Here is a 114,339-nt window from a genome sequence, read left to right as displayed (position 1 = left end):
GCCCACGACCTTGGCGGCCAGCTGTGCGATGTAGGCCACCTCGGGGTGCACATCGTCCGTGCAATCCACGGCCACGTTGCCGTTGCGCTGCACCACCACCTGGCGGCCCGCAGCGGGGATGGAGTCGGCGGCCAGGTCCTGGCGCTTGAGTTCGAGCTGCACCTTGGTGTCGGTGGCCAGGTCGATGATCTCCAGCGGGTACTCCTCTTCATAGCCCCGGCGGGGGTCGGAGTTGAGCTGGCTGTCGATGAGTTCCTTGACAGTGTTGCGGCCGTTGCCGGTGATGCTGACCACCTCGCCGCGCGCGGCGGCCACCACCTTGCCGCCCACCACCAGGATGCGGTGCTCGTCGCCGGGGATGAAGCGCTCGACCATCACGTCGCTGCCCTCGGGGTAGGCCACGTGGTAGGCGGCTTCGATGTCTTCCTGCTTGCGCAAATCCAGCGTCACGCCCCGGCCGTGGTTGCCGTCCGAAGGCTTGACCACCACGGGCAGGCCGATGTCCTGCGCGGCTTCCCAGGCTTCTTCGGGGCTGTTTACCACCTGGCCTTCGGGGATGGGCACGCCGCAGGATTGGAGCAGACTCTTGGTCAGGTCCTTGTCGCTGGCGATGCCTTCGGCGATGGCGCTGGTGAATTCGGTCTCGGCCGTCCAGATGCGGCGCTGGCTGGCGCCGTAGCCCAGCTGCACTAGGTTGCCGTCGTTCAGGCGGATGTGGGGGATGCCCCGGTCGGTGGCGGCGGTGACGATGCAGGCGGTGCTGGGGCCGAGGTACTGGTCGTCCACCTCAGTGCGCACGCGGGCCACGGCGGCGGCCACATCAAAAGGCTGGTCGTTGATGGCCGCCATGATGAGCGCATGGCCCTGGGCCAGTGCCACGCGGGCCACGCTTTCGTCGCGGGCGCGGAACACCATGCGGTACACGCCGCGCTGGCTGGTGCTGCGCGTCTGGCCAAAGCCGGTGGGCATGCCCGCCAGGTTGAGCAACTCGATCACGATGTGCTCCAGCACATGGCCGCACCAGGTGCCTTCCTGCAGGCGCTGCAGGAAGCCGCCGCGCTCGCCCACACCACAGTGGTGTTCGATCAGCGCGGGCAGCCAGGTGGTGAGGCGGTCATTGAAGCCGGGGAGGGTGTTGGAGGGGTAGTCCTCCAGCTCGCCCAGGTCCAGCCAGACTTCCAGGACCGGCCGGTAGGTCCAGATATTCGGGCCCCGCAGGTAGTTGATGCGAAGCAGTTGGATGTCGTTGAGTTTCGCCATGGATTGCAGCGGGTGTGTTTCCGGCCTTGTAAGGGCTTGTGTGGAAAAAGGGGACGAAGGGGGACTTTGTTGGACGATGATTGTGCGCCAGCCCGGGGCCTGTTCGCAGTGTCAGCCAAATGGCTGCCGCAGACGTTATAGGAGGATGCCGTCGCACCGTGGCGTGCAGTATCGGTGAGAATTCCCGCTTTCGCGAGTTCGGTCACCGCAGGCTGCCGGTGGCGGAAAACCCAACCAAAAATGCAACATCACCATTCTGTGGACGCCTCGGGTGTCTTTTCTGGCCCCGTGGGGGGCGAATTGCGGGCCATGCTCGCTTCCAAAGAGAACGTGCTGGCTGCGTTACAGGTTGACCTGAGCACCGCGCTGCGGTTTGCGACCGGCTGGGTGGTGGTGACGTCCGAGCGTCTGCTGGCCTGCGACCCCGGCACCACGGTCTGGCGCAGCTGGCCCCTGGGCGACGGCCTGGCCCTGCGCCTGCACGACCATGGCGGGGTGGGTTCGCTCGAACTGCATGCCCCCCAGCAGCGCCTGGCGCTGTGGCGTTTCACGCTGGCGCACCATGCCCAGGCCCTGCGTCTGGTGCAGCGGTTCGATCAGCAAGTGGCCCGGGGCGGAAATGCGGCCCAAGACGAGGACGACGAGCCCGCCTGCCCCACCTGCCACACCCCCTTGCCGCCCGACACCGAGGAATGCCCCGCCTGCGCCCGCGCCCAGCCGCCGCAGACCTCCACCTGGGTGCTGCTGCGCCTGTGGCGCTTTGCCCGGCCTTACCGCAAGCAGCTGGCCACCGGGTTTGCGCTCACCCTGGCTTCCACGGCGGCCACGCTGGTGCCGCCCTACCTGACCATCCCGCTGATGGACGACATCCTGATCCCGTTCCAGAACGGGCAGAAGATCGAGCCCGGCCTGGTCATGCTGTACCTGAGCGGCCTGCTGCTGTCGGCCCTGGCAGCCTGGGGCCTGTCCTGGGCGCGCACCTACATCCTGGCGCTGGTGTCCGAGCGCATCGGTGCCGACCTGCGCACCACCACGTACGAACACCTGCTGCGCCTGTCGCTGGACTACTTTGGCGGCAAGCGCACCGGCGACCTGATGGCGCGCATCGGATCTGAAACCGATCGCATCAACGTTTTCCTGTCGTTGCACGCGCTCGACTTCGTCACCGATGTGCTGATGATCGTGATGACGGCGGCCATCCTGTTCTCCATCAACCCCTGGCTGGCGCTCGTCACGCTGGTGCCGCTGCCCTTCATTGGCTGGATGATCCACACCGTGCGCGACCGCCTGCGCACCGGGTTTGAAAAGATCGACCGCGTGTGGTCCGAGGTGACCAACGTGCTGGCCGACACCATCCCCGGCATCCGTGTGGTCAAGGCCTTTGCGCAAGAGAAGCGCGAAGCCCAGCGTTTCCGTGACGCCAACCAGCACAACCTGGAAGTCAACGACAAGCTCAACAAGACCTGGAGCCTGTTCACGCCCACGGTGTCGCTGCTGACCGAAATCGGGCTGCTCGTGGTTTGGGCGTTTGGTATCTGGCTGGTGTCGCGCAACCAGATCACGGTGGGTGTACTCACCGCCTTCATCGCCTACATCGGGCGCTTCTATGGCCGCCTGGATTCGATGAGCCGCATCGTCTCGGTCACGCAAAAGGCGGCCGCAGGCGCCAAGCGCATCTTCGACATCCTGGACCACGTAAGCAACGTGCCCGACCCCGCCCAGCCGGTGAAGGTGGACAAGGTGCAGGGCGCCATCAGCATGCAGGGCGTGGGCTTCCGCTACGGCAGCCGCGCGGTCATCAAGGGGCTGGATCTCGACATCCGCCCCGGCGAGATGATTGGCCTGGTGGGGCACAGCGGCTCGGGCAAGAGCACGCTGGTCAACCTGATCAGCCGCTTTTATGACGTGAGCGACGGGTCCATTCAGGTCGATGGCATCGACATCCGCCGCTTTGCCGTGGCCGACTACCGCCGCCACATCGGCCTGGTGCTGCAGGAGCCCTTCCTGTTCTTTGGCACCATTGCCGAGAACATCGCCTACGGCAAGCCCGAAGCGACGCGCGAGGAAATTGTGGCCGCCGCCCGTGCCGCCCATGCGCACGAATTCATCCTGCGCCTGCTGCACGGCTACGACTCGCTGGTGGGTGAGCGTGGCCAGGGGCTGTCGGGCGGCGAGCGCCAGCGCATCAGCATTGCGCGCGCGCTGCTGATCGACCCGCGCATCCTGATCCTGGACGAGGCCACCTCGGCCGTGGACACGGAAACTGAGAAGGAAATCCAGAAGGCGCTCGACAATCTGGTGCAAGGCCGCACCACGATTGCCATCGCCCACCGCCTGTCCACCCTGCGCAAGGCCGACCGCCTGGTGGTGATGGACCGGGGTGAAGTGGTGGAGGTCGGGCCGCACGACGAACTCATGGAAAAGCAGGGCGCCTACTGGCGGCTCTACGAAGCCCAGGCGCGCCGCGCCGAAGAAGACGCCCAGGCGGCCGGGGTCATCATCGACAGCAGCCTGCTGCACCCTGCCCACCCTGCGGGCAATCCCTGAAAAGTTGTGAGCGAGCTTGCCATGAACGCACCCCTGACCCCGTCGTCTACGCCTGCCTTCCAGTTGGCGCGCAACCCCCATGGCCGCCTGGTTCTGACGCTGCCCGACGGCTCGGAGCATGAAGGCGTCACCCCCGTGCGGGCTTTTCCCATCGCCGCGCCTGGCGAGGGGCTGTCGCTGGTGGGCGCGGATGGCCATGAGTTGTTGTGGATTCCGCATGTGGACCAGGTGGCGGGCCTCGCTCGGCAGCTCATCGACGAGGAGCTGGCGGTGCGCGAGTTTGTACCCACTATCGAAAAAATCGTTGCGGTGTCGAGTTTCTCAACGCCCAGCACCTGGCAGGTGGAGACCGACCGGGGTCCGGCCAGCTTGGTCCTCAAGGCCGAAGAAGACATTCGCCGTCTGGGTGGGCGCACCCGGCTGCTGATCGCAGGGGGCGACGGCATGCAGTTCCGCGTCAAGGACACCACCGCGCTGGACCGGCACTCGCGCAAGCTGCTGGAACGTTTTCTCTGACCGGCTCGGGGCCTTACAACCCGAGCTGAGGCCCCTCTTTTCTCTTTTTGGGTGCGCTGAGCGCCTCTGGGCGCCCCCCGGCGCATTGCCAACACGCACAAAAGCCACAGGCTGATCCCGTGGTTGTGATCGCCTGTGCGCTCAATCCTTGTTTTCAGCCTGCATCAGGCTGGTTCATGGCCTGAACCCCCTTTGAAATCTAGGTGAAAACCCTTTATTTGGGCCAATCGGTGAAAAAGACCTAAATTTCCCCTTCTTTTTGCCGTTATGAATTACGAAGACGTCGGAAAACCCTCTGCACGCCAAGACACATTCATTCACCATCGGGGCCACTGCCATGCAAATGCCACCTGTCGATCGATCGCCGAGTTGGCGTCCTCAGGGCGCTGATTTGTATTCCACTGGCGCCTCCGGCGCGCCGCCGGTGCGGCCCATCAATGCGCCCAACCCGGTGGAATCCATGGACCGCCTGGGCGAGGGCGCCGTCGTGCGCGAGCCCGACAAGCCGTCTGCCCCCGACACGGCCAACCGGGACTGGACCGAGGTCAAGAAAAAGGAAACGGTAGAAGAACCCCCCGAGCCGCCCAAGGAGCCCATCTATAAGCAGCTGCTGGAACTGATCCAGTCGATGTGGCGGGCCAGTGGCACGGCGGTGGAGGTGGCGCAGGACATCAACAAGATGACCCTGCAGGAGCGCATGGCACAGCAGGTCAAGAACGAGCCGCTCACCTACTCAGACCCCAAGGTCAAGCGCACCGGTGGGTTGTAGTTTGCTATACCAAATATAGCTATCAAGGCTTGATGGACGCGCGGTAGCGGCCAAATTTGCTTGTAATTTCACGCCATGGCATCACGGCCGAGGCGATGAGGCGGCAGCTGCCGCCTGGGCGGCGGCCCGCTGCTGGTCCCGCTGCTCCCGGTATTTGGCGGCAAAGACCCGAACTTCCTCGTACGACACATAACCATCCTTGTCGGTGTCCGCGTCATCGAACGCGGCCGCCAGCCGGGGAAACAATTGCACCTCGGTGCGGCTGAGTTTGCCGTCGCCGTTGAAGTCCAGCATCTTGAAATCACGCTGGGCCTTGGCTTCCCCTTTGGTGGGCGCGGGCGGTTGTGTGTCGGCGTCAGGTGTCTGCGCCCAGGCTGCGCTGCAGGCTGCGATCCAGAGGGAGAGGGCGGCCACGCAGGCCCGGGTGATGGGGGTGTACAAAAAAGGGCTCCTTGGACGCGGGCGGTGGCCCGACCCTGACAGACCGCGAACCGGGCGGTCAGTTCCCGGCGGGGCGCGCCGGCACCGTGTTGGAGATGCCGCTGTTCACATGCCCGGCCGGCACATGGCGCGCGGCCGAGGTCACGTGGCCCGTCTGGTCGTCAAAAAAGAAGTCGGGCTCGAACTCGCGCAGGAACTCGCCTTTGGGCAGGCCGCCCAGGAACATGGCCTCGTCCACATTGATGTCCCAGTCCATCAGCGTGCGGATCGCACGCTCGTGCGCCGGCGCGCTGCGCGCCGTGACCAGGGCCGTGCGGATGCGCATGCCCGTGGTGCTGCCCGCCTCCCCGGCGGACTGCAGCCGGTGCAGGGCGGCGAGCAGGGGCTTGAAGGGGCCATCGGGCAGCGGCAGGGCGGCCTTGTCGGTTTCGTGCTGCTGAAAAGCCGCCAGACCCTGGGCCTGGTACACGCGCTCGGCCTCGTCGGAGAACAGCACGGCGTCGCCGTCGAACGCGATGCGCACTTCGGCGGGGTTGGCGTCACCCGCCTGCACGGATTCGGTCACCACCCGCGCCGCCGGGTAGCCCAGGTGCAGGGCCTCGCGCACATCGGCTTCATTGGCCGACAGGAACAGGTGGGCGCCCAGCGGCCGCAGGTAACGGAACGGATCGCGCCCCTGTGTGAACACGCCACGCTGGATGGTGGGCAGCCCGTGCGCGTGGCACGAGCGGAACACGCGCATGCCACTGACCGGGTCGTTGCGCGAGAGCAGCACCACTTCCACGCGCTGGTGCTCGGGCGTGTTGAAGGCGAGCAGCTTGCGCACCAGCGAGAACGCCACTCCCGGTGCGGCGGGCACATCCAGCCGCTGGCGCTGCAGGTCCACATAGGCGCGGTCGTTGTCCTTCTCGAAAACGCGGTTCTCTTCCTCAAAATTGAACAGCGCGCGCGAGGAGATCGCCACCACCAGTTTGTCGTCCAGGGTCACCGCCATACGTTAGAGCGTGTTATGCACTTTTACGTGCCCGCGAAAGCCGGAGAAAGGCCCGGCAACCAGGCGCAGGCCGCGCGGCGGTATGGAATACCGCAAGTGGCCTGCAACAACGTGGCCGGGCCTTCCCCCGGCTTTCCCATAGGGTCGGGCCCACAGGCAGGCGCTCGCGGCGTTGCAGCACTTGCCAAGGCGCTTGCCTTGGGCGGCGCGCTGCGCCTTGCGATCACCAGCCTGTGGGCCCAACGCGGGTGCGTAAAAGTGCATAACACGCTCTACTTCACAAACTGGTTGAGCTGGATGATGGGCAGCAGCACTGCCAGCACGATCAGCATCACGATGCCGCCCATGCCCACGATGAGCAGTGGCTCCAGGATGGTGGCGAGCGCCATGGCGCGGCGCTGCACTTCGGTGGAGAGCTGGCGCGCGGCGCGCTGCAGCATCAGGGGCAACTGGCCGGTTTGCTCGCCCAGGCGCGCGAACATCGACAGCAGGCCGGGGAAGCGCTTTTTTTGCGCCAGCGCCGAGGCCAGTGGGGCGCCCTCGCGCACCAGCACCAGGGCATCGAGCGCATCGGCACGCAGGGCGCGGTTGCTCAGGGTTTCGGCTGCGGCCTGCAGTGCCTTGAGGATGGGCACGCCCGCGCCCGAGAGTATGGCCAGCGTGCCCGCAAAACGCGCTGCGTTGTAGCCGCGCGCCAGCTTGCCCACCAGCGGCAGCTTCAGCCAGGCGGCATCGAACTTTTCGCGCACAGGGTCGATGGCCAATGCCCACCGGCCCCCGATGGCGGCCAGCACTGCGGCCACCAGCATCACCCAGCCATAGTTGCGCACAAAGGCGCTCAGGCCCAGCATGGCCACTGTCAGGAAGGGCAGGGCCCGCTTGGTGCCCGCAAACACGCTGGCCACCTGCGGCACCACATAGCCCACCAGGAACAGCACGATGGCAATCGCCACCAGCGTGACGATGGCCGGGTAGAGCGCTGCACCCACCAGCTTGGCCTTGAGTGCCTGGCGTTCTTCCAGGTCGTCGGCCAGGCGCTCCAGCACCAGGCCCAGGTTGCCGCTGTGTTCGCCCGCACCGATCACGGCGCAGTAGATGTCGGAAAACTCGCGCGGGTGCTGCGACAGGGCGCGGGCGAACGTGGCGCCCGCATTGACCTCGGCGCGCAGCGCGGCCACCAGGTGGCGCTGGCGTTCGTCGTCGGCTTCTTCCGACAGGGCCGTGAGCGCACGCTCCAGCGGCAAGCCCGACGAGACCAGCCCGGCGATCTGCCGCGTCCAGATGGCCAGGGCGGTGGCGCTGAACACGGGCCGCGTGAACAGGCGCTGGCCCAGGCTGGCAGCGCGACCGTCCTGCGACTGACCGGTTTGCACCGGCTCCACCGCCAGCGGCACCAGGGCCTGCGCCCGCAGCAGGCTGCGCGCAGCCTTGGCGGTATCGGCCTCCATGAGGCCCTTGCGGGTCTGGCCCTGGGCGTCCAGGGCTTCAAAGGAAAAAGCGGGCATGCGGGCGTGGGCTGTAAGGCAACAACCCGCCATAGTAGCGGCTGGCGGTGCCTTGGCGAGCGGTCTCCTTGGTTTGGCGCATAGGGAGTGTTTCTGGCATGTTTCTGGGCGAAGGGCTTGCTTGGCTCCCTCAATGTAGCGTGGGTGAGACGACAAACATCTGGTGTGCAATCCATTGTTGTGCCGTGTGTGGCACGTGCGCTTAAGATGTGACGGTAAATTAGGAGGGGGTTTGCGCCATAGCGCCAACCCCCGGCATTCATTCACGAAGGAGAAGAAATGAACAAAATGACCACCCTGGGAGGGTTGTTTGCCGCTGTGGCCCTGTCTGCTTGCGGTGGTGGCGGTAGTGATGCAGCCCCTCCACCCGCAAAACCACCAGCAACCGTCGTCTCAGGTGCAGAAGGTCTTTGGACTGGGCAGACCCCTGATGCCATCGCCTTGAGTGTGCAAGGTGTCGTGCTGGAGAACGGCGAGACCTGGAATATTGTGAGTGCCGTAGACAGTACGGTTGTTGGCTTTTCACAAGGCAACATTCAGGCGTCGGCCCCAGATGCCATTACGGGCACAGGCCGCTATCTCAACGTAGTGGATCAAGCCCATCTGACCGATCGCAAAATCGAGTCTGTGAGCTACTTTGGCCGGTATGCAGTGCGGGACTCGATCCAGGTCACCGCTTCCAATGGCTGGAAATACTCTGGCAACTACGGTGTTCGGTATGAGCAACCTGCTGCCGTGAGTGAGTTGCTGGGTACATACGTGGGCACTGGCATCGGTAACCAGGTGAGCGCGCCCTTGATCTCGTTGTCTGTTACCACGGGTGGACTGGTTTCGACGACCTCCTACCCGGGCTGCTCTGTTCGTGGGACCCTTGTTCCACGTGCCAGTGGCCGGAATGTGTTTGACTTGCCGATGACCTTTGATGGGAGCACTTGCCCGGTGGCCAATGGTGCTGTTGTCAACCACGTCGTTCTGTACAACAATACAAGCCGATCTATCCTCATCATGGGGCAGAGTGCGAGCAAGGAACAGACCTACATCTACACAGGGCTGAAGAGCTAGTTCTTTGAGGCCTTTAGCTGCGCTCCCACGCCTTGGCGTGGGCCTGCGCAGCAATGTCCAATGACCGCAGGCGCAACGCCGGGTCGTACACATCACTCACCAGCATCAGCTCGTCAGCCCCGGAGGCTTCGCTGAGCTGCGCCAGACCCGCACGCACCGTATCCGGCCCACCAATCACGGCAGCTGCCAGAAAGTCGCTGATGGCTGCACGCTCCTGCGGCTGCAGGCGCGCCCCGTAGTTCTCGATGGGCGGCAGCAGGCGGCGCCGGTCGCCCGTCAGAATGCCCAGCACCCGCTGGTAGGTGCTGCTGGCCAGAAACTCCGCTTCCTCATCGGTGGGCGCTGCGATCAGCGGCACGCCGATCGCCACGTAGGGCTGGGGCCAGGCGGCGGATGGCCGGTACAGGTTGCGGTACAGGTCGATCGCCTGGTGCAGCAGGCGCGGCGCGAAGTGCGAGGCAAAGGCATAGGGCAGACCGCGCTCGGCCGCCAGCTGCGCCGAGAACAGGCTGGAGCCCAGCAGCCAGATGGGCACATTGGTGCCTGCGCCGGGCATGGCAATCAGGCGCTGGCCGGGCTCGGCGGGGGCCAGCAGGCGCTGCAGTTCGGCCACGTCCTGCGGAAAGTCGTCGGCTGTCTCCACCCGGCTGCGGCGCAGCGCGCGCATGGTGGTGGGGTCGGTGCCGGGCGCGCGGCCCAGGCCCAGGTCGATGCGGCCCGGGTACAGCTCGGCCAGGGTGCCAAAGGCCTCGGCCACCACCAGCGGCGCGTGGTTGGGCAACATCACGCCGCCCGAACCCACGCGGATGCTTGAGGTGCCACCGGCAATGTGCCCCACCAGCACGGCCGTGGCCGAACTGGCAATGCCTGCCATGTTGTGGTGTTCGGCCAGCCAGTAGCGGGCAAAACCCAGTTTCTCGGCGTGCTGTGCAGTGCGCAATGCAATCTGAAGGGCATTGGCCACGGTGCCGCCTTCGCGGACGGCCACCAGGTCCAGCATCGACAGGGCGGGGCGGCGGGGTGTAGAAGTCATGGCCGCATTGTCCGGCTGCTGGTGCCTTTGTGCTGGCGCCGGGGCAGAGCTGGCAGGGCCTGAAGGGTTGCCTGGCTCGATTTTCACGACTGGGCCATTTTTTGGTAGCCAAAATGGCGACGGCGCCACAGAATGTTTCAAGACTTTTCCGCGCGGGCATGTTCCGGTGTGCGCGGACTGTGGCCGCAAAAGGGATGACGATGGGTTTTTTCAGCCGTTTGTTCAAAATCAAGGAGCAGGATCCGACCAGCCCCGACACCACCTGGGCCATGGAGGACAACGGCAGTGAGCTGGTGCTGGACGCGGAATACGCGGCCACCCTCATGACCGAAATCGACATCGATGCCGCCATTGCCAGCCACGAGCGCTGGCGCCTGCAGCTGCAGGACATGGTCAACGGCCGCTCCGACGAGGTCATGCGGCCCGAACGCATCTGCCACGACGACCGCTGCGACCTGGGCCGCTGGCTGTACGGCACCGGGCGCGTGCGGCTCGGCCACTACCCAGCGTTCGAGATGCTGGTGGCCCGCCACAAATATTTCCACCAGCAGGCCGCCGATGTGGTCACGCTGTTCCAGTCCGGCGAGCAGCAAAAGGCGGTACAACTGCTCAACAGCAGCTGCCGCCATGCCTCCAACCAGGTGCTGCTGCTGCTCAAGGAGCTCAAGCGCGGACTGGGGCGCTGACCTTTGTGGCGGGGCATGGAAAGCCGCTCTGGCGGTCAGTAGCTCCGCCCCCCCTTGTACATCGCATGCTGCCGCCGGTTCAGCGTGGCCGCCTCGCCCAGCCGCCCCATGGCCGCACCGGCGTGCGCATGGGTGATGGCCATGCCCAGGCCGTCGGCTGCATCCGTGCCCGGCAGCCCGGGCAGCTGCAGCAGCCGCCGCACCATTTCCTGCACCTGGCTCTTGGCGGCGCGGCCGTGGCCGACGACGGCTTTTTTCATCTGCAGGGCTGTGTATTCGGCCACGGGCAGGTTGCTGGCCACCAGGGCAGTGATGGCGGCGCCGCGTGCCTGGCCGAGCAGCAGGGTGGACTGGGGGTTGACGTTGACGAACACGATTTCGACCGAGGCCACATCGGGCTCGTAGCGCGCTGCGACCTCGGTGATGCCGTCGAACAGGATCTTCAGGCGCCCGGGCAGGTCGCCCAGGGCCAGCGTGGTGGTGCGGATGGTGCCGCTGGCCACATAGCTGAGCTTGTGGCCGTCCATGTCCACCACGCCAAAGCCGGTGGTCTGCAGGCCGGGGTCAATGCCAAGGATACGCATTTGCTATAAATTTAATAGCTATTGGGACAGTGTGGTCGCGCGCAGGTGGCCATTTTTTCTCAAAGTCCAAAGTACCAGCGTACCGAGTGGAAGAACACGGGGGCCGCAAAACACAATGCATCCACCCGGTCGAGCAGGCCGCCTGCGCCGGTGACGGACATGCCCTGCATGCCCCAGCTGGTGATGCCCCGGTCGCGCTTCAGGGCCTTCATCACCAGGTGCCCCAGGCTGCCCGCGACGCAGGCCAGCAGGGCCATGCCCAGCGCCTGGCCGGGCTTGAACGGGGTGATGAAGGTGAGCAGCCCGCCCGCCACGCCACCGGCCGCCACGCCAGCCAGCCAGCTGGCCCACTGGAAGCTTTGGCTCACCTGCGGCGCCACGGGGGTGTGCGGAAAGCGCCGCCCCAGCAGGTGTTGCACCACCATGCAGGTCTGCACCACAAAGACGAGGAAGAACACCAGGAACGCGCCCTTGTCGCGGTAGCCCGGGAAGTCGAGCAGCAGCAGCGCGGGCACATGGCTCATGCCATACACGCAGACCATGATGCCCCACTGCAGCTTGGCATTGCGCTCCAGAAACCGCTGTGGGTCGTTGGCCAGCGCACTCACCACCGGCAGCGCCAGGAACACATAGACCGGGATGAAGACCGTGAACAGGTCGAACATCTTGCTGCCCACGATCCAGAACTGCAGCGGCAGTACCACGAAGAACGCCAGCACCAGACTGCGGTGGTCGCCGCGGCGCGTGGGCGAGAGGGTGATGAACTCGCGCAGCGCAAAAAATCCCACGATGGCAAACAGCACAGTGGCCACGGTGTCGCCCAGCACCCAGCCCACCCAGAACACGGTGGCCATCATCCATGAGGTCTTGAGCAGGCCCCAGAAGCGCCTGGCCTCCAGCATGCGTGCTTCGGACTCTGGGTCGTCACTCGCATGCTCGCGCAGATTGCGCACAAAGGCCCACACGGTGACGATGGACAGGATGCCGAACACGGCGATGAAGAGGGCGCCGATCTGTTGGGTGGCGGTCAAGCCGCGGAGGAAGTTGTTCATGTCGTTGCCGCCCGGCCGCCCGAAGGCAATGACGCGCCCCCTTGGGGGGCAGCGATACGCGAAGCGATGAGCGTGGGGGCTTGTAGTGCGGTTGCCGCCCGGCCGCCCGAAGGCAATGACGCGCCCCCTTGGGGGGCAGCGATACGCGAAGCGATGAGCGTGGGGGTCATATTCAGACTTCCCGCAAGGCGATCACGGCGCGGCGTGCGCGATCGAGGAAGGGGCGGCGTTCTTCACCCGCTTCGAGCTGGATTGGCGCGCCAAAGGTCACCGAGCACAGGATGGGCACCGGCACCACTTCGCCTTTGGGCATCACGCGCTGCACGTTGTTGATCCAGGCGGGCACCAGCACCACCTGCGGGAACATCTGCGCCAGCTTGAACAGGCCGGATTTGAAGGACTGCGGTTCGTCGCCATGTCCGCGCGTGCCCTCGGGGAAGATCACGATGGAGTCGCCGCTGGCCAGCGCCCGCACGAGCGGTGCCAGTGGGTCGGATTCTGGGAGGGCGGCGCGCAGTTCTTCGGGCGTGGGTGTGCGCGGCGGCTTGTCGGGTGACGGGTCGGGGCCGCCCGCCATTGCGGTGTCGGCGTCCGCTGATGCGGTGGCCATGGCGCCGATCACGCCCACGGGCTCTATCGCCGCAGGGGCGGGCGGGCGCGCGGGCGTGGCTTGGCGGTCCACATACACGGCGTTGAACACGGCGGTGGTGATCCACTGCCGGAACGGTGTCTTGGTCCAGTAGTCCTTGGCCGCGATGGGCCGCGTGATGCTGCGCAGCTCTTCGGGCAGCGCGGCCCAGATCAGCACCATGTCGGCATGGCTCTGGTGGTTGGCGAAATAGATGCGCTGCTCGGCCTTGGGCGGGCAGCCATACCAGCGGGCCTGGGAGCCGGTCAGAAACCGCACGATCCCCAGCAGGATAAAACTCATCAACTTGGCAAGCATGGGGCGGATCATACGGGGCGGTATGGCCTGCGCCGCCCACTGTCGTGGCGGGCAACTGCAGCGTCGCGACGCCCACCTACACCCAGATGCGGTACGCCCAGAACGCCTCGTCGCCGTAAATGCCGTCGTAGAGCGCCTGCGGCGCATAGCCCGTGATGCGCCGCGTGACGCGGCACAGGTGCGACTGGTCCGAGAACCCGGCGCCCGCCGCCACATCGGCCCATTTGACCGAACCCTGCGCCGCATCGGCCGCGATGGTGTCGAAGAATGCCTGCTCCGCCTTGCCAAAGCCGCGCAGCTCGCGCAGCGGCAGGCCGGCCCAGCGCTTGATGCGCCGCTCCAGCTGGCGCAGGCTGCGGCCGGGGGCGGACAGGGCGGCGCGCTGCGCCAGGTGTGCAGCCCAGTCGCCATAGCGCTGTGTGGGCAATGCCTGGGCGGGGCGGCAGGCTTGCCAGCGGGGCTCCAGAAAATCTTCCAGGCACTGCATGCGGGTCGCGTTGTCGGGCAGGTTCTGCACGGTCTCGCACAGCGCCAGCCAGTCGGACGGCAACAGCGACTGCGCGTCCACCATGCGGTCGGTCAGGGCACCGGGATCCACGCCGGTGAGCTGGTGTAGCGCGTCGGGCATGAACATCACCATCATGGCGTGTGTGGGGCCCTCACAGTAGCTGGAGGTGGGGCGGGTCTGCGGGCCCGCCAGCACCCAGCGGCCGGGGTAGGCCTCGCGCGGGCTGTGCTGCGTGGGCATGGTGTCGGGGCGCTCGGCCACCAGGGCCTCGCTGCGGCCTTCAAACCACCAGCTCAAGCTGCACAAAGGGGATGCCGGAAAGCGGTTGATGCGCTGTGCGTCGCTGAGCGTGTAGCCCACCGTGCTGCGAGCCACGGCGGCGCGTAGGCAGGCCGTGAGGCTGGCGCGCGGCAGCCACAGCTCGCCCGAAGGGATCAGCCCGGCGGGGTGCCGGAGGGAGGGTGGGGCCAAGCTTGCCATGGGGCGCGAGTGTAGGCGACGGGTGCTGTCGCAATCGTTCAATACCGCAGTGCTACTGCGCTGCAGCATGTGGGGCATGAACCAGTCCACAGCCACCACTGCCTCTGCCTCCTCCGCCACACTTCACCCCGCGCCAGCAACACCCGGCGGCCCGCGCAGCCGCTGGTGGGGCCTGCCGCTGCTGCGCGCCATGCGCGCCGACTACCTGGGCTTTGTCACCCGGCTGCAGCGCGAGCACGGCGACCTCACCCGCATGCGCCTGGGCTACGAGGACGCCTGGGACCTGATGCACCCCGATCTGGTGCGCGAGGCGCTCATCACCCATGCCGACCAGCTCATCCGCTGGGAGCGGGGCATCGCGGTGTTCGAGGAGGTGTTTGGCCAGAGCGTGCTGGTGACCGAAGGCGACACCTGGCAGCGCCAGCGCCGCATGCTCATGCCTGCCTTCAGCCCCAAGCGGGTGGCGGGCTACGCGCAGCTGATGACCGATGCCGCCCGCAGTGCGCTTGACGCGGCCGTGCCCCCGGGCCAGCCTGGTGCGCGGGTGGCCGTGGATGCGCTCTGGACCGATGTGGCCATGGATGTGATCCTGCGCACGCTGTTCAGCGAATCCGCCCAGGCCGATGCGCGCGATGCCGCCTGGGCCACGCAGACGCTGTCGGAAGCCGCCTTCCGCGAAATGTTCATGCCCTTCACGCTGCCCGACTGGCTGCCCCTGCCCGGCAAGGCGGCCAAGCGGCGCGCTATCCGGTCGTTGAAGGGGTTGGTCTGGCGCCACATCCATGCCCGCCAGGCCGAGGTGGCCGCACCCGGTGCCCCTGCGCGCTCAGACCTGCTGCACATGCTGCTGACCCTGCGCGACGACCAAACGGGCGAGGCTCTGTCTCCGCAGGAAGTGTTTGACCAGTGCATCGTCAGCTTCCAGGCCGGGCACGAAACCAGCGCCACCACGCTGCTGTGGTGGACCCTGCTCATGGCCCAGCACCCCGAGGCCGCGCAGCGCGCCCAGGCCGAGGTCGATGCCGTGCTGCAGGGCGGCACCCCCGGCCCCGAGCACCTGGCCCAACTGCCCTGGCTGGGTGCCACGCTGAAGGAAGCGCTGCGCCTGTACCCCCCGATCGCCGCGCTGATGAGCCGCCGCACCACCGCGCCCATCACGCTGGGCGGCGTGTCGGTGCCCCGGGGGGCCATGCTGCGCATCACCCCCTGGGTGCTGCACCGCGACGCGCGCTGGTTTGCCGAGCCGGATTGCTTCCGGCCCGAGCGGTTTCTGGACGGCGCGCCGCCCATGCCCCGGGGCGCGTGGATCCCGTTCGGCCTGGGCCCGCGCGTGTGCATTGGCCAGCACTTTGCGATGCTGGAGATGACGCTGCTGGCGGCCATGCTGCTGCAGCGCTACACGGTGCGGTTGCCGGAGGGGGCTGCCGTGGGGGCGCCCCGGTTGCAGGTGACGCTGCGGCCTGACGGGGCGTCTGCGCTGTGGCTGCAGCGGCGTGAGGCGTCCCGAGGGCGATGAGGCGCGTTGCTCGGATGTTGGGTGATGTTCAGGGCAGCTCCGCGCCGCCCATGCGCGCCAGGATCGTGCGCGTGCGCCCCGCCAGGTAGGCCGATCCGGGCGTTTTCTCAAACCGCTTGGGCGCAGGCAGCATCACCGCCAGTCGCGCGGCTTCGGCGGTGCCCAGGCGGCTGGCGCTTTTGCGGAAGTAGTGCTGCGCGGCGGCTTCGGCGCCAAACACGCCTTCGCCCCATTCCACGTTGTTCAGGTAAATCTCCAGGATGCGCTGTTTGCTCAGCAACTGCTCCAGCGCCAACGTCAGCACAAATTCCTGCCCCTTGCGCAGCAGCGTGCGTTCGCCCGACAGCAGCAGGTTCTTGGCCAGCTGCTGGGTGATGGTGGAGCCACCCCGGATCTTGGGCGCGCGCACCGGGCGGTCGGGCGCGCGGGCCTGGGCCTTGCTGGCCTGGGCTTCGGCCTTGGCGTTGCGCTCCCAGGCTTTTTCGATGGCGTTCCAGTCCACACCGTCGTGGTTCACAAAACCATCGTCTTCCGAGGCGATGACGGCGCGTTTGAGGTGGTCGGAGATGTCCGCGTAGGGCACCCATTGCTGGCGCCAGGGTACATGGCCTTTGGTGGATAGCAGTGTCCAGGCTTCGGAGCGCTGGAAGGTGGTGGATTCAGGGTTGATGACCACCATGGCAGCAATGCGCAGCACAAAAAACAGCTGCAGCGCAACCAGCGCGATCACCAGCAGGCCCAGCCAGCGCAACACGGCTTTCATGGCGTCGTCCTCAGGGGCTCAGGCGGTGGCTTGCTGCATCTCGCGCAGCACCTGGGCCGAGGGCGGGCGCACGCCGCGCCACAGCAAAAAGGCCTCGGCGGCCTGCTCCACCAGCATGCCCAGGCCGTCGCGGGGCACTGCGCCGTGGCTGCGGGCCCAGTCCAGAAACTCCTGGGCGGCGGGGCCGTACATCATGTCGTAGGCCAGGCACCCAGGGCGCAGCACGGTGGCGGGCACGGGCACCCCGGCACCGGCCAGGCTGCTGGCGGTGGCGTTGATGACTACGTCGAAATTGGCTGTTACCGCGCGTGGTTCTAGCGCTTCTAGCTCTGCTTTTTGTAGCGAGGCGAGTGGGTGATGAGATTGCACCAGCGCCTGGGCTTTGGCCAGCGTGCGGTTGGCCACGGTGATGTGGCGCGCACCGGCCAGCAGCAGCGGGCCCAGCACACCCGCCGCAGCACCGCCTGCCCCCACCAGCAGCACATCGCGCCCGGCCAGCGGCACGCCCGCGTTGTGGGTGATGTCGGCCACCAGGCCCAGGCCGTCGGTGTTGTCGGCATACAGGCTGCCGTCGGCCTGGAAGGTGAGGGTGTTGGCGGCGCCCGCCAATTGCACGCGTGCGCTGCATTCGGTGGCCAGGCCGGGCACCTCGGTCTTGAAGGGCACGGTGACGTTGCAGCCGCGCCCGCCTTCGGCAGCGAACGCGCGCACGCCCTGGGCAAAGCCGTCCAGGGGCACGAGGCGGCGTTCGTAGGCGATGGGCTCGCCCGTCAGTTCGGCAAAGCGGGCGTGGATGGCGGGCGAGCGGCTGTGCGCCACGGGGTTGCCCATCACGCAATACAGGTCGGGGGTTTGGCTCATGACAAAAGCTTGTGCGGGTGGCCCCGAGGGGGGGGGGCCGCGCCGGGAACTACCGGACGGTGGTTTCGAGGGTCTGGTCGCGGGTGAACTTGAAGCGCGCCACCATGGCGATCTGGTCGGCCTTTTTGCGCATGTCGGCGCCGAAGGCACCAAAGGGCCCGGCGGCACGCGCAATGGCCTCGGCGCGGCGGTCCAGGGTGCTGTTGCCCGAGCCTTGCACCACCTCGGTGCCCAGCACGCGGCCGTCGTGGTTGACGGTGACGATCATGGTCAGCTCACCATACAGCTTGCGCCCGGCCTGCTCGGGGAAGTTCTCGGTGCCCTTGTCTTCGACCTTGCGGCGCAGCGCGTCGTAGTAGATGGCGTAGGCCTCTTCACGCGTGGCGGGGCTGATGTAGCGCTTCTTGGGGCGCGAGTTTTCTTCGTTGATGCGCTTTTCGATCTCGGCCAGCAGCTTGACGAGCTGGCGGCGCTTTTCCTGCTCATTCGCCTGGTCGGCGCTCTGGCTGGGCTTGCGCGGGTCGGGCTCGGGCATGGTGGCGAGCTGCTTGCGCAGCTGGGCCAGCAATTGCGCCTGCTGCTCCTGCATCGCATCCATCTTGCGCTGCGCTTCTTCGTAGTCGTCGCCCACGGCTGTGAGCGCGGTGTAGGGCAGGGGGCTGGTGGCGCGGCCCTTCTCGGCATCGCCGCCGCCCGCCAGGCTGGCCTGGGCAATCGCCTGGGCCTTGTCGGGGCGCTCGTTGGACTTGGCGTTGACCAGAATGACTTCGAGCGGCGTGTCCTGGAACACGCGGTTGAAGCCCTCGGGGTCGATGAAGCGCACCGAGATGAGTGCGGCGTGCACGGCCACCGAGAAACCCAGCGCAAGCTGTAGCGTGCTGACGGTGCGGAGGAAGGCGGGGAGTTTCATCGCCGGCAATTATCAGGGGGCGTGGTCAGGCGGCGGGGGCGGCCGCAGCGGTTTCGGCGGGAGCTTCGTTCACATCCACCGCAATCGCAATCGGGCCGGCCACGGTGTCGTCGTCCTCGTCCGCATCTTCCACCGGGCCGTCGTCGCTGGCGTCGGCCGGGTCGTCCTGGCGCTCGATCACGGTGCCGTGAATGTCGAGGGTGATCTCGTCCACTTCGCCCAGCTTCACCTTCAGGCGCGCGCCGCGCGGCAGGTTCTGTGCGCCCAGCACGGGGAAGACCAGCGGAATGTCGTCCGCCCGCACCAAAAAGCTGCCGCCCGGGCCTTCCTTGAAGACGGTGGCGTTGAGCTCGGTGATGCCGTTCTGTTCCACGTACTTGAGCGTCCAGAAGCGTTCCATGCCCGCCTGGTAGCCGTTGTAGGCGCTGTAGGCGGCGTCAAAGCTGCTGATGATGGAGAACAGGTCGGCGTCCTTGGGCTTGAAGGGCGCGGCCAGCGCGGCGGTCTTGCCGTGGCGCGCGCAGGCAATGATCTGCCACTGGTTGACCAGGTCGGTGTAGCGGCGCAGGGGCGAGGTGGCCCACGAATAGGCCTTGACGCCGATGCCCGCGTGCGGCAGCGCCTTGGTGCCCATGCGCACCTTCACGCCGGGCGCCATGCTGGCCTGGCTGCGGTAGATGCCGGGCACGCCCAGCTCGGCCATCCAGCTGCCCCAGGTGCTGTTGGCCACGATCATGGCCTCGGCCACGATCAGGTCGAGCGGCGCACCACGCTGGCGCACGCTGATCTGCACTTGTTCATCACCCGTGGGCTCGGCACCGTTGTTGCCGACCAGGCGGAAGTTGTAGTCCGGCCGGTTGAAGTTCTCGGGCTTGCCGCGCGCCACCTCGCGGCGGGCCTTGAGGTCCTTGGCCAGGCGGTGCAAAAATGATAGCTGGGGGCGCAGGTCAGACAGGCGCTGGGGGTCGTTTTGATGCTCAAATGCCGGGTTGGAGAGCCATTCTTCCGTCACCACCGCGTCAAGCTGGTCGTGGCGCAGGTTGGCGGCCACGTGCACGCGCTCCAGCTTGGTCTCGGAGCTTTTGAACTCCAGCGTGTCCTCGTCGATGGTGACGTACAGCGACACGGCTGGGTTGGCGCGGCCTTCGTCCAGCGTGTAGGTCTGCACCACGTCGTCGGGCAGCATGGTGATCTTGTAGCCCGGCATGTACACCGTGGACAGGCGCGCGCGGCCGAGCTGGTCAATGGTGCTGCCCGGCTGGATGGCCAGGCCCGGTGCGGCGATGTGGATGCCCAGCACCACAGTGCCGGTGCCCAGGCCCTGGACGGACAGCGCATCGTCGATTTCGGTGGTCTGCGAGTCGTCGATGGAGTACGCCTGCGCGGTGGACAGCGGCAGCTCGTCGGCAATGGCGGGCGCCGTGACGGCGGGAAAGCCTGTGCCCTTGGGGAAGTTCTCGAACAAAAAGCGCTTCCAGTGGAACTGGTAGGCCGAGTCGATGGCGCCGGCCTTTTGCAGCAGGTCCAGTGGCGCGGTGTGTGTGGCGCGGCTGGCGTCCACCACGGCCTTGTACTCGGGCGCGTTCTTGTCGGGCTTGAACAGGATCTTGTAGAGCTGGTCGCGGATGGGCTGGGGGCATTCGCCGCGTCCCAACTGGGCGGCCCACTCGTCGATTTGCGCAAGCAGGGCCTTTTTCTTCTCGATGGCGGCCAGCGCCTGCTGCAGGATCTCGGCCGATGCCTTCTTGAAGCGGCCCTTGCCCGCTCGGCGGAAGTAGTGCGGCGCGTCGTACAGGCGGAACAGCGCACCGGCCTGCTGGGCCAGCGTGGCGTTCTCGGAGAAATAGTCCCGCGCCAGGTCGGCAAAGCCGAACTCGTCTTCGGGCGCGAATTCCCAGGCCAGGTCCAGTTCGATGGTCTCGGCCACGGCCTGGGCCTGGGCGATGAGTTCGGCTGGGGCGGGTTTTTCGAACTTCAGGAGGATGTGGGCGGCCTTGACCTTGACCCGTTTGCCCGAATCCAGCTCGACCTGGGCGGATGTGTCGGCTTCCGACAGGATACGGCCGGCGAGAAATTTGCCAGCTTCTTCAAACAGTGCATGCATGGCAGGGATTGTCCCATGGGCGGCGCCGGGCGCCCGGATGCGGGGCGCGCAAGCCACCCCCTATGATGCGCACCACCTCGCCGGCATCGCCCCAGCGCTGAACCCTTTCTGAGTGAGCCCCATGCTTTTTGACGCTGTTGCCGCACCGCTGTTTCTGGTGGCTTTGACGCTGCCTTTTGTGTTTGGCTATACAGAAGCCCCGATTTTCAATTTCTGGCCCGTGGTGGCCTCGTGGTCGTGTGGTTTGGTGATTTGCGTGTTGCTGGGGGCCCGCTCTTGGCACATGCGTGCCTCCGTGGGGGGATATGCAGCCCGCGCAGATGCGCGGACTTTCATGGCGTCGCATCTGGCGCTCGGGCTGGTGCTGGCGGGTGTGCTGGGCGGTGGTATCGGGCTGGCGCAGTTTTTTGGTGGAGATCTGGGGTTCTCGCCCTGGGTGCATGCTTCTGCGCCGGGCCAGGCGATCGGCAACCTGCGCCAGCGCAACCAGCAGGCTTCTTTGTTGAGCCTGGGGGTGTGGGCCTTGTTGTGGCTGGTGGTCCAGCTCCAGACGCGGATCGAAGGTGGCAACCAGGCCGGCGCGGCACCAAGCGCCCTGCTCGGCGGGGGGCGCGCCTGGCCCTCCTGGCTGGTGGGGTTGCTGCTGGCCTGGGGCCTGGCCCTGCTGGCCATAGCCAGTGCAGCCACGGCATCGCGCACAGGCGCCCTGCAGTGGCTGCTGGTGGTATGTCTGTTGGTGGTATGGAGCCGCCGTGGGGGGCGTGTGGCTCTGGTGCTGTCGCTGATTGGGGTGCTGATGTACACAGCGGCGGCCTGGCTGCTGCCACGCCTGTTGCTGGAGTGGACCGGCTTCAGCACCGATGGTCTCTTCACACGCTTCCTCGGTGACGAGCAGGGCTGCAACAGCCGCCGCGTGCTGTGGGCGAATGTGCTGCACCTGATCGCGCAAAAGCCGTGGCTGGGCTGGGGCTGGGGTGAGCTGGACTACGCGCACTACATCACCCTGTTCCCCGGTGAGCGGTTCTGTGTGCTGCTGGACAACGCCCACAACCTGCCCTTGCAGCTGGCCGTAGAGCTGGGGGTGCCGGTGGCCGTGCTGGTGTGTGCGGTGGTGCTGGCCTGGGTGGTGCGTGCACGCCCCTGGGCTGAAACCGATCCTGTGCGCCAGCTGGCCTGGGGTGTGCTGGCCATTGTGGGCGTGCACAGCATGCTGGAGTTTCCGCTCTGGTACGGGCCTTTCCAGGTGGTCTCGGCGCTGGCCGTAGCCTTGTTGCTGTGGCCGCAGGCGGTGCCCCCCTGGGTCTCCTCCCGCACCACCAAGTTGGCAGCCATGCTGGTGCTGGCGGGTGCCGCCGGTGCAGGAATGCTGGTGCTGTGGGAGCACTACCGTGTCGGCATGCTGTACCGCCCCATGCCGCTGCGGCCTGCCGCCTACCAGGAGGACACCATGGCCAAGGTGTCCGACACCCTGTTTTTCTCGGACCAGGTGGATTTCGCGTTGTTGTCCACCATCGGGCTCACACGCGAGACTGCGCCACAGATCAATCTGCTGGCGGGTGAGCTGCTGCATTTCTCGCCCGAACCCCGCGTCATCCAGGCGCTGATCGAGAGCGCCGTGCTGCTGGGCAAAGACGATGAGGCTGCGTTCCACATGAAGCGCTATCGCATCGCCTACCCGGCGGAGTACGAGCGCTGGAAGGGGCCGGGGGCAGCCAGGGCGTCGGGGGTGTTGACAGCGCCCTGACGCGGTTCCGTTGTGCCCCGGAATAGGCTCAGGTTGAGGCTCAGGCCAGGTCCAGAAACTCCACCACCTGCGGCAGGTAGTCGGCAAATTTGCCCAGCGCATGGTCCCCGCCCTCTTGCACGATCTGCCGGGCCTGGGGATAGCGCCCCGCCATCTCGCGCCAGTCGAGCACTTCGTCACCCTTCGCAATGATGGCCAGCTCCGGGCCCGCCGGTGGGCGGCCGCGCATGTCCAGGGCCTGCAATTCGGCGATGTACTCGGGCAGAAAGTAGAAACGCTCTTCGGGGTTTTGCCACGTGGTCTGTTCGCCGATGTAGCGGGCCAGATCGCGGGCCGGGTCCACGGCGGGGTTCAGCATCACTGTGGGGCAGCCCGCGTGTTGGGCCACCCAGCTGGCATAGAACCCGCCCAGCGACGACCCCACCACCGCCATCGCCGCGCGCGGCCAGGTGGCAATGCCCTCTGCCACCAGCGCCATGGCCGCCTGTGGAGAGGGTGGCAACTGCGGGCACCAGAAGGTGACCGCCGGGTGGTGCTGGGCCACATGCGCCGCCATCTGGCGGGCCTTGGCCGAAAGGGGCGAGGAGCGGAAACCGTGCAGGTACAAAAGGTGCGTGGTGGCCATCAGGAGACAAAAAAAAGCGAGAAAAACGCGGGGCAGGGGAATCACTGCTCCAGACCGGGCGGCGCAGGCATAAGATGCGAGGTATCAAATCGTAACCACGGGGCGCCATGCAGCGCGGCGCCTTGATTCGCCCCCTGCACCATGCCCGATTTTGCCCCGCTCTCCACCACCCGACGTTGGGCGCTCGGATCAGGCGACAAGCCTCCCGCCACGCTGGGCCGCTTTGAGCTGAAAAAGCAGTTGGGCCGGGGTGCGCAGGCCACGGTGTGGCTGGCGGTGGACCCGCGCCTGCAGCGCGAGGTGGCCATCAAGCTCATGCGCCCCTTGCAGGATCAGGACTCTTCGGTACTTGAGCAGTGGCTGCGCGAAGCACGCCACGTGGGGCGCCTGGCCCATCCGTACATCGTGCCCGTGTTCGAGGCCGATGTGCAGGGCCTGCAGCCCTACATCGTGTTCGAATATGTGCCCGGCCGCACGCTGGCCGAACACCTGGCCCAGCAGGGGCGGTGCACGCCGCACGATGCCGTGGCGCTGATGGTGGATGTGCTCGACGGCCTGCAGGCCGCGCACCAGGCGGGCATCGTGCACCGCGACCTCAAGCCCTCCAACATCATGGTCGATGCCCAGCGCCACGCGCGGGTGATGGACTTTGGCCTGGCTGCCCCCGTGCAAGCCGCGCCGGATGCGCAACTGGCCAGCGGCACACCGGCTTACATGGCCCCCGAGGCCGCTGCAGGCGCAGCGCCCACCCCGGCGATGGACGTGTACTCTGCCGCGCTGGTGCTGGTCGAGCTGCTCTCGGGCAAGCCGCTGATCCACCAGAAGGACACCTGGCAGGCGCTGTACCGCCTGGCGAACGAAGACCTTGCCCTGCCCGAAGACCTGGGGCCGGGCGTGGACGACGGCCTGCGCGCCATCCTGCAGCGTGGCATGGCGCGCGACCCCGGCCAGCGCTACGCCTCGGCGGCGGATTTCCGCGACGCGCTGCGCGCCTGGGCCGCCCCGGCGAGTGCCCCCACTGCGGCGAGCAATGCCACGCTGGACTTCTTGCTGCGGCGCATGCGCCACAAAAGCGATTTCCCGGCGCTGTCGGATTCGGTGGCGCGCATCCAGCGCGTGGCCAATTCGGAAGACGACAGCATCAGCGACCTCACGCACGAGATACTCAAGGACGTGGCGCTGACCAACAAGCTGCTGCGCCTTGTCAACAGCGTGCACTATGCCCATGCCAGCCGGGGCACCATCAGCACCGTGTCGCGCGCGGTGAGCCTGGTGGGTTTCAACGCGGTGCGCAACATGGCGCTGAGCCTGGTGCTGCTGGACCACATGCAGGACAAGCCGCACGCCAGCCAGATGCGCGAGGAGTTCCTGCGCGCCATGATGGCGGGCTCGGTGGCCGCCGAGCTGTGCGGGGCCAGCCAGGCGGCCGAAGAAGCCTTCATCGGCGCCATGTTCCAGAACCTGGGGCGCATGCTGTGCGAGTTCTACTTTCCTGAAGAAGCGCGCCAGGTGCGCAGCCTGGTGGCCTCGGGGCGCATGGAAGGGGGGGAGGAATCAGCCTCCCTGCAGGTGCTGGGGCTGGGGTTCGAAGACCTGGGCGTGGGGGTGGCGCGCGTCTGGGGCCTGCCCGAGAGCCTGCAGCGCTGCATGCGCAAACCGATGGGGTCGCCCACGCAGCGTGCGCCCGAGCAGGGCGTGGAGCGCATGCGCTGGGCGGCCATGGCCGCCAACGAGGTGGCCAGCACGCTGCTGTTTGGCGATCCTGCCCAGATGGAGGCCCAGCTGGGCCAGGTCGGGACCCGGTACGCCCGCACCCTGGCCCTGTCGGCTGAGTCCATTGCCGAGGCCACCTTGCGCGCGCGCCACAAGCTGGTGGCGCTGGCCGAGGCGCTGGACCTGCGGGTGGCGCCCGACACCCCCGCCGCCCGGCTGCTGCGGCTGCCGCAGCCCGCAGGCGCCTCATCGGTGGCCGAGGATGCCCTGGGCTCCCACGAGTTGCGCCCCAGCGAAACCGCGCCCCTGCCGGCCGTGCTCGAATCGCAGGCGGGCGGCGCGGTGTCGGTGGCGCAGGTCAATGAAGTGCTGGCGGCGGGCATCCAGGACATCACCAATGCCATGGTCGAGAGCTTTCAGCTCAACGACGTGCTGCGCATGATCCTGGAGACCATGTTCCGGGCGCTGGGCTTTCGGCGCATGGTGTTTTGCCTGCGCGACCCCAAGACGGAGGTGCTGACCGGCCGTTTTGGCCTGGGCGAGGGCAGCGAGGCCGCCGTGCGCGCCATGAAGGTGCCGCTGAAGGCCCAGGGCGACCTGTTTGCCGCCGTGTGCCTGCGCGGCGCCGACACCCTGATCAACGACGCCACCGAGCCGCGCATGCAGGCGCGCTTGCCACAGTGGTACCGCACGGGGCTCAATGCCCCCTCATTCCTGCTGCTGCCGCTGCAGATCAAGGGCCAGACCTTTGCCCTGATCTATGCCGACCAGACGGTGGCGGGCGGTATTGTGGTGGACGACAAGGCCCTGGGCCTGCTGCGCACCCTGCGCAACCAGGCGGTGATGGCCTTCCGGCAGGCGGGGTGACGGCGCAGGGAACTGGTGCCACGTTGTCCTGGCCATCCGATAATCGGGGGATGGCCGTCGTATTTGAAAAGCCCACGCTGTCCCAGCGCCTTGTTCCCCTTTTCCGTGGGTTCGACCTTCCCCTCATTCTGGTGGTGGCCCTGCTGACCTGCGCGGGCCTCACTGCCATGTACTCCTCGGGCTTCGACCACGGCACCCGTTTTGCTGACCACGGGCGCAACATGCTGATTGCGGGTGCTATTCTTTTTGTAGTCTCCCAGGTGCCGCCGCAAAAGATCATGGCCTGCGCCGTGCCGCTGTATGCAGTGGGCGTGGCGCTGCTGGTGGCCGTGGCGCTGTTCGGCATCACCAAGAAGGGGGCCACACGTTGGATCAACGTGGGTATCGTCATCCAGCCCAGCGAAATCCTCAAAATCGCCATGCCGCTGATGCTGGCCTGGTGGTTCCAGAAGCGCGAGGGCACCTTGCGCCCGCTGGATTTTGTGGCGGCGGGGCTGCTGCTGGTGGTGCCGGTGGGCCTGATCATGAAGCAGCCCGACCTGGGGACTTCGCTGCTGGTGCTGGCGGCGGGCCTGTCGGTGATCTTCTTCGCCGGCCTGTCCTGGAGGCTGGTGCTGCCGCCAGTGCTCATTGGCGGCCTGGGCATTGCCATCCTGGTGATCATGGGCGATGCGTGGTGCGCGGACGGGGTGCGCTGGCCCGTGTTGCACGACTACCAGCAGCAGCGCATCTGCACGCTGCTGGACCCCACCCGCGACCCGCTGGGCAAGGGCTTCCACATCATCCAGGGCATGATCGCCATCGGCTCGGGGGGCGTGTGGGGCAAGGGCTTCATGGCCGGCACGCAGACCCACCTGGAGTTCATCCCCGAGCGCACCACCGACTTCATCTTTGCTGCCTATTCCGAGGAGTTCGGCCTCGCAGGCAACCTGTTCCTGATCGTCTGCTTCCTGCTGCTCGTCTGGCGCGGCCTGGCGATTGCCGTGGGCGCCACCAGCCTGTTCGGGCGCCTGATGGCAGGGGCCGTGTCGATGATCTTCTTCACGTATGCCTTTGTGAACATGGGCATGGTCAGCGGCATCCTGCCCGTGGTGGGGGTGCCGCTGCCCTTCATCAGCTATGGCGGCACGGCCATGGTCACGCTGGGGCTGGCGCTGGGCATCCTGATGTCGGTGGCGCGGGCGCAGAAGCAGGACACCAAGGACCCTCGGGCTGCGCTTTAGGGTCTGATTGCTATCCCCTGCGAGACCGCAGGCTCGCTCATGGCCGGGTCTGGCGCAGGGGTTTGTGCGGCGTTGCGTGCGCCGGGCCTTCCGGTTACAAAGCGGCTGCCAACTGTGTTTTGGCAACCTCTGGAGGTACTCCCATGGCGTCGAAGTTCGAGCTGAAGAAGTCCAAGAACGACAAGTTTGTGTTCAACCTCCTGGCGGGCAACGGGCAGGTCATCCTGACCAGCGAGATGTACGACTCCAAGGCCAGCGCGCTCAACGGCATCGAGTCCGTCAAGAAGAATGCACCCAACGACGGCCGCTATGGACGGCTCTGTGCCAAGGACGGCTCCCCCTACTTCACACTCAAGGCGGCCAATGGCCAGGTGATCGGCCAAAGTCAGATGTACTCCGGCGAAAAGGCGCGCGACGCGGGCATCGAGTCCGTCCAGCAAAACGCACCTGGCGCGCCAACCAGCGACCTGACCGCGGCAGGCTGAGGGGCTGGAGCCCAGTGGCAGGCGCTGCCGCCCGTGCCCTTGCGCCCGTGCGGGCATGGCCAGGCGCCTAAAATGCCCCGATGACTTTCCGCACCCCCACTGCCGCCCCCCAGCGCGCGGCAACCAGCCAGCGCATCGATGTTGCCCGTGAACTGCTGCTGACCCCCTTCGGTCTCGACGAAAGCCACCTGGCCCGTGCACTGGCCGAGATCCGTGCCCACCAGGTGGACGATGCCGACCTGTACTTTCAGTACACGCGCAGCGAAGGCTGGAGCCTGGAGGAGGGCATCGTCAAGACGGGCTCCTTCAGCATTGACCAGGGTGTGGGTGTGCGTGCCGTCAGCGGCGAGAAGACGGCCTTTGCGTATTCGGACGACATCTCCGAGGCATCGCTGCTGGATGCGGCCCGCACTGTGCGGTCAATTTCGGCCTCTGTGCGCGCTGGTAAAGCAAAGATTGCTCCTAAAAAAGTAGCATTGAGCCGCAGCCTGTACCCGGGTGTAGACCCGATCGCCTCGCTGGACAGTACGGCCAAGGTCGCGCTGCTGGAGCGGCTGGAACAACGCGCCCGTGCCAAGGATCCGCGCGTGGCCCAGGTCATGGCGGGCCTGGCCAGCGAATACGACGTGGTTCTTGTGGCCCGTGCCGACGGCACCCTGGCGGCCGACGTGCGTCCGCTGGTGCGCCTGTCGGTCACGGTGATCGCCGAGCAGAACGGCCGCCGCGAGATGGGCTCCGCCGGTGGCGGCGGGCGTTTTGGCCTGGCCTATTTTGACGACGAGCAGATGGGCAAGTACGTGGACGAGGCCGTGAATGCCGCCCTGGTCAACCTCGAATCGCGCCCCGCGCCGGCGGGCGAGATGACGGTGGTGCTGGGTTCGGGCTGGCCCGGCATCCTGCTGCACGAGGCTGTGGGCCACGGGCTGGAGGGTGACTTCAACCGCAAGGGCTCGTCCGCCTTCAGTGGCCGCATCGGCCAGCGCGTGGCCGCCAAGGGCGTCACGGTGCTCGACGACGGCACCATCGCCGACCGCCGGGGCTCGCTCAACGTGGACGACGAAGGCCATGCCAGCCAGCGCAACGTGCTGATCGAGGACGGCATCCTGAAGGGCTACATCCAGGACAGCCTCAACGCACGCCTGATGGGCGTGGCGCCCACCGGCAATGGACGCCGCGAGAGCTATGCCCACATCCCCATGCCCCGCATGACCAACACCTACATGCTGGGTGGCGACAAGGACCCGCAGGAAATCATCGCCAGCATCAAGAAGGGCCTGTACGCCAGCAACTTTGGTGGCGGCCAGGTGGACATCACCTCGGGCAAGTTCGTGTTCTCGGCCAGCGAGGCCTACTGGGTCGAGAACGGCAAGATCCAGTACCCCGTGAAAGGCGCCACCATCGTGGGCAGCGGCCCCGAGTCGCTCAAGAAGGTGACCATGATCGGCAACGACATGCGCCTGGACAGCGGCGTGGGCACCTGCGGCAAGGAAGGCCAGAGCGTGCCCGTGGGCGTAGGCCAGCCCACACTGCGCATTGAGGGGCTGACGGTGGGTGGGACGGCCTGAGATCTGGCGCGGGTGCGCCCATGTGTTGCGCGCTCCCACCACCTGCGTTTCGCGGAAGGTGCAAAGCGCTGCGCAGCTCTGCAGGCAGCGCAAAATGGGGATCACCATGCCCGCTACGCGTCCCAGCCAACTGCTGACACTCCAGTCGTTTGGGGACATCAGCCGTTTTCTGCGGGAAGGTGTGGCCGACGAAGACTCGCGCCAGCTGCGCGACAGCCTGGGTGCGCTGTCCATGCAGATCGATGAAGCGGTCCGCGCCCGCCGCACCAGTACGGACACGGCCGAGATCACGCGGCGCGTTGTGGCGCTGTCGCACTGTGCGCGAGAGCACCAGCTGTTCTTGACGGGTCTGGGTTCCGCTTGGCATGCGCTGTATGAGTTTGGTGCCTACCAGCGCGCGTTGCGGGACTTGCGCAATGCCATTGCCGACTGGCAGCAAATGCTGGAGCGCCGCAGCACCCGCGAAAGCGCGAGTTTTGACCACTTCGAACTGCTGGCATGGCGCACGCTGGGCGAGGCGCTGTTGCTGGTGGATATGTACGAGCACCAGAGCGATCCACCCAGCGATCTTCAGGAGGCGCCGCCGCGCAAGGTGTCTGCGCTGCAGCGCTTGCATGCCTGGTTGCGCCGCCTGCGGGGCTGAGACAAGCCCGGACATTGGGCCTGACATCGAGCAGTTTGTCGTGCAATCGCAACAGTCTGGGGTTGCTGCACTGCCGCACTCCTGTGCTACATTGGTTGCCATGCAAGTTCGCAGCGCGTTTTATTTTTGGTTTTTTATCTCGGTCCCCGGCGGATGAGAGGAAAACGCGCAAGCAAACACAACCTCCCCATACCAACCGCCGACGCTGCAAAGCCCGGCGGTTTTTGTTTTTCAGCCCTCCCGTTTTTCCATCCACTCCAACCGACTCCACGAGGAAGCAACCATGACGGTCTCCAACACCCCCACCAGCGATGCCTGGTACCGCAGCGTCGAGAAAACCAGCCAGACCGACGACGAACGTATCAAGGACATCACCGTGTTGCCTCCTCCAGAGCATCTGATCCGCTTCTTCCCTATCGGCGGCACGCCGGTGGAGACGCTAATCACCCAGACCCGCAAGAACATCCACAACATCATGGCCGGCAAGGATGACCGCCTGCTGGTCATCATCGGCCCCTGTTCCATTCATGACCCCGCTGCTGCGGTGGACTACGCACGCCGCCTGATGGCCGTGCGCACTCAGTACGCCGACACCCTGGAAATCGTGATGCGCGTGTACTTCGAGAAGCCACGCACCACCGTGGGCTGGAAGGGCCTCATCAACGACCCCTACCTGGACGAGAGCTACCGCATCGATGAAGGCCTGCGCATTGCGCGCCAGCTGCTCATCGAGATCAACCGCCTGGGCATGCCTGCGGGCAGCGAGTTCCTGGACGTGATCTCGCCCCAGTACATCGGCGACCTCATCAGCTGGGGCGCGATTGGTGCGCGCACCACCGAAAGCCAGGTCCACCGCGAGCTGGCATCGGGCATTTCGGCGCCGATCGGTTTCAAGAACGGCACGGACGGCAACATCCGCATCGCCACCGACGCCATCCAGTCGGCCAGCCGGGGCCACCACTTCCTGTCGGTGCACAAAAACGGCCAGGTGGCCATCGTCAACACCAAGGGCAATAAAGACTGCCACGTGATCCTGCGCGGCGGCAAGACGCCCAACTACGACGCCGCCAGTGTGGCCGCTGCCTGCAAGGACCTCGAAGCCGCCAAGCTGCCCGCCACGCTGATGGTGGACTGCAGCCATGCCAACAGCAGCAAGCAGCACGAAAAGCAGCTTGAAGTGGCGCGTGATGTTGCGGCGCAATTGGCGGGGGGCTCGCGCAGCGTGTTTGGTCTCATGATCGAAAGCCACCTCACGGCCGGTGCCCAGAAATTCACGCCAGGCAAGGACGATGCGGGCAAGCTGGAGTACGGCAAAAGCATCACCGATGCCTGCCTGGGCTGGGACGATTCGCTGCAGGCGCTGGCAGAACTGTCTAACGCTGTGAAGGCGCGCCGCGCGCGCTGAGTGCCCGTGCAGCGACTGGCTCTAAACTGAGACCCGTGAAGACTGCACATCCCGTGCAGTTCCGGGCTTCCATGGGCCTCTTGGATAGGCCTTTGGAGCAAGTCCGCAGTTCAGAAGAAAGGCGAGTCACCATGCATAGCGAAGTGTCGGTCAAGCTGACCGGAGATCAAGAGTTCCGTTTTGACCTGGCGGGCGCAGAGCCCATGGGCCACGAGGCGGGTCGGCGCTGGCTGGATGAGCAATTCATCTCGCTGGACTGCGAGCCATTGCGGGCCAGCGGTAAGGTGCTGCTGGCCGACAAGGTGCTCACCGTGGCCCGCGCTGCTGGAGCCTCGCTGATGCAAGACGCTGCCTGGTCGCGCGACTTTGCACGCGCCGCCAGCGCTGCGCTGGCCAAGCCCATCGTGCGGGTGGATGTGCCAGGCATGGCGGTCACGTTCTGATCTGCTTTTTATCAAGTAAAAAGACGATGGGCGCCCGTTGGATAAGCGCAAGCAGCTATTAATTTTGTAGTGCCTGCAGCAACTTGGCGTGGATACCCCCAAACCCGCCATTGCTCATGCACACCACGTGATCCCCCGGCCGGGCTGACTGCACGACCTGGGCCACCAGTGTGTCGATGTCGGCTGCGGTTTGCGCGCGCTGGCCTGGGCCTACGCCCAGGGGGGCGAGGGCCTCGGCGGCATCCCAGTCCAGTCCTGCCGTATGGCAGAACGCGAGATCGGCGGGCTCCAGGGCCCAGGGCAGTTGGCTCTTCATGGCGCCCAGTTTCATGGTGTTGCTGCGGGGCTCGAACACGGCCAGGATCCGTGCGCTGGAGCCCAGGCTGCGGCGCAGGCCGTCCAGGGTGGTGCGCAGCGCCGTCGGGTGGTGTGCAAAGTCGTCGTACACGGCCACGCCGCCCACGGTGCCACGCAGTTCCATGCGCCGCTTGACGTTCTGGAAGGTGGCGAGGGCGCTGGCGGCTTGTTCGGGGGAGACTCCGACATGGTGGGCGGCTGCGATGGCGGCCAGTGCATTGAGCTGGTTGTGCACGCCGGTGAGGGACCATTCCACGCGGGCCACGCGGCGGCCTTTGTGCATGACATCAAACGCTTGGGGGTCGCCTGCGGCGTAAAAGTCGTTCACTGCCGCGCCAAAGCTGGTCACTTCGCTCCAGCATCCGGCGTGTAGCACCCGGACCAGGCTCTCTTCCAGCCCGTTGGCGACTACGCGTCCCGATGGTGGCACGGTGCGAACGAGGTGGTGGAACTGGCGCTCAATGGCGGCCAGATCGTCAAAGATGTCGGCGTGGTCGAATTCGAGATTGTTCAGTACGGCGGTACGGGGCCGGTAGTGCACGAACTTGCTGCGCTTGTCGAAGAAGGCGGTGTCGTATTCGTCCGCCTCAATCACAAACAGTGGCGCTGTGCCCAGCGGCGTGGGGGCGGGCGCAGGGCGTTGGGCAGCACCCAGCCGGGCGGACAGGCCGAAGTTCAGCGGCACACCGCCAATCAGAAAGCCAGGCTGCTGGCCCGCGCTTTCCAGGATCCAGGCCAGCATTGAGGTCGTGGTGGTCTTGCCGTGGGTGCCTGCCACGGCCAGCACATGGCGCCCCTGCAGCACATGTTCGGCCAGCCACTGGGGGCCGCTGGTGTAGGGCAGGCCAGCGTCCAGGATGGCTTCCATCAGAGGGAACTTGGGGGTGCCATCGGGCAGCCGGGCGCGGCTGACCACGTTGCCGATCACAAACATATCGGGTTGCAGCGCCATCTGGTCGGCGCCAAATCCCTCGATCAGGTCGATGCCCAGTGCCCGGAGCTGGTCGCTCATGGGGGGGTAGACGCCGGCGTCGCAACCGGTCACCTGGTGGCCTGCCTCGCGGGCCAGCGCTGCAAGGCCTCCCATGAATGTGCCGCAGATCCCTAGTATGTGTATGTGCATGGTCGCTGATTCTAAGGCCGCCGCGATGCTGGAAAATATTGGTAAAAAAGGCCTTCTTCGCGCACTGTGTATGCTCTAAATGCTATAAAAAATATAGTGTTTGTGGTGGTTTCGTTTCTGGGGTGTTCGTGGGCCTTGCGCGGGGGCAGGGCGGCCCGTCATGGATCGCGCGCACAATGCGGGCTCCTCCGCTGTCTTCCACTTTCATGCACACACCTTTGAGCGAAGAAATCGCCCACACCACGGCGCGCCTGGTGGTCGAGGAAGGGCTTGAATGGGGGCCCGCCAAGCGCCGGGCCCTGCGCCAGATGGGGCTGCCTGCCCGCACTCCGTTGCCGGACAACGATCTGGTGGAAGCGGCGGTGCGGGAGTACATCGAGATCTTCTGTGCCGACACGCAGCCGCGCGAGTTGCGGGCGCTGCGCCAGCTGGCGCTGGTCTGGATGGAGCGCATGGCGGCGTTTCGTCCTCACCTGGCGGGGGCGGTCTGGCACGGCACTGCCACGCGCCTGTCGGATATTTACTTGCAGTTGTTTTGCGATGACCCCAAATCTGCGGAGATCGCGCTGATCGACCACCATGTGGACTATGAGCCCCGCACGGTGACGGGCTTCCATGGCGAATCGGTCGAGGCCCTGAGCCTGGGCAGCAAGTCGCCGGAGCTCAATGAGATGATCGGAGTGCATTTGCTGATTTACGACCTTGATGATCTGCGGGGCGCCTTGAAGCCCGATGCCAAAGGCCGCACCCCGCGCGGTGACATGACGGCCGTGCGCCGCCTGCTCCAGGAAACCAGTGCCCCATGACGAAGACGACCCCCTCCGATTTGCCTGAATCCGCACCTGTATCACCGACCGTGCTACCGCAGGCTTCCTCTCCCACTCGCCGCCGTCTGCTGTATGCCGGTGTGGCCGGGGCTGCGGCCGTGGGAGGGGCAGGCCTGGCATGGTGGAAGTTTCAGCCCCATGCCATGGAGGCGGGGGCGGAGCAGGCGCTGTGGAGCATGGAGTTTGAGAAACCAGAGGGCGGCGTCGTCGCATTGAAGTCTTTCTCTGGCAAACCGCTGCTGCTCAACTTCTGGGCGACCTGGTGTCCGCCCTGTGTGGAAGAGTTGCCCATGCTGAACGCTTTTTATCGCGAACATGCTGCCAAAGGCTGGCAAGTGCTGGGTTTGGCGATTGACCAGCCCTCGGCGGTGCGCAAATTTCTGGCGCGCCTGCCACTGGAGTTTCCTGTGGGGCTGGCGGGTTTGGGCGGGACGGACCTGGGGCGTTCGCTGGGCAACCTGACGGGCGGGCTGCCCTTTACCGTGGTGCTGGGCGGGGCGGGGCGGGTGCTGCACCGTAAAATGGGGCAAGTGACCGCGCAGGATCTGCAGCTGTGGGCCCCCTTGCGGTAAGGCTTGTGGAGGCTGTTTTTGGGTTGCTGTTGTGATTTCGGGGGGCTCGGGCGGCCTATTTCCATGATGGAGTTCATGGAAAATACATGTGGAAGACTGCGATAGGGTGAAATTGGAGTAAATTCGCGCCCTGTTCAGTTTTATAGCCGTTGGAGCTTCCATGGATCTGCGAAAACTCAAAACCCTCATCGATCTCGTGTCCGAGTCGAATGTGTCCGAACTCGAAATCACGGAGGCCGAGGGCAAAGTCCGCATCGTCAAGAGCGGTGGCGCTGTGGTTCAGCAGTATGTCCCGGCCCCCATGCAAGCCCCGGTGGCACCTGCACCCGCAGCCGCTGCCCCCGTGGCAGAGCTGCCTGCTCCGCCTGCGGTGCCCGCAGGCCACATCGTCAAGTCGCCCATGGTCGGCACCTTCTACCGCTCGTCCAGCCCCGGCGCCAAGGCTTTTGTAGAAGTCGGCAGCCAAGTCAAGGAAGGCGAGACCATCTGCATCATCGAGGCCATGAAGATCTTGAACGAGATCGAAGCCGACAAGTCGGGCACGGTCACGCGCATCATGGGCGAAAACGGCCAGGCCGTGGAATACGGACAGCCGCTGTTCGTCATCGAATAAGGCACCCATGTTCAAGAAGATTCTCGTTGCGAATCGCGGAGAGATCGCTCTCCGCATCCAGCGCGCGTGCAGCGAACTTGGGATCAAGGCCGTGATGGTCTATTCCGAGGCCGACCGCGACGCCAAGTACGTCAAGCTGGCCGAAGAGGCGGTGTGCATCGGCCCCGCGCCCTCGCCGCTGTCCTACCTCAACATGCCGGCCATCATCTCGGCGGCCGAAGTGACCGACGCCGAGGCCATTCACCCCGGCTATGGCTTCCTGTCCGAGAACGCCGACTTTGCCGAGCGTGTGGAAAAGAGCGGCTTCCAGTTCATCGGCCCCACGCCCGAGTCGATCCGCATCATGGGCGACAAGGTGTCGGCCAAGCAGGCGATGATCCGCGCGGGCGTGCCCTGTGTGCCGGGCTCCGAGGGTGAACTGCCCGATGATCCGGTGCAGATCCGCCGCATCGCCAAGGCCGTGGGCTACCCCGTGATCATCAAGGCCGCAGGCGGCGGCGGTGGCCGTGGCATGCGCGTGGTGCACACCGAGGCTGCACTGGTCAATGCCGTGCAGATGACCAAGGCTGAAGCGGGTGCCGCGTTTGGCAATCCGGCGGTGTACATGGAGAAGTTCCTCCAGAACCCCCGCCACATCGAAATCCAGATCCTGGCCGACAAGCACCGCAATGCTGTGTACCTGGGTGAGCGCGATTGCTCCATGCAGCGCCGCCACCAGAAGGTGATCGAAGAAGCACCGGCTCCCGGCATCCCCCGCAAGTTGATCGAGAAGATCGGCGAGCGCTGCGTGGCGGCCTGCAAGAAGATTGGCTACCGGGGTGCGGGCACGTTCGAGTTTCTGTACGAGAACGGCGAGTTCTACTTCATCGAGATGAACACCCGCGTGCAGGTGGAGCACCCGGTGACCGAATGGATCACCGGTGTGGACATCGTCAAGACGCAGATCATGGTGGCGGCCGGCGAGAAGCTGCCTTTTACCCAGCGCCATATCGAAATCCGTGGTCATGCCATCGAATGCCGGGTGAATGCGGAAGATCCGTATAAGTTTGTCCCGTCACCGGGGCGCATCACGACCTGGCATCCGCCGGGCGGCCCGGGCGTGCGTGTCGATTCGCATGCCTACACCAACTACTTTGTGCCGCCCAATTACGACTCGATGATCGGCAAGATCATCGTGCACGGCGACACGCGCGAACAGGCGCTGGCCCGCATGCGCACGGCATTGTCCGAGACCGTGATCGAAGGCATCAACACCAATGTGCCGCTGCACCGCGAGCTGATGGTGGATGCGAAGTTCATGGCCGGTGGCACCAACATCCACTACCTGGAAGAGTGGCTGTCGCAGCACAAGCGCTGAAGACGGCTCCTGGCAGTTTCACATGCTGGCCCTTGGCAACAAGGGTCAGCATTTCATTTTTCTGAGAGGCGTCTATGTTTGAGCTGAGTCTGATGTGCCCTGAGGACTGTATCGAGCCGGTCAGCGATGCGCTGGATGCGCTCGATGCGCTTTCCGTGTCGGTAGAGGATGCCGATGCCCAGACCGACGCCGAGCAGGCGCTGTTTGGCGAACCCGGCATGCCGCCGCCCAAGGATGGCTGGCAGCGCAGCCGTGTGGTGGCGTTGTTCCCGTCCGAAGTGGCGGCGCGCGAAGCGCAGCAGTTGCTGGTGGTGCAGGACTTCTTTGTAGGCTGCCAGGTGCTGGGCGTGGCGCAGGTGGCCGAGCAGGACTGGGTGCGGCTCACGCAGTCGCAGTTTGCGCCGGTGGACATCACGCCGGATTTCTGGATCGTCCCCACCTGGCACGAACTGCCTGCGCAGGCGGTGCGCAGCATCCGTCTGGACCCGGGCCTGGCCTTTGGAACGGGCACGCACCCCACCACGCGCATGTGCCTGCGCTGGATTGCGCGCAACGGGGCGGTGCAGCCGGGGGCTGGCAACAACCCGCTGGGCCGGGTGCTGGACTATGGCTGCGGCTCGGGCATCCTGGCCATTGGTGCCGCCAAGTTTGGTGCCACAGACATTGACGCGGTGGACATCGATCCCGCCGCTGTGGAATCCACGGCGCAGAACGCGCAGGCCAACGGCGTGCAATTGAGCGCCGGACTGCCCGACAAGGCTCGGGGCGAGTACCAGACTGTGCTGGCCAACATCCTCGCGACCCCTTTGCGGGTGCTGGCGCCTTTGCTGTGTGCCCATGTGGCGCCGGGAGGGCATTTGGTGCTCGCGGGCATCCTGGAGCGCCAGGCCGATGAGCTGAAAGAAGCCTATGCGCCATGGGTGCGGCTGGAAGTGGCGGATGCCGAAGACGGCTGGATCTTGATGACCGCCCAGCGCTGAGCCTGCGCGTGTCCCGCCTGGGCTGGGGTGGCACGGCCCCTACAATCCAACGCTGATGAGCCAGATCACTCGCTGCCCGTCCTGCGCCACCTCCTTCAAGGTGGTGGCAGACCAATTGCGCATCTCGGAAGGATGGGTGCGGTGTGGCCAATGCAAGGAGGTGTTTGACGCCTCTGCGCATTTGCTGCCAGTGGCCCCGGCCGCCCTTTTGCCCGATGTGTCGTTGACTGATGTACGGCCGTCCCCGGCGCCCACCGCTCGAAAGAGCGATGCCGAGCGTGCATGGGGGGGCGGGGCCGCGCCGCCTTCGTCCCCAGCGTTGGAGAGGGGCGCTCAGGCGGCTCCTATGGCTGCACATGCTGCGCATCCCGCTGCGCATGCAGATGCCGGAGTCCATCACGCAGGCACTTCACTGCCCATGGCTGCGACACCCCTGGCACCGGCAATGCCTGTGCTGGATATTCCTGCGCCCACTGTGCCTGCGTTCCTGGCCGCAGGGGCGGCGGCTTCCGATGCGAGTGCCTTGAACCTCGCGCCGACCACGCCGTTTTCCTGGCGGCCTGTCCCCACGCCGTGGGCTGCAGAGGCGATTGATTCCGGCCCATCGCTGTCGGAGCCTACAGTTGCTGGACAGGCCATGGAAGACGCCGTGTCAAAGCCGGTGTTGGCTGCTGCTTCTGCTGCTGCGGGGGGGGCTGGTGAGGAGGCGGCGCTGCCCACCGTCGTGGCTGATGCCAATGTGGCCGGGGCTGCGGAGGTCGTGCGGGGTGGGTACGAGCTTCCTGCTGCCGAGCCGCATGACCTCATCGGGCTTGACGACCCGGTGACCTTGGGGAAGGTCGGGGGGGAAAGTTCCTTGGCTGGAGTCGGCGAGGCCCTGGTCGAAGCGACGGGGCGCGCTTTGGAAGCGGAGCCCGCGCTGGAGCACCATGAGGAGGCGCTTTCCTCTGACTTGCCGAGCGCAGACCATCATGATGCCCCCCCGGTAGTGCCCGCGACTCTGGGGGCGGTGCCTGAGCCCCTGCCGTCGGTGGATTTTGTGCAGCGGCCCGTGGTGGATGAGATACCGGCTGCGTTGGAGTTGGTCGCCGATGACTCGCCGGCTGCGGTGTTGCAGGCCCGCAGCCGCAAGCCCATGGCCAGCCCGGCGGATGGAGATGAACAGGGCGAAGAGAGTGTGCATGAGGCCGGGCCGGAGGTCAGTTTTGTGGTTGCTGCGCGGCGCAAGGCTTTCTGGCGCAAGCCGATGGTGCGGGCTGTGCTGGTGCTTGTGTTGCTGGTCTTGGTCGTGGGTTTGGTGCTACAGGTAGCCGTCCAGGAGCGTGACCGCATTGCAGCCACGGACCCGCGTGCAAGGCCGTGGTTACTCAAGTTGTGTGAGCCCTTGCAGTGCGAGGTCGCTCCACAGCGCCAGATTGCCGATGTGGTCATCGACAGCTCTTCGTTCAACAAGGCCCGGGGCGACAGTTACCAGCTGGCGTTGGCCATGAAGAGCAAAGCGGACATTCCATTGGCCATGCCGGCGGTGGAGTTGACCTTGACCGATGCCCAGGACCAGCCTGTGCTGCGCCGGGTGCTGCTGCCGACCGACATGGCTGCACCGGCGGAGCTGCCAGCGCGTGGCGAATGGAGCACGTCGGTATCGGTGATCGTGACCACGGGCGGTGCGCGCGTGGCGGGGTACCGGCTGCTGGCGTTCTATCCCTGAATTTTTACCAACCTACGGACCGATTCATTTCTATGGCTGCCCTCATTTGTGGTTCCCTGGCATTCGACACCATCATGACCTTCGAGGGGCGCTTTGCCGAGCAGATCCTGCCCGACCAGTTGCACATTCTCAACGTGTCGTTCCTGGTGCCTTCTCTGCGCCGCGATTTTGGTGGGTGTGCGGGCAATATCGCCTACAGTCTCAAGCTCCTGGGTGGTGAGCCTTTGCCCATGGCCATGCTGGGCAGCGATGGGGCCGACTACCTTCAGCGGCTGGAGTCGCTGGATATCGATTGTCGCCACGTGGGCCAGGTGCAGGACACCTACACCGCGCAGGCCATGATCATGACGGACCGCGACAACAACCAGATCACGGCCTTCCATCCGGGGGCCATGATGCAGGCGCATGCCAACCGCATTGATGCGGGCACCAAGGCGCGTGTGGGGATCATTGCGCCCGATGGGCGTGATGCCATGCTGGCGCATGCAGCCCAGTTCGTTGCGGCGGGCATTCCTTTTGTGTTCGATCCTGGCCAGGGGCTGCCCATGTTCAGCGGGGAAGAGCTGGCGAAGTTCATTGACCAGGCATCCTGGGTCACGGTCAATGACTACGAAGGAAAGATGTTGAGCGATCGCACTGGCTGGACCCTGGCTGAAATTTCGCGCAAGGTGGAGGGGTTGGTGGTTACCTTGGGGGCCGAGGGCTGCGAGGTATGGGTTGCAGGCGAAAAGACCCATGTGCCTGCCGTGGTGCCGACACAGGTGGTGGACCCTACGGGATGTGGGGATGCCTGGCGTGGTGCGCTGCTGTTTGGCCTGGAGCGGGGCTGGGCGCTGCCACGTTGCGCGGCGCTGGGCAACCGCGTGGGGGCCCTCAAGATCGCGCAGCGTGGGCCGCAAAACTACACATTGGATTTTGCGGTGGAGTGAGCCGTGATCGGGGTTGGGTAAAGGGACCTGAACAGATGTTTGAGCCCGGTCCAACGCCGACTTGATCTGATGCCGCTGCGAGGTGTGGCCCATGCTGCCTCCCCGTTTATTGGCTGGCGTACAGCAGGCGTAAAAAAACCCGGTGCACAGGCACCGGGTTGAGCGTGTGATACGCCTGAATTAAGGCTTGTTGCCCGTAGGGAAGGGCCAGGCAGCCTGAGGGTTCAAGGTGGTCTGCGCTGCTGGTGCGGCAGCAGGGGCAGGCGCCTTGGGGGCCTTTTTGGCGGGAGCAGCTTTCTTGGCGGGAGCCTTGGCAGCGGCCTTCTTGGCAGGTGCTGCTGTCTTCTTGGCAGGAGCGGCCTTCTTGGCGGGGGCTGCGGGCTTCTTTGCTGCTACGGCCTTTTTGGCTGGAGCGGCTTTCTTGGCCGGTGCTGCTGCCTTTTTGGCAGGAGCGGCCTTCTTTGCTGCTACGGCCTTTTTGGCTGGAGCGGCTTTCTTGGCCGGTGCTGCCGCCTTCTTGGCGGGTGCAGCCTTCTTTGCTGCTACGGCCTTCTTGGCTGGAGCGGCTTTCTTTGCTGGCGCAGCTGCCTTCTTGGCTGGTGCAGCCTTCTTGGCGGGGGCGGCCTTCTTTGCTGCTACGGCCTTTTTGGCTGGAGCGGCTTTCTTTGCCGGTGCTGCTGCCTTCTTGGCAGGCGCAGCCTTCTTCGCTGCTACGGGCTTCGCAGTTGCAGCTTTTTTCGCGGGTGCAGCCTTCTTGGCGGCGGGTTTTTTCGCAGTTGCCATCATGTTCTCCTTGGGTCAATTTGCAAAGAGCACTTCCTGTCTACAGTGGACAGAAAGCGATCCATAGAGATGGAATAGAACTCCATCTCCATGAACACGGGAACGCTCCACACGGCGGCGCTCTGTGGCGCTGTCTGTCTGGGGCGTGGTGTAAAAATCCATGGTGGTGTGATGCGAAAAGGCGCTAGTCCCAGGACAGCGCACCACCGGACTGGTATTCAATAACCCGGGTTTCGAAGAAGTTGCGTTCCTTCTTCAGGTCGATCATCTCGCTCATCCACGGGAACGGGTTCTCTTCGTTGGGGAACAACGTCTCCAGCCCGATCTGCGTAGCGCGGCGGTTGGCGATGTAGCGCAGGTAGCCCTTGAACATCGAGGCATTCATGCCCAGCACGCCGCGTGGCATGGTGTCTTCGGCGTAGCGATACTCCAGCTCGACCGCCTTGAGGAACAGCGCCTTGATTTCGGCCTTGAACTCGGCGGTCCACAGGTGCGGGTTTTCCAGTTTGAGCTGGTTGATCAGGTCGATGCCGAAATTACAGTGCATGGACTCGTCACGCAGGATGTACTGGTACTGCTCTGCCGCACCGGTCATCTTGTTCTGGCGGCCCAGTGCCAAGATTTGTGTGAAGCCCACGTAGAAGAACAGCCCTTCCATCAGGCAGGCGAACACGATCAGCGACTTGAGCAGCGTCTGGTCGGTCTCGAAGGTGCCGGTGTGGAAGTTGGGGTCCATGATCGCCTCGATGAAGGGGATCAGGAACTCGTCCTTGTCGCGGATCGAAGCGACTTCCAGGTAGGCGCTGAAGATTTCGCCTTCGTCCAGGCCCAGCGACTCCACGATGTACTGGTAAGCGTGCGTGTGGATCGCTTCTTCAAACGCCTGGCGCAGCAGGAACTGGCGGCACTCGGGTGCGGTGATGTGGCGGTAGGTGCCCAGCACGATGTTGTTGGCAGCCAGCGAGTCGGCAGTCACGAAGAAGCCGAGGTTGCGCTTGATGATGCGGCGCTCGTCCTCGGTCAGGCCGTTGGGGTCCTTCCACAACGCGATGTCGCGCGTCATGTTCACTTCCTGCGGCATCCAGTGGTTGGCGCAGGTGGCGAGGTACTTTTCCCACGCCCACTTGTACTTGAACGGCACCAGCTGGTTGACGTCGGTCTGGCCGTTGATGATGCGCTTGTCGGCTGCGTTGACGCGGCGATGTGCGGTTGCTGCTGCAGCGGTTGGAGCAACGGCGGAGGCCGTCATCGTTGCATGCACGGCTTGCAGGGAGGGGGGCTGGAAAGACAGGGGCGGCTGTTCCGCCGGGTGGCTCTTGTTCAGTCCACCGTCCAGTTGATTTTGCGATGAGGGCTTGACTTCTTCGTCCCAGGACAACATAGATTTTCCAGTGTTCGGATTATGAAAGCAGTGCTGCAAAAAGGAAAGCACTGCAGCGTTGTGCAGCAACGTTTTGTTGCTTCACAGCACCGGCACAACACCTTGGATCAGTCCGAGGTGTTGTGCGCGAAGTCCTTATTGGCAGGCTTCGCAGCCAGGATCGTCGATGGCGCAGAACTTCACATCCGTGGCGGGCACCGCTGCGGACTGCACAGCAGCGGCGGCAGCCGCCGCTTCGAGTGCACTGGGCTGTGCCTGCACGGGGGCGGATGCTGCGGACGCGCCGCCGTCATTGCCCGAGGACACCGCATTGAGCTGGCGTGTGTTCACCGTGCTCATCTCGACGTGTGTAGCGCTCTGCGTGCGCAGGTAGTACGTGGTCTTGAGGCCACGGATCCAGGCCAGCTTGTAGGTGTCGTCGAGCTTCTTGCCTGATGCACCTGCCATGTAGATGTTGAGGCTCTGGGCCTGGTCGATCCACTTCTGGCGGCGCGATGCGGCTTCCACCAGCCACTGCGGCTCGACTTCAAACGCTGTGGAGTACAGCGCCTTGATGTCCTGCGGCACGCGGTCGATGGGGTGCAGCGATCCCTTGAAGTGCTTGAGGTCCATGATCATCACGTCATCCCACAGACCCAGGCGCTTCAAGTCACGCACCAGGCCGCCGTTGATGACGGTGAATTCACCCGACAGGTTGGACTTCACGGACAGGTTGCCGAACGAAGGCTCGATCGAGGCATCGACGCCGATGATGTTGGAGATGGTGGCCGTCGGGGCGATGGCGACGCAGTTGGAGTTGCGCATGCCGTCCTGTGCAATTTTCTTGCGCAGGGCATCCCAGTCCAGTGTGGACGAGCGATCCACTTCCACATAGCCGCCCCGGGCCTGCGAGAGCATGTCCAGCGTGTCGAAAGGCAGGATGCCGCGGTCCCACAGCGAGCCCTTGTAGCTGGAGTACTTGCCGCGCTCTTTGGCCAGCTCGGTGGACGCCCAGTAGGCGTAGTAGCAAATGGCCTCCATCGACTTGTCGGCAAATTCCACCGCTTGCTGCGATGCATAAGGAATGCGCAGCTCGTACAGGCTGTCCTGGAAGGCCATCACACCCAGTCCCACCGGGCGGTGGCGCAGGTTGGAGTCGCGCGCCTTGGTGACGGCGTAGTAGTTGATGTCGATCACGTTGTCCAGCATGCGCATGGCCACCGTGATGGTTTTCTTGAGCTTGTCGTGGTCGATCTGACCATTCTTCAAGTGCTGCAGCAGGTTGACCGAACCCAGGTTGCACACGGCGGTTTCGGTGTCGCTGGTGTTGAGCGTGATCTCGGTGCACAGGTTGGACGAGTGCACCACACCGGCGTGCTGCTGGGGCGAGCGCACGTTACAGGCATCCTTGTAGGTGATCCAGGGATGGCCAGTCTCGAACAGCATGGTCAGCATCTTGCGCCACAGGTCAGTCGCCTGCACCGTCTTGGCTGGTTTGATCTCGCCGCGCGCTGCCTTTTCTTCGTAGGCCACATAGGCTTTTTCAAAGTCGGCACCGAACAGGTCGTGCAGATCCGGCACGTTGGAGGGCGAGAACAGCGTCCAGGTGCCCTTCTCCATCACGCGGCGCATGAACAGGTCGGGGATCCAGTTGGCCGTGTTCATGTCGTGCGTGCGGCGGCGGTCGTCGCCGGTGTTCTTGCGCAGCTCCAGGAACTCTTCGATGTCGAGGTGCCAGGTTTCGAGGTAGGTGCAGACCGCACCCTTGCGCTTGCCGCCCTGGTTCACCGCCACGGCCGTGTCGTTCACGACCTTGAGGAAGGGCACCACGCCCTGCGATTCGCCGTTCGTGCCCTTGATGTGCGAGCCGAGAGCGCGCACGCGCGTCCAATCATTACCCAGGCCGCCAGCAAACTTGGACAGCAAGGCGTTTTCCTTGATGGATTCGTAGATCCCGTCCAGATCGTCGGGCACCGTGGTCAGGTAGCACGAGGACAGCTGCGAGCGCAGCGTGCCGCTGTTGAATAGCGTGGGCGTGCTCGACATGAAGTCGAACGACGACAGCACTTCGTAGAACTCGATGGCGCGGGCTTCGCGGTCGGTTTCGTTCAACGCCAGGCCCATGGCCACGCGCATGAAGAAAGCCTGGGGCAGTTCGATGCGGGTCTTCTTGACGTGCAGGAAGTAGCGGTCATACAGGGTCTGCAGGCCGAGGTAGTCGAACTTCAGGTCGCGGTCGGCCTTGAGTGCAGCGCCCAGGCGCTGCAGGTTGTATGTCAGCAGGCGTTCGTCCAGCAGCTCGTTGTCCACGCCCTTTTTGATGAACTGAGGGAAGTATTCGAGATAGGCTTGGCCCATCTCGGCCTGGGTCACTTCCTTGCCCAGCACTTCGCGCACGATGGTGTGCAGCAGCAGGCGGGCCGTGGCGTAGGTGTAGTCAGGGTCTTTTTCGATCAGCGTGCGCGCGGCCAGGATGGACGCCTTGTAGACCTCGTCCATGGGCACGCCGTCATAGAGGTTGCGCATGGTCTCGGACACGATGGGGTCCGCCTTGACGTCTGCGCCCAGGTTCACGCAGGCCGATTCGATCAGAGCCTGCAGGCGGCCCAGGTCCAGGGCAATGCGTGCATCGCCGTCCAGCACATGCAGCAGCGGGGCGGATGCCACGGGGGCTTGCTGCTCGCTCTGGCGTGCGCGCTCCTGGGTGCGGCGTTCGCGGTACAGCACGTAGGCGCGGGCCACTTCGTGGTGGCCGCCACGCATCAGGCCCAGCTCCACGTGGTCCTGCACGTCTTCAATATGGAAGGTGCCGCCGCCGGGGCGCGAGCGCACCAGTGCCCGGGTCACGTTGTGGGTCAGTGTGTCCACCACTTCGCGGACGCTGGCGGATGCGGCCCCCTGCGTTCCGTGGACTGCCAGAAAGGCCTTCATCATTGCCACTGCAATTTTTTGCGGTTCGAACGGCACCACGGCGCCATTGCGGCGAATGATTTGATGGTGTGCGAACTCGTTGCTGGCTGTTGCCGCCGGGGTGGCCTGGGATTCGGTGGAGTCTGCCGGGCCGGGCTGGGCGGTGGAAGGCGTGTTCAAAGCAGCTTGCATGGGTGTCCTCTTCTTTGGGCTGTCTGGAGTGGGAGAGCGGCGTAAGTGGGCGCCGCGATGGGGAAGTGGTGCGCCGGACTTCAGTCTGTCGCACACTATATATGGTGTGTCATGTGTGTTCAAGACACTACCGGTAGTGTACCGCCTGAGTCGGCCTGAAAAAGGGAAACAAGCTGTGTTAGGCCCCCGGTGCACGGGCGGAGCATCCGGCGTGAAGCCCTTACGGGTGTTGCGATGGACTTTGCAAACCCAGCAGTGGCGGGTGCTGGCGGCGGATTGTCCCTTCGGGGCCGCGTGGTGGCTGGATGAAAAAAAATGTGCAAATGCACAAAGAAAAATACCGGGCTGACGCTCCGATGCGACAGCGTTTCTCAGTACGGAAAAGGCGCAGGGGGCTGTGTGGCCTCGGGAAACTGTTGGCGCGGCCAGTCCAGCGCTTTCTGCAGGGCGGCCCAGTCGAATCCGGAGCCAGGGTCCTGCTTGCGCCCGGGGGCAATGTGCTCATGTCCCGCTACATGTGCGATGGGATAACGCTTTGCGATGTCCTTGCACAGCCTGGCCAGGGTCTGGTACTGGGGAGGCTCAAAGCCCAGGCCTTCCAGGCCCTCCAGCTCAATACCGATGGAGTCGTCGTTGCATTGGGCGCGCCCCCGGTAGAACGACTGCCCCGCGTGCCAGGCACGCAGGTCGCAGTCCACAAACTGCCATGGCACCCCCAGGCGGTCGATGAAAAAATGGGCGGAGACCTGCAGACCCCGGATGCCCTGGTAATAGGGGTGGGCATCCCAGTCCAGGGTGTTGGTGAACAGCTGCTGCACAGCGCCCGTGCCAAATTCTCCCGGCGGCAGGCTGATGGAGTGCACCACGATCAGATCCACCGCCTGGGCGGTTGCCGGGCGCGCACCGTGGTTGGGTGATTCCAGGCGGTGTGCGTGGCGGTGCCAGCCGCCATCCCAGACGGAGGCGCGCTGCGCGTCATCCCATGTCGTCATGCGGGTCCTGGTCGTTCGGGACGGCGATGTTCAGGCGCGCGATGCGGTAGCGGATCTGGCGCAGGCTGATGCCCAGCCGCGCGGCGGTGGCGGTCCGGTTGAACCCGGCCTCCTTGAGCGCGCGGATCAGTATCTCGCGCTCTTGCTGGTCCAGCCAGGCCTGCAGGTCGCTGGGCAGGGGGGCGGCGCAGGTGGTGGTTTGCGGGGCCGAAGCGGTGGCATCGGTGGTCTGCGCCTGGGGGCTGCTCCCAGGTGATGCCGCCGGGCGCACTGTCTGTGGGTCAGTGGCACCGGTGGGCCAGTCCACATGCAGTTCCTCGCCATCGCTGAGCGCCACCGCGCGGTGCAGCAGGTTCTCCAGCTCCCGCACATTGCCTGTGAGCGGGTGGGCGGCGATGGCGGCGATGGCGCGGTCGGTGAGGGCTGGCACGGGCATGCCGGACTCCTGGGCGATGCGGGACAGCAGCGCTGTGCAGAGCGCGGGCAGGTCCTCGCGCCGCTCCCGCAGTGGCGGGATCACGATCTCGATCACATTGAGCCGGTAGTACAGGTCCTGCCGGAAGCGGCCGGACTGCACATCGGCTGCCAGATCCCGGTGGGTGGCGCTCACGATGCGCACATCCACGGTTTCTTCCTGGGTGGAGCCCAGGGGACGCACGCTGCGTTCCTGGATGGATCGCAGTAGCTTGGACTGCATGGCCAGTGGCAGATCGCCGATTTCGTCCAGGAACAAGGTGCCCCCGCGTGCGGCCTGAAAGTACCCGTCCCGGTCCTGGGTGGCGCCGGTGTACGAGCCCTTGCGGGCGCCAAAAAATTCGGCTTCGAGCAGGTTCTCCGGGATCGCACCACAGTTCACCGCCACCAGGGGGCCGTCGGCCCGCTGGCTGCTGGCATGCAGCGCCTGGGCTACCAGCTCCTTGCCAGTGCCTGATTCGCCGTGGATGAGCACCGGCGCCATGCCGCGCGAGACCTTGACCACCCGCTGCTTGACGTTGCGGATGGCTTCTGAGGCGCCGACCAGTTTGTCCAGCGCCGCATTGCCCGACGCATGCTCGGCCGCCGTGGCCGGTTGGCGTTGTTGACCGGGGCTGCGGGCGGCCCGGGGGGCGGGCACCCCGCCGGTGCCTTGCACCGCCGAGGCCACTACCGAGCGAAACTGTTTCAGGTCCACAGGTTTGGTCAGGTAGTCGAAGGCGCCCGAGCGCAGCGCCTCGACCGCATTTTCTGCCGAGCCATAGGCGGTCATGACCACACAGCGCTCCCGGCGCTGCTGGTCACGCAGGTCCTGCAGCAGCTCCATGCCAAAGCCATCAGGCAGCCGCATGTCGGTGATCACGGCATCGAAGCGGTGGGCCTTGAGTTGGTCACGTGCCTCCTGCACGCTGGATGCCGTCTCCACGCGGTAGCCTTCGCGCAGCAGGGTCAGTTCGTACAAGGTGCGCAGATCAGGTTCGTCATCAACGACGAGGATGGAGGCGGCAGGGGCGTTCATGGCAATCCGGTTCAGACCACGATGGTGTCAAACAGCGTCGCGGCGTCGGCAGGGCGGGTGGTGCGGCGGAAGCCCACGGTGAACGCGTTGCCTCCGGTCTCGCCCCGCAGCGTAGTGCGGTTCAGCCGCTGGTAACTGATGGACGCCCCATGGCGCTGGCACAGTTCGCGGCAAATATAGAGGCCCAGGCCGCTGGAGCGGCTCTCGGACGAGAAAAAGGGCTCAAACAGGTGGCGCTCCACGGATTTGTCCATGGGGGCGCCGTCGCTCCACACCTGCAAGCTGACCTGGCCCGCCGGGGTGGTACGCGTGGCAACACACAGGGAATCGGGCTCCGGCCCCATGTAGCGCAAGGCATTGTCCAGCAGGTTCACCAGCACACGGCGCAGGTGTTCGCCATCAAACTCCACCTGTGTGGCCTGGGTGTCCAGCATGACCACAGCACGGCGCTGCACCGGGTCCTGGGCCTGCCAGTCGCGCCAGATCTGGGCAACGGTCTCGTCCAGCTGCAGGGTGGAGGCGGGCGCGTGGCTGATCTGGTGCTGGACGCGGGCGATATCGAGCACTTCTTCGGCAATGCGCGCCAGCCGGTCTGCGTTCTGCTGGACCATGTGGGCCAGGCGTTTTTGTGCCGGGTCGTGCAGGTCTTCCTCCAGCAGCGCGTTGGCCTGCACGATGGCCGCCAGGGGGTTGCGGATTTCATGGGCAACGGCCGCAGACATGCGGCCCATGGCCGCGAGTTTTTCGGTGCGCAGGCGGGCTTCCATTTCGCGCAAATCGTGCAAAAACATCACACACAGCCGCTCGGTGTGGGCCTCGCGGGCGGCCTCCCGGGTCGATGTGAGCCAGGTGCGCACATGCAGGCCGGTCGGGCTTTGGCCCGGGTGCAGCAGGTCCACATCCGCCGTCTGGGGTTGTTCGTGGCGAAAAGTGCGCCGGGCCAGGATCAGCAATGGCTTCCAGGGGGAGGCGGACTGCAGGGTCAATGGCAGGTCGGGCAGGGCACCACTGGCCAGCAACTGCAGACCGGCCGGGTTGGCAACACGCACCACATCGTTCTCGTCCACCACCAGCACGCCGTCGGTCAGGTTCTGGATGACCAAGGCACTGACCTGGGTCTGCACGCGGGCCGCAATCTGGCTTTGCTGCGCCACTTCCTGCTCGCGCGCCAGCCGGGTTGCCAACTGGTGCACCAGGTAGCTCACGATGAAGTAGCCCGTGCCGGTGAGTGCGCTTTGCAGGTAGCGCTGTGCGTCATCTTCGCCCGTGCGTGCACCCATCCACCAGGCCCATCCCAGCAGCAACAGGGTGACGCCCGCCGTGGTGCCCAGCGCCAGCGTGAGCGTGCCCAGCACCGCCGCCATCAGGATGGGCAGGCCGAACAGGGGTGTGAAGTTCATGGTGCCTGCGTGCAGCAGCTGCATGGCCGTGATGGCAGCGAGGTCGAGGCCGATGGACGGGAGCCACTGGGGCCCCGCGCCAGGCGAAGGCGGGCCCTGCCGGGCCAGCACGCGCAGGGCCACGGTGGCTACCAGATAGGCCACGCACAGCACCAGCACGGTGGTGTCTGCCACCTGGTTGATGATCTGCCCCGCGCCTTGCAGGACCAGCAGGGCGAGCGCCACCATGACGCGGCCGGTGAGGAAGCCGCGCCACATGCGCACAAAAGACGCATCCACCGTGGCCAGGTAGTTGCCAGCAGGCAGGGTTTGCATGGCTCAGGCCGGGCCCAGCTGCCGGTGTTCGGTGCTGCAGTAGGCCTGGTTGCCGAGCATCACGGCCTCTGCCTGGGGGATGTGCACGCCGCAATGCGCGCAGGCCAGCATGTCCTGCGGCAGCGCGCGTGGCGAGGGAGACGATGGTTTGGGCGCGGCATCGTCCGGCGCGCGGCGGCTGCGCCAGATACCGATAGCGACTGCCAGAACCACGAACAAGACCAGGTACTTCATGCGCTGCGGCCCAGAACAACTTCGAGGACAAACCGCGAGCCCACATAGGCCAGCAGCAGCAGGGCCGCTCCGGCATACAGCACCCGCACCGCGTTGCGCCCGCGCCAGCCAAAACGCGCGCGCCCCAGCAGCAAGGTGGCAAACGTCAGCCACGACAGCAGGGAGAAGATGGCCTTGTGGTCCCAGCGCCAGCTGCGGCCATAGAGGGCCTCGCCAAACAGCCACCCCGCCAGCAGGGTGGCGGTGAGCAGCACAAAACCGGCGGTCACGAAGCGGAAGGTCAGCCGCTCCAGGGTAAGCAAAGGGATGCCGCTGTGTGGGTCTTCCGCCTGGCGGATGTGGCGCTCGGCGCGGGTCATGAGCCAGGCGTGCACCACGGCCGCCGCAAACAGGCCATAGCAGGCAATGCCCAGGGCCAGGTGCAGGGGCAGCCAGGCCGATGCAGCCACATGCAGCGGCTGCCCCGGGAAGACCATGGCCAGCACGATGGCTGCAGCGCCCAGGCCCGCCAGCACCCAGCGGGATTGCATCTGCGGAAACAGCTGCCGCTCCACAGCGTAGACCGTGAGCACCAGCCAGGCAGTCATCGACAGGGCCGGTGCAAAACCAAAGCGGGGGGTGTCGCCCCACAGGCCCCACACCAGCACCGCACCGTGCAGCACCCAGGCCACCAGCAAGGCGTTGCGGGCTGCTGTGGCGCCCAGGCGCGAGGCTGCGGCGGCTGGCACGGCATATGCCACCGCGGCGGCCAGGGCCAGCAGCCAGCTGATGGGGGAGCTACTCGCTAAAATCATGGGTCACAGTTTAGCCTTTTGCCCCCACCGCCAGCGCCCTGGCGGGCCTGTCCGCTCCCGACCTTGTGTTGATCGCGCGCAGGCAACACCGGAACTTCCCCTATGGCCTCCGCCCTTACCGACAAACTCTCGCGCCTCGTCAAGGAGATGCGCGGCCAGGCCCGCATCACCGAATCCAACGTGCAGGACATGCTGCGCGAGGTGCGCATGGCCCTGCTGGAGGCCGACGTGGCCCTGCCTGTGGTGCGCGACTTCATCGCCCGCGTGAAGGACAAAGCACTGGGCCAGGAGGTGCTGGGCTCGCTCAAGCCCGGACAGACGCTGGTCTCCATCGTCAATCGCGAGCTGGCCGCCACGATGGGCGAGGGCATCTCCGACATCAACCTCGCCGCCCAGCCCCCGGCCATCATCCTCATGGCGGGCCTGCAGGGTGCGGGCAAGACCACCACCACCGCCAAGCTGGCCAAGCACCTGATCGAAAAGCGCAAGAAGAAGGTGCTGACCGTCTCGGGCGACGTTTACCGCCCGGCCGCTATCGAGCAGCTCAAGACTGTCACCAAGCAGGCGGGCGCCGAGTGGTTCCCCAGCACGCCCGACCAGAAGCCGCTGGACATCGCACGCGCTGCGCTCGACTACGCCAAGAAGCACTACTTCGACGTGCTGCTGGTCGACACGGCCGGCCGCCTGGCCATTGACGAAGCCTTGATGAAGGAAATCAAGGACCTGCACGCCACGCTGAACCCGGTCGAAACGCTGTTTGTGGTCGATGCCATGCAAGGGCAGGACGCCATCAACACCGCCAAGGCCTTCAAAGAGGCGCTGCCCCTCACCGGCATCGTGCTGACAAAGCTCGACGGCGACTCGCGCGGCGGTGCGGCGCTGTCGGTGCGGCAGATCACCGGCGCGCCCATCAAGTTTGCCGGTGTCTCGGAAAAGATCGACGGCCTGGAGGTGTTTGATGCTGAGCGCCACGCGGGCCGCATCCTGGGCATGGGCGACATCGTGGCGCTGGTCGAGCAGGTCACGGCCGGGGTGGACATGGAAGCCGCGCAAAAACTGGCGGCCAAGGTCAAGAGTGGCGATGGGTTCGATCTGAACGACTTCCTCTCTCAGATCCAGCAGATGAAGCAGATGGGGGGGCTCTCCAGCCTGATGGACAAGCTGCCGTCGCAGCTCACCGCCAAGGCCGGAGCCATGGACATGGACAAGGCCGAGAAGGACATCAAGCGCAAGGAAGGCATCATCCAGAGCATGACGCCGCTGGAGCGCCGCAAGCCCGACCTCATCAAGGCCACGCGCAAGAAACGCATCGCCAACGGGGCGGGCGTGCATGTGCAAGAGGTCAACCGCCTGCTCAAGGAATTTGAGCAGATGCAGGGCATGATGAAAAAGATGAAGGGCGGCGGCCTCATGAAGATGATGAAGCGCATGGGTGGCATGAAAGGCATGGGCGGTGGTGGCATGCCCAAGATGCCGTTCTGACGTTCTGAGTCTCCTGGCGTTGGTTTGAAAAAAACCCTGAAGAGGCGTGGCCTCTTCAGGGTTTTTGTATTCAGGGCGGTGGCAAGGCACACCTGCCTTGGTGGCTGGGCGCCCTGTGAGCGCCCGGATGGGCTTATGGCGCCTGCAGCCAGTGCTTGAGCGGCTGATTCGCCCACGCCTTGGCCTCCTCACCCACAAAGATGCTGGGCTGGGAGGCCGGGAGCTTGCGGCGCTTTTCCTGCGCCGCGATGTTTTTTTGCGCCTCGCCCATCCAGTCGGTCACCGAAAGGCTGGCGCCACCCGCCTGGCCAAACAGGGCTTCGGCAAAGGGTGTGTGGTTGCCGCCGTATTTGCACTGGAAGCTGGCGCGGCGCGCGTCCGTGGCCGTGATCACCACGCGGTTCGGTGCCTTCAGGGGCTCGACAAAGGCGCCGCTGTAGCAGGCGGACAACACCACCAGCACGGGCACCTTGTTGAGCGGTGCCAGCGCATCGCTCAGGGCCTGGGGCGTGAGGGGCTGCAGGTTTTTGCCGCCCGCGCTGATGTTGAGCAGGCCGGGGTTGCTGTGGGTCGATATGAACAGCAGCACGCGGTCGCGCGGGCGCGCCACCTCGGCCGTTTTGGACATCACCAGCGCAAAGTTTTCTGCCGTGACCTGTGGCCAGTCGGTGGGTTGGTCGCGCGCGGGGTTGGCCAGCTTGAGCATCAGCGCGTTGGGGTCGATCTCCTTGACCCGCTGCTCGGCCAGCAGCACGTCGTTGCGGAACGCCTTGGCCTGCGAGTGCATCGCAAAGCCCGCAAAGATGATGCGCCCAGGTGGTTCGGGGGGCGGAGGTGGGGGCGCCGGGGTGGCGATCGGGACGGGCTTGTGGGGCGGCGCCGGGGTGGGCTGGGCGCAGCCCACCAGAGTCAGGGTCAGGGCCAGTGCGCTGGCCTGGATCAGCCGCCAGCGGGCGGCAGGGAACAACAGAAGAGGTGGCATCGATAGCGGGGCCGCGCGGTGCCACAGACCACCGTCAGGCAGAACGGTCTGGGCGCAGGGGCCGGGTGAAAAGGACACGCATCGTAACGACTTGCCAGGCACGGGTTACAGGGCATGGAGGCCCAAAGTTTGAAGGTTTTTAAGGCCTCTGCGCGCGATGGTAAACACTTTATTGCTATCAAATATATAGTAAATGCGAAAAAGCCGGTGTGGACGCCGGCTTGTGGTTTGTGCCTGATTTTTCACATTGTCACAAAACGGCCAGCGGCGCGGGCCGGGCCAGGCGGCTGGCGTGCAGCCAGGCGCGGCGCAGCACCGGGGGCGACCAGGACTCCTCGGGGATCAGCAGCAGGCGCTGCGCACGCAGGGCCCGGCCCAGGTCGATCTGGCTGGTCCAGACCGCCAGCGGAATCGCCAGCGCCAGCGGCAGGCCGACGGGCATCAGCCACAGCAGTGCGCTGCTGTCGATCAGGGCGACGCCGAGGGCCAGCAGGCCGATCACCCCGCTCATCGGGGCCAGCTGGCGCACCGCGTGGCGCCAGGGCACGGCATGGGCTTCGCGCGGGGGCGACTTCCACTCCAGCTTCAGGCCGGTGAGCGCGATCAGCACAAACAGCGAATGCGCCAGCATGCGGATGGGGGCCTGCAGGATGGCCAGCACGCTCTCCAGCGCGGCGCTTTTGAGCAGGCTGAAGGTGCCGCCATATTCCTTTTGCTCGCGCCGCATGAACACGGCGGCCACACCCAGAATGCGGGGCAGGAACAGCAGGCACAGCGTCCACGCCCACAGCGCCAGCAATTCGGCGGGCAGGATGTGCCAGTCGGCCACCAGCTTGGCGCCCGACAGCCACAGCGCCGTGCCCAGCGTGAGGAAGGCGAGCCACAGCGGCGCTGACAGATACGCCATGGCCCCGGTGATGAACATGGAGCGGTGCACGGGGTGGATGCCCGGCTCGGCCATCAGGCGCGCGTTCTGCAAGTTGCCCTGGCACCAGCGGCGGTCGCGTTGCAGCTCGGCCAGCAGGTCGGGCGGCTGCTGCTCGTAGCTGCCGACCAGGTCGGACACCAGCCACACGTGGTAGCCAGCGCGGCGCATCAGCGCGGCCTCGACAAAATCGTGGCTCATGATGCCGCCTGCGAGGCCACCTTTGCCGGAGATGGGCGCCAGGGCGCAGTGCTGCATGAAGGGCGCCACGCGGATGATGGCGTTGTGGCCCCAGTAGTGCGACTCACCCAGCTGCCAGTACTGCATGCCCAGCGTGAACAGGCGGCCTGTGACGCGCGATGCAAACTGCTGCGCGCGGGCATGCAGCGTGACGTGGCCAATCGCCTGCGTGGCGGTCTGGATGATGCCGGCAGAAGGGTTGGCCTCCATCAGCTTGGCCATGGAGACGATGCAGGAGCCGCTCATCACGCTGTCGGCGTCCAGCACCACCATGTAGCGGTAGTCCTTGCCCCAGCGGCGGCAAAAGTCGGCCACGTTGCCCGCCTTGCGGTGGGTGCGGCGCGTGCGCAGGCGGTAGTACACCTGCACCTGGGGTTGCGGGCTGTGCTGTGCCAGGGCGCTGCGCAGTGCCTCCCAGGCCGCGCGCTCTGCGGCTGCAATGGCGGGGTCGTTGCTGTCGGACAGCACGAACACGTCGAAGCTGGCGCCGTGGCCGGTGGAGGCGACTGACTCGCAGGTCGCCCGCAGCCCGGCAAACACCGTGGCCACACCCTCGTTGCAGATCGGCATGATGATCGCGGTGCGCGCCTCAGGGGCCAGTGCATGTCCTGCCACGCTGCGCACCGACAGCGCATGGGGGTCGCCACGCAACATCACCCAGAAGCCCATCAGCCCGGTGAGAAAGCCGGTGACCACCCAGGCCGACAGCAGCGCAAACAGCGCAATCTGGCCGTAGCCCAGCCAGGCGTTTTCGTAGTCGGGCTGCACACCCGCAAACAGAAAACTCGCCAGCGCCGTGGCCAGCACGGTGAGCAGGGCAAAGGTCCAGCGGCGGCGCTGCGCCGCCTGTTCCCAGGCCTGTGGGGGGCTGTCGGCCTGCGATGCGTGGGGCGCATTGCTGCGGCCCCGGCCGGTCAGCCGCAGCAGCAGTGCCGTGCCGATGCTGTTCCAGAACCCCCGCCAGGGCAGGGGCACCATGGATCCCCGCTGCAGCGGGGGCGCGGTGACGGCATTGGGGTGCCGCTCCTCGCGCAGGGGGCTGCGGGGCGGATGGGCGGGCACCGGGGGGCTTACTCGGGAAGAATGATGTGCGTCCATGTTTCACTCACAGCGTGGTTGTCGTGTTGGAGAAAAGCGCGCAGCTCGATGGGCCGGTCGGCCTGCTGGCGCTGGATGCGAACGGTCATGCGCCACTGGCCGGTGGCGGGGTTGCGGTAGACGATGTTTTCCAGCACCTGGCTATTGGCATCGCTGGTCACCACCGCCTTCACCGTGGCGTCGGCGGGCAGGGCCTGGAGGGCCGGGCCGTCGAAATCGACCACGTACTGCACCTGCTGGCGCAGTGCCTCGGCGGGCTGCTTGGAGTAGCCCATGCCGCGCCGCGATTGCGTGGCCCAGGCGCTGGGCGGGCGCTGCTGCGCATCGCCTTGCCAGCTCAATTCGTACGCAAACTCCAGCGGCTGGCCGGGTGGCGGCATCTGGGCGGGCACCCAGTACGCCACGATGTTGTCGTGCGTCTCATCGGGGGTGTTGAGCTGCACCAGCTCCACGCGGCCTGCGCCCCAGTCGTGCAGCGGGCGCACCCAGGCGCTGGGGCGGCGTTCGTAGCGGGCCTCCACGTCCTCATAGCTGGCCCACTGGCGGTCGCGCTGCATCAGGCCGAAGCCCTTGGGGTTTTGGGTGGCGAACGAGGTGACCAGCGTCTGCTGCGGGTTTTGCAGCGGGCGCCACAGCCATTCGCCGTCGCCCGTGGCTACCATCAGGCCGTCGGAGTCGTGCACCTCGGGCCGGAAGTCACCCTTGCGCGGCTGGTTCTCGCCAAAGAAGAACATGCTGGTCAGCGGCGCAACGCCCAGCGTGGCGATGGGCTTGGCGCTGCCTGTACCCGTGCTGGGCCGCACAAAGATGCGGCTGCGCACAGTGGTGTTGGTTTGTGTGCCGGGCTGGATGTCGAAGCGGTAGGCCCCGGTGGCGCGGGGCGAGTCCAGCAGTGCATACACCGTGACCTGGGTGGCCAGCGGGTCGGGCCGCACCAGCCAGAACTCGGTGAAGCGTGGGAATTCCTCACCGTTGCCCCCTACGGTGTCGATGGCCAGCCCCCGGGCCGACAGGCCGTATTGCTGGCCTTTGCCCAAGGCTCGGAAGTAGCTGGCGCCCTGGAAGACCACCAGTTCATCCTTGTAGGTGTTGGCATTGAGGTGGTTGTGCAGGCGAAAGCCCGCAAAACCCAGGTCGCCCCAGGCCTCGGGGCGCACCTGGTTTTTGCCGTAGTCGAAGTCGGCGCGGCGGTAGCTGATGTGGCGAGCGCCCTGGGGCGTGACTTCGTTGATCAGGACGGGCTCTTTCTGGTACAGGCCCAGGTGGAAGAACATAGCCTCGAACGGCAGCCTGTCGGCGCGCCACAGGGCGCGGTCGGGGCGCCAGCGGATGTCGCGCACCTGGTCGTAGTCGAGCTGCGCGAGGTCTGCAGGCAGCTTGTCGCTGGCGGCTTGGTAGGGCTTCTCGGCCCGTTCGCGTGCGATGCGGGTGACGGTGTCGAAATCGAAGGCCGGGCCCGGTGTCTGTGCCTGGGCTACCCCGGTCAGCAGGGTGGTGGCCAGCACCACCGCAGCCCGCAGGGAGCGGCCAGTGGCACGTAGGCGGCAGGAAAAAACAGTTTGCATGCCGACACTAGGGCAAACCCTGTGCCAACTTGAGAAAACTGTTTTAAATCAGTGACTTACGCAGTCATTTGCATGTAAGCAGTTGTGCGGGGCTCCGATAGCCAACGAAAACTGGTCTTTTTGTCGCCATCTGGCGACAGTTGGTTGGTGTCGCTGGAGAAAACTTAGAAAAATCAACGACTTAATCGTGTCGCTCATCAGCGACGTCGTCGGAATCGGGCGAGTCGGCTTTGAAGTTTCCGGGCGTAAGCGCGTGTTTTTGCAGCAGCCGGTAGAACTCGGTGCGGTTGCGCTGTGCCAGGCGCGCGGCATCGGCCACGTTGCCATCGGTCATCTTCAGCAGGTCCACCAGATACTCGCGCTCAAAGCGCTGGCGGGCCTCGGCAAAGCTCAGCACCTGGGCCGAGGGAATGCGCAGGGCCCGCTGCACCAGGGTCAGCGGCACCAGGGGCGTGGTGGACAGGGCGCACACCTGCTCGACCACGTTGTACAGCTGGCGCACATTGCCGGGCCAGGCGGCGGCAGTCAGCGCCTTGAGCGCTTCAGGCGCAAAGCCCGACAGGCGCTTGTCGTACTTGCGGGCCAGCTTGTCCAGAAAGTGGTTGGCCAGCAGCGCAATGTCTTCGCGCCGCTCACCCAGTGTGGGCAGCTGCAGCGTCACCACGTTCAGGCGGTAGTACAGATCTTCGCGGAACTGGCCTGCGGCCATGGCTGCTTCCAGGTTGCGGTGTGTGGCCGAGATGATGCGCACGTTGATCTGGATGGACTGGCTCGCGCCCACGGGCCGCACCGCGCGCTCTTGCAGCACGCGCAGCAGCTTGACCTGCAGGGCGGGCGGCATGTCGCCAATCTCGTCCAGCAGCAGCGTGCCGCCCTCGGCCGCCTGGAACAGCCCCTTGTGGTTGCTCACGGCGTCGGTGAACGCGCCTTTGACGTGGCCGAACAGCTCGGATTCGAGCAGCGCCTCGGGGATGGCGCCGCAGTTCACCGCCACAAAGGGCTTGCCCGCACGGGGGCTGGCGCGGTGGATGGCCTGGGCCAGCAGCTCTTTGCCCGCGCCGCTGTCGCCCAGCAGCAGCACGCTGGCGTCCGACTGGGCCACCAGATAGGTCTCGGCCAGCAGGTCGGTCATGCGGGCCGAGCGGCTCACGATGTCGGCCCGCCAGGCCTCGTTGGCGTGGGCCTGGTGCACGGCGGGGGCGCTCAGGGCCAGGGCTTCGGCGACCTTCTCCAGCAGCTCTTTGCCGTCGTAGGGCTTGGTCAGGTAGGTGAAGACGCCACGCGATGTGGCCTCGACCGCATCGGGGATGGTGCCGTGTGCTGTGAGCAGGATGACGGGCAGCGAGGGGTGGCGCGCGTGCACCTCGTCAAACAGCGCCAGTCCATCCTTGCCGGGCAGGCGCACATCGCTCAGCACCAGCTGGGGCCGGGCCACGTCCAGCTGTGCCAGCGCGGCCTCGGCCGAACCCACGGCCACTACCTCGTGCCCGGCGGCCTTCAGGCGCAGCGACAGCAGGCGCAGCATGTCGGCATCGTCGTCCACCACCAGGATGCGGTGCGCGCTGCTGCGCGGCTCGGAGGGGCGTGTGGATGCTGGCATGGCGTGGTGCCTCAGGGTTTGGCGTTGCCGTTGCTGCCCCCGCCGCTGGCGGCTGCGCCAGGGGATGGCGTGGCCGGGGTTGCCGGTGCGGGGCGTGTGGTCAGGCTGCGTTCGATAGCGCGCACGGCCTCCAGGCGTTCGCTCAGCTGGTCGTTGCGGCGCTGGGCGTCGCGCAGTTGCTGGACCTGGCGTTCCAGCTGCTCTTCCAGGCGGCGCTGCTGGGTCAGGCGCGCCTCCAGCAGGCGGGCCAGCGGGTGCAGGTCTTGGGCGGCAGGGTTGCTCAGGGTGCGCTGCACCAGGCCCAGAGCGCGCGCCGTATCCGCGGGCTGGCGGGTCTGGGCCAGCACCAGCGCCAGGCGCAGCGCGCGCGAGGGTTTGCTCTCGTCCAGGTCCGACAAGCGGGCCGTCTCACGTGCCAGCTCGGTGCTGCTGGCGCCCAGGGTGCGGTCGGCATAGGCCAGGGTGTCACGCAGCAGGTCTTTGGGCGGCGTGGTGGGTTCGTCGTTTTCGGCAGCCAGTGGCCCGGGCGGGGCGGCGGCGGGCTCTGGAGGCGGCTCAATCGCAGGGGCAGCAGTCGCCACCGGGGCCACATCCGGCGGGGTGGGGGCTGTGGCGCAGCCCGCCAGCCAGGCCGCACACACGCACAGGGCGGCACGCAGGCCCCAGGGCATCCTCCGGTGCGCGGGGCGGTGGGTCGGTTGGGCATGTGGTTCAGGAAACATCGGGCAATTCAATCCGGAAAAAAGAGCGGGGAGCGTCGCCTGGCATCTGCAGCACCTGCACCCGGCCGCCATGTGCATGGATGTATTCCTGCACGATGGACAGCCCGATGCCGGTGCCGCGCACGGCGTTTTCGGGCTGGCGCTCGCCCCGGTAAAAAGGTTCAAACACATGGGCACGGTCGGCGGGGGCCACGCCGGGGCCGTCGTCGGTCACATCCACCTGCACCTGCCCGGGGGCGCGCGAGACGGCCAGACGCACGGTGCCATGTTCGGGCGAGAAACGGATGGCGTTGGACAGCAGGTTGCCCATCGCCGAGGTGATTTTGTCCGCATCCAGCAGCAGCACGGTGCGTTCGCCGCTCACCTCCACCCGCAGGCTGCGGGCCTGCCACTGCAGGCGCTGGGCCTCCACCAGGTCTTCCAGCAGTGCCGTCAGATCGGTCTCGCGCCGCTGCAACTGGCGGGCCTCAAACGCGGCGGCGTTGAAGCGCAGCAGGGCCTCGATCTCGCCTTGCAGCACCAGGGTGTTCTGGTGCAGGATCTGCGTCACTTCTTTCTGGCCTTCGGTCAGTTCGCCGGTCACGCCGTCTTGCAACAGGGCTACGCCTTCGCGTAGCGCAGCCAGCGGGGTTTTGAGTTCGTGCGAGACATGGCGCAAAAAGCGCGCCTTGTCGGCGTCCAGCTCCAGCAGTCGCAGGCGCAGCCACTCCAGTTGCTGGCCCACGCGGCGCACGTCGGCAGGGCCGGTGATGGCCACGGGTTGCTCCAATTGGTTCTCGCCGAGGCGGCGAATAGCGCGCTCCAGCCGAGTGAAGGGGCGCGCCAGCCAGATGCCCAGCCACAGCGCCAGCACCAGCGCCAGCACAATCGCGCCCACCAGCTGGTGCATCACGGTGCGGCGGCTGGCGTCCACCCGCGCTTGCAGTTCGCTGGCTTGGCGGGCATTGAGTTCTTGCACCGACTGTGTGATGGCTGCGTGCAGGGTGTCGAGTGCCACGAACTCTTCGGCCACGCTGCGTTCGTTTTCCAGCGATTGCCAGGGCGGTGCGCGCAGCAAGTCGTGCACGGTTTGCATATGGGCCTGCCACTGCTGTGCCTGGGGGGGCGGCAGGCCCGCGTCGCTCAGCTGGCGCACGATGCCCTGGGCATCGGCGGCCATGTCGTCAAAGCTTTGGCGCAGCAGGGGATCGTTCAGCACCAGCGACTGCCGGGCCGACCGCTCCATGGCCTGGCCGCGCTGGTTCAGCGCCTGCGCCGCCACGTTCAGCGCGGCCGCCTGGGCGGCGCTGGCCTGGCTTTGGCCCATCAAGGCTTCGAGGGTGAACACCGCCCGCAGGGCACTGGCGCCCAGCACAGCGGCAATCAGCAAGAAGGCGAGCAGCAGCAGTTGCTGAAACGAGGGGCCGTGTGGGCGAGCCTGCAGGGGGCTCGTGGGGTGTGGGGCCATGCGCTGGGGTGGGGGGTCAGGCGGTGAGAGCAGCGCCCTCGCGCAGCAGCACTTCACCGCGCAGGGTGTAGGCCTTTGCTTCGGTGATGGTCACATCCACCATGTGGCTCACCAGACGGGGCTGGCCCACAAAATTGACCACGCGGTTGCACTCGGTGCGGCCCATCAGCTCGGTGGCATCGCGCTTGGAGGCGCCTTCCACCAGAATGCGCTGCACCGTGCCCACGCGGCTTTCGCTGATGGATTTGATGTTGGCGTTGATGACGCCCTGCAGGTGCTGCAGGCGGCGCAGCTTTACATCGTGCGGCGTGTCGTCGTGCAGGCCTGCTGCGGGTGTGCCGGGGCGGGGGCTGAAGATGAAGCTGAAGCTGTTGTCGAAGTGGATGTCGTCGATCAGCTTCATCATCTTGTTGAAGTCGTCTTCCGTTTCACCGGGGAAGCCGACGATGAAGTCGCTGCTCATGGCCAGATCGGGGCGAATGGCGCGCAGTTTGCGCACCGTGCTTTTGTATTCCATGGCGGTGTAGCCGCGCTTCATGGCCATCAAAATGCGGTCGCTGCCGTGCTGCACGGGCAGATGCAGGTGGCTGGCCAGCTTGGGCAGCTTGGCGTACGCCTCGACCAGGCGCGGCGTGAACTCGTTGGGGTGGCTGGTGGTGTAGCGAATGCGCTCAATGCCGGGAATGTCCGACACGTATTCGAGCAGCAGCGCAAAGTCGGCAATCTCGGCCGTGCCCCCCATCTTGCCCAGGTAGGCGTTCACGTTCTGGCCCAGCAGGGTGATTTCTTTTACGCCCTGATCGGCCAGGCCAGCCACTTCCACCAGCACGTCGTCAAACGGGCGGCTCACTTCTTCGCCCCGCGTGTAGGGCACCACGCAGTAGCTGCAGTATTTGCTGCAGCCTTCCATGATCGACACGAAGGCGCTGGCACCCTCGACGCGCGCGGGCGGCAGGTGGTCGAACTTCTCGATCTCAGGGAAGCTGATGTCCACCTGCGGCTTGTCCAGGCGCTCGCGCTGGTTCAGCATCTCGGGCAGGCGATGCAAGGTTTGTGGGCCAAACACCACGTCCACATAGGGGGCGCGCTTGATGATCTCGGCACCCTCCTGGCTGGCCACGCAGCCGCCCACGCCAATCTTCACGCCGCGTGCCTTCAGGTGCTTGATGCGGCCCAGATCGCTGAAGACCTTTTCTTGCGCCTTCTCGCGCACCGAGCAGGTGTTGAAGAGGATGAGGTCGGCCTCATCCACGTTTTGCGTCGGTTCGTAGCCCTGGGCGGCGTTGAGCACATCGGCCATCTTGTCCGAGTCGTACTCGTTCATCTGGCAGCCGAAGGTTTTGATAAAGACTTTTTTGGCCATGGCAATGTCACAAATAGCAAATGGTCACCGCCGCCAGCAGGGCGCGGTGAGGGGCGATAGGGGGCAAGGGCGTGGCCGCCAGGGCCGCACCCGCAGGGATTACTTCAGAACGGCGCCAGAGCCGGTCGTGATGTTGCTGGTGGTCGCGGTATCGCTGCCCTTGCGGGGCTGCGCCGCCTCGCGCTCAGTCAGGATCCAGGCCGCGTGCAGCATGCCGGTGCTGGCTTCCAGCACGTAGTTGACCTTGAAGGTCTGGCCCAACACGGTGTGCGCCATGACCAGGGTGTTCTGGGGGCTGAACAGCCGCATCCCGGGGGCCATGCGGATGGATTTGCCATTGAGCACGGCTTCGGCGGTGGTCGAAAGGGTCAGCGTGCCGCGCAGAGCGGCTTCCGGGAAAGGGCGGTTCATGCCCAGTCCGGGCTCCACCTGGGCGACCACAGGCATGGCGACAGACACCAGGGCGCCGCAGGCCAGGGCGGCGAGCCAGGCGTGCCGGTGGCGTGAGATGGGGGCGGAGGCAGGAGTGTTGCAGCGGTTCATGGTTTACATCCAGGGGCTGAAGTCACGATTCTAGGGGGAGGCGGTGTGGGCAGGTCTCACAGGCAGTCTTTCGGGCTGCGAAATCCGACACCTCAAAGAAAAAACCCACAGTGAGTTGCCGCACTGTGGGTTTCTATATGGTGGTCGTAGGTGGACTTGAACCACCGACATCAGCATTATGAATGCTGCGCTCTAACCAACTGAGCTATACGACCGCAAGACCAAGATTATAGAACAAAAATTATTGGTGTGTGAAGTTGGCTGGGCGTTTGTTCATGAAAGCATCCATGCCTTCCTTCTGGTCCTGGGTGGCGAACAGTGCGTGAAAGAGGCGGCGCTCGAACATCACACCGTCCGACAGCGTGCCTTCGAACGCCCGGTTCACCGACTCCTTGGCGGCCATCACGGCCAGTTGGGAGAAGCCAGCCACGATGATGGCGGCGCCCAGGGCCTCGTCCATGAGCTTGTCGTAAGGCACGACGCGGCTGACCAGGCCGGCGCGTTCGGCTTCGGCTGCGTCCATCATGCGGCCGGTCAAGGCCATGTCCATGGCCTTGGACTTGCCCACGGCGCGCGGCAGGCGCTGCGTGCCGCCGGCGCCAGGGATCACGCCCAGCTTGATTTCAGGCTGACCGAACCGGGCGTTGTCGGCGGCGATGATGAAGTCGCACATCATGGCCAGTTCGCAGCCACCGCCCAGCGCAAAGCCGCTCACGGCAGCGATCACGGGCTTGCGGATGGAGCGGATCGTCTCCCAGTTGCGGGTGATGTAGTCGCCCTTGTAGGTGTCGGCAAAGCTGTACTTGGCCATCGCGCCGATGTCGGCACCCGCTGCAAAGGCTTTTTCGCTGCCCTTGACGATCATGCAACCGATGTTCTCGTCTGCATCAAACGCCTTGAGGGCTGCGCCCAGCTCGTTCATCAGCTGGTCATTCAGCGCGTTGAGCTGCTTGGGGCGGTTGAGCGTGATGATGCCGACCTTGTCCGCTTCAACGCGAACCTCGATGGTTTCGTAGGCCATGAAATCTCCTGGGTGTGTAGTTTGTTGTGACAGCGCAGGGAATATACCCAACTCGGCCACGCCGTCAGGCCAGCCAGCGCACCAGCGCCGCCGTGTCGGTGGGGGTCAGGCTGACCGTGTCCACCGCAGGCTGTGCCAGCTGCGCAGGGGCGGCTTTGCCGCGCGTCTTGGTGGTGGTGGCCGCACCAGCCTTGCCGCCAGCGGTGGAGGGCAGTGCCAGCGGCAGCCGCAACAGGCGCCCGTCACGGGCCACGATGGCGGTCAAGGCTGTCTCGGTGCCCGCGTAGAAAGCGACGTCATCGAGCTTGCCAATGCGCCAGCCCTGTCCTTGCACCTCCAGGCCCAGCCACTCGTCGCCTGCCGCCATGCCGGCCTTTTCGGCCGCGCCGCCGCGCAACACGGTCTTGATCTGCACGCTGTGGTTCTCTGCCACGCGCAGGCCCAGGCGCTGGGCCAGTTGGGGGGCTTCGGGCTTGAGGGTCACACCGTGAGCGGCCAGCAAATCTGTCAGCGGCAGCTCAGAGGCGCTGTGCACCCATTGCACCAGCTCCGAATCGAAGGAGCGGCCCGCCAGTTGTTCCAGCACCGCACGCAGATCGGCCTCGGTCATCGGGCCGCCTGCCGTGCGGGCCCACAGGGCCCGCATCACGGCGTCGAGCGTGGTCTTGCCTTCGCGGCGCAGGGCCAGATCCAGGCACAGGGCCACCAGCGAGCCTTTGGTGTAGTAGCTCACCGTGGCATTGGGTGTGTTTTCATCCTGGCGGTAGTACTTGACCCAGGCATCGAAACTGGCCTGGGCCACGGTTTGCACGGCCCTGCCCGGGGTTTGCAGCACCTGGTTGATGGTTTTGTTGATCAGCTTGAGGTAGGTGGCGTCATCGATCAGCCCGGCGCGGCGCAGCAGCAGGTCGTCGTAGTAGCTGGTGAAACCTTCGAAGAACCACAGCAGCTCGGTGTAGTTCTCGCGGCTGTAGTCGTACGTGGCGAACTCGGCAGGGCGCAGGCGCTTGACGTTCCAGGTGTGGAAGTATTCGTGGCTGATCAGCCCGAGCAGCGTGGTGTAGCCCTCGCTGGCCCGGGGCTCGCCCTGGCGGGGCAGGTCGCGGCGGCCGCAAATCAGGGCTGTCGAGTTGCGGTGCTCCAGCCCGCCATAGCCGTCCGCCACGGCATTGAGCATGAACACGTAACTTTTGAACGGCGCCTTGCCCTCGGTGCCATGCCAGAAACGGATGGCGGTCTCGCAGATCTTCTGGGTGTCGGCCAGCAGCCGCTTGCCGTCAAAGGAAGGGGCCGCACCGGCCACCACAAACTGATGGACAACGCCGCCGGCCTTGAAGCGGCCCACCCAGAATGGGCCCAGTTCCACGGGACAGTCCACCAGCTCGTCGTAGTCGGCCGCACCATACAGGCCAAAGCCCTGCTTGTCGGTGGCTAGCGCCTGCAGCCCTGAGGCCACGGACCACTGCGTGGTGGCGGCGGTGCGGGCCATGTCCAGCGTGTGGCGTTGCTTTTCCTGGCCATGCACCCGCAGGCACAGGCTGGTGCCGTTGAAAAAACCACGCGAGGCGTCCAGCCAGGCCGTGCGCACCGAGTTGTCGTAGGCGCAGATGGTGTAGGTCAGATCCAGCGGCTTGCCCGGCGTGCAGGCCACTTGCCAGCGGTGCTTGTCGAGCTGGGTGAGGGGCAGTGCCCGTTTGCCCTGCCGTGCGGTCAACTCCTGCAGGTTTTTCGCAAACTCGCGCACCAAGTAGCTGCCTGGGATCCAGACGGGCAGGGACACCTCCTGCAGCGCCGCAGGGCGGGCGATGGTCAGCGAGACGCTGAACAGGTGCGCATGCAGGTCGGATGGAGTGATGCGGTAGTGAACCTCGGCGTGCTGGGTACTGCGTGGGGAGGGCATGGGCGGCTTGGCGGAGGTGCTCGAAATCAGTTGGTCGTGCCAGAGGTCTCGCTGCTGGCTTCTGCCAGGCGTTTCTCCACTTCTTGCGAGCCAATAGCGCCAGGCACGCGGGAGCCATTGGCAAAGATCAGCGTCGGCGTACCGGTGATCTTGTGTTTCTTGCCGAACATCAGATTGCGCTGCAGGGCGCTGGTGTCGCAACTGGCCGAAGCGACGGGTTTGTCGCGCACCATCATGTCCTGCCATGCACCCGCCTGGTCTTTCGAGCACCAGATGTTGCGCGATTTTTCGGCAGAGTCGGGGCTCAGGATGGGGTAAAGGAACAGGTACACCGTGACGTTGTCCACCTTCTGCATGTCACGCTCAAAGCGTTTGCAGTAGCCGCAGTTGGGGTCTTCGAACACCGCCACCTTGCGCTTGCCATCACCGCGCACGATGGTGAACGCGTCCTTGAGTGGCAAGGCCGAAAAATCGACCGCAGTGAGCTTGGCGATGCGGTCTTCCGTGAGGTTGCGGCGCGCCTTGGTGTCGATCAGCTCGCCCTGGATCACGTAGTTGCCCTTGGCGTCGGTGTAGAACAGGTCCGTGCCTATGCGCACTTCAAACAACCCCGCCATGGGCGTGGGCCGGACCTCGTCGATCTTGTCCATCTGGGGAATGCGCTCGGCCAGCGCCTTGCGGATGGTGGCCTCCTGCGCGGTCGCGGTCAGGCTCAGGGTCATGGCGGCGGCGGCCAGCAGGAGGGTGGTCAGTTTCATGGTGTTCTCGTTCAATCTCAATAACTTGCAGGACGCACGGGCGTCCCATCGTGTCTTTAGCGCATTCCCATTGCCCGGCGGGTCACAAAATCCTTCAGGGGGCCACTGCGTTCAAAGCCCTTCATCCCCCAGTTGCGCAGCGCCTGCCATGGGGCTTCCTGGCGTGCAAACAACTGCTGCAGTCCGTCCGTGGCCAAACCCATGGCGACCAGGGCCGCCTTGCGCTCGCGTTCGTAGCGCCGCAGCAGCCGCAAGTCGGCCACGCTGCGCCAGTAGTCGCGCGTGCGCAGCACCTCGGCCAGGGCCTGCACATCGGCCAGCCCCAGGTTGAGCCCTTGCCCTGCCAGAGGATGCACGTTGTGGGCTGCATCGCCAGCCAATACCCAACTGCCCCAGCTGCGGGGGCTGGTCCCAGCGGCGGTTGTGCCGCCACACCAGCGGTCTGCCCTGGCCAATTGCAAAGGCCAGCTGGCACGGTCTGCGCACAGGGTCAGCTGGCCCAGCGCCTGCTGGCTGGCGTTTTGAAGCGCCTGGGTGAAATCTTCTGAGGGCAGGGCCATCAAGGACGCTACCTGCTCCTGTGAGACCGACCACACAACAGCCACAGAGTTCCCTTCTGCGCCGTCCAGAGGCAAAAAAGCCAGGATGCCATTGGGCAGGAACCACTGGCGCGCCACCTGGCCATGGGGGTGCTCGCAGCGCACGCGGGTGGCGATGGCATGCTGGGCGTAGGGCGTGACCTCGAAACGGGCGCCGAACTCGGCCCGCGTGCTGCTGGCGCGGCCTTCGCAGATCACGGTCAGTGGCGCAGCCACCGGGGCCTCCACCACTTCGACCTGGGGTTGAAAACGTACGGCCTCGGCAAGGCGGGCTTCAAGGGCGGGCACGTCCACGATCCAGGCCAGGGCTTCCACGCCTTGCGGCGCGGCGTCAAACACCACGGCGCCGCCCTGGTCTCCTTGCACCTGCATTTGCCGCACGGCCGTCGCGTGCTCGGCATCCGGCCAGCTGCGCAGGGATTCAAGCAACTGGCGCGATGCGGTGTTCAGGGCATAGGCCCGGACATCGGTCGCCCCAGCGCTGGCGGGGGCGGGGGCTGGCACCAGGGCTACTTTCAGCCGCTCGCGAGCCAACAGCAATGCCAAGGTCCTGCCCACAATGCCGGCGCCGCGTATACAGATATCAAAGGTTTGGGCCATGGCGGCCATTGTAGGAGGGCACCTGCACCCCAATGCCACAAGGCAGAATTGCGGTTTCTGTCCTGTTGCCATTTCTCAAGAGGAATCCCCGGCCGTGAGATTCAACCCCGATTCCGATCTGTCCGGCACCATTGCGCGGCTGTTTGTGTACCCCATCAAGTCCTGTGCGGGCATCGAGGTGCAGGAAGCACTGCTCACGGACACCGGGCTGGACCTGGACCGTGCCTGGATGGTGGTGGATGCAGATGGCATGTTCCTGACCCAGCGCGCCCTGCCGCGCATGGCACTGATCCGGCCGCAACTCAAGAGCGACGAGATGGTGCTGCGTGCCCCCGGCATGCTGGCCCTGCATGTGGCTGTGGACGCCGTTGAGGCCCCGGCCACTGTGACCGTGTGGCGCGACACAGTGCCTGCCTGGGACATGGGGGCCGTGGCCGCCCAGTGGTTCACGGACTTCCTCGGACAACCCTGCCGGCTGGTGCGGTTTGACCCCGAACACCGGCGTTTGTCCAGCCTGGAGTGGACGGACGGGGTAGAGGTGCCCAACCAGTTTGCGGACGGTTTCCCGATCCTGGTGGCCAGCGAGGCCTCGATGGAGGAACTCAATGGTCGGCTGGCTGCTGCAGGCCATGCCCCGGTGGGGATCGAACGCTTCCGGCCCAACGTGGTGCTGGCTGGGGTCGATGCCCACGATGAAGACCGGGTGGGCCTGGTGCGGGTGGACGGTGGGGCGGGCGGCGAAGTCCACCTGCAGCCGGTCAAGCCTTGCGCGCGCTGCCCCATTCCCGATATCGACCCGGCCACGGCGGCATCCAGCCCGGAGGTGGGCGACACCCTGCGCACCTACCGCCAGGACAAGCGTGTGGATGGCGCCATCACCTTTGGCATGAACGCCATCGTGCGCCAGGGTGCGGGCCAGATGCTGCGTGTGGGTCAGCGCGTGGCGGCCGATTTGCGGTTCGAGTGACGCAGTAACCCGGGGCGGACGGAGGAGCCGCTGGCGGCCCCGTAAAATCGGTGGTTTGTCTCCGAATTCCAGAAAGCCCTGCCATGAGCCTCCAATGCGGCATCGTGGGCCTGCCCAACGTCGGCAAGTCCACCCTCTTCAACGCGCTGACCAAGGCCGGCATCGCCGCCGAAAACTATCCCTTCTGCACCATCGAGCCCAACACCGGCGTGGTGGAAGTGCCCGACCCGCGCCTGCAGCAGCTGGCCCAGATCATTTCCCCCGAGCGCATCGTGCCCGCCATCGTCGAGTTTGTGGACATTGCCGGCCTGGTGGCGGGTGCTTCCAAGGGCGAAGGCTTGGGCAACCAGTTCCTGGCGCACATCCGTGAAACCGATGCCATCGTGAACGTGGTGCGTTGCTTTGAAGACCCCAACGTGATTCACGTGGCGGGCCGCGTAGATCCGATTGCGGACATCGAAGTCATCCAGACCGAGCTGTGTCTGGCCGACCTGGCCACGGTCGAAAAGGCGCTCAACCGCTACAGCAAGGCGGCCAAGTCCGGCAACGACAAGGAAGCCGCCAAGATCGTTTCGCTGCTCACCCCCATCCAGGCCGCGCTGGACCAGGGCAAGCCCGCGCGCACCATTGCCGTGAGCAAGGAAGATGCGCCCCTGCTCAAGCAGTTCTGCCTGATCACGGCCAAGCCCGCCATGTTCGTGGGCAACGTGGCCGAGGACGGTTTCGAGAACAACCCGCTGCTGGACAAGCTCAAGGCCTATGCCGATGCCCAGGGCGCGCCGGTGGTGGCCATCTGCGCCAAGATCGAAGCCGAAATGGCCGAGATGGAAGATGAAGACCGCGACATGTTCCTGCAGGAGCTGGGTCTGGAAGAGCCCGGCCTGAACCGCCTGATCCGCGCTGGCTTCAAGCTGCTGGGCCTGCAGACCTACTTCACGGCCGGTGTGAAGGAAGTGCGTGCCTGGACCATCCACGTGGGTGACACGGCGCCCCAGGCGGCCGGTGTGATCCACGGCGACTTCGAGCGCGGCTTCATCCGCGCCCAGACCATCGCCTTCGACGACTACATCCACTACAAGGGCGAGCAAGGCGCCAAGGATGCGGGCAAGATGCGCGCCGAAGGCAAGGAATATGTGGTCAAGGACGGCGATGTGTTGAACTTCCTGTTCAACGTCTGACCCACCCCTGACCTGCCTGCGGACCTGCGAATGGGTCCATGGCCCCGTCCCTGTCCGGCTGCTTGGCTGGCAGGGATTTTTTTTGTCCCTCTCTGCGTCTCTCTTTCCACTTCCCAGCGGGTTTGCCCATGAACACCGGAATTCTCTACGCCGCGCTTGCCTACATCGCCTGGGGCCTGTTCCCCCTGTACTTCCGGCAGGTGGCGGATGTGCCCTCGCTGGAGGTCGTGATGCACCGCACGCTGTGGTCGCTGGTGGTGGTGTTGGGGCTCCTGGCTGTGCGCAGGCATTGGGCCTGGATGGCTGCCGTGGTGCGTCAGCCCCGCGTGCTGGGGGCCTTTGCGTTGTCGGCCGTGCTGTTGTCCGGCAACTGGTTGACCTATGTGTGGGCCGTGCAGAACCAGCATGTGGTGGATGCCAGTCTGGGCTACTTCATCCTGCCGCTGGTGAATGTGGCGCTGGGTTTTGTGTTTTTGCATGAGCGCCCCCGCCCGGGTCAGTGGCTCGCCGTGGCCGTGGCGGCTGCGGGTGTGCTCTGGCTCACGCTGCAAGCCGGGCGCCTGCCCTGGATCGCACTGGTGCTGGCGCTGAGCTTTGGGTTCTATGGCCTGTTGCGCAAGGTGGCGGTGCTGGGCGCGCTCGAAGGGCTCGCGCTGGAAACACTGATGCTTGCGCCGGTGGCTGCCGCCGTGCTGGGGTGGTGGGCTTGGCAAGGGCAGGGGGCCCTCGTGCAAGGTGATGCCGCCACCGTCGGCTGGCTGGTGCTGGCGGGCCCCATGACGGCCGTGCCCCTGCTGTTGTTCGCAGCGGGCGCGCGCCTGATCCCGATGTCTACGCTGGGCATCCTGCAGTACATCTCGCCCAGCCTGCAGTTCGCCTTGGGTGTCTGGATTTTTCACGAAGCCTTCGAGCCCGCGCGGTTGGTGGGTTTTGTGCTGATCTGGGGGGCACTGGTGGTCTACAGCCTGGAAGGCTGGTGGATGCGCCAGCGGGTGGTGACTGCCTGAACGGAGCAGGGCGGGCGGCGGCGCTACTGGAAAACGCGCAGATTGTTTGTGTCAGTTCCACGTAAGATCGCGCGCGGTTCCGAGGGATTGTCTGCGCAGTGCTGCGCATCCGCGCCTGGGCCCTTCGCCATTCGGCCCCCTGTTTTCCGAACAAACCCAGGCCTGTGCCTGCCCCCGCATGTTCTTTGCACGCAAAAACCTGTTCTCGGCGACGGACGCTTTCCCACTCACGGACGCCGTGCTGGAGTTCGATGACTCGGCGTCTGCGGCCTCCACTGCCGTGCGGCCCGGGCGCCGGGCCCTGGATGGCCTGGGGCCCCGGGGGGACTGGCATGAGCGCAAGAAGTGGTGGGCTGTTGGTGGTCTGATCAGCCTCTACGCCTTGGCCTTGCTGGGCTTCTATGCCCTGGACATGGTGGCGGGCGAAGCTCTGGCGGTGCTGGCGGCGATGGTGGTGGTGGGTTTTGTGGCTTTCTGGCTTGTGCTCCGTGCCGACGTGCAGCAGAAGATCCGGCTGCGGCACCTGCAGCTGGCCATTGTGTCCACCGCGATCGGCGGCATGCTGGTGGTGTTCTATCTGGCCCCCGTCACGCAGATCCTCTTCGCGCCCTTCATGTTTGTGGCGGTGGCGTATGGCATTTTTACGGTGCCCCGCCGCACGCTGCTGGCGCTGACGGCCATGGTGCTGGTGGCCTATGCAGCGGTGATCGGGCTGCACCACAGCCACCAGCACAATGCCGCGCTGCTGCGCCTGGAGCTGCTGCACCTGCTGGCGCTGGCGGTGTCGGTGCCTGCATTCATTGTGCTCATGGGCCGGGTGCAGCACCTGTACCGCAGCCTGTACCGGGCCAGCCGCAAGATCAAGAACATCCAGGAGGACGCACAGCGCGACACGCTGCTGGGCTGCTTCAACCGCCGCTACATCCTGGCGGCTCTGGAAGAGCAGAAACAGCTGGCCGACGAAAGTGGCATCCCGCTGTGCCTGGCCGTGCTCGACATCGACCACTTCAAGCGCATCAACGACGAGCTGGGCCACCTGGGCGGGGACGAGGTGCTGCGCACTTTTGCGCGCATTGCGCAGCAGGGCGTGCGGGGGGGCGACCTGTTCGGGCGCTACGGCGGCGAGGAGTTCTTGCTGATCTTCCCTGCCACCTCGCTGTTGCCAGCACTCAACACCTGCGAGAGGATCCGCGCCCAGGTGGAAACGCATGCCTGGAGCGGCCTGCTCAAGGGCCGCGTGACGGTGTCGATTGGTGTGACGCAGTACGTGCTGGGCGAGTCGGTGCTGGAGTTCTTCTCGCGCGCAGACACGGCGATGTACATGGCCAAGGAGGGTGGCCGCAACCAAGTGGTGGTGGAGGAGCCCATCGCCAAGGGGGATTCCCTGCTCTCTGAACACAGCGGCCACGCTTTTTTGTAGCCCGGCCGGGGGAAGGTGCCCCGGCATTGCTATGCCCCCACGTGCCCTGGCATCAAGTACAGCAGCGCAGTCGTCATGACCAGATAGCGCAGGAATTTGCCCACCGCCATGTAGGCCAGGCAGGGCCAGAAGGGCAGCTTGAGCCAGCCCGCCACGGCGCACAGCGGGTCGCCCACCACCGGCAGCCAGCTCAGCAGGCAGGCGCGGGGGCCAAAGCGCTTGAGCCAGTTCAGCGCCCGCAGCTCCGTGGCATTGCCGCGTGCCCTGTCCACGGCCCGGTGCGCGCCCAGGCCCATCCACCAGCTCACGCCGCCGCCCACGGTGTTGCCCACCGTGGCCACCACAATGGCAGGCCAGAACAGCGCGGGGTTGAGCTTGACGAGGCCAAACACGGCGGGCTCCGAGCCCATGGGCAGCAGCGTTGCCGACACGAACGACACCACAAAGACTGTGCTCAGGCCAAATTGCGGCAGGGCCAGCCATTCCAGCAGCTGGTGCATCCAGATTTCCATGGGGGGAGTGTAGGGCGCGGCTCCCGGCCGATGGGGATGCAGGGCACCGGGGCACTGTCCTACAGCGGTCTGCGCTATCCAGGCATGGCTGTGGGTGTTTGGGTTTTGTAAAGTGCAGGCTTACCACCCCCGAACCCCGCGACAGGAGCACCCTATGCCCGCCACTGCTGCATCTCCCACGACCCGCACCCGCCAGCGCTCCGGCCAGCGCGTGCTCAAGCCTCGCGTGGCGGGCTGCGCAGGGGGTATCGTGGCCCTGATGCTGGTGGCCTGTGCGCACCATCCGCAGGCAGTGGTGTCCAGTGCCGGGACCACCGAGTCGGGCAGCCCCGCTGTGGCGGTCGGCGCCGGGCACGAGAGGCGGCTGTGTCGGGACGACCCCGCCACACGTGCCGGGCTCGGGCGCATTGTCCATGAACTGCAGGCCCAGGGCCTGGCCCTGCAGGCTACCTGCCTGGCACCTGGCGGCGGCTGGGTGGTACAGGTGATGGTGGTGGACGGCATGAAGGCCCGCCAGGTGGTGCGCGGGCCGCTGGCCGATGGCCAGGTGGTGGACATGGGGACACCATCTGGCCGCGTTCAAGCCGGGGCATCGGCCACGGCACCGGGCCATTCGCCGGACGTGGTGCACAACCGCCAGTGGCTGCACGCCCTCATGGCGCGCCACCAGTTCGACAACCTGCCGGATGCCTGGTGGCATTTTGCACAGCGGCATGGCGAGGAGATTCCCGATTCGGTTGGCGGCCCCGATCTCGCAGCCCGTTGAGGCGTTTTGTGCGTTGCCAATGGGGCATCACGTGGGGATAGCCAGCGTTGCCGGAACATTTCATTTGCTGAAATTTTGAGCAGGTACAATCCCGCCTCCTTTTTCAGCATTCGCTGTCGCCCCCTCCCGCACCCCTCCCATGCACATCGGCCACATTCCTTTGGCGAACCGGTTGTTCGTCGCCCCGATGGCGGGCGTCACAGACCGGCCGTTTCGCCAGCTGTGCAAGGCGCTGGGTGCGGGCTATGCGGTGAGCGAGATGGTGACCTCGCGCAAGGACCTGTGGAACAGCCTCAAGACCTCGCGCCGGGCCAACCATGAAGGGGAGCCGGGGCCCATTGCCGTGCAGATCGCCGGCACCGATGCACCGATGATGGCCGAGGCTGCGGTCTACAACGTGGAACGCGGCGCGCAGATCATCGACATCAACATGGGCTGCCCGGCCAAGAAGGTCTGCAACAAATGGGCGGGCTCCGCCCTGATGCAGAACGAGGTGCTGGCGGTGGAGATCGCCGCTGCGGTGGTCGAGGCCTGCGCGCCTTTCAACGTGCCTGTCACGCTGAAGATGCGCACTGGCTGGTGCCAGGAACACAAGAACGCGGTGCAACTCGCGCGGCAGTTCGAGGCCGTGGGCATCCAGATGCTCACCGTGCACGGCCGCACGCGCGAGCAGGGCTACAAGGGGCATGCGGAGTACGACACCATTGCTGCCGTCAAGGCGGCAGTGAAGGTGCCCGTGGTGGCCAACGGCGACATCACTTCGCCCGAGAAGGCGCGCGATGTGCTGGCAGCCACCGGCGCTGACGCAATCATGATTGGCCGCGCCGCCCAGGGCCGCCCGTGGATCTTCCGCGAGATCGGCCACTTTCTGGCCACGGGCGAGCACCTGGCGCCACCGCTGGTGGCCGAGGTGCGCCGCCTGCTGCTTGGCCACCTGCAAGACCACTACAGCCTGTACGGCGAACTGACCGGCGTGCGCAGTGCGCGCAAGCACATCGCGTGGTACCTGCGCGCGCTGCCGGGCGGCGAGGCCTTCAGGCAACACATCAACACGATCGAAGACTGCACCACGCAGTGGCAGGCCGTGGCCGACCACCTGGATGCCCTCGGGCAACAGATGGACCGGCTGCCCGCCGCCAATGGCGTGGACGCAGAACCAGAAGAACAAGAGGGATTGGCTGCATGAGCAAGAAACACATAGAAGAATGCGTGCGCGAGAGCCTGCAGGGCTACTTTCGCGACCTGGGCGGCGAGACGCCCGATGGCATGTACGACATGCTGGTGCGTGTGGTCGAAAAACCGCTGCTGGAAGTGGTGATGACCCATGCGGACAACAACCAGTCGCGCGCGGCCGAATGGCTGGGTCTGAACCGCAACACCCTGCGCAAGAAGCTGATCGAGCACAAGCTGCTCTGATGCCGTCGTGCTGTTTGCTATCTAATTTGTAGCTATTGGCCCTTGATGGACAGGCGCAAGGGCCCTTTTTTATTCAAAACCTCCCCACCACCACTGCCATGAACGCACTCATCTCCGTCTCCGACAAGACCGGCATCGTCGAATTCGCACAAGCGCTGCACGCGCTGGGCATCAAGCTCTTGTCCACGGGCGGCACCGCCAAGCTGCTGGCCGACAAGGGCCTGCCCGTGACCGAGGTGGCCGAAGTCACCCAGTTCCCCGAGATGCTGGATGGCCGCGTGAAGACGCTGCACCCCAAGGTGCACGGCGGCCTGCTGGCGCGCCGCGAGCTGCCCGAACACATGGCAGCGTTGAAGGAACACGGCATCGACACCATCGACCTGCTGGTGGTCAACCTCTACCCCTTTGAAGCCACCGTGGCCAAGGCCGGCTGCACGCTGGCCGACGCCATCGAGAACATCGACATCGGCGGCCCCGCCATGGTGCGCAGCGCCGCCAAGAACTGGAAGGACGTGGGCGTGATCACCTCGGCCGACCAGTACGACGCCGTGCTGGCCGAGCTGAAAGCGGGCGGCAAGCTGTCTGACAAATTGCGTTTTGCGCTGTCGGTGGCCGCATTCAACCGCATCGCCCAGTACGACGGCGCGATCAGCGACTACCTCTCCTCCGTCACGTTCGAAGAAGACAAACTGTCGGAAACCTATGTGCCCACGCGCGCTCAGTTCCCGGGCCAGAGCAACGGCATCTTCACCAAGGTGCAGGATCTGCGCTACGGTGAAAACAGCCACCAGCAGGCCGCGCTGTACCGTGACCTGCACCCCGCGCCCGGTTCGCTGGTCACCGGCGTGCAGCTGCAGGGCAAGGAGCTGAGCTACAACAACATCGCCGACGCCGATGCCGCCTGGGAATGTGTGAAGAGCTTTGACGCCGCCGCCTGTGTGATCGTCAAGCACGCCAACCCCTGCGGCGTGGCCGTGGGCCTGGATGCGCTGAGCGCCTACAGCAAGGCCTTCCAGACCGACCCCACCAGCGCCTTCGGCGGCATCATCGCCTTCAACCGCGTGGTGGACGGCCAGGCTGCAGCCCAGGTCAGCAAGCAGTTTGTCGAAGTGCTGATGGCCCCTGACTTCACCGCCGAGGCGCTGGAGATCTTCAAGGCCAAAGCCAATGTGCGCCTGCTCAAGATTGCACTGCCTGCACACGGTGGCAAGACCGATTGGGAACGCGGCCGCAACGCCATGGATGCCAAGCGCATTGGCTCGGGCCTGCTGCTGCAGACCGCTGACAACCACGAGCTGTCGCTCATCGACCTCAAGGTCGTGACCCAGAAGCAGCCCACGCTGGAAGAAATGGAAGACCTGCTGTTCGCCTGGAAGGTCGCCAAGTACGTCAAGAGCAACGCCATCGTTTTCTGCAAGGGCGGCATGACCATGGGCGTGGGTGCGGGCCAGATGAGCCGCCTGGACTCGGCCCGCATCGCCAGCATCAAGGCCGGCCACGCGGGCCTGACCTTGCAAGGAACGGTGGTGGCGAGCGATGCGTTCTTCCCCTTCCGCGACGGCCTCGATGTGGTGGTGGATGCGGGCGCCACCTGCGTGATTCAGCCCGGTGGTTCGATGCGCGACAACGAGGTGATTGACGCCGCCAACGAGCGCGGCGTAGCCATGGTGTTCAGTGGCGTGCGCCACTTCCGCCATTGATTCGACCGGCGGTCATCCAACAAAAAGCGGCTTCCAAGGAAGCCGCTTTTTTATGTCTGTTGTCAGGATGAAGTTGAGGTTCAGGTGCCGAAATTCATCGGCAGTCCGACATAGTTCTCGGCCAGCGACACCGAAGCAGCCCGTGAGTTCACCAGGTAGTCCAGTTCGGCCTCCTGGATTTTCTGCCCGAATTCGCCGGTCTCGGGGAAGCGGTGCATCAGCGAGGTGAACCACCACGAGAAGCGCTCTGCCCGCCACACGCGGCGCAGGCAGCGGTCGGAGTAAGTGTCGATGCCCACGGCTGATTTCTCTGTGTAGAACTCGGTGAGCGCGGTCCACAGGTAGCCCACGTCGCTGGCCGCCAGGTTCAGGCCCTTAGCGCCTGTAGGCGGAACGATGTGGGCCGCATCGCCCGCAAGGAACATGCGGCCAAAACGCATGGGCTCGGCCACAAAGCTGCGCAGCGGGGCAATGCTCATCTCCAACGCCGGGCCGGTGACCAGATTGGCACGTGCCTCAGGGTCCAGGCGGTTGCCCAGCTCAGTCCAGAACTGGTCGATGGTCCAGTTGTCGATCTTGTCGGTGTTAGGAACCTGCACGTAGTAGCGGCTGCGGGTGGCGCTGCGCATGCTGCACAACGCAAAGCCGCGCTCGGTGTTGGCGTAAATCAGCTCGTGCGACACCGGCGGCACATCGGCCAGCACGCCCAGCCAGCCAAAGGGGTAGACACGTTCGTAGGTCTTGAGCAGGTTGGCTGGCGCGCTGGCGCGGCATACGCCGTGGTAGCCGTCGCAGCCTGCGATGAAGTCGCAGTGCACCTCGTGCGTCTGGCCGTCCTTTTCGTAGGTCACGCGGGGGCTTTGGCCGTCAAAGTCGTGCACGCTCACGTTGTGGGCGTCGTACACCGTGGTCAGGCCTTCGGCCGTGCGCGCATCCATCAGGTCGCGCGTCACTTCGGTCTGGCCGTACACCGTCACGCGGCTGCCGCCGGTCAGGTCGTGCAGGTCGATGCGGTGGCGCGCACCCTTGAACAGCAGCTCGATGCCGTCGTGCGGCAGGCCCTCGGCATGGGCGCGGGCCCCGATGCCGGCCTTGTCCAGCAGGTCCATGCTGACCTGCTCCAGCACACCTGCGCGGATACGGCCCAGCACGTAGTCGGGGCTGCGCTGTTCGATGATGACGGCGTCGATGCCGGATTTGTAGAGCAACTGGCCGAGCAGCAGGCCGGCGGGGCCTGCGCCGATGATGGCAACCTGGGTACGCATGGGGGGCAACCTCGTGAAGTTCGATGCTGCCAAGCGTAGGTTGATCTGCGTCAAGAGAGCATGGCGCTGCGGCAGTTGCGTGCGATTGGCGGTCGCGTTGTGCGATCATCGCGCAATGACCATCGTGCAGGCCGCCGCCCCCATCGCCAAGGCAGACTTCATCGAAGGCATGGCCAAAGGCATGGCCGTGCTGGAGAGTTTTGACACCGAGCGCCAGCGGCTCAATGCCACGCTGGCTGCGCAGCGCACCGGGCTCACGCGGGCGGCGGCGCGGCGGCATCTGCTCACCCTGGCGCACCTGGGCTATCTGGAGACGGATGGCAGCTACTTCTGGCTGGCACCCAAGGTGCTGCGGTTTTCGGGCAGCTACCTGGCCTCGGCGCGGCTGCCGCGGGTGCTGCAACCCACGCTGAACCGGCTGGCGGCGCAGACGCAGCAGTCCTTCTCGGCCGTGGTGCTGGATGGCAACGAGGTGGTGATCGTGGCGCGCAGCGGGGTGTATGGCGCGCCGTCGCGTGTGCTGGCCTATGGCCTGCACCTGGGCGCGCGGCTGCCTGCGCACCCCACGTCCACGGGGCGGGTGCTGCTGGCGGCGTTGCCGCCGGTGGAGCTCACGCAATGGCTCAAGGGCCACACGCTGCAGCGCCTCACGCCCCACACCATCACCCAGGTGGGGCCGCTGCGGCAGGTGGTCGCCAAGGCGCGGCGCGATGACTATTGCCTGGCGGTGGAAGAGCACGAGCTGGGTGTGCATGCACTGGCCGTGCCGTTGCGCAACCTGCAGGGCCACACAGTGGCGGCGCTCAACGTGGTGGCGTCGCCCAAGCAGATCGATGAAGGCAGCCTGCAGCGCGACATGCTGCCGCTGCTGCAGGACGCAGCCCGGGAGCTGCGCGGGCTGTTGTGACAGCCTCGTTGCTGAAAATATGAATAAAAAAGGCTGCTTCCGCGCTATGGGTAAGCGCTGATAGCTATCTTTTTTATAGTGTTTTGAACACTTCGCGTGCAGCCGCCACGGTGGCGGCAATGTCGTCGGCCGTGTGGGCGGCGCTCACAAAACCTGCTTCGTACAGGGCCGGGGCAATGTAGACCCCCCGGTCCAGCAGGCCGTGGAATAGCTGGTTGAAGCGCGCGCTGTCGGTTTTGAGCACCTGGGCGTAGTTCTGGGGCAGCTCGGGCATCAGGAAGAAGCCAAACATGCCGCCTTCGCTGTCGGTGCTGAAGGGCACGCCCTCAGCGGCGGCAGCGGATGCAAGGCCATCGACCAGCGAGCGGGTGCGGGCCGAGAGCGCATCGAAGAAGCCGGGCTTCTTGATCTCGCGCAGCGTGGCCAGGCCGCAGGCTGTGGCCACCGGGTTGCCCGACAGCGTGCCCGCCTGGTAGACCCCGCCCAGGGGCGCCAGGTGTTCCATGATGGCGCGTGGCCCGCCAAAGGCTGCCAGGGGCATGCCGCCGCCAATCACCTTGCCCAGCACGGTAAGGTCCGGCTTGAAACCCGGGATGCTCTTGGCGTACACACTCTGCGCGCTGCCCAGCGCCACGCGGAAGCCCGTCATGACCTCGTCGAGCACCAGCAGCGCGCCGTATTCGGTGCACAGCTCGCGGCAGCGCTTCATGAACGGCACGCTTGCGCGCACCAGGTTCATGTTGCCCGCGATGGGCTCGATCATCACGCAGGCCAGTTCCTTGCCGTGCAGGGCAAAGGCTTCTTCGAGCTGGGCGACGTTGTTGTATTCGAGCACGATGGTGTGCTGCACCACCTCGGGCGGCACGCCCGCGCTGGTGGCGTTGCCAAAGGTGGCCAGACCCGAGCCTGCCTTGACCAGCAGGGAATCGGCGTGGCCGTGGTAGCAGCCCTCGAACTTGATGAACTTGCTGCGGCCTGTGGCGCCACGCGCCAGGCGGATGGCGCTCATGCCCGCTTCGGTGCCCGAGCTGACGAGGCGGATCATCTCCATCGAGGGCACGAGGCTCAGAATCTCCTCAGCCAGCTCCACCTCGCGCTCGGTGGGCGCTCCAAAGCTGAATCCTTCCAGCGCCGCGCTCTGCACGGCTTCGAGCACGGCGGGGTGGCCGTGGCCCAGGATCATCGGGCCCCAGGAGCCGATGTAGTCGATGAAACGCTGGTCGTTGGCGTCCCAGAAGTAGGCGCCCTGGGCGCGCTTCACAAAACGGGGCGTGCCGCCCACGGCCTTGAAGGCCCGCACGGGTGAGTTCACGCCGCCGGGGATGAGCGCCTTGGCGCGTTCGAACAGGGGGATGTTGAGGTCAGTGTTTGGTGTCATGGGGAGGCATCACAAAGCCTTCGAGGGCCTGTGCTTCGTCGATCGGGGTCTCTTCTTCTTCGTCCGCGCCGGGCTCGTCGTCTTCGGGCTGGGCCCAGAACATGCGGTCGGGCACTATGTGGCCCATGCCAGGGCGAAAGCCAGCGTCCAGGCAACGGTCCAGGTAGCTCAGCGCTTCGCTGGTGGCTTCGCCAAGGTCGTTGCCTGCCGCCACCAGGGCGGTGAGTGCGGCCGAGAGGGTGTCGCCTGCGCCTGCGAAGGTGGCGTCAAACAGCTCGAACTTGCCGCTGCCCAGTATGGTCTGGGGAGAAGCCAGCACGTTCTCGACAAACTGCTCGGGCAGGGGGATGCCGGTGACCAGGGTGTAGGGGACACCCATTTCAGACGCGGCCCGGGCGATGTCGCGGGCGGTGGGGTTGCGCTCGCCGCTCCAGTCCGGCAACAGCCAGCGCCACAGGGTGCTGTGGTTTCCAACCAACACTGAGGTCTGGGGCAGCAACAATTCGCGGAAGGCGTCCAGGTACTCGTCGATCAGCTCGTCACGCCACCAGGAAAGGTTGGGCATATAGGCTATCACCGGGACTTCGTCATAGTCTGTGGTTATTTCGGCGATGGTGCTGATGTTCTCGGGGCTGCCCACAAAGCCGACCTTGATGGCCTGGACCGGGAGGTCTTCCAGCACCGCCCGGGCCTGCTCGGCCACGGCCTCGTCGTCAAAGCCGAAGTGGTCAAAAATCTCTGCCGTGTCGCGGGCGTAGGCGCCTGTGACCACGGCAATCGGGTGCCCGCCGACGGATGCAATCGTGGTGATGTCGGCGGTCAGCCCACCTGCGCCGCTGGGGTCGCTGGCATTGAATACAAGCACACATGCAGGGCTTGCTTCCTCCGCACCGTCATCGTCGATCACTGTGATTTCTGAGGGGGGAGGAGACGCTTTGATGGTCATGGACCAGATCCTGCTTGAGGGGTGGCACCGAAGCCGCAGCCCATGGAGATGACTAGATACAATCGTTGCATTCTATGTGAAGGCCCTTTAAGCTGTGACCGACTCTAAAACTTGGATGTGTTTGATTTGCGGCTGGATTTATGACGAGGCGGAGGGGTCCCCTGAGCACGGCATTGCACCCAACACGCCCTGGGATCAGGTCCCCATGAATTGGACCTGCCCTGAATGTGGCGCCCGCAAGGAAGATTTCGAGATGGTTCAGATCTGAGACGCTCCAGCACCACTTGCTGCGGCGTTGTTTATTTTCTCCATCGGGAGCAGTGACAATTGACTACAACAGGCGCATCTTTCAAAGTGCTCGTGGTGGATGACAGCAATACCATCCGTCGAAGCGCCGAGATTTTTCTCAAGCAGGGGGGGCATGAAGTCTTGTTGGCAGACGACGGCTTTGATGCTTTGGCCAAAGTCAACGATTACCAGCCTCAGCTGATTTTCTGCGACATCCTCATGCCCAAGCTCGACGGGTACCAGACTTGCGCCATCATCAAGCGCAACGCCCGTTTTGCAGATACTCCGGTGGTGATGCTGTCCTCCAAGGACGGCGTGTTCGACAAGGCGCGTGGGCGCATGGTCGGCTGCCAGGAATATCTCACCAAGCCATTTACCAAAGACCAGCTGTTGCAAGCAGTTCAACAGTTTGGCAATTCCCAACAAGGAGCCATGTAATGCCCATTCAGAAAGTATTGGTCGTCGACGACTCGAAGACCGAGTTGATGTTTTTGACGGACCTGCTTCAGAAAAAAGGCATGCAAGTCCGTACTGCAGAAAATGCCGACGAAGCATTTCGCCGCCTGGCCGAAGAAAAGCCCGACCTGATTTTGATGGACGTGGTCATGCCTGGCCAGAATGGTTTTCAGCTCACGCGTGCCATTACCCGCGATCCGCTGTATGCCGATGTGCCGATCATCATGTGCACCAGCAAGAACCAGGAAACCGACCGTGTCTGGGGCATGCGTCAGGGCGCGCGCGGCTACATCACCAAGCCGGTGGACCCCGCCGAGTTGCAGGCCAAAATCGACGCTCTGAACTGAGGCTGCGGCGCGCTCATGGCCAACCGCGAAGCCCTGCGAGAGCTGCAGACCCGACTTGCCAGCCGCCTGCAGGCTGCAAGAACCGAAGGGACCTCTGTGTCATCCTGGCTGGCTGTCGAGTCCGCCGGGAGTTTCTACTTGTTGCCGCTGGGGCAGTCCGGGGAGATTTTCCCCTGGGCCTCTGTCCAGGCTGTGCCCTACACCCAGAGCTGGTTTCTGGGCGTTGCCAACCTGCGTGGCGGTCTGGTGGGCGTTGTGGACCTGGCGGGCCTGCTGGGGGCAGCAGCACCCCGCACCGAACAGGCCCTGGCTGAATCCAGTCTGCTGGCCTTCAATGCCGCGCTGGATGTCAATGCGGCCTTGCTGGTGGACCGCCTGGCGGGCCTGCGCGGAACCGACGCCTTTGTGTCGTCCGAGCCACCGGCTGAAGACGCGCCCAGCTTCTTCGGCACCACCTATATCGATTCCAGCGGCACACGCTGGCAGGAGCTGAACCTGCAGATCCTGTCCCAACACCCCGCATTCCTGAGCATCAGTGCTTGAGTTTTTCTGTAAGGCTGCACCATGTCCGTCGTCAATCAATTTGGAAAACTGTTCAACCGGAAACCCGCTACGCCGGATGCAGGCGCGGCCGCCGGCACGGCGGACGATGGGCAGGATGTCCTGGCCACGGGCGCCCTGGATGGCGCGCAGTTGCGTGACGCCTACCAGGCGGAAGCCATGAACAGCGTCCAGGGGGATCCGGATGGTTACCCCTCCGAGCTGGCGGCTTCGGAAACGGACGAAGAGCTGATTTCCCTGCCCTTGCTGGGGCGCTCCACGGCCGCAGGCCACCAACGCCGTCTGCTGGCCCTGCTGCTGGTGGGCGTGCTGGTGCTGGGGGCGATCGCGTTCTGGGTGCTGCAGCAGGCTGATCGGTCTGCACAACAGCTGGCCGCTACCGGCCAATCGCTGATGCAATCGCAACGTCTGGCTAAGTCGGTGTCGCAGGCCCTGGTGGGCAGCCCCCAGGCCTTCCCAGACGTGGTAGAAAGCTCGGGCGTGCTGGCGCGCAACGTGCGCGCCCTGAATGCGGGTGACAGCGAACTGGGCGTGCAGTCGCTCGGCGAGCCGTTCAAGCCCGATCTGGATGCCGTCAACCCCCTGATGGAGCGCGCCGAGCGCAACGCCAGTGTGGTGATGGGCCAGCAGAAGATTCTGACCCAGGTGGGTGACGCTCTGCGCACCATCAACCGCCAATCGTCTGACCTGCTGGAAATCGCCGAAACCGTGTCTTCGCTGAAACTCCAGCAGAACGCCCCGGCCGCTGAGATTTCTGCTGCTGGCCAGCTGGTGATGTTGACCCAGCGTATCGGCAAGTCGGCCAACGAATTCCAGACCATGGAAGGCGTGAGCCCTGAGGCCGTGTTCCTGCTGGGCAAGGACTTGAACTCGTTCAAGGAAATTGCCCAGGGCCTGCTGGACGGCAGCCCGGAACTGCGCTTGGCTGCCACCAAGGACGCCCAGACCCGCGAACAACTCGAAGCCCTGGTCAAGCTCTACGAACAGACCCGCACCCAGGCCAGCGCCATTCTGGGCAACCTGCAAGGCCTGGTATCTGCCCGTGAAGCCCAGTCCGCCATCATTGCTGACAGCGAGCCGCTGCGCCGCCAGCTGGAAGGCCTGCAGAGCAAGCTGTCCGCCCAGACCGGTCTGGGCGCCGGCCAGTTTGCCGCCCTGGCGCTGGCAGGTCTGTTCGTGCTGCTGTGCGGTATCGGTATTTCGCGCGTTCAGCTGCTGGACAGCCGTGGACGCCAGGCGGCTGCCGAAACGCAGCAAAAAGACGCCAAGCGCCAGGAGCAGGAAGCCAAGCGCGTCAACGACGCCAACCAGGCCGCCATTTTGCGTTTGATGAACGAACTGCAGTCGGTTGCTGAAGGTGACTTGACGCAAGAAGCCACGGTGACCGAAGACATCACGGGCGCCATTGCCGACTCGGTGAACTACACGGTGGAAGAACTGCGCCAGCTGGTGGGTAGCGTGCAGAACACGGCAACTCGCGTGGCGCAGACGACGGCGCAGGTGGATAACACCTCCACCGAACTGCTGGCCGCATCGACCGAGCAGCTGCGCGAAATTCGCGAAACTGGTCGCTCCGTTCTGGACATGGCAACCCGAATCAACGAGGTGTCCACCCAGGCGCAAGAGTCCGCCACTGTGGCCCGCCAATCGCTGCAAGCTGCCGACTCGGGTCTGCAGGCCGTGCAGAACGCTATCGGCGGTATGAACTCCATCCGCGACCAGATCCAGGACACCTCCAAGCGGATCAAGCGCCTGGGCGAGTCGTCGCAGGAGATCGGTGAAATCACCGAGCTGATTTCCGACATTACCGAGCAGACGAACGTGCTGGCGCTGAACGCAGCCATCCAGGCGGCATCTGCTGGTGAAGCCGGTCGCGGCTTCTCGGTGGTGGCGGAAGAAGTGCAGCGCCTTGCTGAACGCTCTGCAGACGCTACGCGCCAGATCTCGGCACTCGTGAAGGCCATTCAGACCGACACCCAGGATGCTGTGGCCGCTATGGAGCGCTCCACGCAGGGTGTGGTGGAAGGGGCCCGCCTCTCCGACTCCGCCGGTACCGCACTGACCGAAATTGACCGCGTGTCGCGCCGCCTTGCTGAACTGATTGAGCAGATTTCGTCTTCGACGTCCCGCGAAGCCGTTCTGGCCAACGAAGTGGCCGACAACATCCAGCACATTTTTGCGGTGACCGAGCAAACGGGTGAAGGTACCCGCACCACGGCACAACAGGTGCGTGAGTTGTCGCACATGGCCGAAGAACTGCGCCAATCGGTGGCACGTTTCAAGATCGCCTGACAGCAGTAGTCATCAACCAGCTGGCTCATTGCAGCCGGGGACAAATCCATGTCATCTATTGATGTCAACAATGCACCGGCCGCAGAAGGGACCCAGGGAGATCAGGACCTGGGTCCTTTGGCTTGGGTGCTTGACGAACTGCGTAAGTCACTCGACGGTGCGGTCAAGGCCATGCGCCGCTTTGTGCGCGATGCGGAGGTCGCGCGGGAATCCGATCTGGCGGCCCTGGATGCGGGGGCTCTGCGCATTGCGCGCCAGCAACTGCACCAGGCCTGTGGTGCGCTGGAGATGGTGGGCATGGGCCCGCCAGCCCTGGTGCTGCGCTCCATGGAGTCGGCCGTCCAGAAGTTTGTGCAGCGGCCCGAAACCTGCAGCGACGATGCTGCGGCCGTGATCGAGCGCGCAAGTTTTGCGCTGATTGAATACCTGGAGACCGTGCTGGCGGGCAAGTCGGTGTCTCCCGTCGCTCTGTTCCCCCAGTACCGCGATGCTCAGGCCCTGGCAGGAGCAGATCGCGTACACCCAGCAGACCTTTGGCCTGTAGAGCGTCGCTTCCGCGAGCCCGAAGGAACGGTGACCCTTGCGCCATTGCCTTATGGCCCCGAGGCGCGGGCGCGGCTGGATGCAGCTGTGCTGCGCATCGTCAAGTCCGGCGATCTCCGCGCTGCGCTGAACCTGCGAGACACCTGTCTTGGCTTGGTGGCGGCCCAGACGGACCGCCAGGCGCGTGCATTCTGGAAAATCTGCGCGGGCTTCTTCGAGGCTTTTGGCTCAGGTCTGCTGGCGCCGGACGTGTATGTCAAGCGTGTGGCGTCCCGGGTGCTGATGCAGTACGCGACCCTGGCCAAGGGGGATCCGACCATCGCGGACCGCCTGGTGCAGGATCTGCTCTTTTTCTGTTCTCAGGCCAAAGCCTCCGATCTGCCCGCCGAGGCCGCTCCCTCGCTGCGAGCGGTGCGCCAGGCGTTCTCTCTGGACCGGTTCAAGCCCGTTGACTACGAAACCGCCCGTTTCGGGCGTTTTGATCCGGCAGTGCTGGCGCAGGCGCGCAAGCGCATCGCATCGGCCACAGAAACTTGGTCGGCGTTGGCTGGCGGTGATCGCAACAAGCTCAAACCAGCGGCAGACCAGTTCAGTCTGGTGTGTGATTCGCTGAGAAAGCTGCACCCCGGTAGCGAAAACCTGGCCCAGGCGCTCACACGGGCGACGGAGTCCACCACCCGTTCGGGCGAGCCACCGTCGGCTGCCTTGGCGATGGAGGTGGCGACATCGGTGTTGTACCTGCAGGCCGCGTTTGAAGAGCTGGATGCGGCCGACGACCAGATGGAGGTGCGGGCGACCCGCCTGGCAGAGCGCCTGGATGCGGTGACTGCGGGAGCCGAACCCGAGCCTCTGGAGCCCTGGATGGAGGAGCTGTACCGCAGGGTCAGCGACAACCAGACCATGGGCAGTGTGGTGGATGAGCTGCGTGTGACGTTGGGCGAGGCCGAGAAGGCACTGGACCAGTTTTTCCGCAACCCCCAGGACACGGCTGTTTTGGCCATGGTGCCTGGGCACCTGGCCCAGATGCGCGGCGTGTTGTCGGTGCTCGGGTTGGACCAGGCTTCGCTGGCGGTGGTGCGCATGCGCGACACGGTGGAGCGCCTGCTCATCAACGAGGTGCCCGAAGAAGGCCGCCAGGCTGTTTTCGAGAAGCTCGGTAACAGCCTAGGTGCGCTGGGTTTCCTGATCGACATGCTGAGCTACCAGCGCACCATGGCGCGCAAGCTCTTTGTCTATGACGAGAACCTTGGCGAGTTGCGCATCCTCATGGGCAAGACCCGTGCGCGCGCATCGGATGCCATGGAGGAAGCTCCCGCCAAACTGGAGGAGCGCACCGACACGCTGGTGCCTGACGTGCTGCCGCGTTTCCCCGTGGCAGAGCCTGTCAGCGAACCCACCGACTTTGCCCCCATCCTGGATCTGGGGGCTGCCCCAGCCAGTGAACCTGTGGCCCCGGCAGAACCCGAAAGCCTCGCTCCGGACATTTCCTTCGATGTGGCCGCTCCTGCTACACCGGCGTCGGCTGTCACCGCTGCGGAGGCCCCAGCCTCCACGTCCAAGGCAGCCGTGCCCGATGTGGAAGACGAGTTGCTGGAGGTTTTCCTGGAGGAAGCACGCGAAGTGGTGGTTAACGGATTGGCCGCCATCGACCTGCTCCAGGGAGAGCCTGGCAATCTGAGCGAACAGACCACCTTGCGCCGTGCCTTCCATACGCTCAAGGGCAGTTCGCGCATGGTGGGCCTCAACGACTTCGGCGAGGCCGCCTGGTCGATGGAGCAGATTCTCAACACCTGGCTGGCTGAACAGAAGCCCATGCAGCCGGGCTTGTTGACGCTGTCCTCGGACGCCTTGCGGGCCTTTGGCCGCTGGGCCGACGATATTGCCGCAGGCCGTGCGACTGGCTGGGACCCCGAGTCTTTCCGCAAATCCGCAGATGCCATGCGCCTGGATGGCACGTTGCTGCCTCTGGTGGTGCCCTCCGAGAGCGGCGAGTCCCTGGTGGCCGTTTCGGAAATCGACGCCCTGGTGGAACTGGAGCCCGAAGCGGCCAGCCTGCCTGCTGATGCCGTGGTGGCCGAGGCCGCCGAGGCCCCAGAGGACGATCTGGGCCTGATGGACTTCCAGGCGACCGAAATTTCGGAGCATGTCCCCGAACATCCTGCATCCGTTGAGGTACCTGTGGTACCTGAACTGGCAGCTGCACCCGGCGTGGCAGAGGTGGCCGAGGACATTGACTTCTCCGTCTTCACCGCCGCCCTGAATGCAGATTCGGCCCCAGCGCCCCTGGTGGACCCGTCCAGTGCCGACTTTGTGCTCGACCTGGAGTTGCCCGACCTGGACTTGTCCGATGTGGCGCCTGCTGCCGAGGTTGCGGCCGTGGCCGCCGCGTCTGAGCCGCTGCTGGACGCTCCGGTCGAAGCGTTCGCTTTGCCTGATGCTGAAGTCAGCGCAGCCCCAGAAACCGCCGTACCCGCAGACATCGACGCTGAAGTGTCAGAGGCATCGGATGCTCTCGCGTCGCTGGATGTCGAAGCCCTGGAGCGGTTGCTGGAAGCAGAGTCCGCAGCGGCCGCCGCTGAGGCACCGGTGGTGGCTGGGTCCCCCGAAGCGGCCGTGCCTGCCGATGTTGAGCTGGCTTCTGAAATGGCCGAGCTTCTGGACGCCCTGCCGCAAGAGGACAGCAGCGCGAGCGACGATGCGGTCAAGGTGATTGATACCCTGCGTATCAGCATCCCGCTGTACAACGTCTATCTGAACGAGGCCGACGAATGGTCGCGCCGCCTAGTGACCTGCCTGCAGGAGTGGTCGCTGGAGCTGCACGAGCCGCTGCCCGATATGGGGGTTGCGTTGGCGCATTCGCTGGCGGGAAGTTCTGCCACGGTCGGTTTCACTGCCTTGTCGGAGTTGGCGCGGGCACTGGAGCACGCGATGCAGCATGTGCAGCTGCAATCCGGCGGCACGCAGGAGCAGGCCCAGGCCTTCATGGGCGCGGCCGAAGACATCCGCCGCCTGCTGCACCAATTTGCTGCGGGTTTCCTCAAGGAGCCCAACGAAGAGGTTCTGGAGCAGCTGCGCCAGATCCTGGAAGCCGAGGTGGTTGCCACCTTGTCTCCCCCCGAAGAGGATGCTGCCGAAGCCTTCCCGATCGAGATGGTGGAGCCTGTGGCCACCGAGACCGAGCCGGTGTCGGAACCTGCGCCCGCCCCGGAGCCAGCCGACGAACCCGAGGCGTTTGCCGAGGCGACGCTGGAGCCTGCACCGCTCATCATCCCGCAGGGCCATGTAGCGCCCGCGCTGTCGGTGGTGGCCCACGATCAGGACCAACTGATCGACGACGCGATCGCCCACGCCGTGGCGCTGTCTTCGGATGTGGACGACGACATCGATGCGATTGACGTCATCGACCCCGACCTGTTCCCGATCTTCGAGGAAGAGGCTGCCGAGCTGCTGCCCCAGCTGGGGGGTGCCCTGCGCCAATGGGCTGCACGGCCCGACAACCTGGGCGCCCGCAGTGAAGTGCTGCGCGCCTTGCACACGCTCAAGGGCAGCTCGCGACTGGCGGGTGCCATGCGCCTGGGCGAAATGGCCCACCGGCTGGAGTCTGCCATCGAGCAGCTCGATGCCGAGACCGTCACCGCCGACCAGATCGACCCCTTGCAGGGCAGTTTTGACGGTCTGCAGGCGAACTTCGACGCCCTGCGTGCCATTGGCCAGACGCCTACCGATACGGTGGTCACACTGCCCGTCGAAGCCGCCCATGGCCGTCCGGATGCCGCAGAGCTGTCCGCAGCGCCTGCTGCAGCTGTGGCGGGCGCCGCTGGCGCAGCACCGGCCGCTCCGGCAGTCCGTTTGCCCGGCCCGTCGCAGCTGGCGCCCTTGCGTGTGGCTGCCAGCCAGTCGGTGCGTGTGCGTGCCCAGTTGCTGGACCGCTTGGTGAACCAGGCGGGCGAGGTGATGATCAGCCGCTCGCGCCTGGATGTGCGCCTGGGGCAGTTCCGCAGCTCGCTCTCCGACCTTTCGGGCAACCTCGACAGGCTGCGCCAGCAACTGCGCGACATCGAGGTGCAGGCTGAATCGCAGATGCAGTCGCGCCTGGCCTTGTCCAAGGATTCGGCCGCTGGTTTCGACCCGCTGGAGTTCGACCGCTTCACCCGTGTGCAGGAGCTCACCCGCATGATGGCCGAGTCGGTCAACGACGTGGCGACGGTGCAGCGCAACCTGCAGCGTGCCATGGAAGGCGCCGAAGACGACCTGATCGCCCAGGGCCGCCAGGCCCGTGAGCTGCAGCGCGACCTGCTGCGCACCCGCATGGTGGAGTTCGAAGGCATTGCCGAGCGCCTCTACGCCGTGGTCCGCCAGGCCTCCAAGGAAACCGGCAAGCAGATCAAGCTGGACATCACTGGCGGCTCCATCGAAATGGACCGTGGTGTGCTGGACCGCATGACCCCGGCGTTCGAGCACTTGCTGCGCAACTGTGTGGCCCATGGCGTCGAAGATCCCGAAGTGCGGGTGGCGGCGGGCAAGCCTGCCTCCGGCACGATCACCGTGGATCTGCACCACGAAGGCAACGACGTGTCGGTGGAGTTCCGCGATGATGGCGCGGGCCTGAACCTGCCGCGCATCCGCGAAAAGGCCCTGTCTCAGGGCATCGTGGAACCTGGTGTGGAACTCAGCGATGCCGAGGCCGCCAACCTGATCTTCATGCCCGGTTTCTCGACTGCATCTGAAGTGACCGGGTTGGCGGGACGCGGCATTGGCATGGACGTGGTGCGTGCCGAAATCAATGCCCTGGGGGGGCGCATCGAAACCTCGACCGAGGCGGGCAAGGGCGCAGCGTTCCGCATGGTGCTGCCTTTGACGACTGCGGTGACGCAGGTTGTGATGCTGCGCACCGGCGACCTGGCGGTGGGCGTGCCTGCCAACGTGGTGGAAATCGTGCGCCGCACCTCTGCGGCCGACCTGGAGGAAGCCTACCGCACCGGCGTGTTTGACGACGGGATGGAGAAGGTGCCCTTCTTCTGGTCCGGTGCCTTGTTGCAGGCGTCTGCACGTAGCCATGAGCCCGCAGGCAAGACCCGCCCCGTGGTGATCTTCCGCAGCGCGGCGCAGCGTGTGGCGATGCATGTGGACGAAGTGCTGGGCAACCAGGAAGTTGTGGTGAAGAACCTCGGCCCCCAGTTGTCCCGCCTGCCAGGCCTGGCCGGTATGTCGGTATTGGCCTCGGGTGCCGTGGTGCTGATCTACAACCCGGTGGCTCTGGCCACGGTGTATGGCGACCAGGTGCGTGCAGCCAGTGCGGGCATGGCGCCCGCTCCGGAAGCGGAGGGTGGCGCTGGTGGTGGCAAGCAGGTGGTCTCGCCCCAGCTGGCGGGGCCCAGCCAGGTGCCACTGGTGCTGGTGGTGGACGACTCCATCACCGTGCGCCGCGTCACGCAGCGCCTGCTGCAGCGCGAAGGCTACCGCGTGGCCCTGGCGGCCGACGGCCTGCAGGCCCTGGAGCGACTGCAGGAGGAGCGTCCGACCGTGGTGCTGTCCGACATCGAAATGCCCCGCATGGACGGCTTCGACCTGGCGCGCAACATCCGCGCAGACGGTGCGTTGCGTGACCTGCCGATCATCATGATCACATCGCGCATTGCCGAGAAGCACCGCGAACATGCGATGGAGCTGGGCGTCAACCACTACCTGGGCAAACCGTATTCGGATGAAGAACTGCTGAGCCTGATTCAGCACTACGCCCGCATCGCGGCTGCTGCGGCCGCCGAGGCCTGACAGACCATGCGCACCACCCACAGCCCCGCTCTTGACCGACGGGGCTGTGGTTTTTTTGGGGGCCATGTTTTCGTGATGGGTGGCGCTATGGCGGGTAGGGGAGTCGGCCCAGGGGCTGGCCCGCCGCAGCCCGCCTTTCGCGGATGGCAGGTGTGCTGATGGACCCGGGAGCGCTGTCGCCTTCTACCGATCCTCGCCTGCTGGCGTGCCTGGCCTTTGTGGCCAGGGAGCGGGCCTCCGATCTTTTCCTGCTGGCGGGTGCGCCGCCCACCATCAAGCGGCAGGGCGCGTTCGCGCCGATTGCCCAGCAGGTGCTGTCGGCGGATGACGTTCGGCAGATGGCTTACTCCATCTTGCGCGATGCACAACGGCATGAGTTCGAGACCACCATGGAGTGCGATCTCTCGTTCCAGACCCCCGAGGGCGAGCGTTTTCGTGTCAATGTGCACCGCCAGCGTGGGCAGGTGGGCATGGTGATACGGCATGTGATTGCGCAGATACCCGACCTGCAGACGCTGGGCTTGCCCCCGGTGCTGCAGCAACTGGCGTTTCTCAAAGGCGGTCTGGTGTTGACGGTGGGGGCTGCGGGTTCGGGCAAGACCACCACGCTGGCCGCCTTGCTGGACCACCGCAACACCCACGCGGGCGGGCATATCCTGACCGTGGAAGACCCGATTGAATATCTGCACACCCACAAGAAGTCGCTGGTCACCCAGCGCGAAGTGGGGCTCGATACGCTGTCCTACGACGAGGCCCTGCGGCGGGCCATGCGCGAGGCCCCCAATGTGATCCTGATCGGCGAGATCCGCGACCGGGCCACCATGCAGCACGCGCTGCACTACGCCGAGTCCGGGCACCTGTGCGTGTCCACCCTGCATGCCAACAACGCCAACCAGGCGGTGCAGCGGATCCTGAATTTTTTCCCCGAGGATGCCCACCGCCAGCTGCTTTTGGACCTGTCGCTCAATCTGCGCGCGGTGGTGGCCTTGAGGCTGGTCGCAGGGCTGGCCGGGAGCCTGGTGCCCGCCACAGAGATCATGCTGCTGACCCCCTACGTGGCTGAACTGATCCAGAAAGGCCAGATTGACGAACTCAAGACGGCCATCACCCGCAGCGGGGAGCAGGGCATGTGGAGCTTTGACCAGTCCCTGCTGTCCATGGTCGAGTAGGGTGTCATCTCACCCGCAGAAGCGATTGCCAATGCCGACAACCGCACCGATGTGCGCCTGCGTCTGCGGCTGGCCGCCGGTGCCTCGCTGGGTGCCGAGGGCATGCAGATGACGCCGGAGGAACCACCACCGGGCGACCCGCCGCCCGTGGCGCATCGCTAATGCACGGCGGCCTGCTTCAATCTGCAGAGCCGTGTGTTGCTACCCTGCAGCCGTCTTCACCACGGCATACCGCTCCAGCGTGCGTTGCCGTGCGGCATCGTGCTCCACCACAGGCAATGGGTAGGTGTCTCCCAGGCGCACACCCGCTTCCTGCAGTTCCAGGGGGCGCGCTAGCCAGGGTGCGTGGAGTGCCTTGGTCGGGAGCGCTGCAAGCTGGGGCAGGTAGCGGCGGATGAATTTGCCCTCCGGGTCGAACTTCTCGCTCTGGCTCACCGGGTTGAAGATGCGGAAGTAGGGCTGGGCATCACAGCCGCTGGAGCTGGCCCACTGCCAGCCGCCGTTGTTGGCGGCCAGGTCGAAGTCATTGAGGTGGGTGGCAAAGTACGCCTCGCCCCGGCGCCAGTCCAGCCCCAAGTCCTTCACCAGAAAACTCGCCACCACCATGCGCAGGCGGTTGTGCATGTAGCCCGTCTGGTTGATCTGCGCCATGGCGGCATCCACCAGCGGGTAGCCCGTGCGGCCTTCGCACCAGGCGGCAAACAGGGCGTCGGCTTCGGGGCCGGTTTCCCACTGGATGGCGTCGTAGGCGGGTTTGAAGCTGTGGCTCACCACATGGGGGTGGTGGTGCAGGATCTGAAAGTAAAAGTCGCGCCAGATCAGCTCGCTCAGCCATGTCGCGGCGCCAGGGTTGCCTGCCTGTACCAGCCCGTGCGCGGTGCGCGCCAGCACCCTTGGCGAGATGGTGCCAAAGCGCAAATGCACGCTGAGGTAGCTCGGGCCTTTGACGGCAGGAAAATCGCGCGCGTGGTCGTAGCGCTCGATGCGGCCCAGAAAGTCGTCGAACAGCTGCTGCGCGCCGCTGGCGCCAGTGGGCAGCCCAGGGGCTGGCGACGCACTGGCCTCGAACCCCAACGACGCCAGCGTGGGCATGGGTTGGCAATGCGCCTGGGGGCGCGGCGCCAGGCGGTGCGCGTGGCGCTCCACTGGGTAGCTTTGGAGCTGGAAAGCGTCGATTTTCTTGAGCCAGGCGTTCTTGTAGGGCGTGAACACGCTATAGGGGTTGCCGGTCTGCGTCAGCACCTCGCTGCGTTCAAAAATCGTGTGGTCCTTGAAGGTGTGGAACGCCTTGCCCGCAACCGCGAGACGCGTGCGCACCAGACTGTCGCGTGCCAGCGCCTGGGGCTCGTCATCGTGGTTGGTAAACACCGCTTGCACGCCCAGGCTCTGCGCCAGGGCCGGGATTGCCTCGCTGGCCACGGCATGCAGCACGATGAGCCCGCCCTGCGGGTGGCCACACAGGGCGCGCAGCGAGGCGTCCAGTTCCTCCAGCGACGCGAGGATGAACTCCACCCGCCGGTCTCTGCGGGGCAGGCTATCCAGAATCTCCTGGTCCAGCACGAAGGCGCAGTGCACCTGCTCGCACTGCGTCAGCGCCCGGTACAGGGCGGCCTGGTCCGCTGTGCGCAGGTCGCGGCGGAACCAGACAAGGCCGCTGGGGTAAGAAGACTCGGAAGGTCCGCGAGGCCTGGAAGAGGGCGCCATGTTCACCGTTAAAATTGAGGAATGTCTTTCGATTCTGCGCCCATCAACCTGACGCATCACTTCCTGATTGCGATGCCCGGCCTGGAAGATGAGTCTTTTGCGCGCAGTGTGGTCTACCTGTGCGAGCACAGCGAACGCGGCGCGCTCGGGCTCATCATCAACAAGCCCTCGGACATCACCCTCAAAAGCCTGTTCGACAAAGTAGATCTGTCGCTGCGGCGCGAAGACCTCACTCGGGAGCCTGTCTTCCAGGGCGGCCCGGTGCAGACCGAACGCGGCTTTGTGCTGCACGAACCCATGCTCATGGACAAGGCCGAGACCGACGAGTCGGCCTATGCCTCCACCATGACCATCCCCGGCGGGCTGGAGATGACCACCTCCAAGGACGTGCTCGAAGCCCTGTCCACCGGCGCCGGGCCGCGCCGCGTGCTCATCACGCTGGGCTATTCGTCGTGGGGCGAGGGGCAGCTAGAGACAGAACTGGCCGAAAACGCCTGGCTCACCGTGGCGGCCGACCTGTCGGTGATTTTCGACACCCCTGTACCCGAGCGCTACGACCGGGCCCTGTCGCTGCTGGGCCTGCAGGCCTGGATGCTGTCGCCCGAGGCGGGCCACGCATGACCGGCGCGCCCGCTCAGCCCCTCCAGCCGCCAGCCGTTCCTGCGCATTTCCAGACCTTTCTTGCTTTTGACTTTGGCCTCAAGCGCACGGGCGTGGCCTCGGGCAACCGCATGCTGCGCAGTGCCACGCCGCAACGCACCATCCAGGCCGAGGGCGACGCCCGTTTTGCCCAGGTGGCCGAGCGCATCAAGGAATGGCAGCCCGACGCGCTGGTGATCGGCGTGCCCTACCACCCCGACGGCGCGAGCCACGAGAACACCCAGCGCGCGCTCAAGTTCGGCCGCCAGCTGCGCGGCCGATTCGGCTTGCAGGTGTTCGAGGTGGACGAGCGCTACAGCACCACCGAAGCCATCGCCGGTGGGGCCAAGGATGCCGATGCTGCGTCGGCCTGCATCATCCTGGAACAGTTTTTGAGGAATCTCCCATGACCACCCCATCCCCCGGAATGTCCGGCAGCCTGGTGCTTGACGCCGAGGCGCTGTACCGCGAACTGCTGCGCGGCGTGCGCAGCATGCTGACCCCCACCACGCGCCTGGCGGGCATTGCCTCGGGCGGTGCCTGGCTGGCTGAGCGCCTGCAAAAAGACCTGGGCCTCGAAGGCCCCGCCGGTGTGCTCTCGTCGGTGATGCACCGCGACGACTTCGCCCAGCGCGGCCTGTCGGCCAGCGCGCAGACGGCGCTGCCGTTTGATGTGAACGGTGCCGATGTGCTGGTGCTCGACGACGTGCTCTACACCGGCCGCACCATCCGCGCCGTGCTCAACGAGCTGTTCGACTACGGCCGCCCCGCCAGCGTGCGCCTGGCCGTGCTGGTGGACCGGGGCGGGCGCGAGCTGCCCGTGCAGGCCGACTTTGCCGCCGCGCGTGTGGCCCTGCCTGCCGCCCAGTCGCTGGCCCTGGCGCGTGACGACAGCGGCATCTTCCAATTCCAAGTCAAAGAGGCCTGACCGTGCTGCACAAGCGCAACCCCCAACTCAACGGCAACGGCGAACTCATCCACCTGCTGTCCATCGAAGGCCTGCCGCGCGACATCGTCACGCACATCCTCGACACGGCGGCCAACTTCGTGAGCGTGAACGACCGCGAAGTGAAGAAAGTACCCCTCTTGCGTGGCAAGAGCGTGTTCAACCTGTTCTTCGAGAACAGCACGCGCACCCGCACCACCTTCGAGATCGCGGCCAAGCGCCTGTCTGCCGACGTGCTCAACCTCGACATCGCGCGCAGCTCGGCCAGCAAGGGCGAGTCGCTGCTCGACACCATCGCCAACCTCTCGGCCATGGCGGCCGACCTGTTCGTGGTGCGGCACAGCGAGTCGGGCGCGCCCTACCTCATCGCGCAGCATGTGGCGCCCCATGTGCATGTGATCAATGCGGGCGACGGCCGGCATGCCCACCCCACGCAGGGGCTGCTGGACATGTACACCATCCGTCACTACAAGAAGGACTTCAGCAACCTCACCGTGGCCATCGTGGGCGACGTGCTGCACTCGCGCGTGGCGCGCTCGGATATCCATGGCCTCACCACGCTCGGCTGCGCCGAAGTGCGTGTGGTGGGCCCGCGCACCCTGGTGCCGTCGGACATGGCGCAGATGGGTGTGCGCGTGTGCCACACGCTCGAAGAGGGCATCAAGGATGCCGACGTGGTCATCATGCTGCGGCTGCAGAACGAGCGCATGAGCGGCGCCCTGCTGCCGTCGAGCCAGGAGTATTTCAAGAGCTTCGGCCTCACGCAGGAGAAGCTGCAACTGGCCAAGCCCGACGCCATCGTCATGCACCCCGGCCCCATCAACCGGGGCGTGGAGATCGACTCCGCCGTGGTCGATGGCAAGCAGAGCGTGATCCTGCCGCAAGTGACTTTCGGTATTGCGGTCCGTATGGCTGTCATGTCCATCGTTGCTGGTAACGAGGCATGATGCTTGAAATGAATGCTCCTGTTTTCATAGCTGCTGGCGCATACCAGATGCGCGGAAGCAGCCAATTTGGTTTGAAATCATGAAGATACTGATCCAGAACGGCCGCTTGATCGACCCCGCTTCGGGCCTCGACCAGACCTGTGACATTGCGATTGCCGCAGGCCGCATCGTGGGCGTGAACCGCGTGCCGCCCGACTTCGCGCCCAAGCGCGTGGTGGATGCCACCGGCTGCATCGTGTTGCCCGGCCTGGTGGACCTGGCCGCACGCCTGCGCGAGCCCGGCCACGAACACGAAGGCATGCTTGAATCCGAGATGGCTGCCGCTGTGGCCGGTGGCGTGACCAGCCTGGTCTGCCCGCCCGACACCGACCCTGTGCTCGACGAGCCCGGCCTGGTTGAGATGCTTAAGTTCCGCGCCGAGAAGCTGCACCAGTCGCGCCTGTTCCCGCTGGGCGCACTCACCCGCAACCTGGCGGGCGAGGTGCTGACCGAGATGGCCGAGCTGACCGAATCCGGCTGCGTGGGCTTTGGCCAGGCCGAGGTGCCGCTGGCCAGCACCCAGGTGCTGCAGCGCGCGCTGCAATACGCCGCCACCTTTGGCTACACCGTGTGGCTGCGCCCGCAAGAGATGCACCTGGGCAAGGGCGTGGCTGCCAGCGGCCCGCTGGCCACGCGCCTGGGCCTGTCGGGCGTGCCCGTGGCGGCCGAGACGATTGCGTTGCACACCATTTTTGAACTGCTCAAGACCACCGGCGCCCGTGTGCACCTGTGCCGCATCAGCAGCGCGGCGGGGGTGGAGCTGATCCACCGTGCCAAGGCCGAGGGCCTGAAGGTGACGGCCGATGTCAGCATCAACTCGCTGCACCTTACTGACGTGGACATCGGCTTCTTCGACAGCCGCGCCCGCCTGTCGCCCCCGCTGCGCCAGCAGCGCGACCGCGACGCACTCAACGCCGCGCTGGCCGACGGCACCATCGACGCCCTGGTGTCCGACCACAACCCGGTCGATGAAGACGCCAAGACCCTGCCGTTTGCCGAGGCCGAGCCCGGCGCCACGGGGCTGGAGCTGCTGTTGTCGCTCGCGCTCAAGTGGTCGCAGGGCAGCGGTGTGCCCTTGCAGCGTGCGCTGGCCACCGTCACGTCCGAACCCGCGCGCGTGCTTGGCAGCGCCCTGGGCACGCTGCAGGCCAGCGTAGGCCAGATCGTGGAAGGCGGCGTGGGCGACCTGTGCATTTTGGACCCGCAGGCCGCGTGGACCGTGCAGGACGATGCGCTGCGCAGCCAGGGCAAACACACCCCCTTCTCGGGCTATGAACTGCCCGGCCGCGTGCGCATGACGCTGGTGGGTGGCCAGGTCGCCTTTGACCGAGGCTGAGGTGGTGCGACGCTGCGAGGCCTTGCGGTGAAGTCTTTGCGTGCCTGCTGGCGCCTGTTGCGTCTGCTCGGCCACATCGTCAAAGGGCTGGCCATCGTGGCGCTGCGGTTTCCTGCGCTCTCGCCCGACCAGCAGCACGCCCGCGTGCAGGCGTGGTCGCTGGAGCTGCTCGCACACGCCGGCATCCGCCTTCGCATCCTGGGCCAGCCGCCCGTCGCCGGGCCGGTGATGCTGGTGGCCAACCACATCTCCTGGCTCGACATCCCGGTGATGCACGCGGCGCGCCACTGTCGTTTTGTCTCCAAGTCCGACGTGCAGGGCTGGCCGCTGATCGGCACCCTGGCCACGGCCGCTGGCACGCTCTACATTGAGCGCAGCTCGCGCCGCGACGCGCTGCGCATGGTGCGGTCCATGCAGGAGGCGCTGGAGCGCGGCGAGGTGCTGGCCGTGTTCCCCGAAGGCACCACGGGCGACGGCCGCGAGATGCTGCCTTTCCACGCCAACCTGCTGCAGGCCGCCGTGGCCGCGCAGGCCCCGGTGCAGCCCGTGGGCCTGCGCTTTGCCGACCAGGCCACGGGCGCCACCAGCTTTGCGCCCAGCTACATCGGCGACGAAACCCTGGTGGGCTCGATCTGGCGCACGCTCAGCGCCCCGCCCATCGAGGCCGTGGTGCACTACGGCCTGCCCGAGCTGCCCGGTGACCGCGACCGGCGTGTGTTTACGCAGGATCTCCAGCAGGCGGTAGACCGGTTGCGCCGCAGCTGAGGACGGAAAGCACCCGTCGCCACCGAGAGGGCGGTTCTGGCCTTCATCAGCGCTAGGGCTACCGTACTCCTGGGCTTCAACACGCCGCCACCTGCACCGACCCATGGTTCCCACTGGGGCATATTTTGGTGGCCGCCACGCTGCATTAGAGTGTGGCCATGCTGTTCATACTGCGCACCTTCACACAGTCAATGTTGCTGGCGATCGCGCTGGTGCCGTCTTTCTCCTGGGCTTTTAGCCCCAGGATAGCGGCCGATGTTTTTTTTGAACCAGGCTCGTCAATCCTCCACGGTGAGAACATTGACAAGCTCGATAGGCTGAAGTGCAAATCTGTAACGATGCCGATAGATGATTTGGTGGTCGTTGGGCACGCCTCGTCGCGTGAACGCAATGCACAGGCCTTGTCGATGGCAAGGGCGCTCGCTGTGAAGCAATGGTTTGTGGACAACACGCAGTGGGGTGCCACCAGAGTACTCGCCGAGGCCAAAGGCGCACGCGAGCCTGTGGCAGACAACAACACAGACGAGGGCAGCGCGAAGAATCGTAGGGCCGAGATGATCGTGAGTTTCTCGGTGACGCCTGGTCGCTCTGCCTCGCTCTATTCCAGTCACTGTGCTGACTTGCGATGGGAGCAGTCTTTTCTCGCGCTGGAAGGCGACTCAGCCATGGTGGTGGCCCGATCTCTCGCACGCACGGGATGGGTGCGCGTGCCCAGCCTGTACCGCATCGCATTGCAAAGGCGGCGGGATGATTTGTTCACACGCTTGCCGCACGCGGGCATAGCAACCACCCGCTTGCAGCGGATCGAGATTGCCAAGATGGCCTTGGCTTTCGGAAAGTTTGACTACTTCAAGAACTGGCTACGCAGCGAGGGGCGCTCCCTGGAGGGTGCTCAACGAGACGCGCTGTTGAAAGGGGCGTGCGAGGGAGAGGGCAGTGTGCTTGAGCGCGCCGCTGTCATCCGTATGCTGCATGCAGCGGGTGCGGTATCCCGCACGCGGGAAGGCTTGCAATGCGCGGTGATGCACCGTAGCGCCCCAGTGGTCGAGGCCTATCTTGCCGGTGGCGCGCAGCGATTCATCGATGCAGACCTGGTCGTCGAAGCTGGCCGTCGTAGCCCAGAGGTCCTGGACCGCCTGCTGGCCTGGGGCGGCAATCTGGCGAGCCGGACTGTGCATGGCGCCACGCTGTTCCACACGTCTTCGCTTCAGACCGTGGCGGATGTGCAGCGCCTGCTCGATGGGGGCCTGGATATCAATGCCAAGGGGCGCACCTATCGATCTAACCGGGAAACGACCCCCCTGAAGGAGGCTGTGAGCTACGCCAGCGTGGAAGTCCTTGATTTCATGAAGCAGGCAGGGGCCGACATCAATACCCTGGGCCCAGCAAATTTGCAGGAGACCCGAATCGCCGCCAACCAGATCTGGATGGTGCGCAACGGGGTGCCGATCCCGAAAATAGCCGAGGCAGTGGTGCATGTGGCCCGCAAGGGAGAGGTGGCGCTGCCTGTGCTGGAGGCTATGCACGAACGCGGACTGGACCTTGGTGGGACCACTGCTTGGGGAGAAAGTGCACTGGGCGTTGCGATCTCCATGTATGAGCCAGCCGTGGTGCGGTTCTTGGTGGAGCGGGGTGTGCCCTTGCAGGTTCGCATGAATCGCGAGGCTTCGGTCCAGTCAGCCCTTGAGGCCGCAGAAAGCCTGTCGGAACTGGTTCCTCCACCCCCTTGTGCGTCCAATGGTGTATGTTTCACTGCTTTGCCGTACCCGCCTATTGTGGACCTGAAGCGCCAGCGCAAGAAAAATGAAATTTTGCAGATCCTGAGGACTGAGCGTCCCTGACATGGCGCAAACGGCGGCCTTCCATCTTGTTGGGCCTCCATCGTTCTGGCGCCGGACCTATCCCCGGTGGGAAGACGCCGCTAAATTGCTGGGCCCGCCGCTGCAGATCATTGTGGCAATCCACCGGTCGGAAACCGTGCATATTCCACGTTTTGGGTGGCGCATGATTTGCCGGTGCTAGCCAAAGCGGCGTTTCGTCCCGTATCGTCCGCGACTTTCGGCCTGCCAGCGCATGCAAGCGCATTGGCAGGCCCATCCACATTGCCGGGAGGGCACCATGAACTTGATCGAACGCGCCAAGAGCATTCTTCTGCAACCCAAGGACACTTGGGCGACCATCGATGGCGAGAGCACCGATGTGGCCACACTGTTCACCCGCTACGCGATGATCCTGGCCGCCATCCCGGCGGTCTGCGGGTTCATCGGCATGTCGCTGATCGGCTTTGGGGGCTTTGGCGTCACCATCCGTGTGCCCTTTGTCTCGGGCCTGATGAACATGGTCATTTCGTACGTGCTCAGTCTCGTCGGCATCTTCGTGCTGGGCCTGATCATCGATGCGCTGGCGCCCACCTTTGGCGGTCAGAAGAACCAGATCCAGGCGCTGAAAGTGGCGGTGTACGCCAGCACGGCGGCTCTGCTGGGCGGCATCTTCAGCCTGCTGCCCGCGCTGGCCATGCTGGGGCTGCTGGCGGCGCTGTACTCCATCTACCTGCTCTACACCGGCCTGCCCGTGCTCATGCGCAGCGCGCCCGAGAAGTCGGTGGGCTACACCGTGGTGGTCATCATTGCCGCCATCGTGATGGGCGTGGTCATCGGTGCCGTCAGCGCGCTGTTCATGCCGCGCAGTGGTGCGCTGTTTGGCGGTGCTGGGGCCCCGGCAATCACCATGAACACGCCCGGCGGCAAGGTGTCCATCGACACGGCGGGCCTGGAAGCTGCGGGCAAGAAGATGGAGGAAGCCGCCCGCAAGATGGAAGAGGCCCAGAAGAGCCAGGACCCTGCCGCCATCGCAGCCGCCACCGGCGACGCTGCCAAGGCCGCAGCGGGCCTGCTGGGCGGCGGCCAGGCCATTGCGGCGCAGGCGCTCAAGGCGGCTTTGCCCGAGAAGCTGGCGGGCCTGCCCCGCACCGGGTTTGGCGTGCAGGACGGCGCGGCCCTGGGCCTGCCCACCAGCCAGGCCAGCGCGCAATATGGCAGCGACGACAAGCAGCTGCGCCTGGAGATCGTGGACATTGGCGGCCTGGGCCAGATGGCCGCGATGGCCATGGGCATGGCCCAGGGCGAGAAAGAAGACCAGACCAGCGCCGAGAAGACCTGGCAGGAGGGCGGCCGCACGCTGCACACCCGCTACGAGAAGGACGGCAGCCATGCCGAGTTCAAGACCATCCTGAAGAACGGCCTGGTGGTCAGCATCGAAGGCGACAAGATCGGCGTGAAGGAGCTGCAGGGCCTGATGTCGCAGCTGGACCTGAGCGGGCTGGAGGGTCTGCAGCGCAAGGGCAAGTCCTGATCCTACTGGGAGCTGCGGGGACTGCGGTTTCGCTCTGGAAGGCCGACGGATGTCGGCCTTTTTTCTTTCTCGCAGGTGGTAGGGTGGGGGAACGGCTGGCGATAGACTGGCCTGGGTCATCCATTTCTCCCGCTTCGCTCCATGCTCCCCCTGTCTTTGTACCAACGAGTCCTGGGCCCCGCCTACCAGCGGCTGGCGCCCGCACTCGCGCGGTTCCATGGCCTTTCGGGCCCGCACCGGTTGATGGGCCAGGTGCAGGTCGAGGCGCCCGCCACCTGGCCGGGCCGTGTGCTGGCCTGGGCCCTGGGCGCGCCCCAGCGCGCGGTGCAGGGGCCGATCACCTTCGAGCTGCAGGCGCACCCCGATGCCGAGGTGTGGACCCGCCGCTTTCCTGCCCAGACCATGCAATCCACCCTGCGCGAGGCCGCAGGCCAGGTGGTGGAACACCTGGGGGCCGCGCGGCTGACCTTTGTGTTGCACGAGGCCGAAGGGCGGCTGGTGATGCAGTTGCAGCAGTTGCATTTCTGCGGCATTCCCTGCCCCGCATGGCTGCGCCCGCAGGTGGTGGCCGAGGAAACCGGCGTGGGCGATGCGTTGCACTTTTGCGTGTCGGCCACGGTGCCCGGCGTGGGGCGCGTGGTCAGCTACCAGGGGCACTTGCTGGTGCCGCCGGGCGCGGCCGGGGTAGAGCTAGGGGCGCTCGCATGATCGTGGTGTTTGATGGGCAGTGCCTGCTCTGCAATGGCTGGGTGCAGTTTCTGCTGCGGCACGACCGGTCTCAGCGCATCCGGTTTGCCTCCATCCAAAGTGCCGTTGGGCAGCAGCTGCTGGCACGGGCGGGGCTGCAGGTCGAGGGGCTGCAGACCTTGCTGGTCATAGACGGTGAGCGCAGCTGGCAACACACCGCCGCCATCCTGCGCGTGCTGCATGCCCTGGGCTGGCCGTGGCGGCTGGCGTGGGTGGGCTGGCTGGTGCCCGCACCGCTGCGCGACGCGCTGTACCGCTGGGTGGCGCGCAACCGCTATCGCATCTGGGGCCGTTCTGCCACCTGCATGCTGCCTGCGCCCGAGCACAGGGCGCGGTTTTTGGAGCAGGATACAAGCCGTTGATTGCTATATAAATAATAGCTATCAGCGCATGATGGGCGAGCGGTAAGCCCTGTTTTCATTCAAATCTCGGTGCGGATTCACGGGGGAAGGTGACCACATGGTCCACCTGCGCGCGGATGCCGATCCACTCACCCAGTGCGTGGTCGTGGTGGCTGGGGACATGGGCCAGCAGGGTGTGGCCGCTGGCCAGGCGCAGGGTGTACAGAAACTCAGAACCCCGGAACGACTTGCGCACGATCTGCGCCTGCACCGGCGCGTGGTCGTCGTGCACGATGTCGTCGGCGCGCAGCAGCACATCGCACGCGCCGCCGGGGTAGCTGCCGGGCAGGGGGCATTCGTCCAGGTCGGTCAGCTCGCCCAAAGGGGTTTGTGCCACCACGTTGTCGCCGCGCTGCTCCAGTGTGGCGGGGGCGAACACGCCGTGGCCGATGAAGTCGGCCACAAACCGAGTGGCAGGGCGGTGGTACAGGGTGTAGGCGTCATCCCACTGGTGCAGGTGGCCTTCGTGCATCACGCCAATCACATCGCCAATCGCAAACGCCTCGAACTGGTCGTGTGTCACAAGCAGGGCCGTGGCGCCTGCAGCTTTCAGGATGCCGCGCACCTCGTGCGCCAGGCGCTCGCGCAGGTCCACGTCGAGGTTGGAGAACGGCTCGTCCAGCAGCATGAGCTGCGGGCGCGGCGCGAGCGCCCGCGCCAGGGCCACGCGCTGCTGCTGGCCACCCGAGAGTTCGTGCGGAAAGCGGTGCTCGCTGCCTTCCAGCCCCACCAGCTGCAGCACCTCGGCCACGCGCGCGGCCTGCTCAGCCTTGGGCAGCCGGTGGATGCCAAACGCCACATTGCGGCCCACCGAGAGGTGCGGGAACAGCGCGTAGTCCTGGAACACCATGCCAATGCGCCGCTGCTCGGGCGGCAGGCTCAGCTGGGCGCTGCTGACCACGCTCTTGGTCAGGCGGATCTCGCCCCCTGTTACCGGCTCCAGCCCGGCCACCGCGCGCAGCAACGTGGTTTTGCCGCAGCCCGAGGGGCCGATCAGCACCCCGATGTCACTGGCTTTCAGGCTGAGCGTGACGCCTTGCACGGCGGCCTGTGCGCGGCCTGCGTAGCGCACTTCGAGTTGGGAGACCTCAAGAAACATGCCCCGATTCTAGGGGGGCAGGGGCGAATGCTTAAAATTCGCATTTGCATTCCTGGGCGCTGCGGTGCCCACGCCTTTCGGCAGGTGTGCGCTTTCTTCCTTCTGCCGAGCCCACCGCCTTGCGCCGCACCCCGTTTTCTGTCCTTCGCAGCATCCCGCTGATCCTGTTTGCAGGCTTTCTGGCCTTGCCGGTGCTGGCGGTGCTGGCGTCTTGGTTGCCGTTGTCGGCGCCAGGGCAAGGCGACGCGCAGGCGGGCGCCATCCTGCGCGAGATGGCCGCCACCGTGTTGCCCGGCTACGTGTGGACCACGCTGTGGCTGAGTGTGCTGGTGGCTCTGGGCGCGGCCGTGGTGGGCACGCTGGCGGCGGCGGCCGTCACGCTGTTCGATTTTCCGGGCCGCCGCACCTTTGAATGGCTGCTGTTGTTGCCGCTGGCCATGCCGGCCTACGTCACAGCCTATGCGTACACCGACTTCCTGCAGTTCAGCGGCCCGCTGCAGGTGGGCCTGCGCAACACCTTTGGCCTGGAAGGCCGTCTGCTGCCCGAGGTGCGCAGCCTGGGCGGCGCGGTGTGGGTGTTCATCTTCTCGCTCTACCCCTATGTGTACCTGCTGGCGCGCACGGCTTTGGGTGAGCGCGCCGCCCACCTCATGGAGGCCGCACGCCTGCTGGGCGCACCGCTCCCGCGCCGCATCCGCGCCGTGGCCCTGCCGCTGGCGCGCCCGGCCGTTGCCGCCGGGGTGGCGCTGGTGCTGATGGAAACCCTGGCCGACTTCGGCGTGGCCAGCTACTTCGGCATCCAGACCTTCACCACCGGGATCTACAAGGCCTGGCTGTCGATGGACAACCGCCTGGCCGCCGCGCAGCTGGCCACCATGCTGCTGGTGGTGGTGATGGCGCTGCTGCACCTGGAGCACCGTGCACAAAAGCGCATGCGCTTTGCCACTGGCGGTGGGCGCGCAGGCTCGGCCGAGGCGCAGCCACTGGCCTTGCGCGGTGCGCGCCGCTGGGCCGCCTGGGCGGTGTGTACGCTGCCCGTGCTCATGGGTTTTGTGGCACCGGTGGTTTTCATGCTGCGCCCGCTGGCGGCCGACTGGTCGGTGTTGCCGTGGGAGCGGTTCATGGAATGGGCCTGGCACAGCGTGCGCCTGGGCGGCATCACCGCCGTGCTGGCCGTGGCCATTGCGTTGGCGCTGGCCTTTGCGGTGCGCCGCCAGCCCGACGCCATCACGCGTGGCGTGGTGCAGCTGGCCAGCGTCGGCTACGCGGTGCCGGGCGCCGTCATCGTGGTGGGCCTGCTGCTGCCCGTGGGCTGGCTGCAGGCGGCCATGCCCCAGTGGGGCGTGGGCGCGCTGGTCACGGCCACGGCGCTGGGCATTGTGTGGGCCTACCTGGTGCGCTTTTGCGCCGTGGCCCTGCAGTCCATGCAAAGTGGCTACGCGCGCATCCCACTCAGCCTGGACGACTCCGCCCGCATGCTGGGCACCGGCCGCGCGGGCCTGCTGGCGCGCGTGCACTGGCCTCTGCTCAAACGCTCCACCGCAGCGGCTGCGCTGCTGGTGTTTGTGGACGTGATGAAGGAGCTGCCAGCCACCATGGTGCTGCGCCCCTTCAACAGCGACACCCTGGCCGTGGTGGCCTACCAGCTGGCGCGCGATGAACGGCTGGGTGAGGCCGCACTGCCGTCATTGGCGTTGGTGGCGGTGGGGCTGGTGCCGGTGATCTTGCTGAGCCGGACGCTGCGCAGCCGGGGGTAGCCTGCGCGCGAGCGAGGTCCTGCGCAGGCTCTTGTTATCACTGCGGCGGATACACCCAACCTGTGTACCGCCCGCCTGAGCCTTGTGTCGGCGGGCGAACGATCAACGTGCGGTACGACCTGTAGTTGCCGCTTTTCATCTCGTCTGCCACCCAGACGATCCATTCGCTCTGGCGGGTTTTCACGCTCCCGCTCGAAGCAGGGCGATTTACCACCGCAGCGATATGCAGGCTGAAGACCTGTTCGTCAGTTTCAACCTCGACAGATGTGGGGGTCATCGTCACCTGGGCCGAAGCCAGAAGCTGTTTGAGCGTGGGCCTTTGGGCGTCTGCGCGGTTGCGCAGGGACGAAGGGAAGGAGCGAAGGTCCAGCCGCTCGAACAGCGCCTTGGCCCCATGCGAAGGCGCGGTACCTGTGCCCAGGGTGAACGGTTCGTTGGCAATGAAGCGCACCGCGTCGCACACCAGATACTCAGCGCGGATCGCCGCACCGTGCACAGATTCTTCGGGCTGGCCCGCAGACAACTGGTTCAAATACTGCACGCAGTTTTCTGCGGTGGCGCCGTTGTCAAAGGCCAGAGGGCTTCGGGGCACGAGCAGGGCTTGCTTGAGGTCTTGCAGCGCGGCCTTCACCTCCGGGTTGAACACGTGCACGTGGGTGGTTGCCAGCGGACTGGCGCGTTGCCCCGCGTGCAAAGACTCGCTACACAGCACAAGCACAAACACGAGTGCAGCGATAGCGGTGAACCAGGTTTTTTGCATGGCGTAATTCTCCTTGGGCGGGATGGCTTGTCGTTGGGGCGACTTTCGGCACCTCACGCTATGGCCCGCAGCTTCACCCCTAGCCTGCGCCACCCCATCACCACCCCCGTCACGCTCATCACTGCCCCGCCCAGGCTCAGCACGATGAGCAGCACATCCCACAGCGGCCTGCGCTCCAGCAGGGGCAGCCAGTCCCAGCTGTGCAGCATCGCGAACAGCCAGCGGCTGGTGCGGCGGTGGCTGTCGGTGCGGCTGAGCACGGCGCCGGTGTGGGGGTCGATGTGCACCCAGGTGGCGTGGGGGTCGTCAAACACCAGGCGCAGAACCGGCAAAGGCTTCTCGGCGCCGCCGGTCATGGTGTGGGCGGCGCGGTCGTAGTAGTGCAGGTCGTAGGCGGTGAGGGTTTCGGTGCGCACCACGGCGTGGGGCAACAGGCGGGTTGCGGCCTGGGCCACAGCGCCTGTGGCCCAGGTGTGGGGCATGGCCGTGGCAGCGTCCAGCACCGCAGGTGCGCCGGTGGGGCTGTGTGCGAGCACCAGCGTGTGGCCTGCGCTGCGCACCCAGCGCAGTTCGCGGGTGTTGGGTGACCCGGCCGAGAGCAGCGCGTGCACCGTGGCGCCCTGCGCGGGCAGCACCAGCGGGCCGCCGTTCATGGCCTGCTGGCGTAGTGGTGCTGCGCCGTTGTCAAAAATCTTCCAGGGGTTCATGGACATGAGGCCGCTGAAGATCCAGGTGAATGTGATCAGCGCAAACACCAGTCCGGACACATGGTGCCAGCGCATCATGAAGCCCCGGTAGGGCGTTCGCGAACCCGTCTTGTACCGGCCCTGGAAGCGCCAACGCAGCACGCCCACCACGGTGCCCGTCAGGGTGAGCACGATGCCCGCAATGGAAAGCCAGTTGACGATGTCCGTCCAGTAGCCGTTGAAGACATTGCCCCGGAAGGGGTACAGCCAGTGGATCCAGGCCCCGGCATAGTTCCAGGCGCGCTCGTGCAGCGGTGCATCGCGTACGACCTCGCCCGTAGTGCCCGACACATAGACCACGGTGCTGGCGCTGTCGCCCAGGTGCAGGCGGTGCAGCGGGCGGTGTACGTCGAGCGCGCGCGAGTGGGTAAAGGCGTCTTCGTCGATCGTGCCCTGGTACTCGATGGACGGGTTGGCTTCCTGTGCAAAGGCGCGGGCCGATGCGATGGCGTGCGTGGTGTCCACGCGCTGCAGTCGCTCGCCCGTCGTGGCGTCGATGACGGCGGGGGCTGGCAGTCTGCGGGGCCGTGGTGCGGCGTCTCCGGTGGGGGCTGCGGGCATGACCAGGTATATCGGCCGCCCGCCGCTGGCTGCCGCCAGCCGCAGGTCTTGCAGCGGGCCCGCCATGCCTGCGCGTGTCAGGGCTTCGGCGGGCTCGAGCAGAGGCGTCGTGCCCAGCGCCGCACCGCGCAGGGGCGGCAGATGGGCCAGGCGCTCGGCCTGCGTGAGCTTGGGGTAGCCCACATACATCATCACCACGCCCGAGAGGAACCACATGGCGAAGAAGGCGCACAGCAGCACGCCCAGCCAGCGGTGGACGAGGTACAGCCAGCGTTTGGCGTGTGGCATGTCCGGTTCCTTGCCTGCGTCAGAACGCGGTGTGCAGCGTCACGTCCAGCGTGCGCGGTGCGCCCAGGTAGACCTGGTCGCGCGTCTCGGCCGCGTAGATGCGGTCGGTGGCGTTGCGCACGCGGGTGGTGAGCGTGGTGGTCTTGTTGACCTTCCAGGCCAGGCCCAGGTCGAGCAGGGTGTACGACGGCCAGAACTTGGTGTTGGCCGCATTGCCATACACCTTGCCCACATGGCGCACACCCGCGCTGGCGGTGACGGTGGGGGTGACCGTGTACGACGCCCACAGGTTGGCGACCTGCTGCGGCACCAGTTGCGGCACGTTGCCCGCGCGCGAAACGCCGCCTTGCACAAAGTTCTCATACCGCGCGCGGATCAGCGACAGGTTGCCCTGCAACTGCCATTGCGGCGTGGGGCGCACGCCTGCCGATAGTTCAATGCCCTTGGACGACTGCTCGCCCACCAGCACCGTGAGATTGGGGTTGGACGGGTCTTGCGAGGCGATGTTCTTGCGGCGGATGTCAAACACCGCCACCGTGGCGCTGCCCTTGCCATCCCAGAAGTCGAACTTACTGCCCACCTCGACCTGGCGGCCTGTGGTCAGTTCGCTGTTGTTGCGCACATCGGCAAACGAGGCCGAGGCCAGCGAGCCGGAGGGCGGGTCGGCCGCGTTGGAGGCCTGCGCATACAGGTTGGCGCCGGGCGCAATGTCCCACACCACGCCCAGGCGGCCCGTGGTGGGGCTGTAGCTGCGGCTGAAGGTGGCGGGTGCGGTGGCTGTGACGGCGCGGCGGTTCACCAGGTCCAGCTCGATGCGCTCGTGGCGCAGCGCGGTGATGAGGTTCACCCCGGAGGCCACCAGGGTGCGGTTTTCCAGGTACAGCGCGGTGTTGGTGATCTTGTTGTCCTTGTCAGGGTTCAGGACGGGTGACATGCCGGGAATGTCGAAGAAGTTCTCGGTGGAGAAGTGGTACGGGTTGACAGTGCTCACGGTGACCGAGGGGCCGAACGGGAAGCGCGTCTGCTTGTTCACGCTCGCGTCCAGGCCAAAGGCCCAGTCGCTCTTTCGGCCTGCGAGCTGGCCTTGGTACGTGCCCTCCAGCCGGTCGCCCACCAGCTGTTGGTCGTGGCGTTGCAACAGCGGGGATGTGCGCGTGACCGCCGTGTTGGTGGCATTGAAGGTGTAGATCTCCACGTTGCGGTAGTCGCGCAGTGCGTCGTACACATAGAACGTGTTCTTGAGTTGCAGCGCATCCGACACGCGCCATTGCGCCACTGAGCGTAGCCATTGCACGCGGTGTTCGTACATGCCGTCGGCGCTGTTGTAGTTCTTGAAGCGCGTGGCCGGGTCGATGTGCAGCGCGCCCACGGCGGGGTTGAGCACCGGCGTGCCCCAGTAGGGCCGGTCCACATGGTCCTTCTGGTATTCATAGGCCAGCGTATGGCTGAAGCCGCCGCCCAGGTCCGACAGCAGCGAGGTCGCGAGCTGGGTGGACTGTGTCTTGGTGCCTTCGATCCAGCTGCCTGCGTTGCGGCGGTTGAGGTCGATGCGCGCGTAGTGCGCAGGGCCTGCACTGCCATCGCCCCCCGCAATGCGGCGGTTCAGGCCCACCGACACTTCCTTCATGTCGTACGAGCCCAGGCGCAGCTGCGCTTCAGCAAAGTCGCTGCGTTCGGCCGTCTTGGTGATGTAGTTGATGGAGCCGCCCACGCCCCCCGAGCCGTACAGAAAACTCGATGCACCGCCGATGGCCTCGACCCGGTCGTAGATCCAGCTATCGACCGCGCGTGTGGCGCTGCCATATTGCGGGTTGATGCCGTTGTAGAGCTGCGCCACGGAGTTGCTGGTGAAGCCCCGGTAGTGGGCGGACATCGAACCCGGAGCGTTGTGCGCCACCACGCCGGGCACGGCGCGCAGGATTTCCTGCGTGTCTTGCGCGCCGCGTGCGTCGATGGTGGCGCGGTCCACCACGGTGACGGAGGCCGGGTTCTCGCGCACCGTCAGGCCCAGGCGGCTGCCGGTGTCTACGGGCGTGTCCAGGCTGAGCTTGCCGTTGGGGGATGCGGCGGCATCGACCACATCCACGGCCTGCAATGTGGGTGTGGTGGTGGTCTGCGCATGGGCTGCCACCGAGGCGAGCGCACAGGTGGCAAGCACCCCCAGGCACAGAGGGGAAAGGGGCAGGCGCGGAAAGGCCGCAGCGCTGCGCGAAGCAAAGGAGATACGGGACATGAAAACGCTCTTGTCTTGAAGCGACAGTGCAGCCAGGCCCGCGTGGGGTGCACGCAGGGCTGCGCCGTCTGGAAACCAGCGGGAACAAGGCAGCGCCCGATCACCAGGTACGGGGTACTGCCAACAGGCTTCAGATCAAGAGCGCGATGGGGGCCCGCGTGCGGGCAGCGGTGCTGCAGTGGCGGCAGCGATGCGGGCGGCCTCGACGGGCTGCAGCGCATGGGCCAGGGGATGGGGTGGCAGCACTGCGACTACCGGTGTGGGGGGCGGGGCGCTGGCGGTGGAGCACAAGGGGCAGTCCATGCCCATGGCGCCCATTTCCACCGTGCCGTCGTCGGTCTGCGCCAGCAGCTTGATGGCGCCGGTGCCCGAGCAGATCACTTCGAAAGATTGCGGGTTCACCAGCGGCGATGCAATCGCCATCCCCATCGACGCCACGAACCATGCCAGCACCCACAAGCGCAGCGCAGCAAAGGTTCGTCGGGGGGCGGTCATGGGGCGCGATGATAGCGGAGGGGATCCAGGCCCGCGCTGAGGCAAGTGTTGGGAGGGGCGATCCTCACCTCAGTCGATAGGTCCGGCGCACTTTGATTGCTATAAAATATATAGCTAAAAACGCCCTCTGATAGCGCGGTAGGGCTTGTTTTTTCTTATGGTTTTTCGCAACCCACTGCGGCGCCTACCCGGTGGGTTGCGTGCTGGCAGCCTTACGCCTGCGTGTACGCCGTCTTCACCGTGGTGTAGAACTCCGCCGCGTAGCGCCCTTGCTCACGTGGTCCGTAGCTGCTGCTCTTGCGGCCGCCGAACGGCACGTGGTAGTCCACGCCCGCCGTGGGCAGGTTCACCATCACCATGCCGGCTTGCGCGTGGCGCTTGAAGTGCGTGGCGTGCTTGAGGCTGGTGGTGGCGATGCCGCTGGCCAGGCCGAAGGGCGTGTCGTTGGCCAGGGCCAGCGCTTCGTCGTAGTTCTTCACGCGCTGCACGCTCACCACGGGGCCAAAGATTTCTTCGCGGTTGATGCGCATGCCGGGCGTGGTCTCGGTGAACAGGGCGGGGCGCAGGTAGTAGCCGGGCGCGCCGTCGGCGTTCTTCTCCAGGGCCTCGCCACCGAAGGCGAGCTTGGCGCCTTCCTGCTGGCCGATGCCGATGTACTCCAGGTCCTGGGCCAACTGGCGGTCGTCCACCACGGGGCCGATGTCGGTGTCGGCCTTGCGCGCGTCGTCCACCTTCAGGGTCTTCATCTTCTCGACCATGGCGGCCACGAAGCGGTCATGGATGCCTTCGGTCACGATCACGCGGCTGCTGGCGGTGCAGCGCTGGCCGGTGGAGAAGAAGCCGCTGTTGATGGCCGCGCCAACGGCCACGTTCAGGTCCGCGTCGTCCAGCACCACGAAGGGGTTCTTGCCGCCCATCTCCAGCTGCACCTTGGCGCCGCGCGGCACGCAGGCGGCGGCCACGCGCTGGCCGGTGCCGACGGAGCCGGTAAAGCTCACGCCCGCGATGCGCTCGTCTTCGAGCAGCACGGCGCCCACTTCAGAGCCGCGGCCCATCACCAGGTTGAAAACGCCAGCTGGCAGGCCCGCGCGGTGCAGGATGTCGGCCAGCGCCCAGGCGGAGCCCGGCACCACCTCTGCGGGCTTGAACACCACGCAGTTGCCGTAGGCCAGGGCCGGGGCGATCTTCCAGGCCGGAATGGCGATGGGGAAGTTCCACGGCGTGATGATCCCGATCACGCCCAGGGGCTCGCGCGTGATCTCGATGCCCACGCCGGGGCGCACCGAAGGCACCAGCTCGCCGCCGGGTCGCAGAGCCTCGCCAGCAAAGAACTTGAAGATGGCGGCCGCGCGGCCCACTTCGCCGATGGCTTCGGGCAGGGTCTTGCCCTCTTCGCGGGCCAGCAGGTCGCCGAGCTCGGCCTTGCGGGCGATGAGTTCGTTGCCCACAGCATCGAGGATGTCAAAACGCTGCTGCGGGGTGGACAGGCTCCATGCCGGGAAAGCCGCGTGTGCGGCGGCCACAGCTTCGAGCGCCTGCTCGCGGCTGGCCACGGCGTAGTCGCCGATCACGTCGCGTGTGTCGGAGGGGTTGGTGTTCTGGTAGGTGCGGACGCCGTCGGTCCAGGCGCCGCCAATCAGGTTTGCATGCATGGCTGTGGTGGTGTGTGGGTGGTTGAAGAAAGTCGAATCAAAGTCCCTGCACCAGAGAGCCGGTGGTGAGCGGGCCCCGCCGCTGCAGGGCCTGTAAGCCGGGCCCTTCCCGTGGGGCGGGGTTTTGTATTGGGGTTTTGTTGTATGTCATCGTACAACATAAGCCGGAATTTGGGTACTGTGGGTAACTACTCATGGGACCACTGCATGCCTGCACCGCCGGTGGGGTGGGGCCCGCTGCGTGCCATCTGTTTTCAGCTGGCCTCGGCCTGCGCACGACGTCGGCGCTCGCGGCTGTTGGCCAGGTGGGTGCGCATGGCGGCGCGGGCAGCATCCGGGTCCTGGCCGACGATGGCGTCGTAGATGCTTTCGTGTTCGCCATTGACACGCCGCAAGTACTGGCGTCGCTCGTCGTTGGCCGAGTCCATGGCGGCCAGCCGGGCGCGCGGGATGATCATGCTGCCCAGCGTGCCCATCAGCTCGGCAAAGTGACTGTTCTGCGTGGCGCGAGCAATCTCCAGATGGAACTGGAAATCCGAGGCCACGGCGTCCCGCCCGGCATCCACGGCGGCGGCCACGGCGTCCAGCGCTTCGCGCATGGCTTTCAGGTTGGCATCGGTGCGGCGCTGGGCGGCCAGGGCCGCCGCCTCGGTTTCGACGCCGATGCGCAGCTCCAGCACCGCAATCACATCACGCAGGGTGCTGAACTGGTCGGGTGTGATCTTGAAGCCAGGCGCCTGGCCCAGCCCCAGCACAAAGGTGCCGATGCCGTGCCGCGTCTCCACCAGACCCGAGGCCTGCAGCTTGGAAATCGCCTCGCGCACCACGGTGCGGCTCACGCTGAACTCGGCCATGATGGCGGCCTCGGTGGGCAGCTTGTCGCCCAGGGCCAGGCGGCCATCGCGGATGCGGTCTCCGAGGGACTCCACCAGCTCCAGGGCCAGGGTGCGGGGCTTGCGGCGAAGGGCGGTATCTATGGTCATTCTTGGTGTTATCCCTATGGGGCGCCGGGGGCAGAAGCAGTACATTGCAATTCGTTGTACGACAACTGATGACATTCAACAAATGTGTTGCCACTGTACCAAGAACCTTTGCCTTTGTAACTGCCATGCCTTGCCATCCGACGCCCATTCGCTTCCAACGCCTGTTGCTGACCGGAGCTGCCGGAGGCCTGGGCCAGGAACTGCGCACGCGCCTGAAGGCCTATTGCACCACCTTGCGTTTGTCGGACATCGCCAACCTGGGCGAGGAGGGCGCAGGAGAGGAGCTGCGCCCCGCACGCCTTGAAGACGCTGGCACTGTGCTCAGCTTGCTGGAGGGTGTCGATGCCGTGGTGCACCTCGGGGGCGTGTCCACCGAGCAGCCGTGGGAACCCATCCTGCAGGCCAACATCGTCGGCGTCTACAACCTGTATGAAGCGGCCCGCAAGCAAGGCGTTAAACGGGTGGTTTTTGCCAGCTCCAACCATGTGACGGGTTTTTATCGCCAGGATGAGGTGGTCGGCCTGCGCGACCCGGCGCGCCCCGATGGGCTCTATGGCGTGTCCAAGGCGTTTGGCGAAGACCTCTCGCGTTTCTATTTCGACCGCTACGGCATCGAGACCGTGTGCCTGCGCATTGGCTCATCCTTTCCCGAGCCGCGCAATCGCCGCATGCTGGCCACCTGGATGAGCTACGACGACCTGGAGCGCCTCGTCGTTGCCAGCCTCACCGCCCCCGTGGTGGGGCACAGCATCATTTATGGCATGGGCGACAACACCACCACCTGGTGGGACAACACCCTGGCGCGCCATATCGGCTATCGGCCCGAGGACAGCTCCGAGCTGTCCGCGCCGAAGTAGAACTGAGCCACCGCGCCGCTTGAATCGTGAGCCAGGGGTGGGAGCCGACGCTGTGATGGTCGGCTGTGGATAAGTGTATGCCTTGCCTTGTTCTGTGACCTCTTTTCGCT

At 65.6% G+C, this 114,339-nt stretch carries 96 protein-coding genes, 1 tRNA gene and 2 pseudogenes (1 of these 99 only partly in view); 51 read left to right on the top strand and 48 right to left on the bottom strand.

All coding sequences use genetic code 11. From position 1 onward, the window contains the following. Positions 1-1,260, bottom strand: the 5' portion of a protein-coding gene (locus tag ACYZGB_RS13225) for a cyanophycin synthetase (RefSeq protein WP_462388838.1). It extends 930 nt beyond the left edge of the window; the window shows 1,260 of its 2,190 coding nt (coding positions 1-1,260); it begins with the start codon at positions 1,258-1,260; its stop codon lies off the left edge, out of view. A gap of 240 nt (positions 1,261-1,500) precedes the next feature. Between ACYZGB_RS13225 and ACYZGB_RS13220 the strand changes: the two genes are divergently transcribed. From ACYZGB_RS13220 to ACYZGB_RS13210, 3 genes are all read left to right on the top strand, one after another. Next, entirely contained in the window at positions 1,501-3,807 is a 2,307-nt protein-coding gene (locus ACYZGB_RS13220) for a cyanophycin metabolism-associated ABC transporter (RefSeq protein WP_462388836.1), read from the top strand. Between the two features lie 21 nt (positions 3,808-3,828). Then, a complete protein-coding gene (locus ACYZGB_RS13215) occupies positions 3,829-4,323 on the top strand; it encodes a cyanophycin metabolism-associated DUF1854 family protein (protein WP_462388835.1) in 495 nt (164 codons plus the stop codon). Between the two features lie 337 nt (positions 4,324-4,660). Continuing rightward, the gene (locus ACYZGB_RS13210; protein ID WP_063459004.1) at positions 4,661-5,092 is read left to right on the top strand and encodes a hypothetical protein; all 432 of its coding nucleotides are present in this window, start codon (positions 4,661-4,663) and stop codon (positions 5,090-5,092) included. Between the two features lie 81 nt (positions 5,093-5,173). On the opposite strand, the gene ACYZGB_RS13205 is transcribed toward ACYZGB_RS13210, so the two are convergent. The 3 genes from ACYZGB_RS13205 to gspF form a co-directional block, all read right to left on the bottom strand. Continuing rightward, positions 5,174-5,533, bottom strand: a complete 360-nt coding sequence (locus ACYZGB_RS13205) for an EF-hand domain-containing protein (protein WP_462388833.1) — start codon at positions 5,531-5,533, stop codon at positions 5,174-5,176. A gap of 58 nt (positions 5,534-5,591) precedes the next feature. After that, a complete protein-coding gene (locus ACYZGB_RS13200) occupies positions 5,592-6,527 on the bottom strand; it encodes a 5'-nucleotidase (RefSeq protein WP_462388832.1) in 936 nt (311 codons plus the stop codon). Positions 6,528-6,799: 272 nt separating this feature from the next. Next, on the bottom strand, positions 6,800-8,032 hold the full coding sequence (gene gspF, locus ACYZGB_RS13195) for a type II secretion system inner membrane protein GspF (RefSeq protein WP_462388831.1): 1,233 nt from the start codon (positions 8,030-8,032) through the stop codon (positions 6,800-6,802). A 279-nt stretch (positions 8,033-8,311) separates the two neighbouring features. On the opposite strand from gspF, the gene ACYZGB_RS13190 reads away from it, so the two are divergent. Continuing rightward, on the top strand, positions 8,312-9,094 hold the full coding sequence (locus ACYZGB_RS13190) for a hypothetical protein (protein ID WP_462388829.1): 783 nt from the start codon (positions 8,312-8,314) through the stop codon (positions 9,092-9,094). Positions 9,095-9,107: 13 nt separating this feature from the next. Here ACYZGB_RS13190 and ACYZGB_RS13185 read toward each other — a convergent pair whose 3' ends face one another. Next, positions 9,108-10,127, bottom strand: a complete 1,020-nt coding sequence (locus ACYZGB_RS13185) for an LLM class flavin-dependent oxidoreductase (RefSeq protein WP_462388827.1) — start codon at positions 10,125-10,127, stop codon at positions 9,108-9,110. A 200-nt stretch (positions 10,128-10,327) separates the two neighbouring features. Between ACYZGB_RS13185 and ACYZGB_RS13180 the strand changes: the two genes are divergently transcribed. Continuing rightward, complete coding sequence (locus ACYZGB_RS13180) at positions 10,328-10,813, top strand: CZB domain-containing protein (protein ID WP_063459170.1); 486 nt, start codon at positions 10,328-10,330, stop codon at positions 10,811-10,813. Positions 10,814-10,848: 35 nt separating this feature from the next. On the opposite strand, the gene ruvC is transcribed toward ACYZGB_RS13180, so the two are convergent. The 4 genes from ruvC to ACYZGB_RS13160 form a co-directional block, all read right to left on the bottom strand. After that, entirely contained in the window at positions 10,849-11,397 is a 549-nt protein-coding gene (ruvC, locus tag ACYZGB_RS13175; RefSeq protein WP_124511635.1) for a crossover junction endodeoxyribonuclease RuvC, read from the bottom strand. Positions 11,398-11,456: 59 nt separating this feature from the next. Next, the gene (locus ACYZGB_RS13170) at positions 11,457-12,449 is read right to left on the bottom strand and encodes a phosphatidate cytidylyltransferase (protein WP_462388825.1); all 993 of its coding nucleotides are present in this window, start codon (positions 12,447-12,449) and stop codon (positions 11,457-11,459) included. 172 nt (positions 12,450-12,621) lie between these two features. After that, on the bottom strand, positions 12,622-13,395 hold the full coding sequence (locus ACYZGB_RS13165) for a lysophospholipid acyltransferase family protein (protein WP_462388823.1): 774 nt from the start codon (positions 13,393-13,395) through the stop codon (positions 12,622-12,624). Positions 13,396-13,471: 76 nt separating this feature from the next. Beyond that, positions 13,472-14,383 (bottom strand): helix-turn-helix domain-containing protein, encoded by a 912-nt coding sequence (locus ACYZGB_RS13160; protein WP_462388822.1) that lies wholly within the window; start codon positions 14,381-14,383, stop codon positions 13,472-13,474. A 76-nt stretch (positions 14,384-14,459) separates the two neighbouring features. On the opposite strand from ACYZGB_RS13160, the gene ACYZGB_RS13155 reads away from it, so the two are divergent. Beyond that, on the top strand, positions 14,460-15,899 hold the full coding sequence (locus ACYZGB_RS13155) for a cytochrome P450 (RefSeq protein WP_462388820.1): 1,440 nt from the start codon (positions 14,460-14,462) through the stop codon (positions 15,897-15,899). A 28-nt stretch (positions 15,900-15,927) separates the two neighbouring features. On the opposite strand, the gene mtgA is transcribed toward ACYZGB_RS13155, so the two are convergent. Genes mtgA through ACYZGB_RS13135 form a run of 4 tightly spaced genes read right to left on the bottom strand, consistent with a single transcriptional unit; the run spans position 15,928 to position 20,537 of the window. Continuing rightward, the gene (gene mtgA / locus ACYZGB_RS13150) at positions 15,928-16,662 is read right to left on the bottom strand and encodes a monofunctional biosynthetic peptidoglycan transglycosylase (protein ID WP_462388818.1); all 735 of its coding nucleotides are present in this window, start codon (positions 16,660-16,662) and stop codon (positions 15,928-15,930) included. 18 nt (positions 16,663-16,680) lie between these two features. After that, positions 16,681-17,523, bottom strand: coding sequence for a shikimate dehydrogenase (aroE, locus tag ACYZGB_RS13145; RefSeq protein ID WP_462388816.1), 843 nt, complete (start codon positions 17,521-17,523; stop codon positions 16,681-16,683). A 49-nt stretch (positions 17,524-17,572) separates the two neighbouring features. Next, positions 17,573-18,433: an energy transducer TonB gene (locus tag ACYZGB_RS13140; RefSeq protein WP_462388814.1), complete on the bottom strand. Its 861-nt coding sequence runs from the start codon at positions 18,431-18,433 to the stop codon at positions 17,573-17,575. 25 nt (positions 18,434-18,458) lie between these two features. Next, entirely contained in the window at positions 18,459-20,537 is a 2,079-nt protein-coding gene (locus tag ACYZGB_RS13135; protein ID WP_462388812.1) for a ribonuclease catalytic domain-containing protein, read from the bottom strand. 334 nt (positions 20,538-20,871) lie between these two features. On the opposite strand from ACYZGB_RS13135, the gene ACYZGB_RS13130 reads away from it, so the two are divergent. Continuing rightward, complete coding sequence (locus ACYZGB_RS13130; protein ID WP_462388810.1) at positions 20,872-22,281, top strand: Wzy polymerase domain-containing protein; 1,410 nt, start codon at positions 20,872-20,874, stop codon at positions 22,279-22,281. Between the two features lie 40 nt (positions 22,282-22,321). On the opposite strand, the gene ACYZGB_RS13125 is transcribed toward ACYZGB_RS13130, so the two are convergent. Continuing rightward, the gene (locus ACYZGB_RS13125) at positions 22,322-22,906 is read right to left on the bottom strand and encodes a YqiA/YcfP family alpha/beta fold hydrolase (RefSeq protein WP_462388808.1); all 585 of its coding nucleotides are present in this window, start codon (positions 22,904-22,906) and stop codon (positions 22,322-22,324) included. Positions 22,907-23,047: 141 nt separating this feature from the next. Between ACYZGB_RS13125 and ACYZGB_RS13120 the strand changes: the two genes are divergently transcribed. From ACYZGB_RS13120 to ACYZGB_RS13090, 7 genes are all read left to right on the top strand, one after another. Then, positions 23,048-25,486 (top strand): protein kinase domain-containing protein, encoded by a 2,439-nt coding sequence (locus ACYZGB_RS13120; RefSeq protein WP_462388806.1) that lies wholly within the window; start codon positions 23,048-23,050, stop codon positions 25,484-25,486. A gap of 50 nt (positions 25,487-25,536) precedes the next feature. Continuing rightward, positions 25,537-26,709 (top strand): rod shape-determining protein RodA, encoded by a 1,173-nt coding sequence (gene rodA, locus ACYZGB_RS13115; protein WP_462388804.1) that lies wholly within the window; start codon positions 25,537-25,539, stop codon positions 26,707-26,709. A gap of 143 nt (positions 26,710-26,852) precedes the next feature. Beyond that, positions 26,853-27,194 carry a YegP family protein gene (locus ACYZGB_RS13110; protein ID WP_094291513.1) on the top strand — a complete coding sequence of 114 codons (342 nt, stop codon included), beginning with the start codon at positions 26,853-26,855 and terminating at the stop codon, positions 27,192-27,194. Positions 27,195-27,274: 80 nt separating this feature from the next. Further along, a complete protein-coding gene (gene tldD, locus ACYZGB_RS13105; protein WP_462388802.1) occupies positions 27,275-28,759 on the top strand; it encodes a metalloprotease TldD in 1,485 nt (494 codons plus the stop codon). Between the two features lie 106 nt (positions 28,760-28,865). Further along, positions 28,866-29,402 carry a hypothetical protein gene (locus ACYZGB_RS13100; protein WP_462388800.1) on the top strand — a complete coding sequence of 179 codons (537 nt, stop codon included), beginning with the start codon at positions 28,866-28,868 and terminating at the stop codon, positions 29,400-29,402. A gap of 283 nt (positions 29,403-29,685) precedes the next feature. Further along, positions 29,686-30,807 carry a 3-deoxy-7-phosphoheptulonate synthase gene (locus tag ACYZGB_RS13095; RefSeq protein ID WP_462388798.1) on the top strand — a complete coding sequence of 374 codons (1,122 nt, stop codon included), beginning with the start codon at positions 29,686-29,688 and terminating at the stop codon, positions 30,805-30,807. Between the two features lie 131 nt (positions 30,808-30,938). Beyond that, on the top strand, positions 30,939-31,250 hold the full coding sequence (locus ACYZGB_RS13090) for a hypothetical protein (protein ID WP_462388796.1): 312 nt from the start codon (positions 30,939-30,941) through the stop codon (positions 31,248-31,250). A gap of 58 nt (positions 31,251-31,308) precedes the next feature. Here ACYZGB_RS13090 and mpl read toward each other — a convergent pair whose 3' ends face one another. Next, positions 31,309-32,730 carry a UDP-N-acetylmuramate:L-alanyl-gamma-D-glutamyl-meso-diaminopimelate ligase gene (mpl, locus tag ACYZGB_RS13085; protein ID WP_462388795.1) on the bottom strand — a complete coding sequence of 474 codons (1,422 nt, stop codon included), beginning with the start codon at positions 32,728-32,730 and terminating at the stop codon, positions 31,309-31,311. A gap of 206 nt (positions 32,731-32,936) precedes the next feature. Here mpl and ACYZGB_RS13080 point away from each other — a divergent pair, with 206 nt between their 5' ends. The 8 genes and pseudogenes from ACYZGB_RS13080 (at position 32,937) to ACYZGB_RS13045 (ending at position 39,716) form a co-directional block, all read left to right on the top strand. Further along, positions 32,937-33,536: a hypothetical protein gene (locus tag ACYZGB_RS13080; protein ID WP_108617346.1), complete on the top strand. Its 600-nt coding sequence runs from the start codon at positions 32,937-32,939 to the stop codon at positions 33,534-33,536. Then, on the top strand, positions 33,533-34,129 hold the full coding sequence (locus tag ACYZGB_RS13075) for a TlpA family protein disulfide reductase (RefSeq protein ID WP_462388792.1): 597 nt from the start codon (positions 33,533-33,535) through the stop codon (positions 34,127-34,129). Before ACYZGB_RS13080 ends, ACYZGB_RS13075 begins: the two co-directional genes overlap by 4 nt. Before the next feature lie 160 nt (positions 34,130-34,289). Beyond that, positions 34,290-34,742, top strand: coding sequence for an acetyl-CoA carboxylase biotin carboxyl carrier protein (accB, locus tag ACYZGB_RS13070; RefSeq protein WP_063458981.1), 453 nt, complete (start codon positions 34,290-34,292; stop codon positions 34,740-34,742). A 7-nt stretch (positions 34,743-34,749) separates the two neighbouring features. Beyond that, on the top strand, positions 34,750-36,099 hold the full coding sequence (gene accC / locus ACYZGB_RS13065) for an acetyl-CoA carboxylase biotin carboxylase subunit (RefSeq protein ID WP_462388791.1): 1,350 nt from the start codon (positions 34,750-34,752) through the stop codon (positions 36,097-36,099). A gap of 74 nt (positions 36,100-36,173) precedes the next feature. Then, positions 36,174-37,079 carry a 50S ribosomal protein L11 methyltransferase gene (gene prmA, locus ACYZGB_RS13060; RefSeq protein WP_063458979.1) on the top strand — a complete coding sequence of 302 codons (906 nt, stop codon included), beginning with the start codon at positions 36,174-36,176 and terminating at the stop codon, positions 37,077-37,079. A gap of 55 nt (positions 37,080-37,134) precedes the next feature. Continuing rightward, positions 37,135-37,200: pseudogene (locus tag ACYZGB_RS13055) on the top strand (MJ0042-type zinc finger domain-containing protein); the annotation flags it as partial. 516 nt (positions 37,201-37,716) lie between these two features. After that, a complete protein-coding gene (locus tag ACYZGB_RS13050; RefSeq protein WP_462388845.1) occupies positions 37,717-38,787 on the top strand; it encodes a DUF3426 domain-containing protein in 1,071 nt (356 codons plus the stop codon). Positions 38,788-38,819: 32 nt separating this feature from the next. Continuing rightward, a complete protein-coding gene (locus ACYZGB_RS13045; RefSeq protein ID WP_462388789.1) occupies positions 38,820-39,716 on the top strand; it encodes a carbohydrate kinase family protein in 897 nt (298 codons plus the stop codon). A 180-nt stretch (positions 39,717-39,896) separates the two neighbouring features. Here ACYZGB_RS13045 and ACYZGB_RS13040 read toward each other — a convergent pair whose 3' ends face one another. The 8 genes from ACYZGB_RS13040 to ACYZGB_RS13005 form a co-directional block, all read right to left on the bottom strand. Further along, positions 39,897-40,499: a histone gene (locus tag ACYZGB_RS13040; protein WP_462388788.1), complete on the bottom strand. Its 603-nt coding sequence runs from the start codon at positions 40,497-40,499 to the stop codon at positions 39,897-39,899. A 184-nt stretch (positions 40,500-40,683) separates the two neighbouring features. After that, positions 40,684-41,880 carry a ribonucleotide-diphosphate reductase subunit beta gene (locus ACYZGB_RS13035; RefSeq protein ID WP_462388787.1) on the bottom strand — a complete coding sequence of 399 codons (1,197 nt, stop codon included), beginning with the start codon at positions 41,878-41,880 and terminating at the stop codon, positions 40,684-40,686. Between the two features lie 135 nt (positions 41,881-42,015). Next, the gene (locus ACYZGB_RS13030) at positions 42,016-44,961 is read right to left on the bottom strand and encodes a ribonucleoside-diphosphate reductase subunit alpha (RefSeq protein ID WP_462388786.1); all 2,946 of its coding nucleotides are present in this window, start codon (positions 44,959-44,961) and stop codon (positions 42,016-42,018) included. A gap of 371 nt (positions 44,962-45,332) precedes the next feature. Next, entirely contained in the window at positions 45,333-45,953 is a 621-nt protein-coding gene (gene ampD, locus ACYZGB_RS13025) for a 1,6-anhydro-N-acetylmuramyl-L-alanine amidase AmpD (protein WP_462388785.1), read from the bottom strand. Next, a complete protein-coding gene (locus tag ACYZGB_RS13020; protein WP_462388783.1) occupies positions 45,937-47,445 on the bottom strand; it encodes a sigma-54-dependent transcriptional regulator in 1,509 nt (502 codons plus the stop codon). The genes ampD and ACYZGB_RS13020 overlap by 17 nt, the downstream gene beginning before the upstream one ends. An 11-nt stretch (positions 47,446-47,456) precedes the next feature. Next, a complete protein-coding gene (locus ACYZGB_RS13015) occupies positions 47,457-49,160 on the bottom strand; it encodes an ATP-binding protein (RefSeq protein WP_462388781.1) in 1,704 nt (567 codons plus the stop codon). 3 nt (positions 49,161-49,163) lie between these two features. After that, a complete protein-coding gene (locus ACYZGB_RS13010) occupies positions 49,164-49,394 on the bottom strand; it encodes a PP0621 family protein (protein ID WP_108617293.1) in 231 nt (76 codons plus the stop codon). After that, positions 49,391-50,188: a cytochrome C assembly family protein gene (locus tag ACYZGB_RS13005; RefSeq protein WP_462388779.1), complete on the bottom strand. Its 798-nt coding sequence runs from the start codon at positions 50,186-50,188 to the stop codon at positions 49,391-49,393. Before ACYZGB_RS13005 ends, ACYZGB_RS13010 begins: the two co-directional genes overlap by 4 nt. A gap of 102 nt (positions 50,189-50,290) precedes the next feature. On the opposite strand from ACYZGB_RS13005, the gene ffh reads away from it, so the two are divergent. After that, on the top strand, positions 50,291-51,670 hold the full coding sequence (gene ffh / locus ACYZGB_RS13000) for a signal recognition particle protein (protein ID WP_462388778.1): 1,380 nt from the start codon (positions 50,291-50,293) through the stop codon (positions 51,668-51,670). A 133-nt stretch (positions 51,671-51,803) separates the two neighbouring features. Here the strand turns inward: ffh and ACYZGB_RS12995 are convergent, their stop codons facing one another. From ACYZGB_RS12995 to ACYZGB_RS12935, 13 genes are all read right to left on the bottom strand, one after another. Beyond that, entirely contained in the window at positions 51,804-52,652 is an 849-nt protein-coding gene (locus ACYZGB_RS12995; protein ID WP_462388775.1) for a C13 family peptidase, read from the bottom strand. A gap of 250 nt (positions 52,653-52,902) precedes the next feature. Then, positions 52,903-54,915 carry a glucans biosynthesis glucosyltransferase MdoH gene (gene mdoH / locus ACYZGB_RS12990; protein WP_462388773.1) on the bottom strand — a complete coding sequence of 671 codons (2,013 nt, stop codon included), beginning with the start codon at positions 54,913-54,915 and terminating at the stop codon, positions 52,903-52,905. Further along, positions 54,888-56,480, bottom strand: coding sequence for a glucan biosynthesis protein G (locus ACYZGB_RS12985; protein WP_462388772.1), 1,593 nt, complete (start codon positions 56,478-56,480; stop codon positions 54,888-54,890). Before ACYZGB_RS12985 ends, mdoH begins: the two co-directional genes overlap by 28 nt. A gap of 181 nt (positions 56,481-56,661) precedes the next feature. Further along, a complete protein-coding gene (locus ACYZGB_RS12980; RefSeq protein ID WP_462388770.1) occupies positions 56,662-58,080 on the bottom strand; it encodes a sigma 54-interacting transcriptional regulator in 1,419 nt (472 codons plus the stop codon). 11 nt (positions 58,081-58,091) lie between these two features. Further along, the gene (locus ACYZGB_RS12975; RefSeq protein WP_462388769.1) at positions 58,092-58,802 is read right to left on the bottom strand and encodes a hypothetical protein; all 711 of its coding nucleotides are present in this window, start codon (positions 58,800-58,802) and stop codon (positions 58,092-58,094) included. Next, entirely contained in the window at positions 58,792-60,249 is a 1,458-nt protein-coding gene (locus ACYZGB_RS12970; protein ID WP_462388767.1) for a sensor histidine kinase, read from the bottom strand. Before ACYZGB_RS12970 ends, ACYZGB_RS12975 begins: the two co-directional genes overlap by 11 nt. Positions 60,250-60,265: 16 nt before the next feature. Next, the gene (gene miaB / locus ACYZGB_RS12965) at positions 60,266-61,612 is read right to left on the bottom strand and encodes a tRNA (N6-isopentenyl adenosine(37)-C2)-methylthiotransferase MiaB (protein WP_462388765.1); all 1,347 of its coding nucleotides are present in this window, start codon (positions 61,610-61,612) and stop codon (positions 60,266-60,268) included. 99 nt (positions 61,613-61,711) lie between these two features. Further along, a complete protein-coding gene (locus ACYZGB_RS12960; RefSeq protein WP_462388764.1) occupies positions 61,712-62,155 on the bottom strand; it encodes a hypothetical protein in 444 nt (147 codons plus the stop codon). Between the two features lie 138 nt (positions 62,156-62,293). After that, positions 62,294-62,370: transfer RNA gene (locus tag ACYZGB_RS12955), tRNA-Met, on the bottom strand. 26 nt (positions 62,371-62,396) lie between these two features. Continuing rightward, positions 62,397-63,176: an enoyl-CoA hydratase gene (locus ACYZGB_RS12950; protein ID WP_462388762.1), complete on the bottom strand. Its 780-nt coding sequence runs from the start codon at positions 63,174-63,176 to the stop codon at positions 62,397-62,399. Between the two features lie 64 nt (positions 63,177-63,240). Beyond that, complete coding sequence (locus ACYZGB_RS12945) at positions 63,241-65,076, bottom strand: M61 family metallopeptidase (RefSeq protein WP_462388760.1); 1,836 nt, start codon at positions 65,074-65,076, stop codon at positions 63,241-63,243. Positions 65,077-65,102: 26 nt separating this feature from the next. Continuing rightward, a complete protein-coding gene (locus tag ACYZGB_RS12940) occupies positions 65,103-65,834 on the bottom strand; it encodes a DsbC family protein (RefSeq protein WP_462388759.1) in 732 nt (243 codons plus the stop codon). 56 nt (positions 65,835-65,890) lie between these two features. Next, positions 65,891-67,033, bottom strand: coding sequence for an FAD-dependent monooxygenase (locus ACYZGB_RS12935; RefSeq protein ID WP_462388758.1), 1,143 nt, complete (start codon positions 67,031-67,033; stop codon positions 65,891-65,893). A 94-nt stretch (positions 67,034-67,127) separates the two neighbouring features. Between ACYZGB_RS12935 and ACYZGB_RS12930 the strand changes: the two genes are divergently transcribed. From ACYZGB_RS12930 to ACYZGB_RS12915, 4 genes are all read left to right on the top strand, one after another. Beyond that, on the top strand, positions 67,128-68,000 hold the full coding sequence (locus tag ACYZGB_RS12930) for an MOSC domain-containing protein (RefSeq protein ID WP_462388757.1): 873 nt from the start codon (positions 67,128-67,130) through the stop codon (positions 67,998-68,000). Positions 68,001-68,083: 83 nt separating this feature from the next. Further along, entirely contained in the window at positions 68,084-69,178 is a 1,095-nt protein-coding gene (gene ychF / locus ACYZGB_RS12925; protein WP_462388755.1) for a redox-regulated ATPase YchF, read from the top strand. A gap of 128 nt (positions 69,179-69,306) precedes the next feature. Further along, the gene (rarD, locus tag ACYZGB_RS12920) at positions 69,307-70,185 is read left to right on the top strand and encodes an EamA family transporter RarD (RefSeq protein ID WP_462388754.1); all 879 of its coding nucleotides are present in this window, start codon (positions 69,307-69,309) and stop codon (positions 70,183-70,185) included. Positions 70,186-70,363: 178 nt separating this feature from the next. Beyond that, complete coding sequence (locus tag ACYZGB_RS12915) at positions 70,364-71,605, top strand: GGDEF domain-containing protein (protein ID WP_462388752.1); 1,242 nt, start codon at positions 70,364-70,366, stop codon at positions 71,603-71,605. 29 nt (positions 71,606-71,634) lie between these two features. On the opposite strand, the gene ACYZGB_RS12910 is transcribed toward ACYZGB_RS12915, so the two are convergent. Continuing rightward, the gene (locus ACYZGB_RS12910) at positions 71,635-72,117 is read right to left on the bottom strand and encodes a YqaA family protein (protein WP_462388751.1); all 483 of its coding nucleotides are present in this window, start codon (positions 72,115-72,117) and stop codon (positions 71,635-71,637) included. 154 nt (positions 72,118-72,271) lie between these two features. Here ACYZGB_RS12910 and ACYZGB_RS12905 point away from each other — a divergent pair, with 154 nt between their 5' ends. The 4 genes from ACYZGB_RS12905 to purH all read left to right on the top strand — a co-directional run bounded on the left by ACYZGB_RS12905 (position 72,272) and on the right by purH (position 75,999). Beyond that, positions 72,272-72,883, top strand: coding sequence for a M15 family metallopeptidase (locus tag ACYZGB_RS12905; RefSeq protein WP_462388750.1), 612 nt, complete (start codon positions 72,272-72,274; stop codon positions 72,881-72,883). Between the two features lie 139 nt (positions 72,884-73,022). Beyond that, positions 73,023-74,069: a tRNA dihydrouridine synthase DusB gene (gene dusB, locus ACYZGB_RS12900; protein ID WP_462388748.1), complete on the top strand. Its 1,047-nt coding sequence runs from the start codon at positions 73,023-73,025 to the stop codon at positions 74,067-74,069. Then, positions 74,066-74,299, top strand: a complete 234-nt coding sequence (locus ACYZGB_RS12895; RefSeq protein WP_462388747.1) for a Fis family transcriptional regulator — start codon at positions 74,066-74,068, stop codon at positions 74,297-74,299. Before dusB ends, ACYZGB_RS12895 begins: the two co-directional genes overlap by 4 nt. Before the next feature lie 98 nt (positions 74,300-74,397). Beyond that, positions 74,398-75,999 (top strand): bifunctional phosphoribosylaminoimidazolecarboxamide formyltransferase/IMP cyclohydrolase, encoded by a 1,602-nt coding sequence (purH, locus tag ACYZGB_RS12890; RefSeq protein ID WP_462388745.1) that lies wholly within the window; start codon positions 74,398-74,400, stop codon positions 75,997-75,999. An 80-nt stretch (positions 76,000-76,079) separates the two neighbouring features. Here the strand turns inward: purH and pobA are convergent, their stop codons facing one another. Next, the gene (gene pobA / locus ACYZGB_RS12885; protein WP_462388744.1) at positions 76,080-77,264 is read right to left on the bottom strand and encodes a 4-hydroxybenzoate 3-monooxygenase; all 1,185 of its coding nucleotides are present in this window, start codon (positions 77,262-77,264) and stop codon (positions 76,080-76,082) included. Between the two features lie 115 nt (positions 77,265-77,379). On the opposite strand from pobA, the gene ACYZGB_RS12880 reads away from it, so the two are divergent. Continuing rightward, the gene (locus tag ACYZGB_RS12880; protein ID WP_063458950.1) at positions 77,380-78,171 is read left to right on the top strand and encodes an IclR family transcriptional regulator domain-containing protein; all 792 of its coding nucleotides are present in this window, start codon (positions 77,380-77,382) and stop codon (positions 78,169-78,171) included. A 73-nt stretch (positions 78,172-78,244) separates the two neighbouring features. On the opposite strand, the gene hemL is transcribed toward ACYZGB_RS12880, so the two are convergent. Both hemL and thiD read right to left on the bottom strand, forming a co-directional pair. Beyond that, complete coding sequence (gene hemL, locus ACYZGB_RS12875; RefSeq protein WP_462388742.1) at positions 78,245-79,549, bottom strand: glutamate-1-semialdehyde 2,1-aminomutase; 1,305 nt, start codon at positions 79,547-79,549, stop codon at positions 78,245-78,247. Further along, entirely contained in the window at positions 79,533-80,495 is a 963-nt protein-coding gene (gene thiD / locus ACYZGB_RS12870; protein ID WP_462388741.1) for a bifunctional hydroxymethylpyrimidine kinase/phosphomethylpyrimidine kinase, read from the bottom strand. Before thiD ends, hemL begins: the two co-directional genes overlap by 17 nt. Before the next feature lie 94 nt (positions 80,496-80,589). Here thiD and ACYZGB_RS12865 point away from each other — a divergent pair, with 94 nt between their 5' ends. The 7 genes and pseudogenes from ACYZGB_RS12865 (at position 80,590) to ACYZGB_RS12835 (ending at position 92,085) form a co-directional block, all read left to right on the top strand. Next, positions 80,590-80,763, top strand: coding sequence for a rubredoxin (locus tag ACYZGB_RS12865; protein WP_082836248.1), 174 nt, complete (start codon positions 80,590-80,592; stop codon positions 80,761-80,763). A 59-nt stretch (positions 80,764-80,822) separates the two neighbouring features. Beyond that, positions 80,823-81,221: a response regulator gene (locus tag ACYZGB_RS12860; RefSeq protein ID WP_005796099.1), complete on the top strand. Its 399-nt coding sequence runs from the start codon at positions 80,823-80,825 to the stop codon at positions 81,219-81,221. Continuing rightward, positions 81,221-81,586 carry a response regulator gene (locus ACYZGB_RS12855; protein WP_010459520.1) on the top strand — a complete coding sequence of 122 codons (366 nt, stop codon included), beginning with the start codon at positions 81,221-81,223 and terminating at the stop codon, positions 81,584-81,586. The genes ACYZGB_RS12860 and ACYZGB_RS12855 overlap by 1 nt, the downstream gene beginning before the upstream one ends. Positions 81,587-81,601: 15 nt before the next feature. Further along, complete coding sequence (locus ACYZGB_RS12850; protein WP_462388738.1) at positions 81,602-82,129, top strand: chemotaxis protein CheW; 528 nt, start codon at positions 81,602-81,604, stop codon at positions 82,127-82,129. Positions 82,130-82,150: 21 nt separating this feature from the next. Beyond that, on the top strand, positions 82,151-84,439 hold the full coding sequence (locus tag ACYZGB_RS12845) for a methyl-accepting chemotaxis protein (protein ID WP_462388736.1): 2,289 nt from the start codon (positions 82,151-82,153) through the stop codon (positions 84,437-84,439). A gap of 48 nt (positions 84,440-84,487) precedes the next feature. Beyond that, positions 84,488-90,754, top strand: coding sequence for a hybrid sensor histidine kinase/response regulator (locus ACYZGB_RS12840; RefSeq protein WP_462388734.1), 6,267 nt, complete (start codon positions 84,488-84,490; stop codon positions 90,752-90,754). 158 nt (positions 90,755-90,912) lie between these two features. After that, positions 90,913-92,085, top strand: a pseudogene (locus ACYZGB_RS12835) (PilT/PilU family type 4a pilus ATPase). A gap of 39 nt (positions 92,086-92,124) precedes the next feature. Here the strand turns inward: ACYZGB_RS12835 and ACYZGB_RS12830 are convergent. Next, on the bottom strand, positions 92,125-93,627 hold the full coding sequence (locus tag ACYZGB_RS12830; RefSeq protein WP_462388733.1) for a cryptochrome/photolyase family protein: 1,503 nt from the start codon (positions 93,625-93,627) through the stop codon (positions 92,125-92,127). A gap of 21 nt (positions 93,628-93,648) precedes the next feature. On the opposite strand from ACYZGB_RS12830, the gene ACYZGB_RS12825 reads away from it, so the two are divergent. The 10 genes from ACYZGB_RS12825 (at position 93,649) to ACYZGB_RS12780 (ending at position 102,759) form a co-directional block, all read left to right on the top strand. Beyond that, on the top strand, positions 93,649-94,248 hold the full coding sequence (locus ACYZGB_RS12825; protein ID WP_063458941.1) for a YqgE/AlgH family protein: 600 nt from the start codon (positions 93,649-93,651) through the stop codon (positions 94,246-94,248). Further along, the gene (ruvX, locus tag ACYZGB_RS12820; protein WP_462388730.1) at positions 94,245-94,676 is read left to right on the top strand and encodes a Holliday junction resolvase RuvX; all 432 of its coding nucleotides are present in this window, start codon (positions 94,245-94,247) and stop codon (positions 94,674-94,676) included. The genes ACYZGB_RS12825 and ruvX overlap by 4 nt, the downstream gene beginning before the upstream one ends. Beyond that, the gene (pyrR, locus tag ACYZGB_RS12815; RefSeq protein ID WP_228896299.1) at positions 94,673-95,194 is read left to right on the top strand and encodes a bifunctional pyr operon transcriptional regulator/uracil phosphoribosyltransferase PyrR; all 522 of its coding nucleotides are present in this window, start codon (positions 94,673-94,675) and stop codon (positions 95,192-95,194) included. The genes ruvX and pyrR overlap by 4 nt, the downstream gene beginning before the upstream one ends. A gap of 2 nt (positions 95,195-95,196) precedes the next feature. Beyond that, the gene (locus ACYZGB_RS12810; protein WP_008903259.1) at positions 95,197-96,159 is read left to right on the top strand and encodes an aspartate carbamoyltransferase catalytic subunit; all 963 of its coding nucleotides are present in this window, start codon (positions 95,197-95,199) and stop codon (positions 96,157-96,159) included. Positions 96,160-96,238: 79 nt separating this feature from the next. Beyond that, a complete protein-coding gene (locus ACYZGB_RS12805) occupies positions 96,239-97,534 on the top strand; it encodes a dihydroorotase (protein ID WP_462388728.1) in 1,296 nt (431 codons plus the stop codon). Positions 97,535-97,561: 27 nt separating this feature from the next. Further along, a complete protein-coding gene (locus tag ACYZGB_RS12800; RefSeq protein WP_462388727.1) occupies positions 97,562-98,299 on the top strand; it encodes a lysophospholipid acyltransferase family protein in 738 nt (245 codons plus the stop codon). A 158-nt stretch (positions 98,300-98,457) separates the two neighbouring features. Beyond that, on the top strand, positions 98,458-100,140 hold the full coding sequence (locus tag ACYZGB_RS12795; protein WP_462388725.1) for an OmpA family protein: 1,683 nt from the start codon (positions 98,458-98,460) through the stop codon (positions 100,138-100,140). A gap of 277 nt (positions 100,141-100,417) precedes the next feature. After that, complete coding sequence (locus ACYZGB_RS12790; protein ID WP_462388724.1) at positions 100,418-101,650, top strand: Yip1 family protein; 1,233 nt, start codon at positions 100,418-100,420, stop codon at positions 101,648-101,650. 141 nt (positions 101,651-101,791) lie between these two features. After that, on the top strand, positions 101,792-102,358 hold the full coding sequence (locus ACYZGB_RS12785; RefSeq protein ID WP_462388722.1) for a DUF4166 domain-containing protein: 567 nt from the start codon (positions 101,792-101,794) through the stop codon (positions 102,356-102,358). Beyond that, positions 102,355-102,759: a thiol-disulfide oxidoreductase DCC family protein gene (locus ACYZGB_RS12780; RefSeq protein ID WP_462388721.1), complete on the top strand. Its 405-nt coding sequence runs from the start codon at positions 102,355-102,357 to the stop codon at positions 102,757-102,759. Before ACYZGB_RS12785 ends, ACYZGB_RS12780 begins: the two co-directional genes overlap by 4 nt. Positions 102,760-102,814: 55 nt before the next feature. On the opposite strand, the gene ACYZGB_RS12775 is transcribed toward ACYZGB_RS12780, so the two are convergent. Continuing rightward, positions 102,815-103,897: an ABC transporter ATP-binding protein gene (locus tag ACYZGB_RS12775; RefSeq protein WP_462388719.1), complete on the bottom strand. Its 1,083-nt coding sequence runs from the start codon at positions 103,895-103,897 to the stop codon at positions 102,815-102,817. A gap of 119 nt (positions 103,898-104,016) precedes the next feature. On the opposite strand from ACYZGB_RS12775, the gene ACYZGB_RS12770 reads away from it, so the two are divergent. Beyond that, a complete protein-coding gene (locus ACYZGB_RS12770) occupies positions 104,017-105,654 on the top strand; it encodes an ABC transporter permease (protein ID WP_462388843.1) in 1,638 nt (545 codons plus the stop codon). A gap of 37 nt (positions 105,655-105,691) precedes the next feature. On the opposite strand, the gene ACYZGB_RS12765 is transcribed toward ACYZGB_RS12770, so the two are convergent. The 6 genes from ACYZGB_RS12765 to ACYZGB_RS12740 all read right to left on the bottom strand — a co-directional run bounded on the left by ACYZGB_RS12765 (position 105,692) and on the right by ACYZGB_RS12740 (position 113,372). Further along, a complete protein-coding gene (locus ACYZGB_RS12765) occupies positions 105,692-106,414 on the bottom strand; it encodes a hypothetical protein (RefSeq protein WP_462388718.1) in 723 nt (240 codons plus the stop codon). Between the two features lie 53 nt (positions 106,415-106,467). After that, positions 106,468-108,009, bottom strand: coding sequence for a PepSY domain-containing protein (locus ACYZGB_RS12760; RefSeq protein ID WP_462388717.1), 1,542 nt, complete (start codon positions 108,007-108,009; stop codon positions 106,468-106,470). 19 nt (positions 108,010-108,028) lie between these two features. Then, positions 108,029-110,242, bottom strand: a complete 2,214-nt coding sequence (locus tag ACYZGB_RS12755) for a TonB-dependent receptor (protein ID WP_462388715.1) — start codon at positions 110,240-110,242, stop codon at positions 108,029-108,031. A 135-nt stretch (positions 110,243-110,377) separates the two neighbouring features. Then, on the bottom strand, positions 110,378-110,737 hold the full coding sequence (locus ACYZGB_RS12750) for a DUF2946 family protein (RefSeq protein WP_462388714.1): 360 nt from the start codon (positions 110,735-110,737) through the stop codon (positions 110,378-110,380). Between the two features lie 212 nt (positions 110,738-110,949). After that, positions 110,950-112,389, bottom strand: a complete 1,440-nt coding sequence (locus ACYZGB_RS12745; RefSeq protein ID WP_462388712.1) for an aldehyde dehydrogenase family protein — start codon at positions 112,387-112,389, stop codon at positions 110,950-110,952. Positions 112,390-112,643: 254 nt separating this feature from the next. Beyond that, positions 112,644-113,372, bottom strand: coding sequence for a FadR/GntR family transcriptional regulator (locus ACYZGB_RS12740; protein WP_462388711.1), 729 nt, complete (start codon positions 113,370-113,372; stop codon positions 112,644-112,646). Between the two features lie 125 nt (positions 113,373-113,497). Between ACYZGB_RS12740 and ACYZGB_RS12735 the strand changes: the two genes are divergently transcribed. After that, positions 113,498-114,229, top strand: coding sequence for an NAD-dependent epimerase/dehydratase family protein (locus ACYZGB_RS12735; RefSeq protein WP_462388710.1), 732 nt, complete (start codon positions 113,498-113,500; stop codon positions 114,227-114,229). The last annotated feature ends 110 nt before the right edge of the window (positions 114,230-114,339 follow it).

The sequence above is a fragment of the Acidovorax sp. Q11 genome, assembly GCF_054950075.1.
The sequence above is the reverse complement of the archived record's forward strand: the minus strand, read 5'-3'. Positions and strand labels throughout refer to the sequence as shown.

Coding starts and splice junctions, on each gene's coding strand:
- rodA (WP_462388804.1), top strand. CDS start 25,537: ATGGCCGTCGTATTTGAAAAGCCCACGCTGTCCCAGCGCCTTGTTCCC.
- ACYZGB_RS12905 (WP_462388750.1), top strand. CDS start 72,272: ATGCCCGCCACTGCTGCATCTCCCACGACCCGCACCCGCCAGCGCTCC.
- ACYZGB_RS12745 (WP_462388712.1), bottom strand. CDS start 112,389: ATGCATGCAAACCTGATTGGCGGCGCCTGGACCGACGGCGTCCGCACC.
- ACYZGB_RS12985 (WP_462388772.1), bottom strand. CDS start 56,480: ATGCAAACTGTTTTTTCCTGCCGCCTACGTGCCACTGGCCGCTCCCTG.
- ACYZGB_RS13160 (WP_462388822.1), bottom strand. CDS start 14,383: ATGGCAAGCTTGGCCCCACCCTCCCTCCGGCACCCCGCCGGGCTGATC.
- miaB (WP_462388765.1), bottom strand. CDS start 61,612: ATGGCCAAAAAAGTCTTTATCAAAACCTTCGGCTGCCAGATGAACGAG.
- ACYZGB_RS13130 (WP_462388810.1), top strand. CDS start 20,872: ATGGCGTCGCATCTGGCGCTCGGGCTGGTGCTGGCGGGTGTGCTGGGC.
- ACYZGB_RS13020 (WP_462388783.1), bottom strand. CDS start 47,445: ATGAACGCCCCTGCCGCCTCCATCCTCGTCGTTGATGACGAACCTGAT.
- pyrR (WP_228896299.1), top strand. CDS start 94,673: ATGACCACCCCATCCCCCGGAATGTCCGGCAGCCTGGTGCTTGACGCC.
- ACYZGB_RS12755 (WP_462388715.1), bottom strand. CDS start 110,242: ATGTCCCGTATCTCCTTTGCTTCGCGCAGCGCTGCGGCCTTTCCGCGC.
- ACYZGB_RS13010 (WP_108617293.1), bottom strand. CDS start 49,394: ATGAAGTACCTGGTCTTGTTCGTGGTTCTGGCAGTCGCTATCGGTATC.
- ACYZGB_RS12915 (WP_462388752.1), top strand. CDS start 70,364: ATGTTCTTTGCACGCAAAAACCTGTTCTCGGCGACGGACGCTTTCCCA.
- ACYZGB_RS12970 (WP_462388767.1), bottom strand. CDS start 60,249: ATGGCCCCACACCCCACGAGCCCCCTGCAGGCTCGCCCACACGGCCCC.
- ACYZGB_RS13045 (WP_462388789.1), top strand. CDS start 38,820: ATGGCTGCCCTCATTTGTGGTTCCCTGGCATTCGACACCATCATGACC.
- ACYZGB_RS13220 (WP_462388836.1), top strand. CDS start 1,501: ATGCAACATCACCATTCTGTGGACGCCTCGGGTGTCTTTTCTGGCCCC.
- rarD (WP_462388754.1), top strand. CDS start 69,307: ATGAACACCGGAATTCTCTACGCCGCGCTTGCCTACATCGCCTGGGGC.
- ACYZGB_RS12805 (WP_462388728.1), top strand. CDS start 96,239: ATGAAGATACTGATCCAGAACGGCCGCTTGATCGACCCCGCTTCGGGC.
- dusB (WP_462388748.1), top strand. CDS start 73,023: ATGCACATCGGCCACATTCCTTTGGCGAACCGGTTGTTCGTCGCCCCG.
- ACYZGB_RS13135 (WP_462388812.1), bottom strand. CDS start 20,537: ATGCATGCACTGTTTGAAGAAGCTGGCAAATTTCTCGCCGGCCGTATC.
- ACYZGB_RS12995 (WP_462388775.1), bottom strand. CDS start 52,652: ATGCCACCTCTTCTGTTGTTCCCTGCCGCCCGCTGGCGGCTGATCCAG.
- ACYZGB_RS13200 (WP_462388832.1), bottom strand. CDS start 6,527: ATGGCGGTGACCCTGGACGACAAACTGGTGGTGGCGATCTCCTCGCGC.
- ACYZGB_RS13030 (WP_462388786.1), bottom strand. CDS start 44,961: ATGCAAGCTGCTTTGAACACGCCTTCCACCGCCCAGCCCGGCCCGGCA.
- ffh (WP_462388778.1), top strand. CDS start 50,291: ATGGCCTCCGCCCTTACCGACAAACTCTCGCGCCTCGTCAAGGAGATG.
- ACYZGB_RS12940 (WP_462388759.1), bottom strand. CDS start 65,834: ATGAAACTGACCACCCTCCTGCTGGCCGCCGCCGCCATGACCCTGAGC.
- ACYZGB_RS13140 (WP_462388814.1), bottom strand. CDS start 18,433: ATGAAACTCCCCGCCTTCCTCCGCACCGTCAGCACGCTACAGCTTGCG.
- tldD (WP_462388802.1), top strand. CDS start 27,275: ATGACTTTCCGCACCCCCACTGCCGCCCCCCAGCGCGCGGCAACCAGC.
- accB (WP_063458981.1), top strand. CDS start 34,290: ATGGATCTGCGAAAACTCAAAACCCTCATCGATCTCGTGTCCGAGTCG.
- purH (WP_462388745.1), top strand. CDS start 74,398: ATGAACGCACTCATCTCCGTCTCCGACAAGACCGGCATCGTCGAATTC.
- ACYZGB_RS13185 (WP_462388827.1), bottom strand. CDS start 10,127: ATGACTTCTACACCCCGCCGCCCCGCCCTGTCGATGCTGGACCTGGTG.
- ACYZGB_RS12845 (WP_462388736.1), top strand. CDS start 82,151: ATGTCCGTCGTCAATCAATTTGGAAAACTGTTCAACCGGAAACCCGCT.
- accC (WP_462388791.1), top strand. CDS start 34,750: ATGTTCAAGAAGATTCTCGTTGCGAATCGCGGAGAGATCGCTCTCCGC.
- ACYZGB_RS12830 (WP_462388733.1), bottom strand. CDS start 93,627: ATGGCGCCCTCTTCCAGGCCTCGCGGACCTTCCGAGTCTTCTTACCCC.
- ACYZGB_RS12765 (WP_462388718.1), bottom strand. CDS start 106,414: ATGCAAAAAACCTGGTTCACCGCTATCGCTGCACTCGTGTTTGTGCTT.
- ACYZGB_RS12855 (WP_010459520.1), top strand. CDS start 81,221: ATGCCCATTCAGAAAGTATTGGTCGTCGACGACTCGAAGACCGAGTTG.
- ACYZGB_RS13100 (WP_462388800.1), top strand. CDS start 28,866: ATGCCCGCTACGCGTCCCAGCCAACTGCTGACACTCCAGTCGTTTGGG.
- prmA (WP_063458979.1), top strand. CDS start 36,174: ATGTTTGAGCTGAGTCTGATGTGCCCTGAGGACTGTATCGAGCCGGTC.
- ACYZGB_RS13125 (WP_462388808.1), bottom strand. CDS start 22,906: ATGGCCACCACGCACCTTTTGTACCTGCACGGTTTCCGCTCCTCGCCC.
- ACYZGB_RS12775 (WP_462388719.1), bottom strand. CDS start 103,897: ATGTTTCTTGAGGTCTCCCAACTCGAAGTGCGCTACGCAGGCCGCGCA.
- ACYZGB_RS12780 (WP_462388721.1), top strand. CDS start 102,355: ATGATCGTGGTGTTTGATGGGCAGTGCCTGCTCTGCAATGGCTGGGTG.
- ACYZGB_RS13040 (WP_462388788.1), bottom strand. CDS start 40,499: ATGGCAACTGCGAAAAAACCCGCCGCCAAGAAGGCTGCACCCGCGAAA.
- mpl (WP_462388795.1), bottom strand. CDS start 32,730: ATGCACATACACATACTAGGGATCTGCGGCACATTCATGGGAGGCCTT.
- ACYZGB_RS12950 (WP_462388762.1), bottom strand. CDS start 63,176: ATGGCCTACGAAACCATCGAGGTTCGCGTTGAAGCGGACAAGGTCGGC.
- ACYZGB_RS12935 (WP_462388758.1), bottom strand. CDS start 67,033: ATGGCCCAAACCTTTGATATCTGTATACGCGGCGCCGGCATTGTGGGC.
- ACYZGB_RS12785 (WP_462388722.1), top strand. CDS start 101,792: ATGCTCCCCCTGTCTTTGTACCAACGAGTCCTGGGCCCCGCCTACCAG.
- ACYZGB_RS12945 (WP_462388760.1), bottom strand. CDS start 65,076: ATGCCCTCCCCACGCAGTACCCAGCACGCCGAGGTTCACTACCGCATC.
- ACYZGB_RS13215 (WP_462388835.1), top strand. CDS start 3,829: ATGAACGCACCCCTGACCCCGTCGTCTACGCCTGCCTTCCAGTTGGCG.
- ACYZGB_RS12910 (WP_462388751.1), bottom strand. CDS start 72,117: ATGGAAATCTGGATGCACCAGCTGCTGGAATGGCTGGCCCTGCCGCAA.
- thiD (WP_462388741.1), bottom strand. CDS start 80,495: ATGACCATCAAAGCGTCTCCTCCCCCCTCAGAAATCACAGTGATCGAC.
- ACYZGB_RS13190 (WP_462388829.1), top strand. CDS start 8,312: ATGAACAAAATGACCACCCTGGGAGGGTTGTTTGCCGCTGTGGCCCTG.
- ACYZGB_RS12895 (WP_462388747.1), top strand. CDS start 74,066: ATGAGCAAGAAACACATAGAAGAATGCGTGCGCGAGAGCCTGCAGGGC.
- ACYZGB_RS13170 (WP_462388825.1), bottom strand. CDS start 12,449: ATGAACAACTTCCTCCGCGGCTTGACCGCCACCCAACAGATCGGCGCC.
- ampD (WP_462388785.1), bottom strand. CDS start 45,953: ATGACGACATGGGATGACGCGCAGCGCGCCTCCGTCTGGGATGGCGGC.
- gspF (WP_462388831.1), bottom strand. CDS start 8,032: ATGCCCGCTTTTTCCTTTGAAGCCCTGGACGCCCAGGGCCAGACCCGC.
- ruvX (WP_462388730.1), top strand. CDS start 94,245: ATGACCGGCGCGCCCGCTCAGCCCCTCCAGCCGCCAGCCGTTCCTGCG.
- ACYZGB_RS12735 (WP_462388710.1), top strand. CDS start 113,498: ATGCCTTGCCATCCGACGCCCATTCGCTTCCAACGCCTGTTGCTGACC.
- ACYZGB_RS12960 (WP_462388764.1), bottom strand. CDS start 62,155: ATGAACCGCTGCAACACTCCTGCCTCCGCCCCCATCTCACGCCACCGG.
- ACYZGB_RS12790 (WP_462388724.1), top strand. CDS start 100,418: ATGAACTTGATCGAACGCGCCAAGAGCATTCTTCTGCAACCCAAGGAC.
- ACYZGB_RS12850 (WP_462388738.1), top strand. CDS start 81,602: ATGGCCAACCGCGAAGCCCTGCGAGAGCTGCAGACCCGACTTGCCAGC.
- ACYZGB_RS13080 (WP_108617346.1), top strand. CDS start 32,937: ATGCACACACCTTTGAGCGAAGAAATCGCCCACACCACGGCGCGCCTG.
- ACYZGB_RS12795 (WP_462388725.1), top strand. CDS start 98,458: ATGCTGTTCATACTGCGCACCTTCACACAGTCAATGTTGCTGGCGATC.
- mtgA (WP_462388818.1), bottom strand. CDS start 16,662: ATGAAAGCCGTGTTGCGCTGGCTGGGCCTGCTGGTGATCGCGCTGGTT.
- ACYZGB_RS13015 (WP_462388781.1), bottom strand. CDS start 49,160: ATGCAAACCCTGCCTGCTGGCAACTACCTGGCCACGGTGGATGCGTCT.
- ACYZGB_RS12840 (WP_462388734.1), top strand. CDS start 84,488: ATGTCATCTATTGATGTCAACAATGCACCGGCCGCAGAAGGGACCCAG.
- ychF (WP_462388755.1), top strand. CDS start 68,084: ATGAGCCTCCAATGCGGCATCGTGGGCCTGCCCAACGTCGGCAAGTCC.
- ACYZGB_RS13075 (WP_462388792.1), top strand. CDS start 33,533: ATGACGAAGACGACCCCCTCCGATTTGCCTGAATCCGCACCTGTATCA.
- ACYZGB_RS13120 (WP_462388806.1), top strand. CDS start 23,048: ATGCCCGATTTTGCCCCGCTCTCCACCACCCGACGTTGGGCGCTCGGA.
- mdoH (WP_462388773.1), bottom strand. CDS start 54,915: ATGGACGCACATCATTCTTCCCGAGTAAGCCCCCCGGTGCCCGCCCAT.
- ruvC (WP_124511635.1), bottom strand. CDS start 11,397: ATGCGTATCCTTGGCATTGACCCCGGCCTGCAGACCACCGGCTTTGGC.
- ACYZGB_RS12760 (WP_462388717.1), bottom strand. CDS start 108,009: ATGCCACACGCCAAACGCTGGCTGTACCTCGTCCACCGCTGGCTGGGC.
- pobA (WP_462388744.1), bottom strand. CDS start 77,264: ATGCGTACCCAGGTTGCCATCATCGGCGCAGGCCCCGCCGGCCTGCTG.
- ACYZGB_RS12975 (WP_462388769.1), bottom strand. CDS start 58,802: ATGTTTCCTGAACCACATGCCCAACCGACCCACCGCCCCGCGCACCGG.
- ACYZGB_RS12750 (WP_462388714.1), bottom strand. CDS start 110,737: ATGACCGCCCCCCGACGAACCTTTGCTGCGCTGCGCTTGTGGGTGCTG.
- ACYZGB_RS13095 (WP_462388798.1), top strand. CDS start 29,686: ATGACGGTCTCCAACACCCCCACCAGCGATGCCTGGTACCGCAGCGTC.
- aroE (WP_462388816.1), bottom strand. CDS start 17,523: ATGAGCCAAACCCCCGACCTGTATTGCGTGATGGGCAACCCCGTGGCG.
- ACYZGB_RS13035 (WP_462388787.1), bottom strand. CDS start 41,880: ATGTTGTCCTGGGACGAAGAAGTCAAGCCCTCATCGCAAAATCAACTG.
- ACYZGB_RS13210 (WP_063459004.1), top strand. CDS start 4,661: ATGCAAATGCCACCTGTCGATCGATCGCCGAGTTGGCGTCCTCAGGGC.
- ACYZGB_RS12740 (WP_462388711.1), bottom strand. CDS start 113,372: ATGACCATAGATACCGCCCTTCGCCGCAAGCCCCGCACCCTGGCCCTG.
- ACYZGB_RS12825 (WP_063458941.1), top strand. CDS start 93,649: ATGTCTTTCGATTCTGCGCCCATCAACCTGACGCATCACTTCCTGATT.
- ACYZGB_RS12880 (WP_063458950.1), top strand. CDS start 77,380: ATGACCATCGTGCAGGCCGCCGCCCCCATCGCCAAGGCAGACTTCATC.
- ACYZGB_RS13050 (WP_462388845.1), top strand. CDS start 37,717: ATGGAAGACGCCGTGTCAAAGCCGGTGTTGGCTGCTGCTTCTGCTGCT.
- ACYZGB_RS13155 (WP_462388820.1), top strand. CDS start 14,460: ATGAACCAGTCCACAGCCACCACTGCCTCTGCCTCCTCCGCCACACTT.
- ACYZGB_RS12980 (WP_462388770.1), bottom strand. CDS start 58,080: ATGCCAGCATCCACACGCCCCTCCGAGCCGCGCAGCAGCGCGCACCGC.
- ACYZGB_RS13165 (WP_462388823.1), bottom strand. CDS start 13,395: ATGCTTGCCAAGTTGATGAGTTTTATCCTGCTGGGGATCGTGCGGTTT.
- ACYZGB_RS13090 (WP_462388796.1), top strand. CDS start 30,939: ATGCATAGCGAAGTGTCGGTCAAGCTGACCGGAGATCAAGAGTTCCGT.
- ACYZGB_RS13110 (WP_094291513.1), top strand. CDS start 26,853: ATGGCGTCGAAGTTCGAGCTGAAGAAGTCCAAGAACGACAAGTTTGTG.
- ACYZGB_RS13180 (WP_063459170.1), top strand. CDS start 10,328: ATGGGTTTTTTCAGCCGTTTGTTCAAAATCAAGGAGCAGGATCCGACC.
- ACYZGB_RS13005 (WP_462388779.1), bottom strand. CDS start 50,188: ATGATTTTAGCGAGTAGCTCCCCCATCAGCTGGCTGCTGGCCCTGGCC.
- hemL (WP_462388742.1), bottom strand. CDS start 79,549: ATGACACCAAACACTGACCTCAACATCCCCCTGTTCGAACGCGCCAAG.